Below are 111,693 nucleotides of genomic sequence, written 5' to 3'. Positions count from 1 at the left end.
GGAGGCCCATTTATGCCCCTCGCCATGTCCCGATCCTGCGTTCTGGCCCTCGCCGCATCGGCGCTGGTGGCCCAGGCGCCGCTGACCTACCCCCCGACCCGCAAGGCGGACGTGGTGGACAACTACTTCGGCACCAAGGTGGCCGATCCCTACCGCTGGCTGGAGGATGACCGCTCCGCCGAGACCGCTGCGTGGGTGGCGTCCGAAAACCAGGTGACCCAGGCCTACCTCGCGGGGATTCCCGAGCGGAAGGCCATCGAAGCCCGGATGACCCGCCTGTGGAACTACGAGAAATTCGGAGCTCCCAGCAAGCACGGCAAGCACTACGTCTATTCCTACAACACCGGCCTCCAGAATCAGGCAGTGATCTACCTGACCGAGCGTCTGGAGCACAAGGGCCGCGTGCTCTTCGATCCCAACGCCCTAAGCAAGGACGGCACCGTGGCGCTGGGGGGCATGCGCTTCAGTGAGGATGGCACCTTCGTGGCCTACAGCCTGTCCAAGGGGGGCTCCGACGTGAGCACCTGGAAGGTCCGCAACGTGGCCACCGGCGTGGATCTGCCGGATGCCTTCCCCGCGGGCCGCATGGGCGTCAATAGCTGGGCCAAGGACGGCAGCGGCTTCTACTACACCGACTACCCCAAGGTGGAGGCCGGCAAGGCCCTCACCGCCGTCTACAAGAACCAGAAGCTCTTCTTCCACAAGCTGGGCGATCCGGTGGAAAAGGACGCGGTGGTCTACAAGCGGCCGGACCAGCCCGACTGGGGCTTCGGCGCCCAGGTCACCGACGACGGCCACTGGCTGGTGATCTCCCAACACCAGGGCACCGAGCGGAAGAACCGTGTCTTCCTGAAGAACCTCCGTCAAACCGGCAGCCCCGTGGTGCCCCTGTTCGACAAGTACGACGGCTCCTATTCCATCATCGGCAATGATGGCGACACCTTCTACGTGCACACCGATGCGGGCGCCCCTCGCCACCGGATCGTGGCCGTGGAACTGAAGGACCCGAGCCCGAAGGCTTGGCGGGACATCATCCCCGAAGGGAAGGGCCGCGACGTCCTGGCCGAGGTGGACCTCTTCGGTGATACTTTCGCGGTCACCTGGAAGGTGGACGCCCTCAACGTCGTAAAGCTCTATGACCTGAAAGGCCGGCTCCTCAAGGAGATCAAGCCCGAAGGCCTGGGCAACCTCAGCGGGTTCAATGGCCGCCGGCAGGACGCCGAGACCTTCTACGCCTTCACGTCCTACAACCAGCCGCCCACCCTCTACCGTTACGACCTGAAAACGGGAACCAGCAGCGTGTTCCGCCAGCCCAAGGTCGACATCAAGCCCACTGAGTTCGAGGTCAAGGAGGTCTTCTACCCCAGCAAGGACGGCACCAAGGTGCCCATGTTCCTGGCCTACAAGAAGGGGCTGAAGCTGGACGGCACCAATCCCACACTGCTCTACGCCTACGGCGGCTTCAACATCGCCCTGTCTCCCGGCTACTCGCCTGTGTCCCAGGTCTGGATGGAGATGGGGGGCGTCTATGCCGTGGCCTGCCTGCGGGGCGGCAGCGAATACGGCAAGGACTGGTGGGAAGCCGGCAAGCGCGAGAAGAAGCAGAACGTCTTTGACGATTTCATCGCCGCCGCCGAGTGGCTCATCAAGGAAAAGTACACCAGCACCCCCAGGCTCGCCATCCACGGCGGATCCAACGGAGGCCTGCTGGTGGGCGCCTGCATGACCCAGCGTCCGGACCTTTTCGGCGCGACGTTGCCCGCCGTGGGCGTCATGGACATGCTGCGGTACCACACCTTCACTATCGGCTGGATGTGGAAGAGCGACTACATGTCCAGCGACACCGCGGAGGGATTTGCGAACCTCATCAAGTATTCGCCGTTGCACAACCTGAAACCGGGCGTGAAATATCCGCCCACCCTCGTGACCACCGGCGATCATGACGACCGCGTGGTGCCCGCCCACAGCCACAAATTCATCGCCACCCTGCAGGCCGACCAGGCCGGTCCGGCCCCGGTGCTCACCCGCATCGAGACCAACGCCGGCCATGGCGCCGGCAAGCCCACCGCCAAGCAGATCGCCGAACGTGCCGACCAGTGGGCCTTCCTCGTCAAGAACCTCCACATGAAGCTGCCCACCGGCTTCGCCCACTAGTTGATTCCAGGGCCTTCCCAGGGCAAACTGGGAGGCCAGCGCCAACTTAGCTCAGCTGGTAGAGCAGCTGATTCGTAATCAGCAGGTCGCAGGTTCGAATCCTGTAGTTGGCTCCAGTGAAAAAGGGCTCCCCGCGTGCGGGGGGCCCTTTTTCACTGGAATAAAGAGGATTCGAACCTGCGAGTGGGACCGCCCGAGGCGCGACTAGATGTCGCGCCGAAGCGGGACCGGCGGCTGGCGAAGCCAGACGCAGTTCGAATCCTGGTGGGGTGGGTCGGTGCCCCGTTCGAACCTGCCCTCGCGAGGCATGCGTCGCGAGGATCTAGGGTCGAGTGGGACCGCCCGAGGCGTGCCCAGATGGCACGCCGAAGCGGGACCGGCGGCCGGCAAAGCCAGGCGCAGTTCGAATCTCGCCCGAGTGGGAAGGCACTCCTTCTCTGATCGCCGAAGCGGGACCGGCGACTGGGGAGCCAGGCGCAGTTTGAGTCCCTCCCCCCCAGCTTTCTTCGCGATGCCCACTTCATCAGGCCGATTGCTTCTTGGCCACCTGCGCGACATGGGCTCCCTGGAAACGGGCGACCTTCAATTCGTTTTCTGACGGTTGCCGACTGCCATCGCCGCCAGCCAGCGTGCTCGCGCCATAGGGCGACCCGCCAGTGATCTCGCTCATGTTCATGATCTCCTGGCAGGAATAGGGCACCCCCACGAGGATCATGCCGTGGTGCAGCAACGTGGTATGGAAGGAGGTGATTGTGGTCTCCTGCCCGCCATGTTGCGTGGCTGTGGACGTGAACACACTGCCCACCTTGCCGATCAGGCTGCCCTTCAGCCACAACCCGCCGGTCTGATCCAGGAAGTTGCGCATCTGTGCGCACATGTTGCCGAACCGTGTCGGGGTTCCGAAGACGATGGCGTCGTAGCCCGGCAACTCATCCACGGTCGCGATCGGAGCCGCCTGATCAAGTTTGGCGCCCGCCTTCCGGGCTGCCTCCTCAGGCATCAACTCTGGGACGCGCTTGATCGTGACCTCGGTGCCTGCGACGCTGCGGGCGCCTTCAGCCACGGCGTTCGCCATGGTTTCAATGTGGCCGTACATGCTGTAGTAGAGAATCAGGACTTTTGCCATGTCATTTCTCCTCGCTGTCTGGTGGTGCGGTGAACTGCGTGCCCGGCATTCATAGCGGCGGCTCCTTTCTCTGGTTTGCCGGGACCACCCTCCGGGAGCAGCCCTGGAAGGTGGTCAGGCGATTTTCAGGGCCCGGCCGCAGTACCCGACCCGCTGGGACCCGGTGAATATGAACTGGAACTGATCGCTCACCCGTCCCGTGAGCAGCAGCCTGAGGAAGGCCCAAGTGAAAATCCTGGGCCGTACGCCCCGCACCACCTCGATGGTGAGGTGGTGTCGGGCACACATGTCCCTGAGCTCTGCTGGTTTCAGGAACAGGTCGTAGACATGCATGTGCTTGGGGGTGTTCCTGACGAACCATTCGACGCCCTTGATGGCGATGAGCCAGCTGATGGGGGTTCGATTGAACGTATGGAAGTAGAAAAAACCGCCAGGTCTGAGGACTCTGGAGGCTTCCCGTATGACGGCATCCCGTTCCACCAGATGCTCGAGGAAATCCATCATGCAGACCACGTCGAAACGCCCATCAGGAAGGGACAGCACACGCGCATCCATCGCGCGATAGATCACCGAGCGAGTCGCGTCGTGCCGATGGGCCACCGCCAGGCTTTCGCGGGAGAGATCAATTCCAGTGACCGCGTGACCGGCTTCTGCCAGGGCATTGGCGAGAAACCCGGCCCCGCAGCCTACATCCAGGATGGCCTGGGGCGGATCGCCAAAATGCGCCCGGATTTCCGACAGTACCCAGGATGTTCTGAGCCGGGATTCCGATCTCAGCAACGCGACCGGGTCATCGGTGGCCGTGTACCACCTTTCACCCAGCTCATCGTAAAGGGCGTTGTTGATGGTGGGCTCCGCCCCTTCTGGCTGCTTGCGGGTCGACCAGTAGACGACCTGGAATGCCAGGAATCCGGACACGGCGAAGCACTGGAACAGGAGCATCCCTCTTGCCGCAGTCAGAGGCGGGGTTGGAATTCCTGCCAATGGCGTGGCCTTCGAGCTGATCCAAAGCAGGGCCGTGGCCATCAGGACCAGGGGATGCAGAATGAACAGGACGGCATGTACCCAGTGCTCTCCCCCCGTGCATAGGCGTTGGTGGATGAACTCATCCTTGGTGATCAGGAGGCAGGAGATTACTGCCAGCACCCCGAAGAGACTGATGTTCGGTCCAGTAGGGGGGAGCAAGAGCGGGCAGGCAAGGCAGGCCAGAAACACCGAGGTGTCCAGGGCGTGCCCCATCCATTCGCCGCGGGGCAGGGTTCTCCGGTGATGGAACCAGAACTCGTCCACCCCCATGGCGAGGCCTTGGAGGCCAAAAGGCAGGAACCAGAGCAGGGAATCGTTCACCCGTGTTTCCGAAGAAGGGCGCCCGAGATGGTCAGGCCGGGCCCGAAGGCAAGGGAGACGATCATCGTGCCGGGTGGGACCGATACATCCTCCAGGATGGCCTTCCAGACATGGGGCAGCGTCGCGGAGGACATGTTCCCGAACGCACCCAGGATGGCATTGCTGGCCTGGACCTGCTCCGGGCGCAGACCGAGGTGCTCCGCGATTTCATCAATGATCCGGGGGCCGCCGGGATGGATGGCGAAGAGGGCTGTTTCGCACAGCTGGGCCGTGGTCAAGCCGGCGTTGGCGCCCAGGCGGTCCAGGAACGCTCCCAGGCCGGCGCGGATGTGGTCCGGGACCTTGCGGGAAAGGGTCATCAGCATTCCGAAGTCGGAGACCATCCAGCTCATGGCATCTTCCGTGTTCGGCACGATCTCCTCGCGGGTGGCGAGCAGTTCCAGTCCGTTTGAAACGGAAGCCCCATCTCCCATCCGCGAGGCGGAGTACTTGATCACGCCGTCCGCGAAGAGGGTCTGCACCACCAGGTGTTCGGGGAGGTGCTGGGTCGGATCCATGTGCAGGGTGCACAGCTCGGTGTGGACGAGATCCACCCTGGCCTTGCCCCTTTCCACGAATCCCGCGGCCATGCGGACGGCCGGCAGCGAGGCGTAGCAGCCCATGTGGTAGGCGTGGATCACCTCGGTGGCACGCCTCCAGTCCCGCTTGGCCACCAGCCGCTGGGCTCCGCTGGGTGAGACATACCCGGTGCAGGTGACATGGATGAGCACTGGCGGTGGGTCTGCCTCCTCGGCGTAGAACCGGTCGAAGGCGAGGCCGCTGACTTCCCGGAAGAACCGGCTCCGCTCGCCGCAGGGCTTGCCCGACGGATATTCCTTGAGCTGGAAGATCCGCATTCGGTCCCAGTCCGTATGGGTGAAGTCCTCCAGGGCGGAGTTCCGGAAATGGATCCGATCCGTACTGCACCCGAACCGCAGCACCAGCTTTCGGTACTTCCGGGTGATGATCTCCCGCGCTTCGTCCGTGACCGGTTTCTGGAGGGTTATTTCCGCCTGGGCGTGGGCCGCGGCGATCCATTCCAGGATCGAGTCCTGCCCGGAGTGGTACTTGGGCGGCTGGCTCTGGAAGGTGTGCAAGAGAAGCGGAGCGTAACTCATCCGCGGGTTTAAGCATTTTATGAACCAAACACTAATTTATTTAATTACAGTGATTAGTGTTACATGTGTGAATAATCACACGCACAGTCTAAATCAACATGAATCAACGACTCCTTCAAATTGAAGGCGGGTTCTTCCTTCAAGAAGCGATCCGAAGGGGCTGGAAATGCGGAGGTATGCCGTTTGCTCCTCACAACTTGACGGCGCAACCGCGTTCCATGCCCTATATTTCTTCAGAGGGGTGGATCGGGACATGAACCGGCGAACCAGCCAAAGCGCCTGGAACTACAACCGCGAAGCCGGAACCGAGCGGCGTGCGTTGCGGTCGGGTGGCGATCGACGCCGGCACCGTCGTGCTTTCCGTCTGTTCTTCATCCCGTTCGGCCTGCTGGTGCACAAGTTGCGCACGCGCAGCCTCACCTTCTAAATCAGCCAGGCTTTGGTTCGGCCGCGCTTCCCAGCGGAAGGTCCTGGAACTGTCCAGGTAACTGCTTGGCGGGCTGCGTAAATCCTTCCGCTTCGAGCAGGGGTTTCATGGCACTGATCTGGTCGGGATTGCTTACAGGAAGGGAGGCTATCCCTTCACCACCCCATCCAGGTACACCCAGCGGCCATGCTCCCGTTCGAACGTGCTGGTCTCGATGTGGAGGGTGCGGCGGCCATTCGTCTGGAGGCTAGCGTGGAAGGTGACCACCCCAGTGTCATCGCCCTTGCCACCCTTTTCCTTGCTGATGATTTTGAGGCCCACACAGCTGACAGACTTGCAGTAGGTGGCGAGCTCGTCCCGGTTCTCCTCGGCGCGCTTGGCTTCGGAGCGGGTGGAAATCAGGTAATCGACCTTACCGAGGGCGTAGGCGGAGAACCGGGAGCGCATGAGCTGTTCGGCGGTTTCGGGCTGGGCCGTACCCGCATGGTAGGGGCCACAGCAGCGGTCGTAGGGCTTCTTGGAAGTGCAGGGGCAGGGGCGGGACATGGATCCTCTCCGGAGGCTGTCAGCGGGTTTCGATGCCGGTGGCGATGGTGACCTGGACCTTCTGCTGCACTTTGATGGCACCCAGACTCAGCGTGGCAGTGTAGGTGCCGGGGCGCACGAACTTGTCAGGGCCCAGGCCGCCATACTCGGTGAGCAGGGTTTTGGTCGGGCGCAGGTTCCAGGCCACCCGGCCCATGCCCGGTGTGCGCGGCAGAGGGAAGGTGGCCACAGGCTGACCTTCGGCGTTGGTGATGGACAGCGTGGGAGCTTCCTCGCCCAGATCACGGATCCAGTAGGTAAGCAGTGCGCCTTCTGGCGGGTTCTCGCCACGGTAGATCCCCTTGCCGCCGGACTCTTCCCAGCCCGGCAGCAAATAGGCACCTTGCGCGGGACGCACGGGGAAGAGTTCCAGCGGCTTGGCGGCAACCTCGGCGGTGAGGGCTTCCAGCGGGGCGACATCATCCAGCACATACAAGCTGCGGCCATGGGTGGCGATGACGAGATCATGCTCCCGGGGGTGGACCTGGAGATCGTCCACGGCCACGGCTGGCAAGCCGCCCAGCTTCACCCAGGTGGCGCCCCGGTTGAGGCTTGCGAACAGGCCCGCCTCGGTACCCGCATAGAGCAGGTCGGGATTCACCGGATCCTCCCGAACCACTTTCACGGGAATGTCCGGAGGCAGATCGGCCGCGAGGCTCTGCCAGGTGTGGCCGCCATCGGCCGTGCGGTAGACCAGGGGCGCGTAGAGGCCGGCCCGATGGGCATCCACGGCGAGGTAGGCCACCTTGGGGTCCCGGCCTCCGGGCTCAATGCGGCTCACCCACTGGCCCCGGGCGGGGGCGGGTACGAACGCGCTGAGATCAGTCCAATGGCTCCCGTCGTCTTCGGTGACCCACAGCTTGCCGTCATCCGTGCCAGCCCAAAGGAGACCCGCCTTCACGGGCGATTCAGCCAGGGTGTACACCACGCCGTAGGTCTCCGCGCCGCTGCCCGTGGCGGTGGTTTTCTGGGCATCCTGGGTGGAAAGATCGGGGCTGATGACTTTCCAGTTCTCCCCGCGATCTGTCAGTCGAAACACCCGATTACCGGCCAGGTACAGGGCGCCCTTATCGTGGCGGCTGCCGAAAAGCGGTGCATTCCAGTTGAAGCGGAAGGCGGGTTGGCCCTCGGCGGGGTTCGGTCGCAGCGCCTTGAGCTCACCGGTGCGGAGGTTGAAGCGGTGCAGCATGCCCTCCTGGCTTTCCGCGTAGATCAGGTCGCGGTCCTTGGGGTCGAAGGCGCAGGAGAAGCCGTCGCCGCCGCCGATGTTGATCCAATCGGAGTTGAGGATCCCCTCCTTGGACCGCGTGCGGCTGGGGCCCACCCAGTTGAGGTTGTCCTGGAGGCCTCCAGCGATGCGGTACGGCACGCTGTCATCGAGGGTGATGCGATAGAACTGACCCGCGGGGATGCTGTCCAAGTGAAGCCAGGCCTGGCCAGCCTCGTAGCTCTGGTACACACCACCATCCGTGCCCAGCAGCAGCCGTGACGTCACTGGAGGCAGCGCCGGTTCGCCGGGCGCGGGTGGTTCCGCTTGCGGGGGGTCGGCCTTGGGGAAGGTCAGGGCATGGCAGTCCGAGTGGACCTTGCCGAAGAGGTCCTCCCGGAAGCTGCGGCCACCATTGTCGGAGACATGCAGCATGTAGCCGGCCACGTAGACCCGCTGCGGATTCACCGGATCGATGCGGAGCTGACTGAAGTAGAAGGGGCGGGGATCCAGCGCGTTCATGCGGCTCCAGCTGTCCCCACCGTCCTCGGAGCGGAACACGCCGCCGGCGCGGCTCAGGAGGTCGTCAATGCCGACGGTGCCGCCCTGGTCGCTCTGGATCACCGCCATCACGATCTTGGGATTGCTGCGGGAGACATCCAGCCCGATGCGGCCGGTGAGCGTCGGCAGGCCCTTCTCCAGTTTGTGCCAGGTGGCCCCGCCGTCGGCGCTCCGATAGATGCCGCCGACATCCTGGCCCTCTGAGGCGGCCGTGCCGTAGCTGAAGGACCAGGGCGTGCGTCGTCGGGCGTAGAGGGTGGCGTAGAGCGTGTTCGGGGCCGAGGGATCCAGGACCACGTCCCCGCAGCCCACCCGCGTGTCCAGGCCGCCGGGAGCCTTCAGAACGGCCTTCCAGGTCTTTCCGCCATCCGTCGTTTTGAAGAGGCCCCGTTCACCGCCGGGGTTCCATAGGTCCCCCATGACCGCCACCCAGGCCGTGGCGGGGGCCTCGGGGTGCACGACGATGCGCGGGATGGCCTTGCTGCCTTCCAGACCCGCACGCGCCCAGGTGGCGCCGCCGTCCGTGGAGCGGTAGACGCCGTTGCCCCAGCCGGAGCTGTTGCGGTCGTTGGCCTCGCCAGTACCCACCCAGATCACCTTCGGATCAGAAGGGGCCACGGCCAGGGCGCCGATGGACTGAACCGGTTGCTTGTCGAAGAGGGGGGAGAAGGTGGCTCCCGCGTTCGCCGTCTTCCACACCCCGCCCGTGGCGAGACCCACGTAGAAAGTGTCGGGATTCCTCGGATCCACGGCGATATCAGAGACCCGACCGCCCATGATGGCGGGACCGATGCTGCGGGCCTTCAGCGCAGCGAGCCGGGCCGCATCGACGGTCGGGCCCTGGGCTTTCGGCGCGGGGGCAGGGGCCTTGGTCTTCGCGCCGGCGCTCAGCGAGGTGCAGAGCAGGAGGGCGGACAGCAGGCGCGGAAGGTGGATGACCATGGCTACCTCAAGGGGGGATCCGACAGCTTACCGCAGGTAATGAGGTATCCACCCATCCGCGCCGGCTGTCATCCCTTCATGGGAATGTGCAGCCCGATGGCCTCGGCATGTTCGCGAGCACTTTCGTAGCCGGCATCGGCATGGCGGAAGACGCCTATGGCGGGATCGTTCCAGAGCACGCGGGCGATGCAGCGGTCGGCGCGTTCGGTGCCGTCGGCCACGATGACCACGCCACTGTGCTGGCTGTAGCCCATGCCCACCCCGCCGCCGTGGTGGAAGCTCACCCACGAGGCGCCGCCGCCCACGGCGGTCATGGCGTTGAGCAGGGGCCAGTCGCTGACGGCGTCAGAGCCGTCCTTCATGGCCTCGGTCTCACGGTTGGGGCTGGCTACGCTGCCACTGTCAAGGTGGTCGCGGCCGATGACGATGGGGGCTTTCACCTTGCCGGTCCGGACCAGCTCGTTGAACTTCAAGCCGGCCAGGTGGCGCTCTCCGGCGCCGATCCAGCAGATGCGGGCGGGCAGGCCCTGGAAGGCGATCTTCTCCTTGGCGGCCTTGAGCCAGCGGATCATGCCTTCGTTTTCAGGAAACAGCTCCATCATGGCGGCGTCCGTGACGGCGATGTCCTCGGGGTCGCCGGAGAGCGCGACCCAGCGGAAGGGGCCAATGCCCTTGCAGAAAAGGGGCCGGATGAAGGCGGGCACGAACCCAGGAAACGCGAACGCATTCTCGAAGCCTGCTCGCTTGGCCTGGGCGCGGATGTTGTTGCCGTAGTCGAAGGTGACAGAACCCCGGCGCTGGAACTCGACCATGGCTTCGACGTGGATCCGCATGGAGGCGAGGGCCCGCTCCACGTAGGCTTCGGGCTGCTCCTTGCGCAGGATAGCGGCTTGTTCCAGTGAGAGCCCGGCGGGAATGTAGCCGTTGTATTCGTCGTGGGCGCTGGTCTGGTCGGTGACCAGGTTGGGCTGGAACCCTCGCTTGAGGATCTCGGGCAGGATCTCCGCCGCATTGCCCAGCAAGCCAATGCTGCGGGCCTCATGGGCGTCCACATACTGCTGGACCAGGGCCATGGCCGTGTCCAGGTTGTCGGTCCACTCATCCAGGTAGCGGGTATCCAGGCGCTTCTGGATGCGGGTGCGGTCCACCTCGACACAGAGGGCCACGCCGCCGTTCATGGTGATGGACAAAGGCTGGGCACCGCCCATGCCGCCCAGGCCCGCCGTGAGGGTCCAGGTGCCGGCGAGGGTGCCGTCGAAGTGCTGACGGGCGGCCTCGGCGAAGGTCTCGTAGGTGCCCTGCACGATGCCCTGGCTGCCGATGTAGATCCAGCTGCCGGCGGTCATCTGGCCGTACATCATCAGGCCCTTCTGATCGAGCTCGCGGAAGTGCTCCCAGGTGGCCCATTTCGGCACCAAGTTGGAGTTGGCGATGAGCACGCGGGGCGCGTCGGGGTGAGTCTTCACCACGCCCACAGGCTTACCGCTCTGCACCAGCAGCGTCTCGTCATCGGCCAGATGCTTCAACTCCTTCACGATGGCGTGGAAGCAGTCCCAGTTCCGGGCTGCTTTGCCCAGCCCGCCGTACACGACCAGATCCTCGGGCCGCTCGGCCACCTCGGGATCCAGGTTGTTCATGAGCATGCGCAGGGCTGCTTCCTGCACCCAGCCTTTGCAGTGTAGATGGGTGCCGCGGGGGGCGGTGACGATGGGAGCTTCAGAGGCGGTGGTCATGGGGGACTCCGACGGGGCCCCTAGTCTCCCACGGCCTGCACGAGACGGCGATCAAGAGCCTTTGAGGGCCACGATGGCCCGTTCCAGCTCGGCCCTCATGACAGTCGGATTTTCAGCCTGGTGGATGCTGCCATGGCCGGGCAGCACCCAGGAAAAGTCGAAGCCGAGCAGCCTTTCCAAACTGTCAAGCTGCTGCTTCCAGGAATGCCAGTTGTAGGTTCGGGACGCGGACAGGCGCCCCTGGTCCGGGTTCCACCAGAGGTGGTCCCCCGTGAAAAGGAAATCGCGGTACAGCAGGCAGACACTCCCCGCCGTGTGGCCCGGCGTGGGGATCAGCAGCAGATCGTCGGCCAGATGGATGGGGTCGTCGCCATCTACCAGGTGTTCCAGGCCGGCGAAGCCGTCCGCCCGATGCATGATGCGCTCGCAGTCGAAGCGTGAATGGTAGACGGCGTGATCCGCCACGTCGTCCCGGTGGCTGAGAATCATCATCGCGACTCCGCCCAGGGCCTCCAGATTCTTCATGAGCGGTTCGGCGGCTCGGGGGGAATCCATGAGCACGTTGCCCCCAGTCCGACGGATCAGGTAGCTCCAGGCGCCGAAGCTCTTCTCGCTGGTGTAGCCGCAGAAGTAGACGTCTTCCGCCACGGGATGGGGGAAGGCCTTGGTGGCGGCGGGAACGTCGGTCCTGTCATCGGTGCCGATGGAACTCACGGGGCAGGCCACCAGGGCCATGGAGGCCCGCAACCTCGATACGGGGTCGCCAGGCTGGGCATGGACCTGGGCGTGGTTGCCGCCATCGACGAAGGTCTCCGGCGCGAACTGGTAGCAGGTGCCACAGTCGATGCAGGTGCGGTCCACGAAGAAGGGACCGGGAGCATTGTCGGGATAGGCATCCTTCCGGTGAGCCATGGGGCCTCCGTTTCTTGGATGCTTCAGCGATTCACCATGTGCATCGCCGCCTCAGGATAGCGAGTGCCTGCCGCGGCTCCTGGCGGGAAGAGGCCGGTCAGCTCCTGGAGTTCGCCAGGGCAGAGAACATGCTCCAGGGCCCCCAAATTCTCGTCCAGCCGGTCGCGGCGCTTGGTGCCGGGGATGGGCACGATATCCCCGCCCTGGCCAAGGACCCAGGCCAGGGCGAGCTGGGCGGGGGTGCAGCCGCGGGCGGCGGCCATGTCCTGGAGGCGCGCCACCAGGTCCAGGTTCTTCTGGAAGTTGTCGCCCTGGAAGCGGGGCGAGTTCCGGCGGTAGTCACCGGACTCGAAGTCCTCGAACTTCTGGATCTGGCCCGTGAGGAAGCCTCGGCCCAGGGGGCTGTAGGGCACGAAGCCCACGCCCAGTTCCCGGCATGTCTGCAACAGACCTTCTTCGGGATCGCGGGTCCAAAGCGAGTATTCGGACTGGACGGCGCTGATGGGGTGGATCTTGAAGGCCCGGCGCAAGGTCGCCGGACCGGCTTCGGAGAGGCCCAGGAAGCGCACCTTGCCGGCTTTGACCAGCTCGGCCATGGCGCCCACGGTCTCTTCGATCGGCACCTCTGGATCCACGCGGTGCTGGTAGTAGAGGTCGATGGTGGCCACGCCCAGCCGCTTCAGACTGGCGTCGCAGGCGCTGCGGACATAGTCAGGCCGCCCGCAGACACCGCGCACCGAGGGATCGTTGGGGTCACGCATGATGCCGAACTTGGTGGCGATCACCACGCGGTTCCGCACGCCCGCCAAGGCCTTGCCGACCAGGATTTCGTTGAGGTGGGGGCCGTACATGTCAGCGGTGTCGAAGAAGGTGATGCCGCAGTCCACGGCGTGGAGGAGGGTGGCCGTGGATTCGGCATCATCCCGGTGGCCGTAGAAGTCCGACATGCCCATGCAGCCAAGGCCGAGTGCCGAAACGGTGAGCCCCTGGGTTCCGAGCGTGCGGGTCAGCATGGAGACCTCCTGGGGCTCAGGATGAGCAGCGGAAAAGATTTACCACCAAGACACCAAGGCACCAAGAAAAGCAAAAACAGGGCCTTTGCAGTTCTTGGTGTCTTGGTGGTGAAAGCATTTTTCCTTTGTCTCAAGCAAGTGTCGGCATTCAGCGGTGGTCGACAACGTCCTTGGCTTCGAAGCGCACCTTGGGGGCGCTGGCGTACTTGTCGTCTGCCGCGCGGTAGCCCAGGGGACAGGCACTGATGGTGGTGTAACCGGTGCCTTTGAGGCCCAGGATCTCGTCGTACTTGGCGGGTTCGATGCCTTCGAAGGGGCAGGCATCCACGCCGAGCAGGGCGGCGGAGGTCATGAGGTTGCCCAGGGCGATGTAGGTCTGCCGAGCGGCCCATTCATGGATGATGGCGTGGCGTGGGCCGTTCACCAGGTCGCCTACCATGTAGCCCTTGTAACCCGCCAGACTCTCCACCGTGGCACCGCGCACCTCGGCGATGCGCTCGATGAAGCGGTCTACATCGACCTCGGTGATGTCCTGCTTGGCCGTGAGGACCACCAGATGGCTGCAATCCTCCACCTGGGACTGGTTCCAGGAGGCGGGGCGCAGCTTGGCCTTGAGGGCGGGATCAGTGACGACGATGAACCTCCAGGGCTGCAGACCGTAGCTGGAAGGCGTGAGGATCAGGGCCTCCTCGATCACGGCCCAGTCGGCGGCGGAGATCTTCTTCGAGGGATCGAACTTCTTGGTGGCATAGCGCCAGTTGAGTTGCTGGAGCAGGCTTTCGCCGGAGATGGTGCTCATGGGTGCCTCAGATTTGGAATGGAGATGTGGTCAAATGGCTTGCTGGAGACGGGTCCGCAGCTGGTCGATGGGCAGGGATCCCACGATGCGATCCAATGGCTGGCCATCTTTGAAGATCACCAGGGTGGGCATGCTGAGGACGTCGTACTGTTCGGAGAGTGGGGTGAAATCGTCCACGTTCAACTTGGCGAAGCCGATCTTCCCCTTGAATTCCGCGGCCAAGGTTTCAGTGATGGGGGCCAGTTCACGGCAGGGCGCGCACCAGGGCGCCCAGAAATCCACCACGGTGTAGCCATGGGCGACGGCCTCGGTGAAGGTCTGGTCGGTCAGGTGCTGGATGAGGTCGGACATTCGGGGACTCCTACGTAAGTCTTCCAGATTAACGGATCTGGAAGGCTTCGCGGTCATGACATTTTCCCGGGGTTCAGGCGCCCTTGGCCCAGCGGGTGGCGGCGGAGGCGATGCGCTGGCCCAGGAACTCGGCGCTCTTGCGATCGGCCAGATTGGGTTCGACGTCGGGAGCCACCTGGCCGGCCTGGGCCATGAGGCCCGTGAAGCTGCCAAGGCGGTTGATACCCTCCTCGTTGCCAGGCATTTCGGCATTCCCGATCCAGACCATGCCGTGCTGCATGGCGAAGATCATCAGGGACTGGAGGGTGTTCAGCTTGTCGCCGCTGGGGCTGCCACTGATGGTGAAGCCGGCGGCCAGCTTGTCCTTCCACTTCCGTTCAACCCAGGGCTTGGAGCTGGCGTCCATGAAGGTCTTGAAGGGGCCGCTGACGTTGCCCATGTAGGTGGGGCTGCCAAAGACGATGGCATCCGCGGCTTCGAGATCCGCCCAGTGGGCGTCGATGGTCTCGACCGGAATGAGCAGAACCTTCGCGCCAGGGATGGTTTCGGCGCCAGCCTTCACACTCTCCGCCACCACCTTGGTGTGGCCATAGCCGCTGTGGAACACGATGGCGATTCGGGTCATCCTTGTCTCCTTTTCGGGCACTTGCATTCACTTGGCCCGTGATCCAAACTTTAGATGCTTACGATCGAAAAGAAAGTAGGCACCATTTTGGAAGGTAGGCACCCAATGGTTCGCAAAGCATGCACCCTTGCTCCCAACGTCCTCAGCGCCCAGTGTCCGACTCGCCAGGCCCTGGATCTCATCGCCGACAAATGGACCACCCTGCTGATCTACTTGCTGTCGAAGGGTAAGCAGCGGTACGGCGATCTCCACCGGCAGGTGGGCGGCATCAGCCAGAAGATGCTCACCCAGACGCTGCGCAAGCTGGAGCGGGACGGTTTGGTCACGCGCCACGTCTACCCCGAGGTGCCACCCCGCACGGAGTACGAGCTGACCAAGCTCGGCCACACACTCATCGGGCCGCTGGGAGCCCTGTGTGAGTGGGCAGGCACGCACCTTTCGGAACTGGAACAGGCCCGCAAGCGCTATGACCATCTGCAGAAAAAGCCCAGCCTCAGCGCTTGAACCGTTCGAGATCGGTGGGCACGTCCAGGTCTGCTTCGCCACCTGGAAAGGGCAGCGTGGCGGTGGCTTCACGCACGAGGATCGCCTTGGCGCCGCGATCGCCGCTCAAGGCAAGCAGGTCCGGGAAGAGGCGTCGCGGCAGGATGGCCGGGATGCCCAGGGTGTCCGCATAAGCGCAGGCGGCGGGGCGCTCCGGATCACGGGCGGCCAGTGCCAGCAAGTTTCTGAGCAGCACGGTATCCGCAGCGGGCTGGTCCACTGTCAGGATCAGTGCCGCGCGCACTTCCGGGAGAAGGACGGTGATGCCCCGGCGGATGGAACTGGCCATGCCTTCGCTGGCCTCGGAGTTGACTACCGTTTGGACCTTCATACCCTCGAGGCCCGGATCCCAGGCTCCGATCACAGCCACCACGGGGTCGCAGCCCGCCTCAAGGGCCGCCCTGACTGTGCGGCGCAGCAGGGTCTCCCCGTCGATGCGCAAAAGCGCCTTGGTCCCGCCCATGCGCCGGCCTTCTCCCGCAGCCAGGATCACCGCCGCGATCACGGGGCTGACACGGGGGTGCGCGTGCTGCGGAGGGAGCCGCCCTCCCGGCCTTGGAAGGTGGCCTGGATTTCCGCCAGCACCGCCAGGGCGATGGTCTCGGGGTCCTCCGCACCCAGGTCCAGACCCACGGGGCTGTGCAGACGCTCCCCGCAGGAGAGCCCTTCCGCGGCGAGCTCCTCGCGGATCTTCGCGCTGCGGGCGCGGCTGCCCATGAGGCCGAGGTAGCCGACTCCGGAGACCGCCAGCGCGCGCAGGGCCTCCAGGTCCTTCAGGTAGTTGTGGGTCATGAGGACCACGGCACTGCGTGCGTCTAGTCCCAGTTCGGGGACGCGCTGAGCCGGATGGCCCGACAGGACCTCGTCCGCCTCGGGGAAGCGCTCCGGGCGCGCGAAGGCGGGCCGGTGGTCCAGCAGACCCACGGTCCAGCCCAGCTCCTTGGCCATGCGCACCATGGGCCGGCTGTCATCGCTGGCGCCCAGGATCCAGAGGGCAATGGGTGGATTGAGCGTTTCGACAAAGCCCGAGGCCGCCAGGTCCGGCTGAAGGTGGATACGGCGCACCCCCAAGTGATCGGGGTCGAGATCCGTGTGGATGGTGAGGGGCGTCCGGGAAGTCCTGGCCTGGTCGATCCAGGCCAGCCATTCGGGCGGCGCGGCGGGATCCAGGCGCTCCACCAGGATGTCCAACAGCCCCTCGCAGCCACTGCCGCTGCCCCAGACCAGGTCCGCATCGCCCCGAAGGTCGTAGCGGAGCAGGCGAGGCTGGCCGTCGCCCAGTACGTCCCGGGCCCGGGCCATGACTTCGCCTTCGAGACAGCCGCCGCTGAGGGAGCCGCGCAGCACCTCCTGCCCGTCCGTGAGCAGCCGGGAGCCGGGTCGGCGGTAGCTGGAGCCTTCAACGCGGACCAGCGTGGCCAGGGCCGCGGGCGTTCCACGGCCCCGGACGAGTGCCAGGATGTCCTGGAGTTCTTTGTTCATGAGGGGATTATGCCCTGCCGGGACAGTGATCAGGCCTTGCGCAGCTTCGGGGGGAGCAGCGGCAGGCTGCGCAGACGCTTGCCGGTGGCTGCGAACACCGCGTTGGCCACGGCCGGCGCCAGGGGCGGCAGGCCCGGCTCGCCCACGCCGCCCGGCGGCAGCTCGCTGGGCACGATATGGACCTCCACCTTGGGCATGGACGGGAGCAGCAGGATCGGATGATCTGAGAAGCTGTCGGCGGTTACGCGGCCGTCCTTGAGGGTGATCTCGTCGTAGAGGGCCGCGCTGAGGCCGAAGGCGATGCCGCCTTCCATCTGGGCCTTCACATTGCCCGGGTTCAGCACCAGGCCGCAGTCCACGGCGCAGACCACGCGATGGACACGGATTCCGCCGTCCGCCTTGGCTTCCACCTCCGCCACCTGGGCCACATAGGTGCCGCAGTCCAGGTAGGCGTGGGCCGCGATGCCGTGACCCCAGCCCTTGGGTAGCTTGCGGGTGCGCCACCCAGCCTTGGCCGCGGCCAGCTCCAGTACGGCGCGGTAGCGGGCCGGATCAAACTCGTGCTGGCCCAGCTTCAGGGGCGCCTTCGGGAGGTGCGCCAGGCGGAAGGCCAGGGGATCCTTCCCAGCCGCGTGGGCCAGCTCATCCAGGAAACATTCCGTGACGAAGGGATTGAAGCTGGCGGGCACGGCGCGCCAGAACCAGATGGGCACCGGTGTGTCGCTCTGGCCCCACTCCACGTGCAGGTTCGGGATGTCGTAGGCCAGGTCGGCGGCGCCTGCCAGCTCGGTGGCCTCCGGCGGCCAGGGGAAGTGGTTCGAGGCGGCAATGGAAGGCCCCACGAACCGGTGCCTCCAAGCCACAGGGCGGCTCTGGGCGTCCAGGCCCGCCTCCAGCTCGTGCAGGGTGGCGGGGCGGTAGCCGTCGTGCTGGAAATCGTCGGGGCGCGTCCACTGCACCTTCACGGGGGCGCCGACGGCCTTGGAGCAGGCCACCGCGTCCGCGATGAAGTCGGCCATGGCCCGGCGGCCGAAGCCGCCGCCCGCCAGCATGACCTGGATCTCGATCTGGTCGGCCTTCAGGCCGGTGATCTGCTCGACGGCGGGCAGGGCCATGCCGGGGGCCTGGGTGGGCGCCCAGATCATGCAGCGGCCGGGCTTCACGTCGGCCACGGCCACCATGGGCTCCATGGTCGCGTGGGCCAGGAACGGCGCGTCGTAGGTGGCCTTGATGCGCTTGGCGGCCTTCGGCAGGGCCAGGGCCGCGTCGCCTACCTGGCGCACCACCTTGCCGGGGGTCTTGAGCCGTTCCTCGTACTGCTTTCGGATGGAGGCGTTGTCCAGCTTGGCGGTCGGCCCCTCGTCCCACTGGACCTTCAGGGCCTCGCGGCCTGTGAAGGCGGCCCAGGTATCCTCCGCGAAGACGGCCACGCCGCTGGGCACCTCCAGCACCTGCTTCACCCCGGGCACCTTCAACGTGGCGGAGGCGTCGAAGGACTTCACCTTCCCGCCGAACACCGGGCAGCGCTCGATGCTGGCCACGAGCATGCCGGGCAGGTGGAGGTCCGTGGTGAACTGGGCCCTGCCGGCCACGATGTCGGGGCCGTCCAGGCGCCGGGCATCCTTGCCGAGGACCCGGAAGTCCTTGGGCGCCTTCAGCGGCGGCTCCGCCGGCGGCGTGAGCTTGCCGGCCCGGGCGACCAGGTCGCCATAGGGCAGGCTCCGCTTCGTGGGCAGGTGCTGGATGCGGCCGTCCCGGGCGAGGCATTCGGATTTGGGGACGCCCCAGGTGTCCGCGGCGGCCTGGAGGAGCATCTCCCGCGCCTGGGCGCCCACCTTCCGCAGAGCCAGGGTGGTGGAGAGCGTGGTCTGGCTTCCGCCGGTGACGCCGAGATCGCCGAATCTCGGCGCGGTGGAGGCCTGGAGGATCTTCACGCGGGACCAGTCCGCCTCCAGCTCTTCCGCGATGGCCATGGCCATGCTGGTGCGGACGCCCTGGCCCATCTCGGTGCGCGTGGCCCAGATGGTGACGGCGCCGTCCGGGTCGATGCGCAGCATGCCGCTGGGCTGGAAGGCGGGTTCCGGCGCCTGGGCCGCCGCGCCCTTCAGCCGCACGGGCAGGGCGAAGGTCAGCGTCAGGGCGCCGGTGGTTTTGAGGAAGTCACGGCGGGTGGTGCTCATGGGGCCACCTCCTTCCGCTGGCCCGCGGCCCGGTGGATGGCTTCGCGGATCCGCAGGTACGTGCCGCAGCGGCAGACGTTCTCGCCCATGGCCTGGTCGATGTCCCGGTCCGTGGGCTTGGGATGCTTGGCCAGCAGGGCCGCGGCGGTCATGATCTGGCCGGTCTGGCAGTAGCCGCATTGGGCGACGTCCACCTCGATCCAGGCCCTCTGCAGGGGATGGGCGCCGTGGAGGTCCAGGCCCTCGATGGTGGTGATGCGCTTCGCGCCGACGTCGCTCACCGGCGTCACGCAGGACCGCACGGGCTCGCCGCCCAGGTGGACGGTGCAGGCGCCGCAAAGGCCCTGTCCGCAGCCGAACTTGGTGCCCGTGAGCTTGAGACGGTCCCGGAGCACCCACAGCAGGGGCATGTCCGGGGATGCTTCGACGGTATGGGATTGGCCGTTGATCGAGAGGGTGTACTCCGCCATGGGCACCTCCATCTGGGATGGCGGCCCCCATGCTACGCCTGTTTGTTGGCGAAGGTGCGATGTGAAAAACTAGATCAATCCATCCTCAATAGGAACTTTCCGGATCCGCTTCCCAGTGGCGGCGAAGACCGCGTTCAGGACGGCCGGAATGGCCACCGGCACCGGAGGTTCGCCCATGCCCGAGGGGGCTTCGGCGCTGGGGATCACGTGGGTCTCGACGAGGGGCATGTCCCCAAGGCGCAGCACGGGGAAGTCGTGGTAGCCCGTCTGCACGGTGCGGCCCTTCTCCCACGTGATCTGGGAGAACAACGCAGAGAGGCCGAAGGCGATGCCGCCCTCCACCTGGGCCTCCAGGCCCGCGGGGTTCACCGCCAGGCCGCAGTCCACGGCGCAGGTGACCTTGTGGACCTTGAGCCGGCCCTTCACCACGGAGACCTCCGCTACCTCGGCGGCGTAGGTGCGCCCGTCATAGGCGTGGCAGGCGAGGCCGAGACCGTGTCCCACGGGCAGCTTGCGGCCCCAGCCGGCCTTCTCCGCCGCCACTTCCAACACCCTCTTCAGTCGCCGGATGTCGGCCGCGTCCCGGCCGAACTTGACGATGCCGCGATCGCCCAGCAGGTCCAGGCGGAACGTGAGGGGATCCTTGCCCAGGGCATGGGCCACCTCGTCGAGGAAGCATTCCCGGGCAAAGACGTTGGGCACGATCTGGATGCCGCGCCACCAGCCCAGGGGCGTGGGCGCCTCCACCTCGGCGAAGTCCACGGCGATGGCGGGGATGGCGTAGGGGATGTCGTAGGCACCGTTGGCTTCCGTGGTGGCTTGGGAGGGCGCCTTCTGGCCCCCCAGCCAAGACCTCAGCACCGCAGGGCCAGCGATGCGGTGGGTCCAGGCCGCCAGGGCTCCCGCACCATCGATCCCCGCGCGCAGGTGGTGGAGCGTCGCGGGATGGTGGAGGTCGTGGCGGATGTCGTCCTCCCGGTCCCAGACCACCTGCACCGGACCGCCGCCGACGGCCTTCGCTACCTGGGCGGCCTCGGTGCTGAAATCCGTCCCGAGGCGGCGCCCGAAGCCGCCGCCGATAAGGGGCACATTCACCTTCAGCTGCTCGGCCTTCAAGCCCATGGCCGTGGCGGCCCGCTCCTGGGCCCGGTTCCCAGACTGGCTGCCCACCCACATCTCGGCGGTGTCCGCGCCCACGTGGGTCGTGGCGTTCATGGGCTCCACGGTTACGTGGGCCTGGTAGGGGAAGCTGTACTCCGCTTCCAGCATTTTTGTGGCCGCGGCCAGGGCCTTGGCAGGATCGCCTTCGCGGCGGGCGTCGTCAGCGGGGCCGGTGAGGGCGGCGCGTGCCTTCGCTTCGAGCGCGGCGGAACTGAATTCCTTCGCGGCCCCTTCGTCCCAGGTGGCTGTGGCGGCCAGGGCGTCTCGGCCCTTGAAGGCGGCCCAGGTGCTGTCCGCGGCGACGGCGAGGCCCGTGGGCACCTTCACCACGGCCGTCACACCGCGCACGGTCTTGGCCTTGGCGTCGTCCCAGGTCTTTGGCTGTCCGCCGGGCACGGGGCAGCGCAGCACGGCGGCAAAGCGCTGGCCGGGGCGGCGCACGTCCAGACCGAACACGGCCTTGCCGGTGACGATGGCGGGGCCGTCGATGCGGGGCGTCCGCTTGCCGACCAGGCGGTAGTCCGCGGCCTTCTTCAGTGGCGCGTCCTTCGGCACGGGCAGCCTCGCCGCAGCTTCCGCCAAGGCGCCGTAGCCCAGCTTCTTCCTGTCTGGGCCCAGCACGAAGCCATTCTCCGTGCGGCACTGACCTACGGGCACCTTCCACTGGGCCGCCGCCGCGGCCTTGAGCATCTCCCGGGCCGCGGCGCCGGCCTTGCGCAGGGTGTCCCAGGTGGTGCTCACGCTGGTGCTGCCGCCCGTGTTCATGGCCTTGAACTCCGGCCCCGGGTGGGCGGTGACGACTTCGACCTTCGACCAGTCGAGGTCCAGTTCCTCGGCCACCACCAGGGGCAGGGCGGTGCGCACGCCCTGCCCCATCTCGACCTTGGGCACGGTGATCTGGGCGGTGCCATCGGGGCGGATGGCAAGGAAGGCGTTGGGCTGGAAGGCGGCCTTGACTGTCTCGCCAAGCCGGGGCTTGGCCTCCAGGCGCAGGCCCAGCACGAGCCCCGCGCCGGCGGCGCCGGTCACCTTCAGGAAGTCACGGCGGCTGGTCACTTCACACCTCCGGCGGCGCGCTTCACGGCTTTGCGGATGCGGGGATAGCTGCCGCAGCGGCAGATGTGGTCGGCGAAGGCCTCGTCAATGTCATGGTCCGTGGGGTGGGCCTTGCGCTTCAGCAGGGCCGCGGCGCTCATGATCATGCCCGGTTGGCAGTAGCCGCATTGCGCCACGTCCTCAGCGATCCAGGCCTTCTGCACGGGATGGGAACCGTCTTTCGACAGGCCCTCCACGGTAAGGACCGCGTGTTCGGCGGCCTCCTTCAGGCTCGTCTGGCAGGACCGCACAGCTCGGCCGTCGAGGTGGACGGTGCAGGCGCCGCAGATGCCCTGGCCGCAGCCGAACTTGGTGCCGGTGAGGCCGAGGGTGTCCCGGAGGACCCAGAGAAGGGGCGTGTCGGCATCGGCGTCGATGGTGCGGCCGCGGCCGTTCACCGTGAGCTGGTAGGCGGGCATGGCAGCTCCCTCAAATATCGTGTGGCGAGGCTTCCACCCTACGCCGCTGGAGGCCTGGCCGCAACGGTGGGCCCGCCCACTGGCGCACGGGGGGTGGCGTGACGCTATGCTGGGGGATCCCCCCGGAGATTTCGATGCGACCCCTGATCGCCGCCATCCTGTCCTTTGCCGCCATGGCCCTGAGCGCCGGCCCCAAGCCCCAGGTGAAGCTCACCACGTCCATGGGCGTGATCGTGATGGAGCTGGAGCCGCAAGCGGCGCCCCGGACAGTGGAGAACTTCCTGAAGTACGTGAAGAAGGGCCAGTACAACGGCACCATCTTCCACCGGGTTATCCCCGGCTTCATGATCCAGGGTGGCGGCTACGTGGACTACCTTGGGAAGAAGCGCACGGATGCTTCCATCCCCAACGAGGCCGATCGCGCCCTGGCGGCGGGCCTGAGGAACAAGCGCGGTACCGTGGCCATGGCGCGGACCCCGGATCCCCACAGCGCCGCAGCGGAGTTCTTCATCAACGTGGTGGACAATCCCTCGTTGGACTTCAAGAGCAAGGCCAACGACAAGACCTGGGGCTACTGCGTGTTCGGCCGGGTCATCAAGGGCATGGACGTGGTCGACCGCATCAAGGCGGTGAAGACCAGCAACAAACGCAGCGACTTCCTGAACCTGCCGGTGAAGCCCGTGCTCATCAAGGAAGCGGTGCAGATCCAATGACAGCCACGGCCTCTGCCGGCGCCCCCAGCTTCCGCAGGCTGCGTTCGAGCCGGCGTCGGTAGCGGGGCCACAGGTCTGTGCCCGCGGGCACGAAACCGGCCCGATCCCAATCAAGGACCAGGGCGCCGTCATCGGGCGGCAGCAAAATATTGGTGGCGTTTAGGTCGGGGGACCACAGTCCCCACTCGCAAAGCGAGGTGACCACGCGTCGGATGACTTCCGCACGCTCGGCGCTCAGATCCCAACGACGCGGCCAGGCTTCGCCCTCAGCCAGGCGCGTAAACAGCACGCCCTCCACGCCAAGGCCAATAGGACGCCACGCGTAGCCGAGGGGCTCGACGGTGGGGAAGCCCGCCTCCCAGAGGCCGCGATGGACGGCGTGTTCCGCCGCGAAGCGCAAGTGGGTGCGGTAGGTCCGTTCGTTCAGGTGACGCAGCAAGCCGCCGCGACGATAAGGGCGCATCACCACGTCGCCAGTACGGAGAATGCCGCCGCGACCATAGGCACCTTCCAGGGGAATCGCCTCCCCGTCGATGACCTGGCCGCCGGGTGTGCAGACGCGCCAGCCGCCGCCAAGGCCAGGCAATTCAAGGTTCACGCGGCAGCCCAAAGGTCGCAGCGGCCTGCCGGGCTGGTACGGCCATGAGGCGGGTAGGGGAGGTACGATGTAAGGGTCGTGGATCATGTGAATTCCAGCTTGGCGGGTTCAGTGGCGGAAGGCAAAGGCTCTCTCGCCGACGCGACTGGAACAAGCCCAACGACACCTGTCAACCACCCATTCATGGTGGGAACCTGCCACCAAAAATCAGCACGGACCCAAGTGGCTTGAGCTGGAAGGAATTCTCCCGGATTGCACACCCGCTTCCCACAAAGGATGTGGAAATCCCACCTCGATCTCTCAGTAAAGCGACAATTTTTTTCTCGATTTCTGCACGCCGCCGTGGAGGTGATTCTTCCGCGCAAAGGGGCGAGCCTCACTATCCTGAAACCGTGACCGCATCTACCCATCACTCCTCGATTCCAGCTGAGGCTCTGGCCCGCCAGGCTCGATTGGCCGCGCTCCTGGCCGCCATGGTTCAAAGCTCCCCGAGCCGCGAACCCGCTTCTCTTCAGGCACTTCGCCGTTCTCTTCAGGGGAACCCAACCGATCCAGGCACGCTCATCCAATCGCTGTCCGATGAGGATGTGCTCGAGGAAGGCGCTTGCCTGATCCGTGCCGAACGCCGGAGCGATGGATCTGATAGCGTGAAGCAGATAGCTACGCTGCTGGCGCCGCTTGCTGCAAGGGCAAGAGAACGGCGTGAGGCGGGTTGGCGGTTGGACAGCCGACGCGCCACCGTGCGCGTGGGCTATGCGAAGGACGGTGTGGCCTTGGACTTCGACGAAGGTGAGGTGCATGCGATTTTTCTGCACGCTTTCCACCTCGAAGGATTCCGGTTGGCATTGGATTTCGGCAAGCGACCTCGGCCCTCACTTCGTCTGGAACTGCCGTTACCCGCTGGTGCCGGAGGTCTTTCCGAATGGGCCGAGGCCGTGTTCCGGGTGGAACCGCTCGAGGCGCCAGACATGTCGGTGAACCGGCTGAATGCCCGGCTTCCGGAAGGCCTGCGAGTCCATCGCTGGGAGTCCCATGCATCCTACGCCTCGCCTCTCAGCGACTTGGTGGAGGCCTCCCACTGGCGGTGGCACTGCCCGGTCAACCAAGCGGATGGGGCCAGGCTTCGTTCCGCAGCTTTTCTATCTGCGGCGGAATGGCTGTGGGAGAAGGGAGGTCGAGTCGAGGGCCGCAAACAGGTCAAGCAATTGAATCTGCGGCCCCTGGTCACGGACCTGCGGTGGGTGGGCGATACCCTCTTCAGCACCACCCGCACGGGCAGCTCCGAGGCCGGCAACCCCCTGAAGCTCCACGCGGCCATCCTGGGGCTCGAACCAGTCGCCCTGCACGGCCTCCTGCGCCTCTCCCTGGATCTGAAGCCCGATCCACGCCTGGCCCAGGCGGAACGCTTCGAGCCCAAGCTCAAGAACATGTACGAAGACGCGGTGCTCCTCGGCGGCGGCTCAAACATCACCTTGGTGGACGATGAGGATGATGAACCCCTGCGCCTAGGTTGAACCGGCTTCCTTGCTGATGGCCAGCAGCATGCCAAGGCAGACCAGGCTGGCGATGAGGCTGTTGGGACCAAAGGAGATGAAGGGCAGAGGAATGCCCTTGTTGGGTGCCAGCGACAGCACCACGCTCATGTTCATCATGGCCTGCACCACCAACAGCAGAACGAAGCCCATGGCGCAGAGCTTGAGGAAGGTATCGTTCACTCGCCGGGCGATGCGATAGCCCCGCCAGAGGATCGCGATGAAGAGGGCCAGGATCGCGACAGTCCCGATGAGACCAGCCTCCTCCGCGATCACGGCGTAGATGAAATCCGTGTGTGCCTCGGGAAGGAAGAAGAGCTTCTGCTTCCCGCCGCCCAGGCCGACGCCCATGAATCCGCCGTTGCCCACGGCCACCAGGCTCTGAAGAGCCTGGTGGCCCTTGCCGAGGGGATCGGCCGCAGGGTTCAAGAAGCTCGTCACGCGAGCCAGCCGATAAGGCGAGAGCACCACAAAGGCGGTGCCGAGGGCGCCGAGCACGGGGATCGCGATGGCGAAGATCCACTTGGGCGCACCGCCGAGGAACACCACCATCAGGGTGACGAAGACGATGAGGAAAGAGGTCCCGAAATCAGGCTCGCGCAGGATGAGGGCCAGAGGGATCGATAGGAGACCGGCCAGCCCCAGCAGCTTGGGCAGGGCATCGCGATGGCTGGACCAGGCTTCGCGGTGGCGCACCATCCATCTCGCGGCAATGAGGACGGACAGGGGCTTGAAGAGCTCCGAAGGCTGGAGGCTCATGGCTCCCATGCGAAGCCAGCGGTGGGCACCGTTGACCTTGGGCCCGAACAAGAGCACCACCACCAGAAGCAGGACCAGGATCCCGTAGGTGATCTGGAGTGGGCGTGCGTGGTCCTGGAGGGGGGCCAGATCCACTTGGGAGAGGGCCAGCATGCATGCAATGCCAATCGCGCCCCCCAGGAGCTGCCGGGTCAGGAAGGCTGTGGCAGCCGCGTGGTTCTGGGAGGCTTTGATGGCGGAGGCAGAGTAGATCCACACCATGCCAACAGCGACCAGGGCCAGCGCGAAGAGCACCAGCCAGCGGTCGACAGGGCGGCGGACATCGGGGGCCATGTCAGGCCAAATCCAAATCACCACGGGCCGCGGATTCTAGCTCGTGCAGGGCCTGGTCGACCCAGGCGGTCTCCCGCGCTTCCACCATGAGGCGGAGCTTGGGTTCTGTGCCAGACCAGCGGACCACCTGGCGGACCCCCTTTCCCCAGCGAGCGTCGATGGTGGCCATGGCGGACACCAGATCCGGACAGGCTTCCACGGCCCGCCGATCCCTTGCGACCACGTTCACCAGGCGCTGTGGCCAGGGGCGGAAGGTCCAGGCCCAGCGTCGCTCGGCCGGCCGGTGCAGGAGGGCCTGCAGGACCCCCAGCGCGGCGGCCATGCCATCGCCACTGGGCCCGATCCGCTTCTGGATGAGATGGCCCGAAGCCTCGGCAGCCAGATCCCACCCGCGCTTGGCCATTTCCCGCAGCAGGAACTTGTCACCCACAGGGGTGCGGACGAAGGGGATGCCGGCCTCGGCCAGGGCCTGGGCCAGGCCGCCATTGGTCATCACAGTGCCCACCACACCCGGGGGGACGTCGCCACTGGCTTGGCGGTCCTGGGCGAGCAGCCACACCATCTGGTCGCCATCCACCAGATCGCCCTGGGCGTCCACCAGCAGGCAGCGGTCGCCGTCTCCGTCGAAGGCGATGCCCAGCTGGGCGCCCCGGGCCACGACGGCCGCAGACAGGGCGTTGAGATGTGTGGAGCCCACGCCCACATTGATGGATGGGCCGTCGGCGGGTACGCCGATCCAATGGATGGCGTCGCCGCGGAACAGTTCCTGGGCCGCCTCCGCAGTGGCCCCATGGGCGCAATCGATGACCACGCCGAAGTTCCGGGGCAGGGTGATGCCGCCCAAGTGGCTCAGGTAAGGGCCGAGGTCCAATTGTTCCGGCGGAAGCGAGATGGTGGTCGGCTCGGGAAGGGTCTCAAAGGCGGCCTCGATGGCCTGTTCCTGGTCTTCCTCCAGCTTCTCGCCCAGCTCATTGAAGCCCTTGAGGCCGTTGTCCTCAGGCGGGTTGTGGCTGGCGGAGATCATGAGACCCCAGGTCTTGGGTCCCTCCACGCTCAGGCGAGCCACAGTCCAGGCCACCGCAGGGGTTGGGACCATGCCGAGGACCAGCACCTTCAAGCCCATGCCAAGGCCCAGGATGAAGGCTTCGGACAGGGGGCCAGAACTGGACCGCGGATCCCAGCCCACCACCAACCGCTTCACGCCGGCCGCCCGGGCCACCTGGGCCCAGGCGGCGCCCCAGCGGGAGACCTCCTCCAGGGTGAGGGGGGAGCGCAAGGCGACCCCACGGATGCCATCGGTTCCGAAGTAGCGAAGACTCATGCCGCCAGATTAACCGATGCGGCCGCGGATGCTTAGAGGACGGCGTGCGTCCGGAAGACCCGGTAGCCCCAGATCATGGCTTCGGCGTGGGCCGTGGCCGTGAGGGTGTCCCTCTGGTCCGGGGCGAGGCCTGGCGTGCCGGCCCGGAGGGCAAGGAGCCGCTTGCGGGAGATGCCGATGCAGAAGCGGTCCACAGGCCAGGGAAGGGCCGCTGGCAGCTGGGGCAGGGCATTCCAGAGCGCGAGATCCTCCCTGAAGGTGGTGCCGAAGCCAAAGCCGGGGTCCAACAGCACGCGATTAGCGGCGATTCCGGCCCCCTGTAGCCGGTCCCGGACAGCACGGAGTTCGGTGATGGCTGAAGTCGCATCTTTCGGGGTGGGATCATCGTAGGGGGGCATGAGGAAACCCTCGCCGTGACGGCGGCTACGCATGGCGATGACCCCGCAGGTGGAACCCACGGCCAATTCGAGCATGGCGGGATCGGCGCAACCATCGACATCGTTGATCACCGAGGCGCCGGCCGCGAGGCCTTTCACGGCCACGCTGGGGTGGCGGGTGTCCAGGCTTAGCGGGATGTGCGGCAGGGTCTTTTTCAGAGCTGCCAAGACGGGTTCGAGGCGACCCCATTCCGTGGCGGCATCGACCACCACTGAGCCCGGCCGGGTGCTTTCCGCGCCAAGGTCCAGCATGCGCGCCCCGGCTGCCACGAGGCGCTGGGCCTGGTCTAGGGCGGCTGTGGGATCCACGTACCGGCCGCCATCGCTGAAGGAATCTGGCGTCAGATTCAGGATGCCCAGCAAAAGGGGACCGCCCTCAAGGAGCGGTCCCCAATCGAAGGGCAGTTCGGTCACGCGGGTTTCAGGGCCGGATTCAAGCCGGAATCCGTGGAGGGGCCTTCCACCGTCGCAGGCGCGGTGGGTGCGCTGCCGGGCTTGGGGGGGGGCAGCGTGCCGCCCTTCATCAGGATGTCAATATCGTTGCCGTCGAGGGTTTCACGCACCAGCAAGGCTTCGGCGATGGACACCAACTGGTCGCGGTGAGCCTCGATGGCAGCCTTGGCCCGACGGTAGTTGCGCAGGACGAACTCCTGCACCTCAACATCAATGAGGCGGGCGGTGTCCTCAGAGATTTCGCGATGCTGCGCGAAGTCGCGGCCGAGGAAGACCTCCTGCTGGCCGCCACCGCCGAAGTTCAGGGGGCCCAGCTTGTCGCTCATGCCGTATTCCGTGACCATCGACCGGGCCATGGTGGTGGCCTGCTGGATGTCATTGGCCGCGCCGGTGCTGAGCTGGTTGAAGAAGATCTCTTCCGCGATGCGGCCGCCCATGGCGATGGCGATGCGGCTCTCCATGTAGTCACGGGTGGTGTTGTAGCGGTCTGTTTCAGGCAACTGCCAAGTGACGCCCAGGGCACGGCCTCGGGGGATGATCGTCACCTTGTGGAGGGGGTCACTGTCCGGCACCACGGCAGCAACAACCGTGTGACCGGCCTCATGGTAGGCAGTGATGCGTTTGTCCGCCTCGGTCATGACGAGGCTGCGGCGCTCAGCACCCATGTAGACCTTATCCTTGGCGTTCTCGAAGTCGGCCATCTCGACCCACTTCTTGCTGCCTCGGGCCGCAGTAAGGGCGGCCTCATTGCAGAGGTTGGCCAGATCCGCGCCGGCGAAACCGGGCGTGCCACGGGCGATGACTTCCAGGTCCACATCGGGGCTGAGGGGGATCTTGTCGGTCGTGTGGACCTTCAGGATCTCGAAACGACCCTTCACATCGGGGCGGTCCACCACCACGCGCCGGTCGAAGCGGCCGGGGCGGAGCAGGGCGGGATCGAGGACATCGGGACGGTTGGTTGCGGCAATGAGGATGACGCCCTCGTTGCCCTCGAAGCCGTCCATCTCGACCAGGAGCTGATTCAGGGTCTGTTCCCGCTCGTCATGGCCGCCGCCCAGACCGGCGCCGCGATGGCGGCCCACGGCATCAATTTCATCGATAAACACGATGCAGGGCGCGCTCTTTTTGGCCTGCTCGAAGAGGTCACGCACGCGGCTGGCGCCCACGCCCACGAACATCTCCACGAAATCGGAGCCGGAGATGGAGAAGAACTGCACCTTGGCCTCGCCGGCGATGGCACGGGCCAGCAGGGTCTTGCCGGTCCCCGGAGGGCCCATGAGCAGCACGCCCTTGGGGATCTTGCCGCCGAGCTTCACGAACTTGGCGGGATCCTTCAGGAACTCCACGATCTCCTTCAATTCCTCCTTGGCCTCGTCGCAGCCGGCTACATCGGAGAAGGTGACGCGCTTGACGCTGCTGGACAGCCCCTTGGCACGGGCCTTGCCGAAGCTGAGGGCCTTGTTGCCGCCCATCTGGGCCTGGCGCATGAAGACGAACCAGAGCACCACGAACACCAGCAAGGGCGCCCAGAACATCAGCACATAGGCGAAGTTGTTCTCGCTGGGCTTGGCGGCCTTGAACTCGTCGAGTTGGCCCTCGGTCTTCCAGCTGAGGATGACCTTACCCAGGTCCTGCATGGGCGGGGCCACGGTGCGGAACTTCTCGATGACCTCGCCGGTCTTGGCGTTCTTCTCAGGCTGCTTGTAGGTGCCTTCGACATCGAAACCGGACAGTGTCACGGATTTATATTTACCCCCCACGCCCTCGGTGTAGAAGGTCGAGAAGGGGACCTCAATCTGGCGGCTGTTCTGGGGGATCTGGCGGAAGGCCAGCACCAAGAGGACGATGATGCCCAGCCAGACCAGCACACTTTTCATCATGGAATTCAAAGGGTCACTCCTTGGGGCACTTGCCCAGGTGGCCCTCCAGTGTACTAGGCCCGGGAAGGCGGCTGAACCTTAGATGCAGATACCCGCCGTCTGGTTCAGGGTTTAGGTGGAAATTCCCCCAGGAAGATGGTTTGCGACCACTCCGGAGGCGCCTGACGAGCCAGGGTGCGAAGTCCCGCAGCAGAGCCGCTTCCCGGGGCCAGCCGAGACGGCGGAAGGCGGACTCCAGGGTCCAGCGCAGCTCCGGCTCCAGCCAGGGTTCGCGTCGGAGGAGGATTTCCTCCTCCGAGATGGACCAGCGGGTGCCCTCCCAGCCGGCGACGAGCGTCCGGGCCAGATGTTCGGCTTCCTCGGCCTGGAGATGGGTCTCGAACAGGTGGCGATCCAACCCCGGCGCTTCCTGCCGGATGGTCTCGAGGATCGGGCGCCAGCGGTTCCGGGCCGTAAAGGGCTCGGCATTCGTCGCGTCCTCCCGCCAGGGGAGGTTGCGGGCAGCCAGGTAGGCGCGGAGGTCCGCGCGGCGGAGTTCCGCCAGGGGTGACCACCGCAGGCCCTGGCGCGGAGCCAGGGGATGAAGGCAGCCCAATCCCCCGCCCCGGGCCAGCCTTAGGAACACGGTCTCCGTGTGGTCGTCCAGGGTGTGCCCCGTGGCTACGGCGCAGGCGCCGGCCTGCTCGGCCTCCTGGCGGAGCCAGCCCCACCGGAGCTCCCGGGCGGCCATCTCCAGCCCCAGACCATGGGCCTCCGCATGTGCCCGCACACCCAAGGTGGCCTCGGCGAGGTCCAGGCCCAGGGCCCGGCAACACTGGCGCACGAACGCGGCGTCCTCATGGGCTTCCGGGCGGAGACCGTGGTCCGCATGCGCCACGCTCAGGTCCAGCCCAAGGCTCTTCCGGAGGGTCCACAGAAGCACCAGGAGGGCCACCGAGTCCCCGCCGCCCGAGCAGGCCACCACCACGCGTCCCCTCACGCCATCGCCACGACGCTTGATCTGCGCGAGGAGGTCAGCTTCGAAGCGATTCATGTCGGGGTGTTCAGCCGGGCCACGAGTTGCAGCAAGGCCAGAGGCATGGGTCGCTCGCACCACAGGGCCTCAGCCCAGTCGCACATGCGGAGCGAGCCCCAGTGCATGGCCCGGCCCAGGACCCCGCGCCGGAAGGCGGGATGGGCGATGCGCGTGGCGGGCTGGGCGGCGTCCTGCGCGAACTGGCTGCCGAAGGCGTCGAAGGCGGCCATGCGGCGCTCCCACACGGCGCTCACATCCACCAGCAGATCCGGTGGTCCCGGGTTTTCGCCACCCACCCAGGCGAGGGCCTCCGGGCGCCAGGGCGCTCCGTCGCAGGGATAGTTTTTCAATCCGGCGTAGTAGGTCGCCTCTCGGGCCAAGCGGTGGGTGCGGCGATGGTCGGGATGGCGGTCGTCGGGAGCTGGCAGGATCACCACCCGGGGCCGGAGCCGGCGGATTTCGGCCATCAGTCGCAGCCGGTAGATTTCTTCCTCGGTGAACCGGCCGTCGGGGAAATCAAGCACGAGGCGCGGAACGCCCAGGATGCGAGCGGCCTGTTGGGCTTCGCTGCGACGGGTTTCCGCGGTGCCGCGGGTGCCGAGGTCGCCGCTGGTGAGATCCAGGATCCCGGCCTTCAGCCCGTGGTCCGTGGCCAAGGCCAGGATGCCTCCTACATGGACTTCCACGTCGTCTGGGTGGGCGCCGAGGGCGAGGATCTCGAAGTCGTGGCTCATGGTTCCTCCACCAGGATCACGGGTGTGGCTCCGTCCATGCGTTCCAGGATGCGATCGAGCAGGGCTCCGTCGCGAAGCCAGGGGAGGCCGGGCAGGACGCGCTCCTGGGGTTTGTTGAAGGGGAAGAGGGCCTGCCGCAGCTGTTCGGGATCGCCGCCCATGAGAGCGACCGTCGCCTGACGGTGCAGCCGGTGGTCCAGCTTGGCCAGCCGCTCCCGGGTGCGTGCCTGCTCCCGCTGGAAGCGCGTTTGCAAGGCCTCAGGCCAGGCGGGATCCCCTGCCACCGGCTGGAAGCGGGCCGTGGGCAGGGAGCCGGGCCACGGGGCCAGACGGTCCCAGGCCCCCAGGCGCAGTGCATCCAACTGTCCAGCAGAAACCTGGAAGCCATGGGGTACGACGAAGACGCTGGGTCTCGGGAGGATTTTTGGTGCCACCAGCCCCACCTGCTCCCAGAGCGGCTCGCACAGGCGCCAGTAGGCTCGTTCGGAAGGCCCCAGCACTACGGCGGCGACAGGCAACAACAGCGACTGCATGAGGGGGCGCACGGCCGCGCCGGGACTCAGCCAACGCCCTGCGGGCAGGGGCCTGCCCCGGTCCAGGCGTTGGCGCAGCCCGGTGTGGGGATCCAGCGAGAACCACGCGGCCTGCACCCTCGGATCCAAAGGCAGCGGCGCGCCTTCGGCTGCCAGGCGCTCGGCCTGCTGAACCATCAGTGTTTCAAGGTCAAGGGCTCGCCAGCGTTCCAACTCGGCTTGGATGGAGTCGCGGACGGCGGGATTCGTCGGTGAAAAGGGTCGGAGGCCGCGTTCCCAGAGCGGTTGTCCCAGGGCCAGCACATGGTCGCGCAGCGTGGGTTCGCCGGGGGCGGGCAGGGCCCCCCATAAGGCGGTTGCCTCGGCCTGGTGTTCCGGCGTCCAGGGCAGCCACCCGGTGGCGGTACCGGCCCGTGCGTCGAAGCGGAAGCGGTGGCGCGTCAGACGGCCCGCCTTCCAGCCCACCACCGAGGCCACCTCGGCGCGGTCGTGGTCCTCGTCGGCCAGCCAGTAGACCGCCTCGGCCCCGGTGCGGCGGGCCTCGGCCAGGGCCGCCAGGGCTTTGGCTACGGAGAGGGCAGGGCTCCACCCGGCCCCGATCTGTTGTCCGGTGGCGATGACGGGGGTCTGGCTCACGGGCGTGTCCTCCCGCCCGGTTCGAGCCTCCCCCACTTGCGGAGCATCATCCTCATGGGCCCAGCCTACCCGATATGCGCGCCTCCCCGGCCATGCCATGCTCGTCAGCATGTGGAGCGTGGAACCCTGGCTTCCCCCCGTCGCACCGGATCTGGCCCGCCTCGCCATGGAGGCCGCGGACGAGGCCGGAGTCGCCACGTTGCGATCCTGGCCAGCGGTCCGCAAGGGTGGGATCGCCTTCGGGGATCTGCCCCCGTTCCTATGTTGGCGTGGTCAAAGTGGTGGCCAATGGCATCTCATCCTGCTCCAGACGCGGGAGGTCGGGGCCCTGGTCCCGGGGGCACGCATGACGCCCCTGCCCGCGACCTGGTTCGAGGCGCTCGATCTGGAGGCCCTGGCCCGGCCCCTGGCCCGCCATCCGGATTTTCCAGGTGGAGCGTCCATCCACGTCATCCATCTGCCGGGTGGGGATTCTTTTCGGGTCCGCACCTACGGTCGGCCGGCCACGGAGCTCGTGGCTGAGGTTCTGAAGTGCACCAGTCACATCCAGACCTGGCATCCTGCCGATCAGGAGCCATCGGGAGCACGCCATGCTCAGCCTTGATTTCTCCACCTTGAAGGAAGCGGGCATGGCTGTGGCCCTTGGTTTGATGATGGGTCTGGAACGGGAACGCAGCGGTTTTGAGCGGACCCATGAGAACCGCGATGAACCCCAGCGCCGGGAATCGGATCACGTTGAATCTCTCCACGGCAGCCTCGGGGCGCGCACGTTCGCCCTGCTGACGCTGCTTGGCTGGATCTCGGTGAAGGTGGGGGGAGACGGTCTGGCCATGCCCATCGCTGTGCAGGCGTTTGTGGCGCTCCTGGTGGGCCTCTTCTATCACCAGACCAGCTCGCCGGATCGCGGGCTCACCACCGAAGTCGCCGCCTTGGCGGCCCCTCTGCTGGGCATGCTCCTCACCAGGGACGCACTGCTGGCGGTGGCTCTGGCGGTGATCGTGACGCTGCTCCTGTTGTCCAAGCCCTGGATCCGGGCTTGGATTCCCCGGCTGCATCGCGAGGACCTGACCTCCGCCATGCAACTCCTCATCGTCTTCGCCATCATGCTCCCGCTGCTGCCCTCCAGGACCCTGGATCCCTGGGGAGTGCTCTCACCCCAGAAGGTCGGGTGGATGGTGGCCCTCATCGCCGCGGTGGATTTCCTTGGCTACGCGCTCAACCGCGTGTTGGGGTCCAGGCGGGGGGCCGTGATGACCGGGTTGGTGGGCGGAATGGTCAGCTCGACCGTGGTGACCGTGGCCATGTCCCGACAGGCCAAGGACGACCCATCGTTCCGGGGGCCCGGCCAGGTGGCCGTGATCCTGGCGTGCGCGGTAATGGGCGTGCGGGTGGCCATCCTGGCGGGCGTGGTGGGAGGCCCGGAGCTGGTCCGGCCCCTGCTGCTGCCGATCACAGCCATGGTGGCAACCCTCCTGGCCGCGGCCTGGTGGACCTTTCGCCCGAGCACCAGCGGTGCCACCGGCCTCGAGGAAATGCCGCTACGGAATCCCTTCCAGCTCAAACGGGCCCTGGGCTGGGGCTTGGCGCTGGCCACGGTCATTCTGGTGTCGGCCGCGGCCCGCGCTTGGTTCGGCGACCGGGGCCTCCTGGTGGCGGCTGGGCTTTCCGGGGTGGCCGACGTGGACCCCATCACCCTTGCGGTGAGCAGTCAGATGCACACGACCAGCCTGCCAGCAGGCACCGCGGTCTTGGCCATCGTGATGGCGATCGCGTCCAACACGCTTGCGAAGGCAGGGTTCGCCTGGATCTCGGGTGGACGCGCCTTCGGTCTGCGCCTGACGGCCATGCTGGCCGCTTCCCTGGTCGCGGCCCTGGCGATGGTGGCCTTCAAGTTGTAGGCGTTATTTCCCGCGGTTGCTCATGCGGGTGTGCGCGACGCCGGTCTTGCCTTGAGGACGGGCCGAGGCCTTGGCCACGGGCTTGGGGTGGGAGTCGGCCTTCGGTTTTCCCGTGTTGGCCACGGCAACCGGCTTGTCCGCGGCCTGGACCTGCTTCAGTAGATCGGCGGGGACGAGTGGCTTGGTCATTTGATGCTCCTGAGCATCTGATTCTAGCGCAGCCCGCCAGAGCACCTGCAGGTACGGATGTGACGGGCCTCAACACGGTATTGGTCGCGCCGGGGTTAATCTGGGCCGGAGAGGGCACGGAGCGGGCTTTCAGGGGGAGGACCAGGATGGCGACGATGGAAGATAGGATGGTGGAGGCAGCCCTTGGAGCCTTCGATGCCTGGTGCGAAGTCTCTCGGTTGGGTCGGCGGAGGCTCATCGATGCCTGGTTGGGGCAGCTGGCCGTGGTACGGGAGGACCTCGCGCGGTTTCTCACCGAGGAGACCGGCAAGCCCATCACGCTCGCCCGAGGTGAGGTGGGTCGGGCGGAAGCTACCCTGCGGGCCACCGCCGAGGCCGTGGGTGGTTTTGGTGAGGAGGCCGTGCCCTATGACCTGATGGCGGGTGCCGAGGGCTGCCGGGCGGTCCTCCGGCGTTTCCCCGTAGGGCCCATCCTGGCGATCACACCCTTCAATTTCCCTGTGAACTTGGCGGTCCACAAGCTCGGGCCCGCCCTGGCCGCGGGGTGCAGCGTCATCTGGAAGCCCTGCCCCCAGGCGCCAAGAACCTCGAAGCTGCTCTGGGAGAGCTTTGAAGTCGCCCGACGACGGGTAGGAGCGCCAGAGAACCTGCTGCAGCTGGCGTCGTCGGATCCCGTCGCTGCCGAGCAACTGGCGAAGGATCCCCGCATCGCCGCCGTAAGCTTCACCGGCTCCGAGCGGGTGGGGCGGCATTTGGAGCAAGTCCTGGCCGGCAAGCGGCTGCTGTTGGAGTTGGGCGGCAACGGCGCGGTGGTGGTGGACGAGGGCGTGGACGCGGCTGCCGTGGCCTGCCAGGTGGCCCCCGCGGCTGTGGCCGGAGCCGGGCAAAGCTGTTCCAAGGCCCAGCGGATCTATGTGCATCGCGCCCTCTGGGACGCCTTCGTCCCGGCCTTCGTGGCGGCCGTGAAGCTCCTGCCCGTGGGCGATCCCATGGATCCTGCCACCGTGGTCGGGCCCCTCATTGATGAAGCCACGGCCCACCGCCTGGATGCAAGTCTGGACCGCGCCATAGCCGCTGGGGCTGAAGTTCTGCTGCGCGGACCCCGGCAGGGGGCGCTCCTGCCGCCGGCCATCCTCGCGGGGCTGCCGGAGGATGACCCGTTCCAGTGCGAGGAGGCCTTCGCCCCCATCACCGTGCTGACGCCCGTGGACAGCTTCGAGGACGGTCTCGACCGGGCCGCCGCCACGCGTTTCGGTTTGCGGGCGAGCGCCTACAGCCGGGACCAGCGGCACCTCCGGCAAGCGGAAGTGAAACTCCGCGCCGGCGGGGTGCTCCTCAACCTCCCGCCCACCTTCCGGCTGGACGCCGCTCCCTTCGGCGGCGTGCGGGCCAGCGGCAACGGTTTCGAAGGTCCACGCTGGGCGATGGAGGGCTTCACGGAAGGCCACCTCATCGTCGAGGGCCCGGCCCTGTAAGAATCAACCTGGAGCCGACTCATGTCCCTAGCCATGCCCTTCAACGCCGGTGACCTCGTGGTGGTGGTGCTCCATTCCCCGCGGGAGCGCCTGTGGGGACGGATCCTGGGATTGGAGGCGGCTGGCATCGCCGTGCGGGGTGTCGACCTCGTCCCCTGGGAGGAAGTCCTGACCCTCGTGCGGACGGGCGAGGTCGACCAGGTGGCCCTCAGCACCCGCTTCCTGCCCATGCACCGAGTCGAGACCCTGTATCTCGACGAAGCCAGTTCCGGCGCTCCCAGCCTCGCGGACACCTTTCGCAGCCGCACGGGTCAGGATCCCCATGTCTTCCTGGCCGATCCCCCCTCGCCCAAAGCCGCATCCCGCCACCGGAGGAATCCATGAGCCACGCCAATCACGCCCGCTGGATGGCGCGTTTCCGGGACCGCGCGAAAACCTTGAAACGGCACATCGTCCTGCCCGAGGGCCGGGACGATCGGACGCTTCAGGCCGCCCAGCTGCTGCTGGACCAGGGGCTCTGCCGGCTCACCCTCCTGGGCGATCCCGCCGACATGATGAAGCGGGGATCGGCCCTGGGCCTGTCCTTGAAGGGGGCCACGCTGGTGGATCCCGCCACCAGTTCCTTGCTGCCGGAACTGGCCGGCGCCTACTTCGAGCGCCGCAAGGCCAAGGGCATCACTGAGGCTCAGGCGCTGGAAGCGGTGAACAACCCCCTCTGGTTCGGCGCGATGATGGTGCAGGGGGGGGGGTGCAATGGCATGGTGGCAGGCGCCCTGAACACCACCGCGGAGACTGTGCGGGCCTGCCTCCAGGCCATCGGCGCCGCCCCGGGCATCAAGACCGTGTCCAGTTTCTTTTTGATGATCCATCCCGACACCGCCTTCGGTGAGCAGGGCGCCATGATCTTCGCGGACTGCGCCGTGGTGCCGGATCCCACGCCCGAGCAACTGGCGGATATCGCTTTGGCCTCGGCGGAAAACGCCCGCCGGGTCATGGATGTGGAACCGCGCGTGGCCCTTCTCAGCTTCTCTACCCGCGGGTCCGCTGAGCATCCGCGGGTGGATAAGGTGCGGGCCGCCCTGGCCATCATCAAGGCGAAGGCGCCAACGTTGGCCGTGGACGGGGAGCTTCAGGCTGACGCGGCTCTGCTGGCCTCGGTGGGTCAGCGCAAGGCGCCGGGATCTCCCGTGGCGGGCCGGGCCAACGTGCTGGTCTTTCCAGACTTGGACGCGGGCAACATCGCGTACAAGCTCGCTGAGCGCCTTGGCGGCGCCGTGGCCCTGGGCCCGCTGCTCCAGGGGCTGGCCCGCCCGGCCAACGACCTGAGCCGCGGATGCAGCGCCCAGGACATCGCAGACGTGGCCGTCCTGACGGCCCTCCAGTGAAGCGGATCGCCCTCTTCATCTCCGGCACCGGGGGCAACGCCCTGAACCTGGTTCAGGCCTGCCGCGAGGGTCGTGTTCCGGCCCTTCCCGTGCTGGGCCTCGCCTCCAGCACCAAGGCCGGCGGCCTGGCCCGGCTCGAGGCGGCAGGATTGCCCACAGTGGCGGTGGTCCGGAAGGACTTCGAGTCGGACGCGGCGTTTTCGGAGGCCTGCTACCAGGCCGCCGAGGCTGCCGGGGCGGAGGTCATCTGCCTCTGCGGCTGGCTGAAGATGCTGGCTGTGCCCCGCCGTTGGGAGGGGCGGATCCTCAATATCCATCCCGGTCTGTTGCCCAGGTTCGGCGGACCCGGCATGTACGGCATGCATGTCCACCGGGCCGTGCTGGAGGCTGGCGAGACAGAATCCGGGGCCACGGTGCACCTCGTGGACGCTGAGTATGACCACGGCCGGATCCTGGACCAGGTGCGGGTGCCCGTCCTCCCAGGCGATACCCCCGAAGACCTGCAGAAGCGGGTTTACGCCGCGGAAATGGAACTGTATCCGAAGGCGCTGCGGGCATATCTGATCGAACAGCCCTAGACTGTCCGCATGATTTCCCTCCTCACTGCCGATGAGATGCGGGCCGCGGAGCGCCAGGCCATCGAGGGCTGGGGCATCCCGTCCCTGGTGCTCCAGGAACATGCGGCCCTAGGCGCCTTGGCGCTGCTCCCCCCCGGACAGCCGGTCCACGTGCTGGCGGGCCCTGGCAACAACGGGGGCGACGCCCTGGCCCTGGCCCGGCTCGCCCGCCTGGAAGGGCGCGAAGTCTCAGTGTGGTCCCCCACCGCCCAGCCTGGGTGGCAGGGTGATGCCGCCCACCAGGCGCGGCTCTGGAAGGGCCTCGGCGGGGAGATCCGCACGTCCGCAGCCCCGGCGGAGGTGATGACAGTCTGGCGCGGCTGGGTAGTGGACGGCCTTTTGGGACTAGGCACCACACGGCCCCTGGAAGGCACGGCCCTGGCCTGGGTGCGGGCCCTGAACGCCTCGGGTTTGCCGGTATTGGCCCTGGATCTGCCTTCGGGCCTGGATCCCAGTGCCGCAGAGATCCCTGGTGAGGCGGTCCGCGCCACGCGGACCGCCTGCTTCGGGCTGCACAAGGTCTGCCATGGCCTGATGCCCGCCCGGGAGGCCTGCGGTGAGATCACCGTGGTTCCCATTCCCCTGGATCGGGCTCCACAAGCAGCCCTGTCGCTTCTGGAACGTCCGATCTTGCCGCCGAGGGCCTGGGACGCCCATAAGGGCAGCTTTGGTCATGTGGCCATCCGGGCCGGCAGCCTGGGCATGAGCGGCGCGGCCGTGCTCGCTGCCCTGGGCGCCCTGCGGGTGGGTGCGGGCCTGGTGACTGTTCTGACCGATCCCGAGGTTCGCGCCGAGGTGGCCGCCCAGATCCCCGAGGCCATGGTGCGGCCTTGGCTGGGCACCCTGCCCGCCGAGGTCGATGTGCTCCTGGTGGGCCCTGGCGGCATCGCCCAGATCCCCGACTGGGATGGGCCGCTGGTGCTGGACGCCTCCGCCCTGAAAGAGGGAGAGGGAAAACGTTGGATGGAGCGGCCCGGGACGGCTATCACGCCTCACCCCGGCGAGTTCGCGCGGCTCTTCCGGCTCCCCCGCCCGATGCTGATGGATGAGCGCCTGGCCCAGGCCCGGCAGGTCTCCGCGGGAAAACCCGGGGTCCTGCTGCTCAAGGGCGCCCAGAGCGTCCTCGCCGGTGGTGCCTGCGACGAGCTGTGGATCAATCCCACGGGTCATCCCGGGCTCGCGACTGGCGGCAGTGGCGACCTGCTGGCGGGCATGGTGGCTGGCTTCCGCGCCCAGGGCCTCCCCATGCGCGAGGCGGTGGCCGCGGCGGCGTGGTTCCATGGGGCCGCGGCGGACCGCCTCCCCGGGGCCGGCCTGCTGCCGCGGGACCTGGCGGACCAGCTTCCGGAGCTGCTGCGTGGCTGAACGCTACCTCGCCGACGATGTCGCTACCGAGGCCCTGGGCGAAGCCCTGGCCCGGCTCACACCGCCCGGTGGCACCTGGCTTCTGCGCGGCGAGCTGGGGGCTGGCAAGACCACCTGGACCCGGGGCTTCCTGCGGGGGCTGGGGGGCGATCCCGACGACGTGGCCTCGCCCACCTACGCGGTGCTGCACCGCTACGAGCTTCCGGCGGGCCGCCTCTTCCACCTGGACCTCTACCGCCCCGGCCCGGAGGGCGCCTGGGCCCTGGGTCTGGAGGAGGTCATCGACCCTGGGGACCGGCTGGTGGTGGAGTGGGCCGGTCAAGACGGTCCTTGGCCCTCGGCTTGGGTGGCCGAGCTGTCCCTGACGCCTGCGGGCGCAGGGCGGCTGGCGGAATGGACACTTCCTGGCGAAACCGCCGGACGATGATGGGTCATGAACCTCGCCCTGGTCCTCTCCCTGCTTGCCTGCATCTCAGCCATCGTGGCCGCCTGGGCCGCCCTGCGACGAACCCCGACGGATCCAACGCTCTTCGAAGCCTTGCGGCGTCATGCCGAGGACCTGGCGTCAAGAAACCGCTCTGAATCCCACCAGGTGCTCACCGCTCAGCTTCGACCGCTGGCTGCGGAGCTGGGTGAGCTTCGCACGGCCCAGGTCGAGAAGCTCGCCGAAGGTTTCCGGCAGCTCACGGCCGCAGTCCAGGAGGCGCTCCGGGCCTCGCGATCGGAGCAGGGGGCCCAGCTGAGCCTGGTCCAGCAACAGGTTCAGCAGCGGCTCGAGGCCCTCCAGGCGTCGAACGAGGCGAAGCTCGAGCAGATGCGACACACGGTGGACGAGCAGCTGCACGAGGCCCTGGAGAAGCGTCTGGGGGAGAGCTTCAACCTGGTGGCCCAACGCCTGGAGCAGGTGCAGCGGGGCCTGGGCGAGATGCAGGGGCTGGCCCAGGACGTGGGCGGCCTGAAGCGGGCGCTGACCAATGTGAAAGCCCGTGGCGTGCTGGGCGAGGCCCAGTTGGGAGCGCTGCTCGAACAGTTCCTCTCTCCAGGGCAGTACCAGGCCAATGTCCACATCCGGCCGCGATCGGCGGAAATGGTCGAGTTCGCGGTGAAGCTGCCGGGGCCTGACGAAAACGGCCCGGTCTGGCTGCCTATCGACGCCAAGTTCCCCCTGGAGGACTACCAGCGGCTCATGGAGGCCTACGAAGTGGGCGATCTGGTGGCGGTCGAAGCCGCAGGGAAAGCCCTGGAGGTCAGGCTGCTCTCACAGGCCCGCGACATCCGCGACAAATACATCGCGCCGCCGCACAGCACGGACTTCGGGCTGCTCTTCCTCCCCTTCGAGGGGCTCTATGCGGAGGTGTTGCGTCGCCAGGGCCTCTTTGAGCGGTTGCAACGGGAGTGCAAGGTCATTCTGGTGGGCCCCACAACCCTCACGGCCTTCCTCAACAGCCTCCAGGTGGGCTTCAAGACTCTGGCCATCAGCCGGCAGACCAGCGAGATCTGGAAGGTGCTTGGGCAGGTGAAGGCGGAGTTCGGCCGCTTCGGGACGGCCCTGGCGGCGGTGCAGAAGAAGCTTGAGGAGGCCAGCGGCAAGCTGGGCGATGTCGCCGCCCGGCGGGATCAGATGGAAAAGAAATTGGCGGGCGTGGAGGCGGCTCCAGAAGTCGACTCCGTGGGCCTACCCGGTGAATTACCGAATTCGACGATACCTGTTTTATCCAATTCGTCGGAATAAATCACTTCACAATTTGGCGGATTGCCTTAGGATACGGGCCAATCCGGGGGTGCGATGCTGAAGGGTCGGGAACGTCACGGGGCGGGCGAGGTGATCGCCGTCGACCGGAACTACGTCCCGATGCAGGAAGTAAGCCGAAGGCGCGCCCTCTGCGCCGTGGTGTCGGGCCGGGCCCACGTGCTCAACCCAGCCACCTTCGAGCGGCACGGCAACCTGGAGGGCAGTCTCGAACTCATCATCTTTCCGCATGCGCAGGCCTGCAGCGATTCCAAGCTGCTCATCGGGCGCCTGGAGCGTCGTGTGCTGCGTCGGGATCACTACCTGTGTCAGTACGAAGGCTGCCAGCGGAAGGCCACCACCGTCGATCACGTGGTCCCCTTGTGCCAGGGCGGGTCCACCACATGGCAGAACCTGGTGGGTTGTTGCCTGCCCTGCAACCAGACCAAGGGCGGCCGCACGCCCGATCAGGCCGGGATGATCCTCAAGCGCCAGCCGAAGGGCCCCCGGGCGCATCTCTTCGAGCGCTTCGAGGAACTGCTCAAGCGGGCCAGCGCGGCCTGATCGACTTCCATCAACCCATGATGGCGCGGGTCTTCAGGTGCAGTTCGGCCCATTCCCGGGCGGCGTCGCTGCGGCGGGTGATGCCCCCGCCTGCCCAGTAGGTGAGGGTTTCCCCGGCGATCTGGGCGGTCCGGATGGGCAGGGTCAGGTCCAAGTCGCCATTCGGCGCGATCCACCCCAGGGCGCCGCAGTAGAACCCACGGGGCGCGGCCTCGGTCTGGGCGAGATGGGCGCAGACCGCGTGCTTGGGGGCCCCGGTGACGCTGCCGCCGGGGAGGACGGCCCGGAACAGGTCGGCCAGACCCAGCCTGGGGCGGGCCTGGGCTTCGACGGTGCTCACTAGATGCTGCACCGTGGGATAGGGCTCCACGGTCATGGCCTGGCTCACGGCGACGGTTCCGGTCTGGGCCACACGGCCCAGGTCGTTGCGCACCAGGTCCACGATCATGGTGTGCTCGGCGCGCTCCTTGGGGTCGGCGGCCAAGGCCTCGGCAGCAGCCCGGTCCAGCACTGTGTCACCTGTCAGGGGGGCGCTCCCTTTGATGGGTTGGGACCAGAGCCGGTCCCCCCGACGGGACAGGAGCCGCTCCATGCTCAGGCTGAGGAGACGCAGATCCCCCAGTTCCAGCAGGGCGCCAAAGGGCGGGCGGGCCTTCAGGAAGGCCTGGAATGCCAGGCCCACGGGATCACCATGGAATACAGAATCGAAGGGAACACAGAGGTTGGCTACGTAGAAACCACCCTCCAGGATCCGCTCGCGGATCGCCTCCACAGCCGCCCGATGATGGGCCTCGTTCCAACGGGGGAGGAGTACCAGTGGAACCGGGGCCAGAACGGCATCGGCCTTGAATAGGGGTGCGCAGGCGCTTGGATCAGGGGGTGTGTCCTCCCAGGACCACAGTTCGGCCTTGCCCTCCCGGATGTGCAGCGCCTGCCAGAGGCCCTGCCAGTGCTGACCCGGGGTATCGAGGGGCAGGGCCTGGCGGGGCAGGACAGCCTCATCACAGGCCAACTCGAAGGAGGCAGCACCGATCCAGGGACCGGGATGCTCCAGAAGGGCTGATTCCAGGGCCTCCCAGGGGGTTCCGGGGCGTGTCTGGCCATTCAGGTCGGTGACCCAAGCGGCGCCTCCCCACCGGGAAGTGAGGACCGGTCCACCCGGCAGGGCCAGTAGCCCATCACCGGTTCCCCCTGTGTGCAGCCAGGCCGCTCCCCGATTGAGGAGGGCCTGGGCACAGGCTGGCCACGGCCCGGGGAGGGGGTAGGGCAGGCGGTGCCGAGGCGTGAGGTCCATGAGGGGTATCATCCCATTGGATTCTGGAACTCACTCAATTAGCTAGTGTTGAAAAAGCGTTCGCTAATAAATTGCCGATCCATGACAAATAGCGACGAAAAACAGGCTTTTCTTTTTTTCACCCAGGACCTAGGCTCTTGGGCCAGGAGGAACTTCCATGCCTTCAGTGGATATCAGCTCTCAGACCGGAAAGGATTTCGCCGGTGATGCCTTGATCGTTCCCGTGTTTTCGGGGCGCGAACGCCATCGTCTGCCACTTGCCATCAGCAAGGTCGCGCGCCAGGTGATGGATGAAGAGGATTTCAAGGCGGACTATCTCGAAGTTGTGCCGCTCCATCACCCCAATGGTGTCAAGGAGAGCCGCTGGATGGTGCTCGTCGGTCTGGGTGACGAAGAGAAGGTGACGCTCAACAAGATCCGCAAGGCAGTGGGAACTGCCGGCCGCTTCTGTCTCAAGAAGAAGTGGAAGAAGATCGGCGTGCTGTCTCCGTCTACGTCCACCCTTGATCACGATGCCGTGCAGGCAGCTGTGACCGAGGGTGCCTTGCTGGCGAACTATGATCTCGTCGCCTTCAAGGGTGGGAAGCAAGAACCGAAGCAGTTCAGCTCCATCGAGATCTTCACCAATGGTGACGATACGCGGAAGGCCCGCCGGAAGCTGCCCGTGATCGAGGCCGGTGTGGCGGCTTGCCACCGCGTTCGCGATCTTGCCAACACCCCCGCGGGCGATCTTTATCCCGAGGCGTTTGCAGAAATGGCCGTGAAGCTGGCCAAGCAGCACAAGCTCCATTGCGAGGTGCTGGACGTGCCGGCCCTCGAAAAAGGCGGCTTCCGCTCGGTGCTGGCCGTGGGCCAGGGCAGTGTGCGCCCCCCGCGGGTGGTGAAACTCGAATACAAGCCCAAGGAGAAACCCAAGAAGCACATCGTGCTGGTGGGTAAAGGCGTCTGCTTCGACTCGGGCGGCCTGTCCCTCAAGGACGCCTCCAGCATGGAGACCATGAAGGACGACATGACTGGCGCGGCCATCGTTCTGGCCACCCTGGCAGCCTGTGCCCAGCTGGAGGTGCCGGTTCAGGTGACCGGCCTCATGGGTCTGGCTGAGAACATGCCGTCCGGCTCCAGTTACAAGCCTGGCGACGTCCTCCGCAGCCGGAGCGGCAAAACCGTCGAAGTGCTCAACACCGACGCCGAGGGGCGGCTGGTGCTGGCCGACCTGCTCCACCTCGCCGGGGAACTGGGTGCGGATCATGTGGTCGACCTGGCCACCCTCACGGGAGCGGCCCTGGTCGCCATGGGTGATGGCGTATCGGCGATCATGGGCACGGACCAGAAGCTTGTGGACCAGCTCCTGGATGCAGGGACCAGCGCGGGCGAGCACCTCTGGCAGTTGCCCCTGGTGGAGGAATATGCCGAACTGCTTAAGAGTCCACTGGCTGATCTGAAGAACATCACGGGCATCCGCTGGGGCGGGACCATCACCGCTGGCCTCTTCCTCCGGGAGTTCGTGGGGGGAGCCTCCTGGGCCCACATCGACCTCGCCGGCAGCTGGTCGGGCAAGGAGCGGGACTACCGCACCCATGGCGCCAGCGGAGAGGGCCCCCGGTTCCTCCTTGAATGGCTGATGGACTGAACCTCGGATCACGAGGCCGAAAAGGGGGCACTGCCCCCTTTTTTTCAAATAGGTGAAGATATCCCTCTTGACCGCAGGGCACGGATGGGGATTTATTGAGGACTGCCTTCAATCCACCTGAGCGCCCAACCCCTTCGGAGTTCCCATGGAAGCGATGGAGACCCTCACCAAGGCTGACCTCTCCCGGCACCTGATGGAGCGGCTCGAACTCGGGAAGAAGGATGCGGATCTCCTGGTTAACACCTTCCTGGAGAGCATCATCGAGTCCCTCAAGACCGGCGAAGGCGTGGAACTGCGCGGCTTCGGAAGCTTCCGCCTGCGCGACCGGCGGGCCCGCCAGGGCCGGAATCCGCGCAGCGGCGAGAGCATCCAGGTTCCGCCCAAGCGTGTGGTCTATTTCAAGCTCGGCAAGGAGCTTCGCAGCAAGCTGATCGACGAGTAACCCCTCCTACCCACTCCGGAGTCCCCATGCGTTTCCACAAGCTGCTCCTGGCCTTGCTGGCCGTTCTCGCCGTGGCGACCCCGGCCCTTGCCCAGAAGAAATTGTCCAAAGAGGAGAAGGCGAAGCTCCCGCGCATCGCCATCCTGGAATTCAAGGCCGCGCCAGATGCCTGGCATGGCTGGCGCTTCGGCGGCTGGGGCAACCAGATGGGGACCATCTCCAATCAACTCCGGGACCTCTTCACCACCGAGATCATGGAGAAGGGCCGGAACAAGATCCGCGTCATCGAGCGCGAACGGCTCTCCGAAATCCGCGAGGAGCTGAACTTCCAGCAGAGCGGTGAGGTGGATACCGCCACCGTCCAGAAGATTGGCAAGCTGCTCGGCGTGAAGTACGTGATGACCGGCAAGATCACGCGATTCGCGTACAAGGAAGGCGGCTTTGGCACCGGCTGGGGCGTGGGCGCGCTGGTGAGCAAGGTGACGGGCGATGGCATGGCCGGCGCCGTGGCAGGCAGCGTGAACGTGAAGAAAGCCTCCTTCACAGGTCGCCTGGACATCCGCCTCATCGAGGTGGAGACGGGCGAAATCCTGGGGGCCTGGAAAGACGAGGACAAGCTTTCCGACACCAGCGTGAAGGTGGCGGGCACCGGTGCTGAGGTCCAATACGACGAGGAACTGGTGAACAAGGTCTTTGAACCCATCGTCCAGCGCATCACGCCCAAACTTCTCCGCGCCACGGTCGCAGCCAACGAAGACGACTAGCGCCTTATTCTCTTCAATGATTCGCAGGGGGCCTTTCGGGGCCCCTTGCCGCGTCCGGGAACCAGCTGTCCACAGCTTCCCGAATGGTGGCCGCGTAGGCTGGCCCTAGAACCTCGGCGCAATGCAGGTGCCAGGTCGGTACTTCCACCACCCGGATCGAGGCGAAGCGGGTCGCCAGGGCCCGCTGGACCTCTGGAGGCGCCAGCCGGTCCTGGGTGGCGAGGAAGCAGAGACTGGGCGTGGCGAGATGAGAGCCAGCGGTCCGGCGCAGCAGATCCGTGGCCTCAGGATCATAGCCACCCATGTGTCCGGCCGCCCGGCTGGCCAGGGCTCCGATCGGCGCCGCGAGGACATGCCACCACCTGTCCTTGGGACCGCGGACCAGACGCTCGGCGAAGCTCCGGCTGCTGGCGGGGGCACCCTCCCAGATCAGCCCTGCGAGAGGGCCTCTGCCTTCCCGTTCCAGGTCGGCCAGGGCCATCAAACCGATGGAGGCGCCCAGACTCCGGCCCATCAGGAGGATCCGCCGGCGTGGCGTGCCCGAGGTTTCGAGATGGTGGACGATGCGGACCACATCCTGGGACTCGACCACGCCGAAGGTGACAGCGGGTGCCGGACCGCCTTTCCGCAAAGCATCATCCCGCCGGCGGTAGGTGAAGATCATGGCATCGAGGCCAGGGAACCACTTCAGGGCCGGGCTGGTGCCCCAGCGATCATCTCCGAAGCCATGGAGCAGCAAGACCACACCGGGCGAAGGCTTGCGCCTCCGCAGACGCCAGACCTGCAGGCCCTCCACTTCCTCGGGAGACCAGTCACCCCCGGGGTCCCCGTCTCCGCCCGCCGCGAGCTCTCGGTAGGTGGCATCCACCCGCGCCAGGGGCTGTGGATGGTAGAAGGGCGGGTCCACCAGTTCCCGGGCCACCTGCCAGGCCTTCCACCCCATGAATCCCCCTACGGCGAGGAGGGGCAGGGCACAGAGGGAAATCCAGGTCCGACGTTTCACCAGTAGCCCGTGGTGATCAGCACTGTCGCGGAGGGGTCTGCAATCCGGCATTGGCAGCTGAGACGTTGCTCTGGTCCCGCCCCGTGCCGTTCCAGCACTTTGGTTTCATGGGGCCGGGGTGGGGACAGGTGCGTACCCCCCTCGAGGGTCGTGATCATGCACCGGGCGCAGACACCCTGGCCAGAGCAGGCGGAGGCCACTGGCAGGCCGGCGGCCAGACAGCGGTTCATCAGGGATCCCCGCCCGCCAATGATGAGGTCCGCCCGGTGGGTGCGGGCCATCAGCGCCATCGCTACTTGACGAGCGTCGCGGTCACGCCTGCCAGACCTTCGGCGGTGGGCAGGGGATCGGGTTTGCCGTAGAGGACGGCATTCAGCTTCTGGACCAGCGTGATCTGGTAGACCCCATGGTCAGTGCCCATGTCCAACTCACCCAGATCGGGGCTGAACGTCTCGCGTTGGCTGGTGAGGAAGAAGCGGTGCTTGCCGGAAGCCAGGCCTTTCACCACGAGGCTGGTCGCTCCTTTCGGCTGTTGCTGAACGGGGATGCGGGCACCATCGAGGCTCAATTCCACCGGGCCTTGCACCTTGTGGGTGAAGCGGAACACGACGGTTCCAGCCTGGATGGGAGATTTGGGAGTCAGGGGAACCTTGCGGCAACCCAGGAAGGAAATGGCTCCCAGCACCAACAAGGCGGGAACGAGGGGGTGAAGCTTCATGAAACCTCCGGAACCTTGATGATATGCGATCAGCGGCCCGGAGGTCTCAGCGGCGGAGAGCTTCCCCAGGGAAGGTGGCCCAGATGCGCCCCTGCCAAGTCGCCACCTGTGGCTTGCGGGCGATGATGCCCGACAGGGTCCCCAGGCACTCCACCTCCACCCGGCCGCCGGGCCCGTCCTTCATGGATATCGGCCGGATGCGGGTCTTCAAGGTGGCGGCCCAGCTTTCCGGGTACGAATCGACCCCCTTCCGATCGATGCGAAGCATGTAGAGGGTCCCCGTCTTCAGCACGGTAAGATCCAGATCGAAGGGCTGTTCGGATCCAGTGGGGACCAGACGGCCCTGGAATCGGAACGCACCCGGAAGACCGCCCTTGGGTGGGGCCGTGAACAGCGCCTTGAGCTCGAAGCGGTAGGTCCTGGCGCCGATCTTCAATTCCCCACCGCCCGTGGCCTGGGCATCGATGGTTTGGGCCTGGAGCGTGCAGGCGAGGCAGAGGGCGGCCAGGGGGCGGAGGAAGTTCATGCTGACTCCAGGTGGAGGAGCTTCTATTCTGGAGGATTGAACCTGAGAGGTGAACCATGACCCGTGTGCTCTTCCAGACCGACAAGGGCGACATCAACCTGGAGTTGTTCCCGAAGGAAGCCCCGGGCACCGTGGCGAACTTTGTGAAGCTGGTCGGGACTGGCTTCTACGATGGCCTGGCCTTCCACCGGGTCATCCCCGATTTTGTCATCCAGGGTGGCTGCCCCAACACCCGTGCCGGCGCCTCGGGCATGCCCGGCACTGGCGGCCCCGGCTGGAAGATCAAATGCGAGACGGCGGGCAATCCCCACAAGCACAAGCTGGGTGCCCTTTCCATGGCGCATGCCGGCCCAAATACGGGTGGGAGCCAGTTCTTCATTTGCAATGGCAGTGCCCCCAGTCATCTGGATGGCGTGCATACGGTCTTCGGCCAGTGCGTCTCGGATGCCGACATCAAGGTGGTCCAGGCCATCAAGGCCAACGACCGCATCATCAAGGCGACGGTGGTCGAGGCTTAGGCTTCATCTGAACCATGAGAACAGGGCGGCTCGGCCGCCCTGTTCTCATAGGGGGGGAAGGGCATGAATAAGAAGGTCCGCTGCGGCTGGTGTGGCAAGGATCCGCTTTACATCGCCTACCACGATGAGGAGTGGGGCGTCCCTCAGCACGAGGATCGGCGCCTCTTCGAGAAGCTGGTGCTGGAAGGGGCCCAGGCCGGGCTGAGCTGGATCACCATCCTGCGCAAGCGGGAGGCCTACCGGCGGGTCTTCCTCGGGTTCGACCCCGTCCAGGTCGCCGCGATGACCGACGCCGAGTTGGAAGTCGCCCTTCAGGACCCGGGCATCGTGCGCAATCGCCTGAAGGTCTTCTCGGCCCGGAAAAACGCTCGGGCCTTCCTGGCAGTTCAGACGGAATTCGGCAGCTTCGACGCCTTTGTGTGGTCTTTCGTGGGCGGGGCACCGAAAGTGAACCATCCGCGCACCCTGGCGGAGGTTCCGGCCGTGTCCCCGGAGGCCGAGGCCTTGAGCCGGGCGCTCAAGATGCGGGGCTTCACCTTCGTGGGGCCCACGATCATGTACGCGTACCTGCAGTCCCTGGGCCTGGTGGACGACCATGTGGCCACCTGCTGGAAGCGGCAGGGGCCCAAGTCGCGCTAGACTGGAAGGCTCGGAGCCCCTGTGTCCAAGCCCTTCTACGTCACCACGCCCATCTACTACGTCAACGACCGGCCCCACATCGGCCACACCTACACCACGGTGCTGGCGGACGTGATCGCCCGGTTCCACCGCATGCGCGGCGAAGAGGTGTATTTCCTGACGGGTACGGACGAACATGGCCAGAAGGTGGAGAAGGCCGCCGCGGCCCGGGGCATCACGCCGAAGCAGCTGGCGGACGAGGTGGTGGCCAACTACACGGAACTATGGAAGCGCATGGGCATGACCCACTTCCGCTTCATCCGCACCACGGACGAGGACCACAAGGCCCAGGTGCAGCGCCTCTTCAAGCGCCTCCTGGACAAGGGCGACATCTACAAGGCCACCTACAAGGGGCTGTATTCGGTCAGCGACGAAGCCTATGTCACCGAGACCCAGGCCAAGGAACTGCAGGCCCAGGGCCTCGCCCACCAGCTGGTGGAGTTGGAGGAGGAGACCTACTTCTTCCGCCTCAGCGCCTACCAGGACCGCCTCCTGAAGCTGTACGAGGAGCGTCCGGAATTCGTGCAGCCGGACTTCCGCTTCAACGAAGTCAAGCGCTTCGTGGAGGGCGGCCTGCAGGACCTCTCCATCAGCCGCACCAGCATCAGCTGGGGCATCCCAGTCCCCGGCGACGAGAAGCACGTCATCTACGTGTGGTTCGACGCGCTGCTCAACTACCTCACGGGCTGTCCTGCCAACACCTGGCCGCCGGACCTCCAACTCGTGGGCAAGGACATCCTCCGCTTCCATGCGGTCTACTGGCCGGCCTTCCTAATGGCTGCCGGCATGTTCCAGCCCACCACCATCCTGGCCCACGGCTGGTGGCTCATGGGCGAGGACAAGATGTCCAAGAGCAAGGGCAACGTGGTGCGCCCGGACACCCTGCTGCGATTCGGCAACGACGCTCTGCGCTTCTACTTCATGCGCGACATGCAGGTGGGCCACGATCGCGGCTTCAGCTACGAGGGTTTCATGGACCGGCTTAACGCCGACCTGGCGAACGGCCTGGGGAACCTGGCCTCTCGCACTCTCAGCATGATCCAGCGCTACCGCGACGGTGTGGTGCCCATGCCCACGGTGATGGACGAGCTGGACCAGGCGATGGCGGATCAGCTTCTGGCAGTCTTTCCCGAGTATCTGGAGAAGGCCCGCGGCAACGACTTCAATGGCGCCTTGGATGCGTTGTGGACCTATCTGCGGGCCCTGGACGGCTACATTGTCAAGGCCGAGCCCTGGAAGCTGGCCAAGGATCCGGCCAACGACTCCAAACTGAACGCCGTGCTGGCGATTCTCTACCGGGCATTGCGAGCCACGGCCCTGCTCGTGGCGCCGGTGATGCCCGAATTGGCCCAGACCCTGTGGGAATCCCTGGGTCACACCACCCAGGTGGCGGCAACCACCTTCCATGGGTTCGCCCTGGATGGTCCGGCCATCGGCCGTATCGGCGACCCCAAACCCCTGTTCCAGCGCATCGACAAGGAGAAGGAAATGAGCGAATTGGAAGCCGCTGCCGCCCCCGCGGAAACCAAGATCAATCTGGATGTTCCAGAAATTCGGGAGACCGTGGACGCCGACACCTTCTTCAAGGTGGACCTGCGTGTGGGCCGGGTGCTCGAAGCCGAGCGCGTGCCCAAGAGCGACAAGCTCATCAAGATGAAGGTGGATATCGGCCTCGAGCAGCGCACCATCGTGGGCGGCATCGGCAAGGCCTATGAGCCGGCCGACCTGCTCAACCGCTTGGTGGTCGTGGTGGCGAACCTGGCACCTCGTAAGCTCATGGGCATCGAAAGCCACGGCATGCTGCTGGCCGCCAGCGACAACGCCAGCAAACCCTACCTGGTGGCTCCGCCTGACGATGCCCAACCCGGGTTCCTGGTGAAGTGAAGCAACCTGTTTTCAGCTTCGAGGCCGAGCTCCTCACGGATGCGCCCTACGAACACATCGTCGGGCGCCTGCAGCAGGACTCGCCTATCGCCTTCAAGAGCCTGCGCTCGGTGCGGGGCTGGGCCCCTCTGGAGGCTGGCGAGGGTCGCCTGGTGCTGCGCTGGACTCGCACAGTGCCGGGGGCGGTTGAATCCGGAGAACTAATTCTCGCTCCGGACCCCAAGGGCGCTCATCTCCGCCTGGAGGGCCGCATGAAGGGTTGGTCCGCCTTCCTGCTGTTCGGCCTGCTCCGCTGGCGGACCGACCGGTTGCTGGACCGCTTCGTGGAGGAACTGTGACCGCGGTGCTCTGGATGAAGTCGAGCTGCACCACCTGCCGCAACGCCAAGGCGAGACTGGCGGAACTGGGCATCGAGGTGGAGATCCGGGATTACTACCGGAAGCCTTTGGCAACCGTCGAGCTGGAAGGTCTACTGCCCAACGATCCCGCGCCCATGCTCGGGACGAAGAGCCCCAGGTACAAGGAACTTGGCCTGAAGGACCGGAAGCTCACCAAGGCCGAGGCCATCGCCCTCATGATCGAGGACAACAACCTGCTCAAGCGGCCCATCCTCGTGCATCCCAAAGGCGTGATCATTGGATTCGATTCCGTCGCCTATGAGAAGCTGGTCCCCTGAGGGAGGAACCATGCGCTTTTACAGCTGGAACGTGAACGGCTTCCGGTCGGTCCTGAAGAAAGGATTCATGGACTGGCTGGAGGTGGCGGAACCCGATGTGCTCTCCCTCCAGGAGATCCGCTGCGAGTGGGAGGAGGTGGACCTCGCTGTGCGGCGCCAGATCGAAAGCGCTTATGACGTGAGCTGGTTCCCCGCTACGAGCAAGAAGGGGTACGCCGGCTCCGCGACGCTCGCGAAAAAGGACCTCGGATTCACTCATGGCAAGGGTCTAGGCATCGATGGCTATGACGCCGAAGGCCGTATGATTGTTTCGCGGAAGGACAAGCTCGTCTTCATCGCGGGCTACTTTCCCAATGCCTCCCAGGGACTGGTGCGACTGCCCCTCAAGCGCCAATTCGCGAAGGACCTCGCGGCCATCGTCGCAAAGCATCATCAGGCTGGCGACCAGGTGATCCTCACCGGGGACATGAATGTGGCCCCTGAGGAAATCGACCTCGCCCGCCCCAAGGACAACGTCAAGAATCCAGGTTTCACGCCGGAGGAGCGCGAGGACTTCAAGCTCTACCTGGGCGCGGGCCTGGTGGATGTGTTGCGGGAACGCAACCCGGGGGTGCCTGGCCTCTACACCTGGTGGACTGCCCGGGGCGGCGCCCGGGAGCGGAATGTCGGGTGGAGGATCGACCTGTTCCTCGCCAGCCGGACGCTGATGGACCGGGTGAAAGACGCCTGCATCCACGCCGATGTGCTGGGCTCGGATCATTGCCCCATCAGCCTCGAACTCCTTTAGGTGTTTCCCCACGCCAAAAGAAGAGGGCCCCGATCGGGGCCCTCTTCTTTTGGCGCAAGTGCCTACTTGATCCGCTTCAAGGAAGGATCCTTCAGCATCTCCCGGGCGGTCGCAGCATTCTTGCCGGTGGGCGCGAGCTCGATGTACTTTTCGAGGTGCTGCTTGGTGCCCCGCAGGTTGTTCTCGCCGAATTCAACCATGGCTAGAAGGTAGTGGGCCTCGGCGTACTTGGGATCCACTTCCAGGGCCTTCAGGAACTGGGCCTTGGCTTCCTTGGTCTTACCGGCGTTGAATGCCTCGACGCCCTTGTTGTAGATCAAGTCAGGGTTGGGTCCCTGGATGGCCTCCAGCATGGCGGTGTACTTCTGCTCGGCCGCCTTGTCAGCCTTGGCCTTGCTGGTCTCGATCAGACCGGCGATCACCCGCTCGTCCTTCGGGTTCCGCTCCAGAGCCTTCAAGAGGTAGGGCTCGGCGTCCTCTTTCTTGGTCCCCGCCTGGGCGATGCAGATGCCCAGCACCCGCTCGATCTTCAGGAGCTCAGGCGCCAACTCGGCCTTGGCCGCGTCGTCCTTCAGCTTGGTCAGGGCGTCGGTCAGGGTCTTGTAGGCCTTGTCCACCTGGGGCAGGGCCTCCTCGTACTTGCCTTCGTTGTAGAGCGGGATCGCGGCGTTGAAGGCATCACGGCCTTCGGCATCAAGAGCGGCGCCGGGATCCTCTGGAACAGCCTGGGTCCCAGCGGCAGGAGGGGCAGTGCGGGCTTCTGCAGGAGTCAGGAGGGTGACGTTCTTGACCAGGACATCAGCGAGAGGGATCTTGATGGCTTCTTTGTAGTCCACATACCCAGGGGCGGTCACGGTCATCTCGAACTCCTTGGGCTCGAGACCGACTTGGAGGAAGTTCCCGTTCTTGTCGGGAGTCAGGTCCTTGGTCCAGGCCCGATCGGTCCGCTTGAGATTGACCTTGGCACCGGGGATGGGTTTGCCCTCCTTGTTGAGGACCTTTCCGGAGATGCGGCCCGTCTGCTCTGCCTGAACGGAGAGGCAGAGAACCGGAAGCATAAGGGCAGGAACGAGGCGTCGCATGAGTCTTCCTCCAAACCCATTCATCGTTCCACAGGGCTGCGCTAACGCCGAGTGCTTTTCGTCAAAAAGCGACTTGCCGGTCTCCCGTCCCGTTGCGGCGCGGGGCGTTTCGGGTTGGATGCAGGAAAATCCGGCCTGTGGTAGGCTTCCGGGCAGACAAGTCCTGAAAGTGTTCGAGGTAGCCCATGAATCCTGCGGTGCCGGAAGCCTCCTTGACCGCCCTGATGCATCTCTTGGCGGAACAAGCGCTTATGGCCCTAGGCGTGCCACACCCGATGATGAAGGAAGTCCCGCCCGCGAACCCCACCGTGGCGCGATTCTACGTAGACCTGCTTGGCGTGTTGAAAGAGAAGACCGAGGCTTCCCGGGATGAGGCGGAGACGCGCCAGCTTGAAGACATCCTGTACGGCCTCCGGATGCGCTTGATGGATCTCAAGACGGCTGCGGGTATTCCTGGGGACTCCAAGTCATGAGCCTCAGAAGGATGGCCATCGGATTCATCCAGGTCTTGCGCGCTGTCGTTCTGGCGGGGTTCGCGGGTCATTCGGGCCTGCAGGCCGCGCCCACGCAGGAAACGCCCAAGCCTGTTGCAACATCTTTGGGCCCAGCGTCAGCGCCTGCCATTGCGCTCAGCCATCGGGCGAACCATCTGTTCGAGGCCATCTTGAAAGGCAACCCCGAAGCTGTGCGGGCGGTCCAGGTGGAAGTTGAAGCGCTGCAACGTACCTACTCCACCATGGACGTCACGCCGCTGGTGGAGGCTGCGGCCATCTGGGCCCGGCAGCAGGGGTTGGCCGGCCATCCGGCGTTGGGGTTGGAGGCGCTCCAGGCCGTGGATCGATGGGCTCCCGACCACCCCACTCTGCTCGGCAGTCGGATCGCGCTGATGCGGCAGCAGGGGCTGCGAGGATGGCTATGGAGTTTCCCCGACCTGCTCCGGCTCACGCGCCTGCGCATAGAACAGCCCGCCCAGCGCTGGCTCTGGCTGTTACAGCACCTGGGGATGCTGCGGCTGAGCGCCACCCTGTTGCTCTGGGGCTGGGCCCTCACCATGGGGTTGCGCTACCGCCATGTCCTCCGCCATCTCTGGGAGGAACCACTTCAGCACAAGGGCATTGCTCCGGCGCTCGCCGCACTGATTGGGGCCGTGATTCTGGCCGGACCGGTGCTTCTGGGACTGGACCCCTTGGTGGCGGCTCTGCTCTGGCTGATCCTGCTGGCCCCTTTCCTCCTGCCTTCCGAGGTGAGGATCACGGCCTTCATCATGTTGTTCCAGCTGATCCATCCCATCCTGGCCGTCATGGAGCCCCTGGCAGCCCGGGAGCCCGGGCCCAGCATCCAGATCCTCCAGCTCCAGCCCCAAGTTCAGCCTGTCCCAGCGGCCGCGTTGCGGCTGCTGCCCCCCAGTGACCAGGCCTTCCTCAAGGGGTGGGAACAACTACAGAATCAGCAATGGAAAGAGGCCGAAGATACCTTCGCGGCTTTGGTGGGCCGTCACCCGGATCAGGCCGAGGTGCTGAACAACCTCGGTGTCGCACGGTACCAGTTAGGCGATATCGCCGCGGCCGAGCGTGCCTTCCAGGATGCCCAGCGGGCGGGACCGAGGATGGAAGTCCTTCTCAACCAGAGCATCCTCGCGTTCAATCGGCTCGACACGGCTCTGGGAGCCGCCAAACAGGACGAGGCCCAGGCGGCTGCCCCCGAAGCCTATGCTCGTCTGATCGCCCTGAACGATGCCCGGAAGGACGTGCGTACCTACCCCACGCCCCTTCCTGACACCCCGCTCCGGGCAGAAGCTCTCGCAGATGCCGCCGCGAGGCACAAGGAGGAACGGCTGCCCTTCTCTGAACCCGCCTTCCTGGTGGCTCTTCTGCTACCCCTCCTGGGCATTTCGGTCTTCCTCCTGAGAGTCCGAAGGAGCCTGCGGCTGGCCCACCCGGGCCAGTGCATCCGCTGTGGTGAGCCCTATCACACCACCGATAGCCCCGATCCCGAGGTGTGCTCTAAGTGCCATCACCTCTTCGTGCTGAGGGACGGGCTCCACACGGAAAGCCGACGGAAGAAGCTCGACGAGGTCGCAGAACATCAGCGGACCACTCGATGGATCCACAAGACCTTGATCGTCCTATTGCCGGGATGCGATCTGGCCTTCCTGGGGGAGACGCGGGAGGCTCTGATGGAGTTCCTCCCCTTCACTCTCGCGGTGGGCATGGTCCTCGCCACCAGCCGATCTGTGCGGTACCCAGGCGAGATTCTTCCGGACCCCACCTCCACGTGGCTCGCACTCGGAGCACTCCTGGTGGGCCTGCTCTACCTCCGTTCGTGGCTGAAGCTTGTTCTGAGGAGGGCCTGAGATGGCGCTGGAAGGATCCCTCAGGGACTTCGACCTCTTCTCCCTGTTCAACATGATCAAGATCCAGGGGAAGAACGGCACCCTGGTGCTCTCCCAGGGGCAGGAGTTCGTCAAAGTCTTCTTCGAGAACGGCGAGATTGTCGGTTGCGACTCCAACCAGGTCCGCATGGAGGATCGTCTGGGCACCATGCTGGTGCGCCTGGGCAGGCTCACCGGCGAGGAACTGCTGAGCATGGTCCAAATGCAGCGGCAGACCCTCAAGCGCATGGGGACGCTCCTGCTGGAGAGTGGCAAAGTCACAGCCGCCGATTTGCAGGACGCCCTCTTCAGCCAGGCTACCGCCATCCTCCACCGCTCGTTCCGGTGGGTGGAGGGGGACTATCGTTTCGATTCCTTCCTCCCGACCGACCTGGACCGGGAACACTTTGTCCCCATCCCCGTGGACACGATCCTGATGGAGGCCGCCCGCATCCAGGACGAGTGGCCTGAAGTGGAACGTCGCCTGCCGGGCCTAGACACCGCGCTGGGCCGATCTCCCAAGGCCCAGGCTCTGCGCCTGGACATTGATCGTGACGTTTCCTCGGTGCTCGACGGCAGGGGCCAGGTGCATGGTTCCTCGGGGCTCACCCATGAGCAGGAGATGGTTCTCTCCTACTTCGACCACCCCCAGAGTGCCAGGGAGGTCATCCAGGTCAGCCGCTACGAGGAGCTGGATACCTGCAAGGCAGTGGCCGATCTCCTGGCGGCCGGTCTCCTGGAGCCTCATTCAGGTGGTACGCAGGTCAAGGTGACCCGCCCATGGGTGGAGGGCCATCCTGACCTGGCGCCGGAAACCTGGGAGCCGAGCCCGCTGTTGTGGCCTCTGGTCCTGCTGGGGTTCGTGATTCCACTGGTGTTGTATGTACCCCACGAGCGCGGCTCCATGAACCTGGGCCTGGCCAGCCTCCAGCCCGTGGATGTCCAGGTGGTGCCCGAAGGTCCGACCCTGCTCCGGCACGAATGGGCGCTCCGCATGGCGGCCCCGAAAGATGGCGGCGTGGCACTCGCGAAGCGGCTTGGAAGCACGCTGGACGGGAAGAATCCGGTTCCCGATCTGACCAGTCTTCCCGACCCCATGGCCCCGGCCAAGGCTCCCGAGCCGGACCCGCGGCCCAAGCGATAAGGATTCCCGATGTTCGTGCACCAGCGCCAGGGTTCCCTGGAGGTGATTTGCGGTCCCATGTTCTCGGGCAAGTCCGAGGAACTGATCCGGCGCATCAAGCGGGCCATCATCGCCAAGCAGAAGGTCCAGGTCTTCAAACCCGCCCTGGACGACCGCTACGACGTTTCCGCCATTGCCAGCCACAGCCAGCGCAAGCATGACGCCGTCCCCGTGAAGGACAGCGTCGAACTGGCCCGGCACCTGGATCCCGAAGCCCAGGTGATCGCCCTGGATGAGGTCCAGTTCATGGATGAAGGTCTCATCCCCATCATCGAAGATCTGGCCAACCGGGGCGTGCGGATCATCGCCGGCGGCCTGGACCAGGACTCCAATGGCGAGCCCTTCGGCATCATGCCCATCCTGCTGGCAAAGGCGGAATATGTGACCAAGCTTCAGGCCATCTGCATGGTGTGTGGCGCTCTGGCGGGGCGGACCCAGCGCATGGTGCAGACCGGCGGCCAGGTGCTGGTGGGCGCCGCCGAGGCCTACGAGGCCCGCTGCCGCCACTGCCACGAAACCCCTCATGCCACCGGGGGCAGGCTCTTGGAGGACCCGGCCCAGGGTGCCTGATTTTCCACTTCGTCAAGGAGATTGCCCTCCACGACACGGATCTGGGCGTCGCCGCGCGTTGGAACGTCCGTCAGCTTTGGACAGGGCGGTAGACTGGCCCCGGCGCGCTGCTGCAGCGCCGTTTCCGTTCCATCGCCCGAGGCTTCAGGGCATTCCAGGAGTTCCCCATGGCCGGCGCCTACGCCACCTTCACCCACATCACCGACTACATGGGCTTCGAGGGCCTGCTCACCGAAGAAGAACGGATGATCCGCGAAACCGCGCGGAAGTTCGTCAACGCTGAAGTGCTGCCCATCATCGAGAAGCACGCCCAGGACCAGACCTTCCCCAAGCACCTCATCCCCAAGATGGGCGAGCTGGGCTTCTACGGCCCTTCGCTGCCCGAGGAATACGGCTGCATGGGCGTGTCCAACGTCGCCTACGGCCTGCTGATGTATGAGCTCGAGCGTGGTGACTCCGGCCTCCGCTCCTTCGCCTCCGTGCAGGGCAGCCTCGTCATGTGGCCCATCTACACCTACGGCAGTGAGGAACAGAGGCGGCACTGGCTGCCCAAGCTGGCCACCGGCGAGAAGATCGGCTGCTTCGGCCTCACGGAGCCCGACTTCGGCTCCAACCCCGGTGGCATGCTCACCAAGGCCGTGCGGGAACCCGGCGGCAAGTGGCGCATCAACGGCACCAAGATGTGGATCACCAATGGCACCGTGGCCGATGTGGCCGTGGTGTGGGCCCAGACTGAGGACGGCATCCGCGGCTTCCTCGTGGAGAAGGGCACCCCCGGGTTCAGCGCCCCCGAGATGAAGGGCAAGTGGAGCCTGCGTGCCTCCACCACTTCCGAGCTGGTGCTGGAAGACGTCATCGTCGACGAGGCCACGTCCCTGCTGCCCAACGTGAAGGGCTTGAAGGGCCCCCTGGGCTGCCTCACCCAGGCCCGCTACGGGATCGCCTGGGGCGCCTTGGGCGCCGCGGACGCCTGCTACCAGTGCGCCCTGGACTACGCGAAGACCCGGATCCAGTTCGACAAGCCCATCGCCAGCTACCAGCTCCAGCAGGAGAAGCTGGCCTGGATGGTCACGGAGATCACCAAGGGCCAGTTGCTGGTGCACCAGCTGGGCCGCCTGAAGGACGCCAAAACCTACACCACCGCCCAGGTCTCCATGGCCAAGATGAACAACGTGAACATCGCCCTCGAAGTCTGCCGCAAGGCCCGCACCATCCTGGGCGCCAACGGCATCCTCGACGAGTACCCCGTCATGCGCCACATGGCCAACCTCGAGAGTGTCTACACCTACGAGGGTACGCACGATATGCACACCCTCATCATCGGCCAGGAAGTGACTGGGATTCCTGCTTATCGCTAGTCGCCCTTCCCACCCATGAAAAACGGGCCGCATGGCCCGTTTTTCATGGCATAGAATGCCCCATGCCCAAACCCTTCCGCATCCTCTCCATCGATGGCGGAGGTGTCCGCGGTCTGATCCCGGCTCTGGTGCTGGGAGAGTTGGAGCGGCAAACCGGCCGTCCCATTTCCGACTGCTTCGATCTGATCACAGGCACCAGCACAGGAGGCATCCTGGCGTTGGGGCTGGCGATGCCAGGGGACGGGGGTCGACCCCGCTACTCAGCGCAGGACCTAGCTGGTCTCTACGTGAAGGAAGGTGGGCGGATCTTCGATGAAAGCCTTTGGCGGCGCCTCACGAATCCCATGGGCCTGCGGGCAGCGAAGTATCCGAGCGATGGCATCGAAGGGGTGCTCGCGCAGTATTTTGGGGAGTCGCGCCTGAAGGAGGCGCTCGTGGAAGTGTTGGTGACGGCCTACGACCTCGAGAAGCGGGACGCGTTCTTCTACCGTCGCCGCCGGGCGCGAGAGGACGCCCGCTATGACGTGCCCATGCGCGTGGCGGCCCGGGCCACCAGTGCCGCGCCCACCTACTTCGAGCCCCTGCTGGTGTCCTGGCCAGGCGATCGTGATGTGCTCGTGGATGGCGGCGTCTTTGCCAACAACCCCGCCATGTGCGCCTACGCCGAAGGCTGGCAGGCCCTGGCCAAAGCAGGCCGGAGCAGGGACGGCATCCTGCTGGTATCCCTCGGTACGGGCCTCTACGCCCGACCCTACCGGTACGAGGACGCGAAAGGATGGGGCGTGGCCGGGTGGGCCCGACCCGTGCTGGATGTGATCTTCGATGGCGTCGCCGACACCGTGGACTACCAGCTGCGTCAGCTGCTGCCTCCAGCCGCAGACGGTGTTCCCCGCTACCTGCGCTTCCAGGCTGATCTCGACGCCGGCCTCAGCGAGATGGATGACACCAGCCCGGAACACCTGGAGGGTCTGCACCGCGCAGCCGAGTCCATCCTCCAGCGCCAAGCCACCGATATGGCCGCCCTCGTCAGGCAACTTGCAGGCTAGGGTCTGTTTTCAAAGTGGGGTGTGGCCGCGCAAGGGGCGCCGCCCAAGCGAGGCCAGGAAAGCGACGAAGGCGATTGCGGCACTATCGACGAGGAGCTTGACGCCGCATCGCGCCGGGCGCCGCCCCTTGCCTTTCGGGACGTCGCCCAGCCGCACCCCTGGCTGCGTTGGCGACCTCGAACGATGTCCCGCATCGCCCTTCGGCCGCCGCCTGGCCATGCGCGCGGCTGGACGGCGTCGCGGCTCGCATCCACTTTGAGAACAGACCCTAGTGTGTCTTCTCGGTCCGCACGACAAGCACGTCGCAGGGTGCCAACCGCACCACACGGGCGGCGGTGCTGCCGAAGAGGAGGCGTTCCAGGGTGGAATGGCCGACCTGGGCCACCACCAGCAGCGTCTTCGGGTCCGCTTCCGAGATCAGTTCCTCCGCAGGGCCGCCCCACTTCACGATGACCTCTGAACCTCCGTAGGGTTTGACCCAGGCTTCCAGCTGCTCCCGGGCATGGTCCTCCATGCTCTTCAGCCAAGCCGGGTCGGGCAGGGCGATCTGCGCCTCAGGCAACATGGGCGCGGGCGGCTGGAGGACGTGCATGGCGACCAGGGGCACTCCGCAGCGGGCTGCCCAGTTCCCGGCACGCTCCAGGGCCTGCTTCGAGGCTTCGGAGAAGTCCACACCCACCAGCACCCGTGTGATCACGGCGACCTCCGTCGGATGCCCCAAAGATACGTCCAGGTCATCGATCAGTGCCGGTTTTTTTCAGGGGGGACTTGAAATACGAGTTTAAACACGTAAAATGCTTCCAGGAGGCGCCATGATCACGCTGCGACCTGCCGGGGCCCGGGGCCACTTCGATTTCGGATGGCTGGACACCCGCCACACCTTTTCCTTCGGGGAGTACTTCGATCCCGACCATCAGCAGTTCCACGCCTTGCGAGTCATCAACGAAGACCGGGTGCAAGCAGGCAAGGGTTTCGGAACCCACGGCCACAGGGACATGGAGATCCTCACCTGGGTGCTGTCAGGGGCCCTGGAACACCGTGACAGCCTGGGCACGCACGGGGTCATCCGCCCCGGCGAAGCCCAGGTCATGAGTGCCGGCACCGGCATCCGCCACAGCGAGTTCAATGCTTCAGCCGCGGAGCCGGTGCATTTTCTCCAGATCTGGATTCTGCCAGGCCGGCAGGGGCTGACCCCCCGATACGACCAGGTGGCATTTCCCGAAATCGAGCTGCACAACCAGCTGCGTCTCATCGCCAGCCCTGATGGTGCCGAAGGCTCCGTGAAGCTTTTCCAGGACGTGAAGGTGTTCGCAGCCCGCCTGGAGGCGGGGCGAGAAGCGAAGGCCGTGATCCCAACCGGGCGCGCCGGCTTCGTCCACGTGGCCAAGGGTTCCGTGACGCTCAATGGCACGACCATGAACGCGGGGGATTCTGCCCGCATGGAAGGGGAACCGGCCCTCACCGTGGTGGCTGGTTCGCCTTCGGAAATCCTGTTCTTTGATCTCGCCTAAGGAGGTCCCATGTCCTTCAAACCTGTCTCCCTCGTCGTGCCAGGCCTCCCCACGGAGGATGGCAACCGGGTGCCCCTCACGCGCCTGGTGCCTGGCCAGGGGCATCGGGGCGCCGATGCCTTCCGCGCCATGGACCCCTTCCTGCTCATGGACCACTTCGGCCCCATGGTGCTGCCACCGGGCACGGACGCGGGCTTCCCGCCCCACCCCCACCGCGGCTTCCAGACCCTCACCTACCTCATCCAGGGCGCCTTCCGGCACCGGGACAGCACCGGTGGGTCCGGCCTTCTGCGACCTGGCGGCGCCCAGCTCATGAACGCGGGGGCAGGCATCGTCCATGAGGAGATGCCGGTGCCAGAGCATCTCGAGACCGGCGGTCCCATCGAGGGCGTGCAGCTCTGGATCAACCTGCCCAAGGCCCTGAAGGGCTCGACTCCCGGCTATACCGATCTGCAGCCAGAAGCCATGCCTTGGAAGCCCCTCCCCGGCGGCCGCATGCGCGTGCTGGCGGGCACCTGGGCGGGCGTGACCGGTCCTGCCCAGACCCCCGCGAAGATCGCCTATGCCCACCTCGAACTGGAGACCGGCGCGCGGTTCCAGCACAGCATTCCGGCCGGGTGGATCGCCGCGGCGGTACCGCTGCACGGAGACATCCGCATCGAAGGCACGGAAGTGTCGGCGAACTCGGTGGCATTGCTGGGCGACGGGGACGACTTGGCCCTGGAAGCCACCTCGCCCGTCAGCCTCATGCTGCTGGCCGGGGAGCCCATCCGGGAGCCCATCGCCCACTACGGCCCCTTCGTGATGAATACCCGCGAAGAGATCGAACAGGCCATCACGGACTACCAGGCGGGACGCATGGGCCATCTGGAGTGATCAGATCGGCTTTGCTTCCAGCTTCCGGCCCAGGGTGAACTTCCCCTGGGCCAGTTTGTGGATGGCCCGGGCCAGGGCTTCGCGGCTGCTAGACAGCTCGGCGCTCCAGGCATCCAGAGGCACCTCGCCACCTTCGGGATGGGCTTCGACCCAGGCCCCCCACAGGCCGGCAAGCGCCGTGGCATCGGGTTCCTGGTGGTCACGCCAGTTCCGTTCCTGGGGGCGTTTCGGTTCGTAAAAGGATGTTCCCTTGAGCTTGTCAGGGAGGAAAGTCTGCTCGCGGTCGTAGTCGTCGTGGGAGTAGTGGTAACCCGCACCACGGCCGGCCTTCCGGGCCGTGGCGGTGTGGGCGTCACGGATGGCCTCGGGGATGGGGGCGTCATCGGCCGCCAGGGCCGCATCCACGGCCAGGACGGTGGCGTTGCTCTTGGCAGCGTTGGCCACGTAGATCACGGCCTGGGCCAGGGGGATGCGGGCCTCAGGCCAGCCAATCTGTTCCACGGCCCGGCTGGCGGCTTCGCAGAGAAGGAAGGCCTGGGGATCGGCATTGCCCACGTCCTCGGCGGCGCAGACCATGAGGCGCCGGGCGATGAAGCGGGGATCCTCGCCGCCACGGATCATGCGGCTCAGGTAGTAGAGGGCGGCATCCGCGTCGGACCCCCGCAGGCTTTTCTGGAAGGCGCTGGCCAAGTCGTAGTGGCCGTCGGCGCGGTCGAACATCATGCGGCCACCCAGGGCGCCCTGCAGGGATTCCAGATCCGGATCCGGCATCTCCATCCAGGTCTCCAAGCCCGACAGCGCCGAGCGCAGATCGCCACCGGCCCAGTGGGAGAGCCACTCAAAGACTTCGGCGGGCTCCGGCTGCCTGGGCCGCTCCTTGGCCCAGGCCCGCTTGAGCACCTGCTGGATGTGGACGGGCTCCAGGGCCTTGAGGGCGATGAGCTGGCAGCGGCTGCGCAGCGCCGGATTTAAGTAGAAGGCCGGGTTCTCCGTGGTGGCGCCGATGAGGATGGCCTCGCCGCGCTCCAGGAAGGGCAGCAGGATGTCCTGCTGGGCCCGGTTGAAGCGGTGGATCTCGTCCAGGAACACCACGGGCGGCACGGTGCGGAACAGGGGCATCTCGCGGCTGTCCGCCAGGAACTTCTTCAGCTCCGCCGCGCTGCCGCTGGCTCCCGAAAACTCCATGAACCCATGGCCCGTGGCCTCGGCCAGGATGCGGGCCAGGGTGGTCTTGCCGGTGCCCGGCGGGCCCCACATCACCATGGATGGAAGTCGCCCCCCTGCGGTCAGCCGCGTCAGGGCGCCTCGGGGGCCCAGCAGATGGCCCTGGCCCACCACCTCGTCGAGGGTGGTGGGGCGGAGGCGTTCGGGCAGGGGGATGTGGGACATGGCAGCGACCGTTCCAGCGTATCAGCGCCGTGCTAGGCTCCCCCCATGACTCAGCTTCCTGCCTACGAGCGCGATCCCTTTGCCACCTTGCTGGAGACCCGCATCCTGCGCTGCGGCGAGGAGAAGGGCCGTTCTTTCGTGATCCTGGAGGACACCGTCTGCTACCCCGAGGGCGGCGGCCAGCCCTGCGACCAAGGCACCTTGAATGGGGTGGCCGTGCTGGAGGTGCAGAAGGGGGAGGGCGGCATCCGCCACTACCTGGCCTCGCCGCTGGCGGAAGGCCCGGCCACGCTGACGCTCGACTGGGGCCGCCGGTTCGATCACATGCAGCAGCATACGGGCCAGCATCTGCTCACCGCCGTCGCCCAGGATCACTTCAAGTGGGGGACAACGGCCTTCCACCTGGGGCCGCAGGTCTGTGACATCGAACTGGATGCGCCATCGCTATCGCCTGCCGAGATGAGTCGGTTGGAGGAGGCGGTGGCGGCGGAGATCCGCGCTCGGCGAGAGGTTTCGGCGCGGTGGGTCAGCCCCGAGGCCTACGGGCAGGAGGCGGTCCGTTCCCGGGGTCTGCCCGAAGGCCACGCCGGGGCCATCCGTCTGGTTCAGATTGAGGGTGTGGACCTGAATACCTGCGGGGGCACGCACCTGCACCACACAGGCGAGATCGAGGCCCTGAAGCTGCTCGGCACCGAGAGCATCCGGGGTGGCACGCGCCTCTTTTATGTAGCTGGAGGAAGGGTGCGGCTCCGCCTGGGCGCGCATGAAGAGCGCAATGCAGCACTGCGCACCCTGCTGGGTGCGCCGGACGAAGATCTGGTGCCCGCCCTCCAGACCAAGCTGGGCCAGCTGCTGGCTCTGGAACGCCGGAACCGGAAGCTGGAGGAGGAACTGGCGGACTTCCAGGCCACCGCCCTGGCCGCCCGGCCCGGGTTCCTGGTGGACGCGCACCTGGAGGGGAAGGACATGGCCTTCCTCCAGAAGCTGGCCCGGGGCGTTCTCATGGCGGATTCCGCCAAGGCGGTGTTCTTGACCTCCGATCAGGGCGGGCAGGGGCTCTTCCTGCTGTGTGCGGGCGAAGGATCTGGCCTGGATGTGCCAGTGGCTGGCAAGGCTGTGGCGGCGATCCTCGGAGCCAAGGGCGGTGGCTCCGGGAAAACCTTCCAGGGCAAGGCGCCGGACCTGGCAGCCAGAGCCGAAGCCCTGGCCCACCTCCTGGCGACGGGGGGCTGAGCCGTGGTCCGGTCCTGGCCCCTCTGGATCGTCAGCCTCTTCAAATGGGTGGCCTGGGGCCTCGGCATCTATGCGGGGCTCTGCCTTCTGGCCTTCCTGACCCAGCGGCGAATGATGTACTTCCCCGACCGCGAAACCGAGCCAGAGGCCCTCCAGAGGGCTGTGGGCATCCGTCTGGTGTCCTGGCAGGACGCCCAGGGGAGACTGCTTGGCTGGCGGCGGGCAGCGCGGCTGGGTCGAGCCCGGGTCCTCGTGCTGCATGGCAACGCAGGGGACGCCTTGGGGCGGGCGGGCTACCTGCCGGTCTTGGAGGCCGCGGGTTTCGAAGGCGTGCTGCTGGAGTACCCGGGCTACGGTCCCCGGGAGGGTGAGCGCTCGGAGGCCTCGCTGGTGGCTGATGCCCGCGCCGCCTTGCGCCGATTGAATGAGGAATCAGGAGCCCCGGTGTTCCTGCTGGGAGAGAGCCTCGGTTCCGGTGTGGCTGTGCAGGTGGCTGCCGCTGAGCCGAAGTCGGTGGCCGGGTTGCTTCTGGCCACTCCCTTCGCCCGGATGACTGAAGTGGCCGCGCACCACTATCCCTACCTCCCCATGAGCCTGATCCTGCGGGATCGCTGGGACAGCCTGGGGGCGATCCATGGCTATCACGGCCCCGTGGCGATCGTGGTGGCGGGGCGGGACGAGGTGGTGGGCGCCGCGCAGGGACGACGGCTGGCCCAGGGAACGGTCGGGCCGGTTCGCGTCTGGGAAGTACCCCAAGCCTCTCACAATGAACTGCCCATGATCCCCGGGCATTCTCCCTGGTCCGAGGCCCTGACCTTCCTTCGGGGGCGATCAGGGATGGGACAATGAGATCCATGGACCTGATCTATCTCGATCACAACGCCACAACGCCCCTCGACCCCGAGGTTTTCGAGGCCATGCGGCCCTGGTTCACGGAGCGCTTTGGCAACGCCAGCGCGGCCTATGCCTTGGGCCATCTCTCGGATGGCGCGATCGTGGCCGCACGGGAGCAAGTGGCGGCCCTGGTAGGCTGCACGCCCGCGGAGATCGTCTTCACCAGCGGCGGCACGGAGAGCCTGAACCATGCCTTCCGCGGCGTGTGGGAGGCGTTCCCGACGAAGCGGCACCTGGTCACCACGGCGGTGGAGCATCCGGCGGTGCGCGCCTTGGTGATGTGGTGGAAGGGTCAGGGGGGCGAGGTTACGGATGTGGGCGTGGATGACGAGGGGCGCCTGGACCTGGCGGTGCTTGAGGCCGCCGTGCATACGGACACGGCCCTGGTGGCCGTCATGGCCGCCAACAACGAATCCGGCGTCCTCTTTCCGGTCACCGAGGCTGCCCGCATCGCCAAGGGCAAAGGCGCCCTCTTCCTGGTGGACGCCACCCAGGCCGTGGGCAAGGTTCCCGTGGACGCCGTGGCCTGGGGCGCGGATCTGCTCTGCCTCAGCGGCCACAAATTCCACGGCCCGAAGGGTACGGGTCTGCTCATGATCCGGCGGGGCGTGCGCCTGAAGCCGCTCATGCTGGGTGGTTCCCAGGAACGTGGCCGGCGCGGAGGCACCGAAAACGTGCCGGGGATTGTCGGCCTTGGCAAAGCGGCTGAGCTGGCGAAGGCGCGCCTGCCAGAAATGACACGCGTCCGCGGGTTCAGGGACACCCTGGAGGCCCGCATCCTCGCAGACATCCCCGACGTGCGCATCCATGGCGCCGCCGCCGAGCGCCTGCCCAATACCTGCCTGGCCGGGTTCGCGGGCATCGAGGGCGAGGCGCTGCAGCTGAAGCTGGCGGAACGGGGTATCTGTGTGTCCACCGGCAGCGCCTGCAGCACGGGCATGCGCGAGCCCAGCCATGTGCTGCGCGCCATGCATGTGCTCGACACCTACGCCCGGGGAACGGTGCGGTTCAGCCTAGGGCGGGGCACCACCGAGTCCCAGATCCAGGAAGTAGCCGATTTGCTTCCGGGGCTGGTGGCGAACCTTCGGAGTGGCAGCGGAGACGCTATATCAAGTCTGTAAATTACACAAACGGTATATATTTTTCATGATGTTTTGCGTTGTTCCTGGATGACATCATGGTCCGAGCTGGGAGAGGGGCTGAGTGGTCCCGAGTCTCCGGATGAGAGGGCCGCATGGCCATGGAACTTCTCAAACGTTTCGCACAAGTGCTCAAGCCGGCCCCAGCGGAATCAGGGGGCGGGTGGCGGGCGGTGGCCCTGCTCGATCGAGGCCCTCTCGGAGACGCCCGCTTGGCGCTGGATCATCGGGGCCACGGGGTGGCCCTGTGGGAGAACGGCGGCAGTCTGTGGGCCATGCCCATGGGGCCGGCCGCTTCGCCGGCACTCAAGCCTTTTCCCTTCGGTGAGGGGATGAATCCCAGACTCGCGCTGAACCCCGAGGGTCGGGGTCTGGCGGTCTGGCTGGCGGATCTCGGGGAAGAGCGGCAGATCATCGGCAAGGCGCTGGGAACCGGCGAGGATCTGGGGCATGTGGTGTTCCGGACACCCGGATCGATCCGTCACCTCCAGGTCGCAGTGGACCGACGCGGAGATGCGCTCGTGGTGTGGCTCCATGAGAAGGTGGGGCGGATCGAAGTGATGGCCCAGTCCTTCAGCACGCGGGGAGACGCCTGGGAGAAGGAACCGGTGGTGCTCGGTGTTTCCTCGGATCCCACTGCCTCACCCCAACTGGCCGCTAACCACCGGGAGCACGCCATGGTGCTTTGGGAGGCCCAGGACAGCCTGTTTGAAGGATTGATGGCCAGCCACTACTGGCCTTCAGACCGAATCTGGTCGGATCATCCCGTCCCCGTGGTCGCGCACCTGGCCCATCACCATCAAGTGGCCATGGACGACCACGGGAACGCCCTCGCCCTGTGGATCCACGCCCCCTACGGCCAGCGGGCCGCGCTCGAGGCGAGCTTCTACGACGTTCAGGCGGGCGACTGGAGTGAACCGTTCACGCTTACCACCGCCCAGGAGATCTCCTCGCCGCGGTTGGTCATGAATGGGGATGGCGAGGCTTTGGCGGCCTGGTGTCAGCGCGAAAGCGGGGGGGTGTCCCGGCTGTTCTCGAAGGCCTTCAGGGCACGTAATTGGGAGCCCGGTGTGGAGTGTCTTGATCACGATCAGGGACGCCCGCACGACTACGCCATCGACCTGGGGCCGGACGGGCGGGCGGGCTTCCTGGTCGTCCAGCGCGGGACGAAGGGAGACCACATCTCTCTCCGGATCCGCCATGGGGCCTGGTCCGCCCCCAGAATCATGGGCTCGGCGCCAGGGTCGACTTGTGGGTCCCCCAGGATCGCCATGTGCCACCAGGGAGCCTCCCTCGTCTGGACTCAGGGGGCGGGACCGGAGAAGACCCTGGTCCTGGTGGATTCCCACTGAAGCCGCGGGAAGTGTCTTCACCCGTTGAGCAGCTCACGGATGTAGTGGTCGACGGCATAGGGTAGCCAGCGATGCCCAGGCAGGTCGCGGGTGAGGTAGCCCATGTGGCCGCCGCAGGGCTCGATGTGCAGGTGGACGGCGGGCGATGGGTCCGCCTCGGCGGCATGCCGCCAGGGGATGAAGGGATCGTCCTTGGCCATGAGGATGACGGTGGGGACGGTGATCTTCGATAGGTGCGGCCGGGCGGAGCACTTGGCGTAGTAATCATCGGCGTCCTGGAACCCCGCAGCCTTCGTGGTGTAGGCGTTGTCGAACTGCCGAAGGCTCATCAGTGGCCAGGTCCGGTAGATGTCCGGGATGAGGCCATCCTCCACGCGCTGGCGGATGGCTTTGCGGCAGCGTTTGATGAAGCGCAGCTCATAGAGGCGGCTGAGGCCGGCGTGGATGCGGGAGGAGCAGGCCCCCAGATCCACCGGTGGATTAACGGCGATGGCAAAATCGGGACGCGCGGCGGGTTCCGGCAGCCCATTGCCCAGATTCAACAGAAGGGCGTTGGCCGAAAGGGAATAGCCGATGGCCAACTGCCGCAGCCCGGGATGGCGCTCCCGGGCGGCCGAGAAGGCCGCGCCCAGATCATCCCCCGATCCACTGTGGTAGGGGCGCGTCGCCAAACCACGGCCCTCGCCGCAACCTCGGTGGTTGACGGTCCAGACATGGTGGCCGAGCTTCCGGGCCAGGGCGATGGTGCGTCGCACGTAGTGCGCCTGATCATCCCCACCCAGACCATGGAAGATCAGCACCAGTGTGTCGGTCTCGCCGGGGTAATGGCGCCCCGTGAGTTGGTCGCCATCTGGCAGGGGAATGCGGAATGGTTTGGACGCGTGGGCGGAGGGCTTCCCGGGGAGGTAGTTGCCGAGGATGGTCTGGAGGTGGCCGGAGCTGGCCCACCAGGGGGGACGGCAGGGAAGGGGCGGCGGGGCCAGCGGTCGCATGCCCCTAGTGTGCTCCGACCTGGCCGGGCGGTCAGTCGTTCCGCATGAAGACAAGCTTGTACGAGAAGGGATTGTCCAGCTTGGGGTGGGTGTAGGTCACCTGCAGGGCCAGGGAGTTTCCATCCTTCCGCATGGAGTAGACGTACTTCAGCGTGTAGCCATCGCCGGTGAGGGTCTGGATCATGGTGGGGCCGTCCTTGGTGAGGGTGGCCTTGAAGACGGTGTCATCGCTGCGCTTCCAGTCGCTCTCCGTGCCGTCGGCTGGGGTGTCGACGGGGCGTTCCCGGCCCATGGTCACGGAGAAGCTTTCCCCCGCCAGGATGTCGAGTTTGTTGAAGGGCCTGCACGCCGACTGGAGCTTCTTCTTCCAGAAGAGCTTCATGGCGAAGTTCAGATCCTTGACGTGAGCCTCAATCTGCTCGTCGAGCTTGTCGCTTTGCGAGGCTGCAAGCGTCCATTCGCCATCCCAATCCACCTTGGCGGCCTTGACCGATTCGGCTGCCTTGGCGGGCGCCTTGGCCTTCTGGGCGACGACGGGAACGGCCAACAGGCAGGGCAGCAGAAAGGTCAGCACGCGCATGGAAGCTCCGGGAGGGGGGTCGTTGGATCGTAATCCAGGGCGGTCCGCTGTGAAAGCATCTCTTGTGATCCGTGCAACAAAGGGAGTGATTGATGACCTTGCAGGCATAATTGCGTAATACGAGGTGTATGCTGGGTGGCATTCAGCCCATTGATAGGGCACTCATTTCAAGGAGTGTGGCCATGAAACGCAAGCAGGAAGCCCTCGATTACCATTCGCAGGGAAGGAAGGGCAAGATCGAAGTCGTCGCCACCAAGCCCTGCTCCACCGCCCGGGATCTCTCCAATGCCTACACGCCTGGAGTGGCGGAGCCCTGCCTTGAGATCGAGAAGAACCCTGAAGACGCGTACAAGTACACCGCCAAGGGCAACCTGGTGGCCGTGATCTCCAACGGCACGGCCGTACTGGGCCTCGGCAACATCGGCGCCCTCGCCGGTAAACCCGTGATGGAAGGCAAGGGCGTGCTCTTCAAGCGTTTCGCCGACATCGACGTGTTCGACATCGAAGTGAACGAGCTGGATGTTGATCGCTTCTGCCAAGTGGTGAAGGCTCTGGAGCCCACCTTCGGCGGCATCAACCTCGAAGACATCAAGGCCCCCGAGTGCTTCGAGATCGAAACCCGTCTGAAGAAGGAGATGAATATCCCCGTCTTCCACGACGACCAGCACGGCACGGCCATCATCAGCACCGCGGCCCTCATGAATGCGTCCGAGTTGATCGGGAAGAAGCTGGGCGACATGAAGGTGGTGTTCAGCGGCGCGGGGGCTGCGGCCATCGCCTGCGCGAACATGATGATCGCTGCGGGCGTGAAGCTGGAGAACCTTTGGCTCTGCGATACCAAGGGCCTTGTCTACGAAGGTCGCACCGAGGGCATGAACGTCTACAAGGAGCGGTTCATCAAGAAGTCGGACCTCCGCACCTTGGGCGATGTCATCGTCGGGGCCGATGTGTTCGTGGGCTGCTCCAGCAAAGGCGTCCTGACGCCCGACATGATCAAGGCGATGGCCAAGAACCCCATCGTTTTCGCCATGGCCAACCCCGATCCTGAGATCGACTACCCCACTGCCAAAGCCACGCGCGACGACATCATCATGGCCACGGGCCGCAGCGACTACCCCAACCAGGTGAATAACGTCCTTGGCTTCCCCTTCATCTTCCGCGGCGCCTTGGATGTGCGCGCCTCGGAGATCAACGAGCCCATGAAGCTGGCCGCCGCCAAGGCGCTGGCCGCCCTGGCCAAGGAAGAGGTGCCTGATTCTGTGGTGAAGGCCTACTCGGGCCAGAAGTTCACCTTCGGCCCTGAGTACATCATCCCCAAGCCCTTCGACCCCCGGGTGCTGCTGTGGGTGGCCCCGGCCGTCGCCAAGGCCGCCATGGAGACGGGCGTGGCCAAGCAGCCCATCGCCGACATGCAGGCCTACAAGGAGCGCCTGGAGGGGCTCCAGGGCCGCAGCAAGGATGTGATCCGCAGCGTCATCCACCGGGCCAAGGCCAACCCCAAGCGCGTGGTCTTCCCCGAGGGCGACCATCCGCTGATCCTGCAGGCCGTCTCCCAGATGGTGGAGGAGGGCATCTGTATTCCCATCCTCCTGGGCGACCCGGCTAAGGTGAAGGCTGTGGCGGCTGACCACGGCATCTCGCTCGGTGGCATTGAGATCCTGGACCCCGGTAGCGTGGCCTGGCGCAAGGAGGCCGAAGAGGCTTTCTATGAGCTGCGGAAGCGCCGCGGTGTGACCAGCTTCGAGGCCAGCCGCAAGGTGCAGGAGCGCATCTACTTCGGCGCTCTGATGTGCCGCATGGGCAAGGCCGATGGCTTGATCGCCGGCCTGACGATGTACTACCCCGACACCATCCGGCCCTGCCTGGAAGTCATCGGCACCCGGAAGGGCGTCAAGCGCGCCTGCGGTGTCTACACCATGGTGCTGAAGAACCGCGTGCTGTTCTTCGCCGACACCACCATGAACATCGAGCCCAGCAGTGAGCAGCTGGCCGAGATCGCCCTCCTGACAGCGGACCTGGCCAAAGACACCTTCAACATGGATCCCAGGGTCGCCATGCTCTCCTTCTCTGATTTCGGCAGCGTGGACCATCCGTTGGTCCGCAAGGTCCAGAAGGCCGTGGAGATCGTGAAGGCCCAGCGCCCCGACCTCAAATGTGACGGCGAGATGCAGGCGGACACCGCCCTGGGTGATGGCATCCTCTCCGAGGACTACCCCTGGGTGGACCTGCCGGGTGGCCCGAACGTGCTGGTATTCCCCGACCTCACCAGCGGGAACATCGGCTACAAGCTGGTGCAGCGGCTGGCGGGCGCTGAAGTCATCGGCCCCATCACCTGCGGCATGGCGGCTCCGGTCCATGTGCTCCAGCGGCACAGCGACATGAATGACATCATCCACCTCACGGCGCTCACTGTCGTGGAAGCGCAGCAGAAGTAGCTATCAGCTATCAGCTGTCAGTCGCAGGGGCCTTCGGGCCCCTGCGCCGTGTTAGTGTTGCCTCCCGGAAACCCACGGCCTCAGGTCCGTGGTGGAACCCACTGGAGGTGGAAGATGTACTACATCGTCGAATCCGGTAAACCGTTCGAGCAGGCCTCGGCCGATCTAGAAGCCGCAGTGACGGCCGGGGGCTTCGGGGTGCTCCATGTCCATGACCTGGCCAACACGTTGCGTAGCAAGGGTTTCCCCTTTGCCGAGGCCTGCCGCGTGTTTGAGGTGTGCAACCCCGGCCAGGCGGCCAAAGTCCTCGGCCTCGACTTGCGCCTGAACATGGCGCTGCCCTGCCGTATTTCCGTCTACACGGAGCAAGGGCACACGAGAATTGGACTGATTCCCCCATCCGACCTGCTGGCAGGACTATCCCAGGATCCCGCACTGCTCCCCATTGCGCATGAAGTTGAGGCAGCCTTGATCAAGATGGTGGACACGGCCCGGTAATCAACGGCCAACAGCGGTCGGTGATCCGTGCGCGGGGAGCGGTACTCAGCAGTCAGGAGCTGCGATGCCAAATGTGTTGTGTGCCTGGTGTGGAGCCCTGATCGGGCAAAGCGAGGCTGAGGATTCCCACGGCATCTGCAGGACCTGCTATCGCGATCTGCGGGGAATCCCGGATCTTTCCTCAACGGAACTGGACGGCCTCCCGTTCGGCGTGATCGTCCTGGCGGAGCATGGAACCATCCTCGCCTACAACCAAGCGGAGAGCAGACTCGCCAAACGCGAGCCCTTGAGTGTGATCGGACGGAACTTCTTCACCGAGATCGCGCCATGCACCTCCGTGCAGGCCTTTCTCGGTGCCTTCCGAGAGTTCTGCCATGGAAACGAACCTTCGCGAACCTTTCAATTCACCTTCCCCTTCCCAGATGGCCCGGTCCGGGTGGTGATCGTCTTTCTTCACAAAGGGAAGGATGTCACTGTCGCGGTCCGGAAATGCCTCGGGCAGAACGCCTAGCTCGAGGCCTCCAGCTGCTGGAGCCACGCCTGGATCTCGGGGTCGGGATCGACGCTGAGGCGCAGGGCTTCGCGGAGGTCGCGCAGAGCCGGTCCGGGTTCCTCCCGCTGGAGGTGAACGAAAGCACGCTCCTTGTGGGACCGGGAATCCTCTGGATCCAGCAGGATAAGGTGGGTGGCCGTCCAAAGCGCCTCCTCCCAGTCCTCGGCATTCATAAAGCGCAGGTGCAGGTTGCGCACGAGACGGATGAGGATCTGGCGATCCGTGGCGGGCCGAAGCATGTCCCGGTGGAAGGTAATCCGACCGGCACTGGCGGCCTTCACCAGAGCGGCTCCGCCTTCCTCGCCCACGACCCGCCCGCCATTGAAGGGGTCAAAGCAGAGCAGGGATGATCCGGCGCGCAGGGCAGTGATGAAGTGTCCTGGCAACCCTACGCCCACGGCGTCAAAGCCCAGTCGCCGGGCCAGATCGATCCAGAGGATGGAGAGGGCGATGGGCAGGCCCTTGCGCCTTGCCATCACTGCCGGGAGCAAGGCGTTCAGGGGATCATCGTAGGTCTCCCGGTCGCCTTCGAACCCAAGCTCGGTGAAGAGCAGATGGTTGAGTGCCTCCAGGGCCTTGTGGGTGTCCCAGGGCAGAGGCATGCGCCCAGCGAGGACGAAGGCCCATTCATTCAGTTGCATGATCACGGGGGCCGGGTCGGGGTCTTCCAGGGCCGGGGCGACCGCATGGATGGCGCCTTCGGCCAGGTTCCGGCAGTGCGGATCCAGGCGGAGGTATTCCAGGAGGGACATCAACCCCGCCGGCGAATCCACGAGCGGGCCACCAAGGCCAGCGCCACCAGGCCCGTGGCGGCCCAGGCCCAGTTTGTCCAGGAGCTTGTGGCAGCTTGAACCTTTCGGGTTTCCTCCGCTTTCCTGGCGTTCTCCTCGATGGAGATCTTGGACTGGGTTTCCCGGGCGTCCTTCACGGCCTTCTGGGCCGATTCACGGGAGGCCTGCAAATCCTTGACGGCCGCATCCTGCTCTTCCTGGATGCCGAGCACCGCGACGTGCGCATGGGGCTGGAGTTTGGGGGGGGTGCTCGCGGGCACCGCCTCGGTGTCGTCACTGTCGGAAACCGGACCCTGACTGTTGTCCAATGATTCTGTGAGGGCCTGGATGTCTTCACGCAGGCCCTGAAGGACCTGGTTCTGGCGGTGCAGCTGGGCCCCCTGCAGCCAGAGCATGAGCAGCTGGAGTACCAGGAGAGAGGGGATGGTCCATCGAAGTGGGCTGCGGGTCATGAATGCTCCCTTCCCAGGATAAACAGAGTCCGGTCATCCCGGTTCTGGGTATCGAATGCCGCTACATCCCGGAAGACCGCCTCGCAGGCCGCCCGGGGGCTACCCGTGCCCCAGAGCCGACGGAGCTGGTTGCAGAGGCGGGCCACGCCATAGAGCTCTCCCTCGTGGTTCATGGCCTCGGACAGGCCGTCGCTGTAGAGCACCATCCAGCCTTTTGGGGGCAGCACCCCTTCGATCACCTGCCAATCACCGGGGCCCGCCGGGCGCAGGCCCAGCCCGCGGCCATGGGGTGTCATCTCAGCGGAGCAATCCTCCGCAACCCCCTGAAGCATCAGGGCACCGGGATGCCCGGCGCGAGCCAGACGGTAGTGACCCTGTTCATTCCACTCCAGGAGGACAAGGGTGAGGAAGCCCCGCTGTCCCAGCAATTGGCGGAGGGTGTGATCGAGGCAGCCTAGCATCTCCTCGAGGCTCTGATCTTCCCGTTGGGCCGCCTGTTCCAGCAGAGCCGTGGCCTGAGCCATGTAGAGGGCCGCAGCGAGGCCTTTGCCGCAGACATCGCCTACGGCCGCCAGCCAGTTGCCGCTGGGGCGCCGCTTGACGAAGAGCAAATCACCGCCCGTCTCCTGGGCGGGTTCCAGGCGCAGGGCCACCTGGAAGCCCGGAATGGGCGGCAGGTGTGAGGTGATGAGCCCTTCCTGGATGCGCCGGGCGGTCTCCAGTTCCTGGCTCAGCCGCTCCTGGGCCAAGAGGCGCTGGTGCATCATGGCCGTTTCCAGGACTTGCCCGGCTGCCAGGGCCACCTCGCGCAGCAGTTCGCGGTCTTCGCGGCCGTAGTTCAATTCGGCGTATTTCCCACCCAGGAGGACGGCGCTATGGGGGTGATCCCCGGCCAGAATGAGCAGAAGCAGCTGAGCCTCCAGGGCATCCACATGAGCGCGGAGGCCTTCTCCTTGCTCCCGGATCCAGTCGGCCTCCTCGCTGCCCAGACCCAGCACCAGCTCGCGGTTCTCCCGGGCAAGGCGGAGCAGGCTCGGGGGAAGGCGCAGGGGCTGGGGCGGGAAGTGCACGCGCCGGTCCTCCCGATCCGTGGTTTCAGCGGCGGGCAGGAGAATGTGGCGCGCCTCGATGGGCAGCACCTCCAGGAGCTGGGGTCGGAAGGCTTCACCCAGGGCGTGGCGCAGGGACTTGAGCAGGGCCTCTTCGCTGAAGCGTTTACGGGGTTCGCGCACGGAGCTGAGGGCGATCTCGCGCGTGCTGGCGAAGTCCCGCCGGAAGCGGCGGCGGATGCCCTTCAGCAGGAGGCGCAGGGTCCAGCCCAGGGGCAGCGCCAGCAGGCCGATGAGGGCCCCGGCCCAACCGGGGGGGATGGAGGAGAGATGCGAGAAACCCCAGGCCAGGCCTCCCAGGTAACCTGCCACGGTGAGCGCCAGGATGGCCATGTAGCTCACCCACCGCACCAGCGCCCTCCGCACCTCGAAGAGGCCATGGCGGAAGATGGCGTACGCGAAGCTCAGCGGGAGCAGCGGTGCCGGGAGCATGAAGATGAAGGTCTGTCGGCGGAACAGGAGGCTGTTGTACTTGGTCTGGAGGATCGTCCAGGCCAGCAGGTCGAGGCAGAGGAAGGCCGCCACGAACAGCGAAGGCAGCAGGGCTTTCCGGAGACGTTCCGGGGAACGGAAGGTCCCTACGGCGAAGAAGCCGAGGCCCGTAAGCGCCGAGCCGACCCAGAACGGGATCGGCAGGAACTGGGCGAAAGTGTGCAGAGCCCTGAGTGTGCCGTCTGGAGGCATACCCACCAAGTGCTTGGGCGTGCTGAAATACATCACCTCCCAGGCCCCTCTCAGAATCACGAGGATGGCCAGCAAGGCGAATATGCCGTAGATGGCTTGGAGGAAACGGCTGTTCTTCCGCAGCTCAAACGGGTGTGGGAAGCGCAGGAAGAAGTGGATCCAAAGCGGCGGCACCAGGGCCGCGGCTGCGCCGGCCATCAGGAAGACCGTCAGGGTCATGGCCACGGGCGCATTTCCCGACTGGGTCGCGCCAGACATGAGGAGGGTCATCGAAGCCAGGTAGAAGAAGTGCCTCGAGGATTTCCGCTCGGGTGCGGAAACCACCACGAGCAGGCTGACGGCCCAGGCCAGGATGCCGTTCAGCAGCAGGGCGAGCTGCACCAGGTCCAGCGGCTTCACCAGGCGCAGGGGCAGCAGGATCTGGCGCCCCTGACGCTTGACGGTGTAGATGAGGATCGAGCCTTCGGTCTTGGCATTGATGAACCGCTGGGCCTTCGCAGTACCCTCCATCGTGGGTTCGAAGGCCCGTCCCTGGATTTTCACCAGCTCGTCGCCCTCCAGCAGGCCCGCCTCCTCCGCCACGCCCTCGGGCAGGATCTCCCGGATGACGATCTTGCCGTTCTCCAGCACCCAGGAGCACTGGTCATCCGACTTCGCGTAGACCCATTGGTTGATCGCGAACGAGCCGAGCGCCAAGGTCAGGCAGATGAAGCTGATCCAGAACAGGCGCCAACGGATGCGTTTGAGGTAGGGGTTCATGGGACCTTTGTGAAAGAATGCCCCGATGGAGCGGATCTCGCGGAACGACAGGCCCTGCTGGGTGCTGGTGGGGGGGCGGCGGCGCCTGGGGCGCGCCTTGGCGGAGGATCTGGCCCGGGATCATGATCTGGTGTTGACCAGTTCGGAACCTTGGGGCGGAGAGGAGTGGGTGGAAGGCCTTTCAGCCACGGTCAGAGTCCGGACGCTGGTATGGAATGCAGAGAACCCTGATCTGGGCTCCAGAATGATGGCAGATCTGGATGGATTGAAGTCGGACGGCTGGGAGATTTCCGGGGCTGTGCTGCTTGCCGGGACCTTCCCTGAACAATCCCTCGGCACCTGGACGCCGGCGTCGCTCGACATCACCTGGCGCATGAACCTCAGCTTCCCATTCCTCTGCGCCCAGGCTTTGGCTCCGCACCTTGCGGATGGTGCCTGCCTGCAGATTCTCCTGGACACGTCCATCCACCACCCCTGGCTGATGCGCCTGCCTTACAGCGCCGCCAAGGCCGGGCTGGCTACGTTGGTACCAGGCTTGGCCCAGTTGCTGGCACCCACGGTGCGGGTGGTTGGGCACGCCCTGGGGGCCGTGCTGCCCGCCGAAGGCAGCGATGTCGCCTTCCTGGCGGATCGCACGCTCCTGAAGCGAAATGGCGAACCTGCCGATCTCTGCCGTGCCGTGCGCTACGCCGCCGACAGCCCCTTCCTGACGGGCGATATCCTCACCCTGGATGGCGGGCGACGGTGGGTGGACCGATGATCCCCAGGTCTACCCCCAGTGCCAAGGAGCAAAAAAAAGCAGGAACACAGAGAGCAAAGAAGGCAATAGAGAGCACAGAGGACGACTCACGATTCATCCTGGTGTTGGCACGGATGGCGCGGATTCTGGGGTTAGTGTTTTCTCTGTGTCTTCTGTGGTGTTCTGCGTCCTCGGTGTTCCGCTTTTGCCTTGTCTGTGATCCTTAGCTGTAGAAAAGTGACCATCCATGCGATTCAAGATCAATGAGGTGTTCCATTCGATCCAGGGCGAAGGCGCCCGCATCGGCCGGCCCTGCCTGTTCATCCGCCTCACGGGCTGTCCGCTGCGCTGCGTCTACTGCGATACCGAGTACGCCTTCTATGACGGTGCCATGCGGGAGCTGGAGGACCTGCTGGAGGAGGTGAAACAGCGCCTCGGCCCACCGCGGAAGGGCCCCAATGCTCCATTCGTTGAGCTGACCGGCGGTGAGCCACTGGCGCATCCTCAGGCGCCGGACTTGCTTCGAGCCTTGCTGGATCTGGGCTACGAAGTCGCGCTGGAGACCGCAGGCAGTCACGACTTGGCGCCCGTGCCCCGCAACGTCATCAAGATCGTGGACCGCAAGACCCCTGGCAGCGGCGAGGTCCATCGTTGGCTGGAAACCAACCTCGATCACATGGTTTCCGGCCAGGACGAGCTGAAGTTCGTGCTCTGCGACCAGGCTGACTACGCCTGGGCCAAGACCTGGTGCGCCGAGCGGCAGGTGTGGGATCGCATGGAAGTCCTCTTCAGCCCCGTCTGGGGCCGCCTCGACCCCGCCTGGCTCGCCGAGCAGGTCGTCGCCGACGGCCTGCCCGTGCGAGTGCAGATGCAGCTACACAAGATCATCTGGGGAGCGGAGAAGAAGGGGGTCTGATCCCTACTTCCCAGCCTTCCAGGCCACCATCTCCTTCTCCAGGTTTTCCGTGTATTCCTTCGGGGTCTTGCCTTTGGAGAGGTCGATGGCTTTTTGGAGATGGGCGACGGCTTCGGGCATGCGCTTGGCGTCCTTGTCGATGCGGGCGGCCACTTCATGGTTGGAGTAGGTCTCACTGATCTTCAGGCTCTTCTGGATCCAGGCGAGGGCCTTCTGCGGTTCGATGGCCTGCTCCTGGCAGTATTTGGCGGCCTGGTACCAGGGCACCCAGTCGTTGTCCGGCGCCTTCTTGATGGTGTCTTCGAGGTGGGCCCAGTAGATGGCCTTGGTGTCGAAGACCACGGGGAAGCTCACACGCAGGTTCTCCCAGCCCAGTTCCACGGTGGCGTGGGCGTTATCGATGGGAATCACCCGGTAGTCCAGGTATTCCTGGAAGGGCCCGGTCTGAGGCGTGGCCTCCCAGCGCAGCAGGTCTTCCGCAGTCTTGTACTCGTAGGCCCCCCACTGCTTGGCTTTCTTGTTCAGGATGAGGGTCCAGGTCTTCTCACCGGGGATGGCGAAGAAGCCATAGGTACCCGCGGGTACGTCCCTGCCCGCCACCTTGGCAGGGTGACTGAAGGTGATAGTGGTCGCGCTGTTGGCACCGGTTCGCCAGACCTGGCCGAAGGGCACAAGGTCACCCCAGATCTTGCGGCCTCTCACGGCGGGCCGGGAGAAGGCAAGGTCGATCTTGCTGATGCCGATCTCCTGCGACACCGTACAGGACGGGCTCAGGCGCAAGGGAGTCAGGCGGACGGGGGCGGGCTTGCTTTCGGCGCGCAGGGGGGCCGCGAACGGAAGGGCCACTGATCCGGCGAGCAGGGCAGGGAGAAGCACTCTACGCATGGGAGTCTCCTGGGACACGGCTGTCGAGGGTAGCACCTCGGCGTGGCGGGAGGAGGAAGCGACCGGGATTCCGGTTGAAGGCTTTGAGGATCTCCAGCCAGAGGCGGCGGCGGGCCCGGCCGCTGAGATCCCGGGCCCGCAGGGCCGTCCAGAGGGCCAAGGCGAAGGACACCGTGAAATTCAGAACGCCGATGAGGCCGATGCCGAACAGGCCCCAGAGGACCTCCTTCCAGGCCAGGGTGCCCTCGAACCAGAGCGTGGCGGCGCCCAAGGCCAGCGAGGCCGCCTGGAGGGTGACGTGGCGCACTTCCGCGTGGATGCCCGCGAAGGCGAAGGCCATGGGCACGAAGACGAGCAGGGCGCCCAGGGCCGTGTAGCCCGCGAAGCCCGCCAGGTGCCGCTGCGCGAACCGACCTAGGGCCTCGGCGCCGCTGGCACCGAACCAGGAGCGCAGGCGGTGGTTCTGGGCCAAGGCCTCGGGCAGGCAGCGGTAGGCGCTCCAATTGGCGGTCCAGCCCGCGGCCAGACTGGAGAGCCAGAGCAGCACGCCCGTGAGGGCAGCGAAAACCAAGGTCCAACCATGGAAGGGGTGGGTGCCCTGGAGGCCGTGCAGAGCCGCCTCGTGGTCCAGGGGGACGTGACCCCTCAGCCAGACCCAGCCGGCCACGAGCCCCGCCGCCACGGGCATGGTGACCAACACATTGCCCAGGGTGGCAATGACCTGGGTACGCGTGATGGCCGCCACCAGTTCGATTTCCCGCGCCTGGCCGTCATCCTCTTCCAGGGTCCGCGCCAGGGCGGCGGCCGTCATGGCGGGCTGCTTGGACGCCAGCGTGAAGCCCAGCAACTGCATGGTGCAGAAGCTGACTGCGTAGTTGGAAGTAAGGGCGGCACCCAGGAGGAGGGGAGCCAGGGGCAGGGCGGCGAGGCTGACCTTGAAAAGGGCCGTGCCAGCTGTGAGGAGACCACCGCCCGCGGCAGACTTGCACATGGCCCACCACTCGGCCCGGTCCCGGGCGATGTAGTGCTCCCCCGTCTCGCCAGTGTGCTCCACCACCTTGCGGGCCAGGCGCTTGACCGTGGTGCGCAGCAAGGTCAACAACCCATGCTGCGCGGCGCTGCCCCGCACCAGCTCGGCGGCGAGGGCGGTGCCGTCGCCCAGCCCCGTGGCGAAGTCCAGGAGCTGGCCGATGCGTGTCAGCTGGGCCTCCAGCAATTCGAGCCGGAACACCAGATCCGTGGACACGCCACGATCATTGAGGCGGGCATGGGCCTGAGCCAGAGTCGTGACGCAGGCGGTCCAACAGGTCTCCCAGGCCGCTCGGGCCTCGACATCCTCGGGGTGCTCCCCGGCGTCATGCACGACCCGGGTGAGGTGGAAGAAGGGAGAATCCACATCGCTGCCCTCAGGATCCAGGGCCAACAGATCCCTGGATAGGCCCACGGCGGCGGCCCGGTGGGCTAGCAGGCGGGCGGCATAGGCCCAGATCTCCTTGGGTGGCGCCAACAGGGATCCCCAGAGGATCCGCAGGTCCGCCGGCAGGCTCTCTATCCAGGCTGCATCGGCTTCATTCAGATCCAGCCGATCCAACAAAGCATAGAGGTCCCCTTCGGGATCCAGGCGGGGAATGATTCGGTCCACGATGCGCAGGAAGCCTTCGCCCATCAAGGTTGTGCGGTCTGGCAGGCCCGTCTCCGCCAGCAGGCGGATGGCCGACGCATGGTTCCAAGCCTCTGACAGGGGGCCGATAAGCCCCCGGAAGGTCAGGGCCGCGTGGAGGCGGCGGAGCCGGGTCGTACGCCGGGCCTCGCCGTCCACGGTATCGACGGGCGAGGCTTCCAACAGCCAGCGCAACAGGAATTCCAGCCTCAGCGTGCCGTCGCTCAGGAGTTCATCCAGCCTGGGGTCGGACAAAGGCATCGGGACTCCAGAGGAAGAGCCCCCAGGGTGGCACAAGCCTAAAAATTCGACCCCGATCGATGGGAGGAGTTTCGCCTAGTCCTATTGAGGAACTGTTGCACGGCTTGGGGATCCACCGTGGCCGGGGTGCCGGACCAAGGCTGGGATGGTCGCAGCATCCCTAGCATGTCGTCGGGGCAGCCCACCTGTTCGTAGAGGCACTCCATCTTGACCGCCAGCTGGACGGCCGTGCTTTCCAAGGCCAGGGCCTCACGCAGCATGGCCTCTCGCCAGCGGTCCTGGGCTTCGGACCACCGGGCGCTGCCGGGCCTGGGGGTCTTGCCCACGGCCTCGGAGCAGGCCGCCCACAGGTGGGCCTCGAACGTATGGAGTCCCTCGCCTTCCAGAGCTCTCAAGCGGGTGGCCGCAGAGCCTTCGCCAGGCACCCAGGCCTGGATCTCGACCGCCGCCAGAAAACCGAAGTCATGCCCGGTGATGATGTCGTCCCAGGTGGGTTCGCCATGGGTGCTGCGGAAGGCCTCAAGGGCACTCATGGGAGCCTCCGGCGAGCAGATGAAGGGCGAGATGGACGGCAACCCGGGCGCTGGCCTCGGCGCCATCAAGTGTGGGAGCAAGTTCCATGAGGTCCGCGCCCACCCAGGGCTCAGGCCAGCGGTGGACGGCGCGGATGAGGCGCAAGGTTTCTTCCACGCTGAGACCCCCGGGTACGGGTTCGGCGACGGCCGGTACCAAGACGGGGTCCAGGACATCCAGGTCCAGACTCAGATAAGCTGGACCCCGCCCCACAGCCGCGAGATCCGCAGCCAGGCGGGAATCGAGTCGGGGATCCCGGAGGTCGGATGGCGTCCACAGGCGCACGCCCGCGGCCTGGAGGAAGGCCAATTCCTCGTCGTCGAAGCGTGGGGCCCGCAGGCCCACCTGCACGACTCGCTCTGGATCCAGCAGGCCTTCTTCCAGTGCCTGCCGGACCCAGGTGCCGTGGTGGATGGGCGTGCCCCAGGCGGCGCCGTCGGCGGCGTCCGGGTGGGCGTCCAGGTGCAGCAGGCCCAGAGGCCCATGCTGAAGCGCCAAGGCCCGTAGCGCACCGAGGGTAAGCGCGTGATCGCCGCCCAGGAGGAAGGTGCGGCAGCCATTCATGGCCCATCCGCCCACCGTGGCCTGGACCGTCTCCAAGGCTTCGGTGAGGGAGAAGGGCAGGGTGGGGATGTTGCCGCCGTCCAGCCACCCATCGGCGGCGGCAGGCCCCAGGGCCACGTAGCCTTCGCGCAGGCGGTCGGGCATCGGATGCGTCCCGAGGCCCATGGAGGCCGCCCGCAGGGCCCAGGGGCCCAGGCGGGCGCCGGGGCGGTTGATCACGCCCGCGTCGCAGGGCACGCCGAGGACGACCCCGGTGGTGGGGCGCGGGTCGAGGGCCAGGGGAAGGCCCAGGAAAGGCGTCAGGCCGGTGCGGAGGCCATGCATGAGGACATCAACGGACATGAGGGCTCCGGGGTTCGAGGGCTGCGCGGAAGGCGGCGATCCACTGATCGGGGTCGCTGAACCCGGCCGGGTGCAGGGGGGCCTCCGCCACCACCGTGAGGGGCGTGCGGGTGGTGAAGAGGGTGCGGAGGTGCGGGAGCAGCGTTTCGTCGCCGGTCCAGGGGTAGTGGGGGGCAGGACTGCTGATGCGGAAGGGTTGGGCGGGCAGGCCAAGATCGAAGGCGGCCCTCAAGCCACCTTCGTAGAACGGCGCCAGTCGCTCGCCCCGGGTGGTGGTGCCCTCAGGGAACAGCAGCATGTCCCGACCCTCCTGGAGCGAGGCGGCGAAGCTGGCCAGCGCCGCGGCTCGGCTGGTGGCGTCCGTCCGGTCCACGAAATGGATGCCGGATTTCCGCGCCCAGCGTCCGATGACGGGGTAGCCCGTGACCTCACCCTTGGCGATGGTGCCCATGGGGCGCAGGCTCATGAGCGCGACGGGATCCACCCAGCTGAGGTGATTGGCCACCCAGAGGGGGATGTCCTTCCGGGGATACCCGGCCACTTCGAGTTCCACGCCCAGCGCCGGCAGGAGGCGCCGGGCCCAGCGGTGCATGCCAGGCTGAGCCTCCGCGCCGGCCGCCAAGTCGGGAAGCAGGGCGAAGGTGGGCCAGAGGACGCCAGCCCAGCTCATCAGCTGACCAGCTTGAGGCGGGTGTAGCGGGCCCGGACGCGCTCGAGGTCCTCGCGGGTGATCGCGGACCAGAGCCGCGTGTCGCCAGGGGCGTAGTAGTCCTGCACCTCGGCTACCACCCGGGCGCCCAGGGCGTGGTGGACGCTGCGAGCATCGTCGTTACCAGGCTCCACGAGGAACCGGCACTCCTCCACGTTCTCCTGGAGCAACTTGGAAACCATGGCCCGGATGAGCAGGTAGTTCACCCGGCCCTTCTGGTACTCGGGATGCACGGCCAGGGTGGCGCAGAAGACCGTGGTTCCCTTCACGAAGTTGAGCACGTAGCCCACGGGCCGGTCGCCGTCCATGGCGAGGAAGCACCAGTCGCCGTAGAGCTCAGTGCAGAGGCGCAGGTAGTGGGGGCAGAGCTCCCCGGCGCCGTCGCTGGACCAGATCTCGGCTTCAAGACGCTTGAGATGGACAAAGTCGGCGCTGGAGAGCGGCCGGACGGCGTAGCGGGCGCCCTCGGGATGGGGGGTGATGGTCTCGATGGTCATGGGGTACCTCCCTGGTGTCGAAACCAGGATCGGAGGCGCCTGTGACAGGCCTGCGGCCTCGTTGGTAATCTCACGAAAATAGAGTGATACCAAGGGGTTACGCAGTTGTTGTGAACCGGGCCTTCCAGAATGGCTTCGGCCTGTGACGGATTCACTCATTCGCGGTCACATGCCTGTGACCTTAGGTATTGGTTCAGAAGAAGGGGGTGAGCAGCTTGAGAAAGCCTGCAGCCAAGAGGGCGCTGACGGGGATGGTGAGCACCCAGGCCACGACGATATTGCCGGCCACGCCCCAACGGACGGCCGAGACGTTCATGCTGGCGCCAACGCCCATGATGGCGCCGCTGATCACATGGGTGGTGCTGACCGGAATGCCGAGGTGGGCCGTGGTGAAGAGCACGATGGCGGAGGCAGTCTCAGCGGCGAAACCATGGATGGGCCTCAGCTTGACGATCTTCGCACCCATGGTCCGGATGATCTTCCACCCCCCGGACATGGTGCCGAACCCCATGGCCATGGCGCAGGCGAGCTTGACCCAGACGGGAATGTCGACGTTCACTCCGTGGGTATGGAGCTTCCCGTAGGTGATGAGGGCAAGGGCGATGATGCCCATGGATTTCTGCGCGTCATTGGTGCCATGGGTGAAGGCCATGGCAGCCGCGGAAACGAGCTGGAGCTTCCGGAAGGCGAAGTTGACGCGGTGTCCTGCCATGCGGCGCACGATCCAGAGGATGGTGATGATGAGCACCATGGCGATCAAGAAACCGACCACGGGACTCACCACGAGGAAGGTGGCGACTTCTTCGAGCTTTGTGGTGTGAAGGGCGCCACGTCCAGCTTGGGCGACCACGGCCCCGGCCAGTCCGCCAACGAGCGCGTGGCTGGAACTGGACGGAATACCGAAATACCAGGTGATGAGGTTCCAGACAATGGCGGATAGCAGCGCCGCCACGATGACTGCGGGAACCACGAACTGGCTGTCGGCGATGCCCTTGGCAATGGTGGTGGCCACTTGGGTGCCCAGAAGAGCCCCGCCGAAGTTCAAGACGCCGGCCATGAGGATGGCGTTCCGTGCACTGAGCACGCCCGTGGACACGACCGTGGCGATGGCGTTGGCGGTGTCGTGAAAGCCGTTGATGTAGTCGAATACGAGCGCAAGGCCGACAATCAGCACCAGGGCCGGGACGATGCCTTCAAGCATGGGTTGCTCCGGCCTATGCGTTCTTCATGACGGTGGAGCCGATAACCTTGGCCACCAGCTCGATCCGGTCGGTGGCGTCCTCGATCTTCTCGAGCATTTCCTTCCACTTCACCAGCTCGATGGGATCCTTCGGATTTTCGAAGAGTTGGGCCAAGCCAGCGTGATAGATGGAATCAGCCTTGTTCTCCAGGGCATGGACCCGCCGGATACGATCGCCAATCTCTTTCTGGTTGGACATGTTGCGCAGGGAGCGCGTCAAGTGGAGGATCTCGCCGGCGCCTTCCACGATGATGGAGCTGATTTCCGTGACCGCTGGCATCACATGGCTGATGCGATACAGGATCAGGCGCTCGCACACGGAATGGATGCGATCGATCACATCGTCAATGGCGTGGGTGAGGGTCAGGATGTCTTCGCGGTCGATGGGTGTGACGAAGGTGTGGTTCAGGCGGTCGATGATTTCGTGGGTGATGTCGTCGCCGGTATGCTCCAGATCCTTCATCTGCCGACGCAGCTCCGCGAATCGGTCCGGATCGCCGCTGCGGATTTCACGATCAAACAGCTGGGCCGCCTGGTACACATTGCTCGAGGCGGATTCGAGGAGATCGAAAAAAACCATCTCTCTGGGTTTGAGCCAGCGCATCACGGCATTCAAGGACATGACTACTCCCACAGATCCGTCCTCCACTGTAATGGCTCCGGTGGCGTATACGCAGCGTAAATTGGCCGGGAGACCGTAGGTGGCGCACTGCGGACGGTGTATGGTCTGAGGGCATGGTTGTACGTGACACACATCACGAGGCCGGCCCCAGTGTGCGGGCCTTTCTGGGGCGGGCGCTGGTCTGCCTGGGGGCCGTGCTGTTCCTGGGGCTGGGGCTGGGCGTCACCGTCCACAAAGGGGTCTCCGCACCTTGGTTCCTCGGCCTCGTCGCCACGGTGGTCCTGGTGATCATCCTCATGGCCCGGTGGCAGGTCCGCCTGGTGGCGGAACCCCTTGGCCGTCTGCTGGGTGGCTCCCGTCCCAGCACCATCGAGGATCTGCCCCGGGCCTGGTCAGCCATGGAGCAAGAGAATCTTGACCTCCGGGAACGCGCGGCCCGGGAGGACCGGTTGCTTCCGGGCATCATGGCGCGGTTGGAGGAGGGGGTGCTGCTTTTCGGTCCCTCCGGCGGATTGGAGCAGTTCAACCCGGCGGCCCAGCGCCACCTTGGCCTGGGGGCGCCCCTGGGGAAAGGCATGACGGTCAGGGAGGTGTTCGGCGATCCCGACAGTCCTCCGGCCGTGGAGAAGGCCTACCGCGGAGCGCCCTCAGAGTGGCGGTTGGTCCGGGCGGGTCGGACGCTTCGGGTGCGGGCCATCCCCTTCGCCCCGCTGGGTAGCGTGTCTGGCGTGCTGCTCACCCTCGACGATGTCACGAGCCAGGAGGCCCTGGAGACCACCCGCCAGAAGTTCATCTCCAACGTCAGCCACGAGCTGAAGACGCCGGTCACAGCCATCCGGATCGCTGCGGAAAACCTTCAGGAAGAGGCGCTGCCGGATACGGCGCAAGCGGGGGCCCAATCCATCCTCCGATCCGTGGACCGGCTGGCGATGCTGCTGGGTGACCTCTCCGAGCTGAGCCGCATCGAAAGCGGGGCGCTGCATCTTGATCCGGTCCGCCTCGATCTCGCAGCCTTCATCGCCTCGGTGGTGAAGGATCAGCAGGCCCGACTCACCGAGGCTTCCGTCCAGCTGGACGTGGACCTGGACGCGCCTGAGGGAAGCGTACTGCAGGCGGATCCCCTGCGCCTGAGCCAGGTGCTGGAGAATCTCTTGTCCAACGCGATCAAGTTCAGTCCGCCGGGTGGCAGGGTGCGACTTGGGGTTCACCTCTCACCCCAGGGCCAGCTCTGGGAGGTGTCCGACCAGGGCCCTGGCGTACCGGAGGCGGAGCAGGGGCGCATCTTCGAGCGCTTCTATCGGTCCCAGGTCGCCAAGGCCAAGCCTGGCACAGGTCTGGGGCTGGCCATCGTGAAGCATCTCTGCCGCCTGATGGGGGGGGAAGTCACGGTCGAAAGTCGGCCTGGCAACGGGGCCACCTTCAAGGTGATGCTCCCACCCCAGCCGACCCGAAGCGAGCAGGCCTAAGCGTCGCTGGGCCCACCCAGTCGATAGCCCACCCCCACCACAGTTTCGATCTGCTCTGCCGCGACCGGGCCTAGCTTGGCGCGGACGCGGCGCACATGGGCATCAATGGTGCGGCTCTCGCCCAGGTATTCGAGGCCCCACACCTGTTGGAGGATCTTCTCGCGTGTCAGGACCCGGCGGGGGTTGGCCAGGAAATAGGCCAGCAATTCGAACTCGCGGCGGGTGAGATCCAGGACCTGCCCATCGACCCGGGCGGTGTGCATGTCAAGGTCGACGGTGATGGGTCCGAAGGCCAGTTGAGGGGGGCGTTCAGACGCATCGGGCGGTGTGGATCGGCGCAGGATGGCCCGCAGCCGAGCCGCCAGCTCCCGCGTGGAGAAGGGCTTGGAAATGTAATCATCGGCGCCCAGTTCAAGTCCCAGCACCCGGTCAATCTCCTCGCTCCGGGCGGTCACCAGCAGCACAGGAAGGCCGCGGTGCACGGCGTGGGCGCGGATGGCGCGAAGCACGTCAAGGCCGTCCATGTCAGGCAAGCTCAGGTCCAGGAGCGCCGCATCGAGCCTGAGCCCGGAGGTTCCGAGGGCCTGCAGGGCCTCGCGGCCGGTACCCACGCTGGTCAGGCTGAAGCCCTCCCGGCGCAGATGCTGTTCGAGACCCAGGCGGATCTCAGTGTCGTCTTCCAGGAGGAGGATGTGCGGCATGGAGTCCTTTGCCCTTATTCTACGGAATCGCCGCGGAGATAGGGGTGCTTGGCATTGCGGCCCTCGAGGATGAAGAGCACCTCCTCCGCGATATTGGTGGCCTGGTCCGCGATGCGCTCCCAGTTCTTGATGACAAGGATCAGGTGGCTGGCCCTTTCGATGCAGAGGGGATCGGCCAGCATGCTGCGCAGCAAGTCGCGATAGAGCTTCCCGTAGAGGGCGTCCACGCTGTCGTCGCTCAGGATGACGGCGTGGGCCAGAGCGGCGTCGTTGCTCACGAAGGCGTCCACGGCGCGGCGAACCATGCTCCGGGTCTCCGTGCCCAGGCGCTCCAGGTCGTTCCCGGCAAGGATGGGCGGATGGACCATGCCCACGCGGCGGGCGATGTTGCAGCAGTGGTCGCCGATGCGCTCCAGCTCGGGGATGATCTTGAGGCTGGACGCGATGCGCCGCAGGTCCGAAGCCGCGGGGTTCCGGAGCGCAAGGAGGTCGATGCACTGCTGATCCAGTCTCAGCTCCCACTCATCCATCTTGCGGTCCAGGTGGTTCACCTGCTCAGCCTTGGCCGGCGAAGGCTCGGCCAAGGCCTGGATGGTGAGCTCGATCATCTCCTCCGCCACCCCGGCCATGGCCATGATGCCTTCCCGGAGTTCCTTCAATTCTGTATCGAACAGCCGCATCAGCCGAACCTCCCCGTGATGTAGTCTTCCGTCATTTGCACCCTCGGCGTGGTGAAGATGCGTTCTGTCAGGTCCATCTCTACCAGTTTGCCCAGCCAGAAGAAGGCCGTGTAGTCGCTCACACGGGCCGCCTGCTGCATGTTGTGGGTGACGATCACGATGGTGAGGCTCTCCTTCAACTCGGTAATGAGATCTTCGATCTTGGCGGTGGCGATGGGATCGAGGGCTGAACAAGGCTCGTCCATCAACAGCACCTCGGGGTTCACCGCCAGCGCCCGGGCGATGCAGAGTCGTTGCTGCTGGCCGCCACTCATGCCGGTGGCGCTTTCCTTCAGGCGGTCCTTCACTTCGTCCCAGAGGGCGGCCTTGCGAAGCGCGTCCTCCACAAGACCATCCAGCGTGGTCCGATCCGAGACGCCGAAGAGCCGGGGGCCAAAGGCCACGTTTTCGTAGATGGACTTGGGGAAGGGGTTGGGCTTCTGGAACACCATCCCCACGCGCCGGCGGAGATCCACTTCGTCGATGCCGCCCCGGTAGATGTCCACCCCATCGATCTTCATGTCACCGCTGACGTTCACGGCGCTGGAGACTTCATGGATGCGGTTGAAGCACTTGAGGAACGTGCTCTTGCCACAGCCACTGGGGCCGATGATGGCCGTCACGCGCTCGGCGTGGATGTCCATGGATAGGCCATCCAGCACCTTCTTCTGGCCGTAGCTGAAGGCCATGTTGCGGACGGACAGCTTGATGGGCTTGGTTTCGGGGACGGTGGGAATGAGCATTATCGGGTCCGTCGTCGGATGATGCGGTCCACCAGTCGGACCAGCAGGTTCAGAGAGAGAAGGACGATGATCATCACGGCCGCGGTGCCGGCCGCGATCTCCCGGGCATCGGGCAGGGTGCCATCCGAGGTCACGTACCAGAGGTGCACGGAAAGGGTCTCCCCGGGCACCGTCAGTCGGAAGTCCGGAAAGTGGGCACTGGCGTTGGTGCCGGCGGTGAAGACCAGGATGGCGCTTTCGCCGAAGGCCCGGCCCGCCGTGAGCACCAGGCCGGTCAGGATGCCCGTGGCGGCGTAAGGCAAGGCCACCTTCAGGATGGTCTGGAGCTTGGTCGCTCCCAGCCCGTAGCTGGCCTCCTTGAGCTCCCGGGGGACGCCCAGCAGACTGACCTCAGTGACGCGGGTGATCACAGGAATGTTCAGCAGGGCCAGCGTAAGGGCGCCCGAACGGATGGAGAAGCTCCAACCCATGGCCTGCACGAAGACGATCATACCGAACAGGGCCAGCACGATGGAGGGAGTGGCCGCCAGGGTCTCGATGCAGAGCCGCAGGAAGTTCAGCGTGCGGCCTTTGCCGGCGTATTCGGCCATGTAGACGCCAGCGCCCAGACCCACCGGGAGGGAGAGCCCCAGAGACAGGACCACCAGGTAGATGGAATTGAAGATCTGGGGCTTGATGCCGCCGCCCGCATCCAGGGTCTCGGGCATTTTGGTAAGGAAGCTGAGATTCAAGACCGGCCAACCCTGCTTGAGGATGGCGCCCACGAAGAGGATCAACACGACCACGAAGAGGATCGCGATGCTCCATAGGACACCCCGCATGAGGCGATCCACGAGCTTCGAGGACCGGGAGCGGCGGAAGACTGGCATGGCCCGCATCAGGCCTCCTTCCCGCGGCCCAGTCGGCGGGTGGCCAAGATCAGGACCATGGTCAGCAGGTAGAGCAGCAGGCCCATGGCGAACAGGACGTTGTTCCAGGTCGAGCCGGCCGCCGTGTTGGGGAGCTCCTGGACCAGCTCGGTGGTCAGAGTCGCCGCCGGGGTGAACAGGGCACGCAGGAAGGGGGCCCGGTCCGTGGACTCACGCATCAGGGCGATCCACTGTGGGTTGTTGCCGATGACCATCTGCACAGCCATGGCCTCGCCGATGGCCCGGCCCAGGCCCAGCACGGCAGCAGTCAGCAGGCGGGGACGGGCGGCGGGGATGAGGACGTGCCAGATGGCCTGCCAGCGGCTGGAACCCAGAGCCTGGGCCCCCTCGTCGAGGCTCGACGGGAGGGATTCGAAGGCGTCCGTGGACAGGCTGACAATGGTCGGCACGATCATGACGGCCAGGATCACCGCGGACACGGCAAAGCCCGAGGCCGGGGCGTCCGCGAGCCATGTGTGGCTCACGAGGGGCAGCACCACGGTGAGCCCGAAGATGCCGTAGACCACCGAAGGGATGCCCACCAGTAGGTCCATCACCTGGCGCATGAGGTTCCGCATCCAGGGCGGAGCCATCTTGGCGATGAACACCGCAGTGAGGGTGCCCGTGGGAGCGGCAATGAGGAGGGCCAGGCCCGTCACGCCGAGTGAACCAGCAATGAAAGGCAGGATGCCGAAACGGTCCGAAGAGGGTGACCAGTCGGCGGACAGGAAAACCTCGGAAAGGCTGAGCGCTCTGCCGGTGTTGCCTGCCGCGGGCCAGAAGGCTGCCAGGCCCCGGGAAGCCAGGAAGAAGAGGATGCCGCCAATGAGGCCGACCACGAGGAGGCTGCAAGTCAGGAAGGCCAGGTGGGCCCAGCGATCCGTCAGTCGGCGCAGGCGGCTGTGCCGGAAGGCAGGCGACTCCGCCGCAGCGGGCGGAGCTGAGGGCCCGTCCGCCAAAGAACCGCCGACCCCGTTGGCAGGGACGGCGGTGAGGGAGGTTTCCAGCACGTCTGGCATGGGACCGGCTTTCCGCGAACCACCCGGCTGAAGGTCAGCCGGGTGGATAAGGGTGGATCCGACTGGCATTACAGCTTGGTCTTGAGGGATTTGACGTAGTCCACGGGCAGGTAGCCGGCCTTGAGCACGTTCTGCTGGAACTCGTGGCTCAGGATGTAGGCCAGGAACCCCTCGACGGCCTGCTTCACCTTGGGGTCACCCAGCTTGGCGGGGTTGGTGTAGGCATGGCCGAAGGAGAAGACAGGATACTTGCCGGACTTGACGGCATCGTTGGAGCAGGCCACGCCGTTGTAGGCGATGCCGGCGATGCGTGCTTTGTTCTTTTCAAGATGCTCCAGCTCCACGAAGGAGATGGCGCCGGGCGTGGTGGCCACAGTGGTGACCACGGCACCGGTGGAGTCCTGGATCAGTACGTCCTTGCTGAAGTCCTGATCGTGCAGGATCTCCTTCTTCTGAACCGCGCGGGTGCCGGAGGACTCTGGGCGGATCACCCGGACGATCTTCTGGTTCTTCCCGCCGACTTCCTGCCAGTTCTTGATCTTGCCAGTGAAGACCTGTTCGGCCTGCTGGTTAGAGAGGTTCTTCACGCCGACGCCGGGGTGGGCGATGAGGGTGAAGGGCTGGACCACGATGTTGTAATTCTTGATGCCGGCCTTGTCCTGCTCGGGTGTGGCATAAACATCGGAAATGCCGATGTTGCAGCCACCGCTGGTCACCTGGTTCAGGCCGGTCATGGACCCGCCACCGCTCACGGCGATCTGGACACCAGGGTGGGCCTTCATGTAGTCCTCGGCGGCCTTCTTGACGATCGGACCCAGGGCCGTGGAGCCCATGACAGTCACGGTCTGGGCCTGGGCCGCTGCGGCCACGAGCAGGCCAGCCAGGATGGTCTGGGCCAGGAATCGGATTTGCATGGATGTCTCCCTCAGATGTTGTCAAGCCTGGGGACCGGGAGTGAACGCCTCTGGGCCTGGCTGTGACATCCGTGTAACTTCGCCCAACCCTGGTGTCGGAGGTTCCTGGCGCTCTTTGCTTGCCCCCCCAGAAATAAGTGGGTTTAATGATTGAAGATCCTGCGGGCAGATCGAGGCATCGCCCTTTGCCCCCAGGGATCACGACCATCCCTTTTTTCCAACCCGGGTGGCCGAAGCCAGGGCAGGGCCCCCTTCGGTTTCCCGACCTCCCATCCCGATATCCATTCCCCACGCAAGGCCGCTGCGCATCCCCTGCGCCAGCCGTAGCCTGGGAACCCACAGGAGAATCCTTGAACCCCAAGAAAATCATGATGATCAACGCCACGGATCCAGAAGAGATCCGCGTGGCCACCCTGATCGACGGTGTGCTGTTCGATTACGATGTCGAGTTCCTCCACAACGAGAAGATCAAGGGCAACCTCTACAAGGCCAAGGTCGTTCGCGCAGACACCAGCCTCCAGGCGGCTTTCGTGCACTTTGGCGGCCAGAAGAATGGCTTTCTGCCCCTGGGCGAGCTGCCCCGGGACATGAGTGAAGGCCGCCGGGGCCGCATCCAGGAGATCCTCCAGCGGGATCAGGAGATCCTGGTCCAGGCGGTGCGCGAGGAGCTGGGCTCCAAGGGCGCCATGATGACCGGCCAGATCAGCCTGGCGGGCCGCTACCTGGTCATCACCCCTGGCAATCCCGTAAACGGGATCAGCCGCAAGATCGAGGGAACCGAGGAGCGCCGCCACTTCAAGCAGCTGATCGACACGCTGAACATTCCCGAGGACATCGGCGTGATCGTCCGCACGGCCAGCCTGGGCGTCACCAAGGAAGACTTCGAGCGCGACTTGGAGTACCTCCTGGACACCTACAAGGAGGTGCTTAACCGCTACAAGCACCGCCAAGGCCCCGGCCTGGTCTGGCAGGAGGATGATGTCGTCACCCGCACGCTGCGCGACACGTTCAGCGCCGACGTGGAAGAGGTGCAAATCGACGATCTCGACACCTTCCACGCCGCCCAGTCCTTTTTCAAGCGCACCATGCCGCAGCACCTCGATGTGCTGAAGCACTACACCGGCAAGAAACCCCTTTTCTCCCGCTTCCAACTGGAAGAGCAGATCGACCGCATCTACGGCAGGAAAGTGCCTCTGCCCAGCGGCGGCGCCCTGGCTCTGGATCAGACTGAGGCCCTGGTGGCCATCGACGTGAACAGTGGGAAGACCTCCGGCGACGGCGTGGAGGACATGGCCTTCAAGACGAACATGGAGGCCGCCGAGGAGGTGGCCCGCCAGCTGCGCCTGCGCGACCTGGCCGGCCTCATCGCCATCGACTTCATCGACATGAAGCGCGAGTCCCACATCCGCTCTGTCCAGGATCGTCTGGTGGACTGCCTCAAGGCCGACAAGGCCCGCATGGAGGTAGGGAAGATCAATCGTTTCGGCGTGCTCGTCATGACCCGCCAGCGCATTCGTCCGAGTCTGCAGCACGTGAACCATGAACCCTGTCCCACCTGTGCGGGCACCGGCAAGGTGAAGACCATGGAAGCCCTGGTGCTCTCCGTGGTGCGCAGGCTGCAGGGCATCCTGGCCAAGGGCGGGATCGGCGAGATTCGTGTAAAGCTGGCCCCCGCCATCGCCACGGCCTTGTTGAACCAGAAGCGCCGTGACCTCTCCCTGATGGAGGAGCAGAGCGACGCAAAGGTCATCATCCTGGCCGATTGGTCCATGTCCTATGGTGAGATGTCGGCCGAGATCGAGCGGGCAGAAGAGGCTCCTGTGGAGAAGCCCGCGCCCAAGCCCCCTCGTGAGAAGGGCACCCCCGAGGACGAGACCGTGGTCCTGGGCGGTGACAGTCCGATCTCCTTCGACAAGGCCCTCGGCGTCCATGGCGAAGGCCCCAAGGAACCCAAGAAGGAAGCCTTCAAATACGATCGCCGCGACCTCCAGCGGGCGGCCCTGGACGAGCGGGAGCGCCTGCGCGCCCTCTTCGAGAGCGCCAAGCCCGAGGACGAGGAGGACGAAGAGGAAGGCTCCGAGGCCGGTGGCGACGAGGCCAAAGGCGAAGGGGCCAAACGCAAGCGCCGTCGTCGGCGCCGCAAGGGTGGCGCGGAGCGGAACGGCGAGGTTTCAGCCGCGTCCTCCGATGAGCTCACCAGTTCGTCCCCCCGGCCGGAGCCGCGGGATGAAGCCCAGCCCGAGCCTCCCAAGGCCACGGCCGATCTGGTGGCCAGCCTGCTGACGCCCAGTCCCCGGCCGAAGTTTGGTGCCGCCGCTCGGGTGGCTGCTGAGCCCCCGGCGCCCTCGGCGAAGCCCAAGCGCACTCCCAGGGCGAAGGTGACCTCCACGCCGGAGGCCGCTCTGCCTCTTGCGCCCGAGCTGCCCGCTGTCCCTGAATCCGTGACGGAGGCCCCGGCCAAGAAGAAGGCCGCGCCGAGACCCAAGACCAAGGCTGCCGCCAAGACGGAAGGCATCTCCGAAGCCACCCCCACCCCCAAGCCAGCAGCCAAACCCAAGACCTCCCGCGCCAAGAAGCCCAAAGCCGAGTAGCCAATCATGTCCATCTACTGGCTGGCCCCTTTAGCGTCCCTGGCCACCCTTCTGGGCGGCTGGGGCGTGGTGCGGTTCCTCCAGGGCAGGGCGCAGTTCATGCGTCTGCTCTCGGGCGTGGCGGCGGGTTACCTGCTTTCCGTCACCCTGGTCCGCATCATTCCAGAATGCATGGAGGCCAAGGGCGGCGAGGGCAACGCCATGTGGGTGCTCGTCGGGTATCTGCTGATCCACGTCATGGAGCATGGCATCACACTCCACTTCCACTACGGCGAGGAGACTCACAAAGACGGATCGCCACTCAGCGGGGTGCTCGCACTGGTGGGTCTCTCTCTTCACAGCCTCATGGACGGGGTGGCCATTGCCGCCGCGCTGGCCACCCACAGCAATCTGGGCCCCCTGGTGGTGCTGGGCATCTTGTTTCACCGCATCCCCGAAGGCGGGACCATCGCCTCGATCTTCCTCGTGCGCGGCTTCGGAAACCGTGGCGCGATCCTGGCCGCCGCGACCCTGGCCCTGGCAGCCTTGGTGGGTGCGGCCGGGCAGTCCATGCTGGGTCTGCCCACGGGCCCCGTCCTGGGTCTCACGGCGGGTCTGGCCCTCTATGTGGCCAGCTCCGATCTGCTGCCGGAAGTGCAGAAAGTCTCCGGTCTCCGCAGCACGGTGGCGCTTCTCTCTGGGGTCGGCATCTTCCTTATCAGCGCGCGGCTATTGCCGCACCATCACTGACCTTCACATGGCCATCCCCGGGAGGACCCGAGGTCTGCTTTTAGGCGCGTTGTCTGCCTTGCTGGTGGCCCAGGATCTGCCAGACATCCCGCGCCTTGCCCCGCTCGACGCCCCCACCCCCGCGGACCTGCTGCCGCTCCGTCCCTTCCGGGTGGAACGGGGACCTGGCCTTTCCCGGGTTCCCTTCGATTGGCGTGGGGATCGCGTTCGCGAGCAGGGTGATCTCTGGATGCTGGAGCAGGGTGCCATCCAGTCGGAGGGCCTGCTGCTCCTGGCGGATCGCATCGAGTACTACATCGCGGAAGGGCGCCTGGTCGCGGAGGGCCACATCCGCCTGGAGGGCCCGGGTCTTCGGCTCCGTGGCGAGCGCCTGGAGATGGATTGGGAGCGCCGTTCCGGAGAAGCCTGGGCGCTCCAGATGGACCTTCCCCCAGCCTGGACGCTGCGTTCCAGCCACGTCGCCTTCACCACGCTGCGCACCTGGGCCTTCGATTCGGTGGAACTGAGCCCCTGCCCGGAGGAAAAGCCAGGCTGGAAGGCCCGTCTTTCGTCGCTGAAGGTGGATCTCGATGGCTTCGCGAGCCTGTGGAACGCCCGAGTCCTGCTCGGGTCGGTTCCGATCTACTACGTGCCCTATGCGCTCTATCCCGCTCAGGCGGAACGGACATCCGGTCTGCTTCCCCCGAAACTTGGGATGTCCAGTTCCTTCGGCACGACCTTCGGGCTCTCCTATTATCAAACCCTGGGAAATTCGGCCGATGTCACCTTGTCGCCCGAGTACTTCACGAAGGAGGGCGTCCTCTGGGGTGGTGAAGCGCGCTGGCAGCCGGATCTGACCCACCAGGGCAGCTTCTCGGGCCAGACCATTCAGCAGAAGAGCCTGGACACCCGCCGCTACCGTTACGCGCTCAAGGAGGTGTGGCAGCGCGAGGATGGCTGGCAGCTTACGGCGGACGTGAACCAGGCCTCGGACAATCTGGTGGACGCAGATTTCGGCAAGGGCCTCGGCTACCTCGGCTCCACCAGCTTCGATTCCGCGCTCTACCTGGGCCGTACTTTCACCTTCGGAAACCTCAATCTCTCTGCGGCGGAACAGCGCAGCTTCTTCTACTCGAATGACCAGGGTGACCCCTTCTACAGCTCGGGTTTTCCGGCTTCCCTCAGGAGGCAGACTCTGCCGCAGGCGGAATTCCGCTTCTTCCCTGTCCCGCTGCTGGGACCGCTATACATGGATGGCGGCATCCGGGTGGGCCGCTTCGCCTACAGCCTTAACGACATCACGACGACAACTGGCACCGGTGGCACTACCTTGAGCCCGAACAAGAGCTACGCCTGGAATCGCCAGGACGCCAACACCCGCATCCACGGGCGCCTGGGGCAGTGGGGCCCCTTCCGGGCGGATTTTGAAATGATGGGGCGTGCCACCCACTACAGCTCCAGTCTCGGATCCCCGATCTTCGACCCCTCCGCTGGCGTCAATGGAGAAGTCGTGATACCGGCCACGAGCCCTTTCGAGGTGGATGGCCCCGCGGCCACGCGATTCCTGGCCTCAGGGCACCTGCGGCTTTCGGGCCCGCAGGTTGGCCGAAGCTTCAAGGATGTCTCCATCCTTGGCTACCAGGGCGAACTCAAGCATGTGGCGGAGCCCTACTTCGGATTGACGGGGACGAGCCATTACGGAGAAGCGGGCGCCTTGCCTCGCTTCGACACGGTGGACTCGTTCCCAGGGGTTAATGACAGCGCCTCGGGCGAGCGAAGCTTTGAACTGGGGCTCAAGCAGCATCTTCTCGGGCGGCCCGGTTCCGGTACCGGGTTCGCGGACCTGGCCCGCCTGCGGATCGCCACCCGCTACCACGCATCGACCATCATCCTCAGCGATGGGCGCTACAAGAAGGGCTGGTCGAGTGTGGACACGGACCTGGATGTGGAACCTGACGAACGGCTGCGAATCAGCCTCCGCCAATCTTCAGACCTGGGCGCCGGTGGAACCGACAATGCCCTGAGCATGGCCCTGAAGACCAAGAGCGGCAGCCGCTTCAACCTGGCCTACTTCTCCACCGGCATCAACCGGTTCCTGGTGCGCCAGAAGGGTCTGCAGGCGGGTGGCGTCCAGCGTTTCTGGGACGATCGCCTCCGGCTGGAATTCAGCGCCAACTACGACTTCCATCAGAAAGGCTTCGCCTCCAGCCAGGTAGCCTTGGCCTATGTGGAGCCCTGTGTCGCCTACGTGCTGAAGTACACCCATGTGGCCCTGAACACGAACCTCGTCTCCGGTGGCAGGGAGGATCGGATCGACTTGACCCTGACCCTGCGCGGCCTGGGGGATCTCTTCAGCTTCCGCCGCTAGGAGAGCCCGTCAGGGCAGGAAGCGGCGGGTGATCCGGCGGTGGAGGGCGCAAGTCAGCTCGTAGGGGATGGTGCCAAGGGTTTGGGCCAGGCGCTCGAGACTATGCGCCGCGGCAGGATCTCCGCTGTAGAGGGTCATGGGATCTCCCGGCGCTACCGGGACATCCAGGGGCAGGGCCACGGTGAGGTAATCCATGGAAATGCGGCCCACCACGGGAAACGTCCGGCCTTTGAAGCCCACCACCGCCCGGTTGCCGAGGTCCCGGCGGTAGCCATCCGCATAGCCGCAGGCCAGGGTGGCGATCTGGAGGGGATGGGGTGCCACGAAGGTGCGGCCATAGCCCACGGTGGTGCCTGCCGGCATGGCTTTCACCCGGGCCACCTCGGCCACCAGTTCCAGGGCGGGTTCCAGACCGAGGGCGCGCCCTTCGGCCACCATGGTCAGACCGTAGAGGGCCAAGCCGGGGCGCACATGGGTGTCCTGGTCCAGCATGCCGCGCAGGCAGGCGTCGCTGTTTCCGTGATGGCGCTGCTCCGGGTGGATGCCCGCGTCCGCCAACTGTGATAGGCAGGCGTCGAAGGTACGCCGTTGGCGTTGAGCGAAGCCAGAGTCCGGGTCATCCGCCGTGGCGAAGTGCCCCATGGCCCCTTCAATCCAGGGCGAGAGCCGCTGGAGTTGTGGGAGGTTTTCCCCCAGCTCCGAAGGCAGCAGGCCGAACCGCCCCATGCCGGTATCGAGTTTGAGGTGGAGCCGGACAGGATGCTGCGGCAGGGCTCGGGCATAGTCGTCGAGGTGCTCTGGTCCCACCACGGCGATGGTGAGGTTTTCCACGCTGGCGGCCGGGAGGGCCTCCGGCCGCAGGCCGCCGAGCACGAGGATGGGGCACTCGATCGCGCCCCGGCGGAGTTCCAGGCCCTCTTCCAGGCTGGAGACGGCCAAGCCGTAGACGCCAGCATCCTCCAATGCCCGACTCACTGGCACGGCCCCGTGTCCGTAGGCGTTGGCCTTGACCACGCCCCAGATCCCACGCCCCCCCGAGGCGGTCCGGATACGATCCAGGTTGCGCGCGATGCGGCCCAGATCCACTTCCGCCCGGAGGGCACGACCTTCCGGATGTGGCATCAGAGGCTCGAGGTGCTGTTCATTCACCAGGCGCTCGTCATTCGGCAAGACCTTGTTCCGCCAGCCAGCGCTCGGCATCGATGGCGGCCATGCAGCCGCTGCCCGCGGCGGTGATGGCCTGCCGGTAGACATGGTCCTGCACATCGCCGCAAGCGAAGACGCCGGGAACCGAGGTGCGGGTGGACCCCTTTTCCACGTCGAGGTAGCCGGTCTCGTCCATGGGCAGCTGGCCCGCAAAGAGGCTGGTGTTGGGCTGGTGGCCGATGGCCACGAAGAGACCCTCCACCGGCAGCTCGGATTCGCTGCCGTCCACGGTGTCCTTCAGCTTCAGGGCGCGGATCTTCTCCACCTTCTCGCCCATGGGGGTCTCCTGAGTGGCGGTGATCACGTCGAGTACGGTTTTGTTCCAGATCGGGTGGATTTTCTCGTTCTTGAGGGCCCGATCCTGCATGGCCTTGGAGGCACGGAGCTTGTCGCGACGGTGGATGAGGTGGACCTTGGTGGCGAATTTGGTGAGGAAGGTCGCTTCCTCGATGGCCGTGTCGCCACCGCCTACCACGGCGATCTCCTTGCCGCGGAAGAAGAAGCCATCGCAGGTGGCGCAGGCGCTCACGCCGCCGCCGGAGCGGGACAGCTGCTCATCCTTGCCAATGCCCAGCCACTTGGCCGAGGCGCCGGTGGCGATGATGACCGCATCTGCCGTGTAGTCGCCCTTGTCGGTGGTGAGCTTGAAGGGGCGACTCTGGAGATCGGCCGTGAGGACCGTTTCGGACTTGATGGTGGTGCCGAAGCGGAGGACCTGTTCGCGCATCTCGTCCATGAGAGCCGGGCCGGCGATGCCCTGGCGGAAGCCGGGGAAGTTCTCCACCTCGGTGGTGATGGTGAGCTGGCCGCCTGGCTGGACACCTTCGAAGATGAGGGGGGAAAGGTTGGCCCGGGAGGCGTACAGCGCGGCGGTGTAGCCTGCGGGACCGGTACCAATGACGACGACTTTGTGGTGGCTCACAGATTTCTCCTGGCAAGGAACGGACGTCGGGCCGCGCTTCGAGTCTACCGCGCTTGAGCTGGTAGGCGCCTACCGCGCCAGCCCCCGCTCCCGCAGCAGGACCTCCGCCGCGGCTACGTCAGCGGGCACGTCCACGCCCAGGCTCAGGTAGGGGGTGTCCGCCACGCCGATGGGGATCCCCGCGGCCAGGGCCCGGAGCTGCTCCAGCATCTCCATTTGCTCGAGCGGATGAGGTGCCAGCCGGGTGAAGGCTTGGAGCGTCTCTGGTCGGTAGGCGTAGAGCCCCAGGTGGCGCTTGAAGTGGGCCAGCTGCTCGGGCTTCATCCACGGCCGGAAGTCCGGCTCGAAGATGGCGCTGTTGCGCAGGTAGGGGATGGGGCTGCGGCTGAAATAGAGGGCCCGCTTGTGGTCATCCACGACCACCTTCACGGCGTTGGGATTGAACAGCTCGTCTGGATGTGCAAAGGGGCAGGCGGCCGTGCCCATGGGCAGGTCCGGCTGGTCGCGCATGAGCGCGACTACGGCGGCCACTGTTTCGGGATGCATGGCGGGTTCGTCACCCTGGATGTTCAGGACACAGTCGAAGGATTCGCCGAGAGCCACCAGAGCCGCTGCCGTACGGTCCGTGCCGGAAGGCAGGGCGGGGTCCGTCATCACGGCCTCGCCTCCGAAGCCCCGTACTGCGGTGGCGATACGGTCATCGTCGGTAGCCACCACCACTCGGTCGACCCCCTCCGCCCGCCGCGCCGAATCGAAGACCCACTGGATCATCGGCTTCCCGGCGATGAGGGCCAGGGGCTTGCCCGGGAAGCGGGAAGCCTGAAAACGGGAGGGGAGGACGGCGAGGGTGCGCATGGGGCCTAGTGTAAAGCAGGCTCGAGGCTGGGCTGGAGGTACAGCTTCCTGATGCGGGGCATGGCGCCGCGCCAATCTGTTGGGTCGGTGCTGACCCACTTTGTGGATGTTCGGACCCAAAGGAAAACTAAGGTAGTGGCCGAAGGCCACCTCAGGGATCCGTACCTCCAGACTCCAGACTCCTCCCCCTCCTGCCGATGCCGTGTCATCGGGAGGTCTCTTGGACCCATCCTTCGACGATGTCTGGGCCGAATGCGAGGACCTGTTCGTGCAGGCCCGGCAGAGGCTGACGACCTTGAAGTCGCCGCAGCCCGCACATGTGGTTCAAGCCTCGGTGAATGCTCTCTTCCGGGCGACCCACACCCTCAAGGGCATGGCGGGGATGCTCGGCTTCCCCCGGTTCAGTCAAGCCGCCCACCGCATGGAGGATATCTTCGACCTGATGCGGCAGGGCCGTCTGCGCTCCACGGACTCGCTGATTGAGACGCTTGAATCTGGAATCCAGGCCCTGGAGTCAGGCCTGGATGACCTTCGGCGGGGGCGGCCGGAACCGGACGACTACCTGCAGGCCCTCCGGCGCCAGCTCGGTGAACTGGAGGCGTTGGCTCGGCCCCCGGATGGCGCGGTCCTGGACCTCACGTCACTGCTGGATCTGCCGCCGGACGCCCTGAAGGCTCTGTCCGATTACGAACGGACCCGGGTGACCGCCGTGCTGCTGGCGGGGATCCCCATCCATGGCGTCAGCATCCGCCTGGACCTGGCCACCTTCGATGAGCGCCTCAGGAGCATCAGCGAGGCGGCAGGCGTCCAGGGAGAGCTCATCTCCACCTTGCCTCTTGAGATGCACGACGACCGGGATGGTCTGTTCTTTCTCCTGCTGGTCGCCGCGCCGGCCCTGGATCTCCCGAGGCTGGGCGTGCTTCCGGGGGAGGACCTGGAGGTCATGGAACTCGCCGACCCAGCGCGCGTGCCGGCCGGCTTGAAGGCCGATCCTGGTACGCCGGCCATGCCTGCCCAGCCTGACGCCACCGGTGCGCCCACCTCGCCGGGAGGGGTGCCCCTGGATGTCGAAGTGCTGAGGCTGCCGGCCCAGCGGGTGGAGGCTTTGGAAGCTCGCCTCATGGCCGTGGCCCAGGTCAGGGATTCTGCAAGTCTGGTCCTGCGCCAGCTCCAGGCCCCAGATGTGGAACGCCCCATGGCCATGATGGGTGAGATCGAGGCCGGCCTCCTGGAGGTCCAGAAGTCCCTGCTCCAGATGCGGATGGTGAAGGTCGAAAGCCTGTTCCAGCGCATCCAGCCCATGGTGAAGGCGCTCAGTCGTGACATGGGGAAGCCGGTGCGTCTCTCCTTCCAGGGCGGGAATCTTGAACTGGAGCGCAGCCTGTTGGGGCGGCTCGCCGAGCCCTTCCTGCACCTGGTCCGGAATGCCCTCGACCACGGCCTCGAAGGCCCCTCCGAGCGAGTGGCCATGGGCAAGACTGAAGCGGGTTCGCTGAAGATCTCAGCTTCCCAGCGAGGCCGGAATATCCGGTTTGATATCCGGGACGACGGGCGCGGTTTCGATCTTGCCCGGATCGAAGCCCGCGGGATCAGCATGGGACTTCTCCGGGAAGGGCAGCTCCATTCTTCCGATGATCTGCATCGCCTGACGCTGGAACCGGGCTTCTCCACCCAGGAGCGTGCCTCCCAGATCTCCGGTCGGGGTGTGGGCATGGACGTGGTCCGGGCCGAGGTGGAAGGGCTCGGTGGCGAGATCCACATCTCCAGCGAACCACGCCGGGGCAGCCTGGTGCGTTTGAGCCTTCCGCTGTCCCGGGCCGTGGTGGGCTGTCTGAAAGTCCGCTGTGGCCAGCAGGCCTTCGGGATTCCGTTGAGTCACGTGCTCCGCGTCCAGGCAAGCCCCTTTGCCCTCCTGGGTGGGAGCCGCGTCGAGGTATTGGGGGAGAATCTGCCCATGGAATCGCTCCAGGCCTGCCTCGGGCTGTCCGAGCCGGTCGGGGGCCAGCGGCTCCTCGTGGTGCTTCGTCAGCAGGGTGCCACCGCTGATACCGGGCTGGAGATCGCGTTGGGGGTGGACGAGGTCCTAGGCCGGTCCGAACTCCTGCTGCGGAGCCTGCCGGAACTGGCTCAGGCACCTGGAATCATGGGTGGCAGCCTGCAGGAGGAGGGCATCCTTTGGGTGTTGGATCCGGAGGCCTTGATGGGCCTGGCCATGGAATCCCTCATGCGGCGGGTGGCAGGTGTCTGAGACCACCCTTCTCCTCCACACCAGGGCCGCCGGGCGGGAGATCCTGCTGCGCGTGGCCGATCTGCGCGAAGTGGTGGCCTTCACTCCCGTGACGCCGCTTCCCAGCGGACCCCCAGGCATCCAGGGCGTGGTACTGCATGAGGGAGAGTTCCTCCCCGTGCTGGATTGGACCGCGATCGAGGGTGGCCCGACTCGGCAGGGGCCCCCCATGGCCATGGCCGTCCTCCGGCCTCGTCTGGGCCTTCCCTTGGATGGACTAACGGGAACCTTGGAATCACCCGAGGAGGATTTGCTTGATCCCGCGGAAGGAGATCCGTGGGCCCCCATTCTGGCGGGGCTCTGCCGGGTCGGGGGCCAGGACTTGGCCTTGCTTGATCCAGATCGGCTCTTGGCGCTGCTACACCGCCTCCGCAAGGCCCCCTGACGCATCGCGTCGTCCATGCGATGATGGTGGTTTCGCGCCCGGAGGCTCTCTTGAATCGTCGTCTTGCTGCCCCCGTCGGAATCACTGCCACTGGGCAATGTTTTCCCCCAAAGGTGGTCACCAACGACGACCTATCCAAGATCATGGAAACCAACGATGAGTGGATCCGGACGCGCACCGGCATCCGCCAGCGGCGCTGGGTCGAGCCCGGCACAGGTGCCTCCCAGCTCGGCGCCCCAGCCCTCCAGATGGCCCTGGATAACCGCGGTATCAAGGCCTCGGAACTGGACCTGATCCTGGTCACCACCGTGACCCCTGACACCCTGTTCCCGGCGACCGCCTGTCGCATCCAGGACATGGTGGGGGCCCACAACGCTTTCGGTTTCGATCTGAACGCAGCCTGTTCGGGCTTCCTCTACGCGTTGACCACCGCCGCCAGCATGGTGGCCGCTGGTGCGGTCCGCCGGGTGGGTCTGGTCGGCGTGGACATCATGTCCACCATCATCAACCTCGAAGACCGGGCCACCTCGGTGCTATTCGGTGATGGTGCCGGCGCTGTGATCGTGGAGCGTGTGGAAGATGGACTCGGCATTCTCGACTTTGAGCACAAGATCGATGGCTCCGGTGGCTGTTTCCTGTTCATGCCTGCCGGCGGCTCCCTGAAACCCGCTACGGCGGAAACCGTGGCCGCCAAAGAGCATTACATCCATCAGGCCGGCAGCGAGGTGTTCAAGAACGCGGTGCGGGAGATGGCTGACAACAGCAAGCTGCTCATGGACCGCAACGGGTTCCGCGGCAGCGACCTGAAGCTGTTCGTGCCCCACCAAGCCAATATCCGCATCATGGATGCCGCCGCTAAACGCCTGGAGCTTGATCCTGCCCGCATGATGGTGAACATCGACCGTTACGCCAACACCACGACGGCCACCATCCCCACGGCGCTCCACCAGGCCTTTGAGGAGAAGCGGATGGCCAAGGGCGACCTGGTGGTGCTGTCCGCTTTCGGTGCCGGCTTCACCTGGGGCTCGACGCTTCTGCGCTGGGCCTACTGAGCCGAGCCATCCCAGGCTATGCGAATCATCGCCGGGACCCTGAAGGGACGTCGGCTCGTGGCGCCTCCGGCGGGGGACCTGCGGGTGCGGCCAACCTCAGACCGGGCCCGGGAGGCCCTGTTTTCGATCCTCCAGCGCTGGCCTAGTGGTCCTTTCCTGGACCTTTGTGCTGGCACCGGGGCTGTGGGGCTTGAGGCCCATTCCAGAGGTTATGCGCCGGTCACCTGTGTGGAGGCGACGGAGCCAGGATGGTCTTGTCTAGTCCGTAACGCCAACCGAACTGGGATCAATACGATGCGTGTTGATCTGCGGCGTCTTCTCAAAAATTCCTTCCAGGACCAGGCTGTGGTGTTTCTGGACCCTCCCTACGATCAGGCCGAAGCACTCTGGTCTCAGATGGCCGCTCGGTTGAAATCCTGGACCGCCCCCGGAGGGGTCCTGGTCTTCGAGACGGACCGGCAGACCGGGCTGGAATTACAGGACGGCTGGATTTTGGCCGAAACACGCGAATATGGCGCAGCCCGATTTCATCTCTGGACCCCGACCCGAACTCAAGGTTGAGGCGCCCGCCCAGTTAGACTCGGCCGTCCTGGCACTGGTCCTCACGCGCCTGCGAAGGAGCACTGGGCTTGTCTGGCTTTCGGCCTTCATCGTGGGCTTCGTACTGTTTTGGATCGCGGCCCCAACCGATTTCCATCTCTCCCTCGGGGGGATGGCCGCCACCCTGGGCCTGCTTGGGCTGGGGACCGGGATTTCCATGCTCCAGATTCAGCCCTTGGGTCGGACCTTGGCTGGAGGGCATCTTGGACCGGATCTCTACCGGTCTTTGACCCGCTTCCCGCAAACCTCGTCCCTGCTGTTCTTCTACCTGGGGGTCTGCCTGAGTGCTGGAGCCTACCCCTGGGAGAAGCTCTACTTGGGCCAGAGCATCCTGGTGAGCTCGGTAACGGTGGCCATGTTCATGGTGTTGGCCGCCCTGGCGGCCATCAGCCAGTATTTCCTGGCCAAGCAGAATCTGATGAAGGTCTTCCGGCTTCTGGCGGGCCAGCCCGGATTCACCGAGTCGCAAACCCGTTTTTCCACCAGTCTGCGTGCCAAGTTCGGTTTTGGCATCCTGGCCATGACTGGCGGGGTGCTCATGCTCTCGATCCTGGTGTCGGGACTCACCCTTCAATCTTCGATCCGCACCAAAGTCACGAGTTACGCCACGAATGAGCTCGCCAACCTCGCGGATTCGGTGGCCTTCGTCCAAGAGATGAACACCACACCCGAGGATCTGGATGCCTTCATCGGGACGCTGAAGCTGGGGGCAGGAGGCGGCATCTCGCTTCAACTCCCGATGAGCAAAGGCGGGAACCTGCTCGGGTCCCGCCTCCAGGCGCGGGGAGGTGGAGACATCGTGGTGGCGCAGGCGCTTCCAGATGGATCGCAGTTGAGAGCTGTGATCCCCGAGGCGGAATATGCAGACGCCATCTGGAAGGCACTGCGCCCCAACCTGGCCATCCTGGTCCTGGCCGGGGTCTTCCTGATCTATTTCATCCAGCTCATCCTGCGCGACGTGCAGCAGCCTCTCCTGCTGCTCAGCCGCAACGCCAGCCGGGTCGGGGAAGGACGTATCGATACGCTGGAGGTTGTCTACAGCGATGATGAGGTGGCCTCCCTGGCCCAGGGCTTCGGCCGCATGGTGGGGAGCCTGCGGGGCATGGTGGTCCAGATCCGGGCGGCCAGCCGCGACTTGGCCAGGGCCTCCAGCGCGATTCGTGAATCCGCCGATGGGGTCCGGGAATCCAGCCATGGCCAGCGTGAGCTGATCGAGTCTTTCCATCAGGAGATCAACGAGCTGACAGACACCTCCATCAGCATCAGCGCGAGCTCCATGGAACTGAGCCTGGCCTCCGAGAGCACCAACGCCACCATCGTGCAGATGGCCGGCAGCGTGCAGCAGATCAACCAGAGCATGGACGAACTGCTGATGGTGGTGGAGGGGATCACATCCGCCATCCGGGACTTTGACCTTTCCATCAAGAATGTCGCCAAGAACGTGGACCACCTCGCCGGTCACGCGGAGCACACGCGGGAGTTTGCGGAGAACCTGGAGCAGAGCACCTCCGCCATCGACGACAACGTGAAGATCGCCCAGCGCTACGCCAAGAACGTGATCCACACCGTCGGCCGGGGCATGGAGGTGGTGGCCCGGAACCGGGACAAGATCCAGGTGATCGACCGGGTCGTCCAGGACTTCCACGCCACGACCCGCACCTTGCTCCAGCAGGGGTCGGACATCGCCAAGATCCTGGACTACATCGGGGATCATGCCCAGCAGACCAACCTGCTCGCCCTGAACGCGGCCATCATCGCCTCCCAGAGCGGTACGGATGGGGACGGCCAGGCCAAGGGCTTCTCAGTGGTGGCGGATGAGATCAAGCAGCTTGCCGAGCAGACCGGACGATCCACCCAGGAGATCCAGCAGATCATCGGAAGGCTCCAGGCCGAGATCAGGAAGGCCTATCAGCAGGTGGAGCTGGGGATCGACGCCGTACGGGATGGGGCCGAATCCGTGGGCCAGAGCGAGGAAGCCCTCCAGGCCATCCTCGAATCCGTGGGCGGGATGGATCGGGTGGTCGAGAGCATCCTCAGCGAGACCCTGCAGCAGGGCGGCCAGGCCAGCCTCATCCACGAAGCCAACCGCAACATCCACCATCAGGTGGAGACGATCCGCTCGGTCATCGAGGAGCAGCAACAGACCAGCAACTACATTCTGTCGCTGGCCATGAACGTCCAGCAGGCCACCAGTGTGGTCCGGGATTCCACTCGGGAACAGAGTGCGGGAAGCGACGAGATCGCGAGGGCCACTGAGCAGGTTCGGGCTCTGGCCAGCAGCCTCCACGAGATCCTGGCCCGGCAGGAGAACCACGTGTTGTCCCTGAAAGAGACCATGAACCGGGTGCTCGGCAAGGCGGTGGAGAGCGAGCGTGCCATCGGCGCCTCCAGCGGCGCCGTGGAGCAATTGGGTGTCCAGGTCCACATGCTCAACCGGGAAGTGAACCTCTTCAAGCTGTAACCCAGCTACCTGCTAGGCTGGAAGCCGCATCCCGGGCCTCCCTGCATGTATCGTCTGTCCATCAAGACCAAGCTGAGCGCTGTCATCAGCATCCTGGTCCTCTCGTTCATCGCCTTCAACCTGCTGTACTACCCACGCTGGGTGGAACAGCAGATCCGCACCCAGGCTGAACTGAGCGCCCGGCAGGTGGCTGAGACGGCGAGCTATGCGCTGAGCCCGGCCGTGAGCGCGGGGAACACCCGGGACATCGCCAAGGTGCTCCAGGGCGTCCAGAACATCCCCTCCTTCAGGTTCAGCGCGGTTTATGGCGCCAACGGGGAAGCGCTGGACAGCACCCCGACCACCCCGGAATGGGCCACAGGCCAGGTCCTGCAAGATGGCATCTCGCGCACGTATACCCGCCGGGAAAGCAACATGCTGGTGGCCGTGGCGCCGGTCTTCTACGAGGAGCCCCGAGCCGATCAGGTCGGCACCCTGGTCCTCGGCTTCACCACGGAAGGAACGCAGCGGGCCGTGCGCGAGAACATCCGCGCCAGCTTGGCCGTGGGTCTGGTGACCCTGGTGCTGGGTATCGGTGTGGCGGTCTTCCTCTCCAATCGCTACCTCCGGCCCGTGATTCAGCTCACTGAGGCCGCGCAGAAGGTGGCCCAGGGTCATTTGGAAACGGTCTCGGTGAAGGTCTACACCCGAGACGAAATTCAGGATTTGAGCCAGTCCTTCGAAGTGATGACCGACAAACTCCGAGTCTCCCGGGACGAGATCGAGCGCCAGAACCGCCTGCTGGAATACCGGGTCCAGGAACGCACCCGCCAGCTCATGGAGACCATCTGGGAATTGGAGGAGATCCGGGCCAACCTTGAACAGCTCGTCCAGGAGCGCACCCGCGGTCTCGAACAAAGCCGGGTGGAACTCCGGGCCTGGGCCAGCACGCTGGAAGAGAAGGTTCAGGAGAAGACCCAGGAATTGCGGGAGCTGAATGACAACCTGGTCACCAGCTACCAGAAGTTGAAGGAGGTCGATCGATTGAAGGACGAGTTCCTGGCCAACGTGAGCCACGAACTGCGGACTCCGCTGAACTCCATCATTGGCTTCTCGGGGATGCTCATGCAGGATCCAGAGGGGCGCCTCGGCGAGGAGGCGAAGGAGGATCTCCAGATCATCTACCAGAACGGACGCTCCCTCCTGGGGCTCATCGATTCGATCCTTGACCTCTCCAAGATCGAGGCGGGCAAGATGGAACTGGAGCTGGAGGAGGTGGATCCCGTGCTGCTGCTGGACGAGGTGAAGGCGATGGCGGCGGGCCTGGTGCAGGCCCGCTCTATCCGCCTCGATTACCAACGGCCCGACAGCCCGGTCCGGGTCATGGGCGACCGGGATCGACTCCGGCAGGTCTTCACCAATCTCGTGGGCAACGCCATCAAGTTCACGGAGAGCGGGTCCGTGCGCATCTCCGCGGAGGTCATCGAGGACCGGTTCCTCGTGAGCATCAAAGACACGGGCATCGGGATGACCGAGGAGGATCTCGGCCGTCTATTCCGGCCGTTCCAGCAAGTGGATGGGAGCATCTCCCGTCGCTTCGGCGGCACTGGCCTGGGCCTGGCCATCAGCCAGCGGTTCATGGGGCTGATGAATGGGCGCATCCGGGCTACCAGCCGCAAGGGTGAAGGCAGCGTCTTTGTCGTGGACATGCCCCTCGCCCCCCGGGGGTCCGCATGAGCGGCCCAGCCCAGAAGATCCTCTGCATCGAAGACAACGCCATGAACTGGCGGCTGGTCCAGCGCCTCCTTTCACAGGCCGGGTTCGAGCCGCACTGGGCGGACGACGGGCTCAAGGGTTACGAGCTGGCCGTGCAGCTCAAACCCGCCCTGATCCTGCTGGACATCAACCTGCCGGGCCTATCGGGGTTCGAGGTGGCCACCAAGCTGCGTCAGAACCCGGCCATGGCTGGAGTCCTCATTGTCGCGCTCACCGCCAAGACCATGCGCAGCGACCGGGAGACCGCCCTGGTGACGGGCTGCGACGGGTTCATCTCCAAGCCCATAGACCCCTTTCTGTTCGTTGGGCAAGTGGAGTCCTATCTGGGCGGCCATCGGGACCGGCTCGAGCAGGGTCGGGAAGGGGCGGCCCTCCGACAGTTCACCCATCAAGTGGTGGAACACCTCGAAGCCCAGCTCCGGGAAGCCCAGGAGGGCAACCGGAAACTTCTGGTGGCTCAGGAGGCCCTGGAAGCGCGCAGCCATCACCTCTCCAGGTTGCTGGCGCTCAGCAACGACACCATCCCCGTCCGGAATCCCGACGAGATCCTGGCGCGCGTCCTCGGTCAGCTGCGTGAGGAACTGGCCCTCGACCACCTGAGCGCCTACCGCCTCCATCCGAGTGGAGCCTATTTCCAGGGGCGGATCTGGAGACCCGGTGGCTTCGAGGAAACGCCGGTCCTGCCCAAGGAGCAGCCCTTGGCCGAGGGCGTAGAGGCCCTCCCCCGGGGCACGGTGCTCATGGACGCGGAACTTCGCCAGACCATCGTCTGGGAGCGGGGGATCGATCTCGG

General features: G+C 65.7%; 108 protein-coding genes and 1 tRNA gene (1 of these 109 only partly in view). 53 read left to right on the top strand and 56 right to left on the bottom strand.

Translation table 11 applies throughout. The features are described 5' to 3' along the window. Positions 1–12 precede the first annotated feature (12 nt). Positions 13–2,154, top strand: coding sequence for a prolyl oligopeptidase family serine peptidase (locus NOV74_RS03395; protein ID WP_257309262.1), 2,142 nt, complete (start codon positions 13–15; stop codon positions 2,152–2,154). 40 nt (positions 2,155–2,194) lie between these two features. Next, positions 2,195–2,270 (top strand) — tRNA-Thr (locus NOV74_RS03390). A gap of 407 nt (positions 2,271–2,677) precedes the next feature. On the opposite strand, the gene wrbA is transcribed toward NOV74_RS03390, so the two are convergent. The 3 genes from wrbA to NOV74_RS03375 all read right to left on the bottom strand — a co-directional run bounded on the left by wrbA (position 2,678) and on the right by NOV74_RS03375 (position 5,784). Then, entirely contained in the window at positions 2,678–3,280 is a 603-nt protein-coding gene (wrbA, locus tag NOV74_RS03385) for an NAD(P)H:quinone oxidoreductase (protein WP_257309260.1), read from the bottom strand. A gap of 114 nt (positions 3,281–3,394) precedes the next feature. Then, positions 3,395–4,627, bottom strand: a complete 1,233-nt coding sequence (gene ubiG / locus NOV74_RS03380; protein WP_257309258.1) for a bifunctional 2-polyprenyl-6-hydroxyphenol methylase/3-demethylubiquinol 3-O-methyltransferase UbiG — start codon at positions 4,625–4,627, stop codon at positions 3,395–3,397. Further along, positions 4,624–5,784 carry a 3-oxoacyl-[acyl-carrier-protein] synthase III C-terminal domain-containing protein gene (locus NOV74_RS03375; protein WP_257309256.1) on the bottom strand — a complete coding sequence of 387 codons (1,161 nt, stop codon included), beginning with the start codon at positions 5,782–5,784 and terminating at the stop codon, positions 4,624–4,626. The genes ubiG and NOV74_RS03375 overlap by 4 nt, the downstream gene beginning before the upstream one ends. A gap of 253 nt (positions 5,785–6,037) precedes the next feature. Here NOV74_RS03375 and NOV74_RS03370 point away from each other — a divergent pair, with 253 nt between their 5' ends. Next, positions 6,038–6,211 carry a hypothetical protein gene (locus NOV74_RS03370; RefSeq protein ID WP_257309254.1) on the top strand — a complete coding sequence of 58 codons (174 nt, stop codon included), beginning with the start codon at positions 6,038–6,040 and terminating at the stop codon, positions 6,209–6,211. Positions 6,212–6,358: 147 nt separating this feature from the next. Here NOV74_RS03370 and NOV74_RS03365 read toward each other — a convergent pair whose 3' ends face one another. From NOV74_RS03365 to NOV74_RS03330, 8 genes are all read right to left on the bottom strand, one after another. Next, complete coding sequence (locus NOV74_RS03365; RefSeq protein WP_257309252.1) at positions 6,359–6,757, bottom strand: YchJ family protein; 399 nt, start codon at positions 6,755–6,757, stop codon at positions 6,359–6,361. Positions 6,758–6,776: 19 nt separating this feature from the next. Next, positions 6,777–9,506 carry a WD40/YVTN/BNR-like repeat-containing protein gene (locus NOV74_RS03360; protein ID WP_257309251.1) on the bottom strand — a complete coding sequence of 910 codons (2,730 nt, stop codon included), beginning with the start codon at positions 9,504–9,506 and terminating at the stop codon, positions 6,777–6,779. A 68-nt stretch (positions 9,507–9,574) separates the two neighbouring features. Continuing rightward, positions 9,575–11,239, bottom strand: coding sequence for a urocanate hydratase (hutU, locus tag NOV74_RS03355; protein ID WP_257309250.1), 1,665 nt, complete (start codon positions 11,237–11,239; stop codon positions 9,575–9,577). A 51-nt stretch (positions 11,240–11,290) separates the two neighbouring features. Beyond that, a complete protein-coding gene (locus tag NOV74_RS03350; RefSeq protein WP_257309248.1) occupies positions 11,291–12,151 on the bottom strand; it encodes an MBL fold metallo-hydrolase in 861 nt (286 codons plus the stop codon). A gap of 23 nt (positions 12,152–12,174) precedes the next feature. Continuing rightward, complete coding sequence (locus tag NOV74_RS03345; protein ID WP_257309246.1) at positions 12,175–13,164, bottom strand: aldo/keto reductase; 990 nt, start codon at positions 13,162–13,164, stop codon at positions 12,175–12,177. A 148-nt stretch (positions 13,165–13,312) separates the two neighbouring features. Beyond that, a complete protein-coding gene (locus NOV74_RS03340; protein WP_257309245.1) occupies positions 13,313–13,963 on the bottom strand; it encodes an NAD(P)H-dependent oxidoreductase in 651 nt (216 codons plus the stop codon). Positions 13,964–13,993: 30 nt separating this feature from the next. Further along, a complete protein-coding gene (trxA, locus tag NOV74_RS03335) occupies positions 13,994–14,314 on the bottom strand; it encodes a thioredoxin (protein ID WP_257309244.1) in 321 nt (106 codons plus the stop codon). Positions 14,315–14,387: 73 nt separating this feature from the next. Continuing rightward, positions 14,388–14,939, bottom strand: a complete 552-nt coding sequence (locus tag NOV74_RS03330; protein ID WP_257309242.1) for a flavodoxin family protein — start codon at positions 14,937–14,939, stop codon at positions 14,388–14,390. Between the two features lie 105 nt (positions 14,940–15,044). Here NOV74_RS03330 and NOV74_RS03325 point away from each other — a divergent pair, with 105 nt between their 5' ends. After that, the gene (locus tag NOV74_RS03325) at positions 15,045–15,443 is read left to right on the top strand and encodes a winged helix-turn-helix transcriptional regulator (RefSeq protein ID WP_257309241.1); all 399 of its coding nucleotides are present in this window, start codon (positions 15,045–15,047) and stop codon (positions 15,441–15,443) included. On the opposite strand, the gene NOV74_RS03320 is transcribed toward NOV74_RS03325, so the two are convergent. From NOV74_RS03320 to NOV74_RS03295, 6 genes are all read right to left on the bottom strand, one after another. Beyond that, positions 15,433–15,975 carry a nucleotidyltransferase family protein gene (locus tag NOV74_RS03320; protein ID WP_257310554.1) on the bottom strand — a complete coding sequence of 181 codons (543 nt, stop codon included), beginning with the start codon at positions 15,973–15,975 and terminating at the stop codon, positions 15,433–15,435. The genes NOV74_RS03325 and NOV74_RS03320 overlap by 11 nt on opposite strands. 8 nt (positions 15,976–15,983) lie before the next feature. Then, the gene (locus tag NOV74_RS03315; RefSeq protein ID WP_257309239.1) at positions 15,984–16,964 is read right to left on the bottom strand and encodes an XdhC family protein; all 981 of its coding nucleotides are present in this window, start codon (positions 16,962–16,964) and stop codon (positions 15,984–15,986) included. A 29-nt stretch (positions 16,965–16,993) separates the two neighbouring features. After that, positions 16,994–19,144 (bottom strand): xanthine dehydrogenase family protein molybdopterin-binding subunit, encoded by a 2,151-nt coding sequence (locus NOV74_RS03310; RefSeq protein ID WP_257309237.1) that lies wholly within the window; start codon positions 19,142–19,144, stop codon positions 16,994–16,996. After that, positions 19,141–19,614, bottom strand: coding sequence for a (2Fe-2S)-binding protein (locus tag NOV74_RS03305; RefSeq protein ID WP_243286059.1), 474 nt, complete (start codon positions 19,612–19,614; stop codon positions 19,141–19,143). Before NOV74_RS03305 ends, NOV74_RS03310 begins: the two co-directional genes overlap by 4 nt. Before the next feature lie 69 nt (positions 19,615–19,683). Next, positions 19,684–21,831, bottom strand: coding sequence for a xanthine dehydrogenase family protein molybdopterin-binding subunit (locus NOV74_RS03300; protein ID WP_257309234.1), 2,148 nt, complete (start codon positions 21,829–21,831; stop codon positions 19,684–19,686). Then, the gene (locus tag NOV74_RS03295; RefSeq protein WP_257309232.1) at positions 21,828–22,289 is read right to left on the bottom strand and encodes a (2Fe-2S)-binding protein; all 462 of its coding nucleotides are present in this window, start codon (positions 22,287–22,289) and stop codon (positions 21,828–21,830) included. Before NOV74_RS03295 ends, NOV74_RS03300 begins: the two co-directional genes overlap by 4 nt. Positions 22,290–22,423: 134 nt before the next feature. On the opposite strand from NOV74_RS03295, the gene NOV74_RS03290 reads away from it, so the two are divergent. Further along, complete coding sequence (locus tag NOV74_RS03290) at positions 22,424–23,002, top strand: peptidylprolyl isomerase (protein ID WP_306672270.1); 579 nt, start codon at positions 22,424–22,426, stop codon at positions 23,000–23,002. On the opposite strand, the gene NOV74_RS03285 is transcribed toward NOV74_RS03290, so the two are convergent. Further along, entirely contained in the window at positions 22,977–23,687 is a 711-nt protein-coding gene (locus NOV74_RS03285; RefSeq protein ID WP_257309230.1) for a lipopolysaccharide kinase InaA family protein, read from the bottom strand. The two genes, NOV74_RS03290 and NOV74_RS03285, sit on opposite strands and share 26 nt — an antisense overlap. 632 nt (positions 23,688–24,319) lie before the next feature. Here NOV74_RS03285 and NOV74_RS03280 point away from each other — a divergent pair. Further along, the gene (locus NOV74_RS03280) at positions 24,320–25,114 is read left to right on the top strand and encodes a DUF2344 domain-containing protein (RefSeq protein ID WP_257309229.1); all 795 of its coding nucleotides are present in this window, start codon (positions 24,320–24,322) and stop codon (positions 25,112–25,114) included. Here NOV74_RS03280 and ftsW read toward each other — a convergent pair. Genes ftsW through bshC form a run of 7 tightly spaced genes read right to left on the bottom strand, consistent with a single transcriptional unit; the run spans position 25,106 to position 33,233 of the window. Continuing rightward, positions 25,106–26,224, bottom strand: a complete 1,119-nt coding sequence (gene ftsW / locus NOV74_RS03275) for a putative lipid II flippase FtsW (protein ID WP_257309227.1) — start codon at positions 26,222–26,224, stop codon at positions 25,106–25,108. The genes NOV74_RS03280 and ftsW overlap by 9 nt on opposite strands. A gap of 1 nt (position 26,225) precedes the next feature. Then, complete coding sequence (locus NOV74_RS03270; RefSeq protein ID WP_257309225.1) at positions 26,226–27,545, bottom strand: phosphohexomutase domain-containing protein; 1,320 nt, start codon at positions 27,543–27,545, stop codon at positions 26,226–26,228. Positions 27,546–27,577: 32 nt separating this feature from the next. Continuing rightward, positions 27,578–28,396, bottom strand: coding sequence for a dihydropteroate synthase (gene folP / locus NOV74_RS03265; RefSeq protein WP_257309223.1), 819 nt, complete (start codon positions 28,394–28,396; stop codon positions 27,578–27,580). After that, positions 28,393–30,312, bottom strand: a complete 1,920-nt coding sequence (gene ftsH, locus NOV74_RS03260) for an ATP-dependent zinc metalloprotease FtsH (RefSeq protein WP_257309221.1) — start codon at positions 30,310–30,312, stop codon at positions 28,393–28,395. Before ftsH ends, folP begins: the two co-directional genes overlap by 4 nt. 16 nt (positions 30,313–30,328) lie before the next feature. Further along, positions 30,329–31,348, bottom strand: a complete 1,020-nt coding sequence (gene tilS, locus NOV74_RS03255) for a tRNA lysidine(34) synthetase TilS (protein WP_257309220.1) — start codon at positions 31,346–31,348, stop codon at positions 30,329–30,331. Continuing rightward, the gene (bshB1, locus tag NOV74_RS03250) at positions 31,345–32,064 is read right to left on the bottom strand and encodes a bacillithiol biosynthesis deacetylase BshB1 (protein ID WP_257309218.1); all 720 of its coding nucleotides are present in this window, start codon (positions 32,062–32,064) and stop codon (positions 31,345–31,347) included. Before bshB1 ends, tilS begins: the two co-directional genes overlap by 4 nt. Then, a complete protein-coding gene (bshC, locus tag NOV74_RS03245; RefSeq protein WP_257309215.1) occupies positions 32,061–33,233 on the bottom strand; it encodes a bacillithiol biosynthesis protein BshC in 1,173 nt (390 codons plus the stop codon). The genes bshB1 and bshC overlap by 4 nt, the downstream gene beginning before the upstream one ends. 97 nt (positions 33,234–33,330) lie before the next feature. On the opposite strand from bshC, the gene NOV74_RS03240 reads away from it, so the two are divergent. Then, the gene (locus NOV74_RS03240; protein ID WP_257309214.1) at positions 33,331–33,837 is read left to right on the top strand and encodes a hypothetical protein; all 507 of its coding nucleotides are present in this window, start codon (positions 33,331–33,333) and stop codon (positions 33,835–33,837) included. After that, positions 33,824–35,131, top strand: a complete 1,308-nt coding sequence (locus tag NOV74_RS03235; protein ID WP_257309211.1) for an MgtC/SapB family protein — start codon at positions 33,824–33,826, stop codon at positions 35,129–35,131. Before NOV74_RS03240 ends, NOV74_RS03235 begins: the two co-directional genes overlap by 14 nt. 3 nt (positions 35,132–35,134) lie before the next feature. On the opposite strand, the gene NOV74_RS03230 is transcribed toward NOV74_RS03235, so the two are convergent. Further along, a complete protein-coding gene (locus NOV74_RS03230; protein WP_257309209.1) occupies positions 35,135–35,320 on the bottom strand; it encodes a hypothetical protein in 186 nt (61 codons plus the stop codon). Positions 35,321–35,487: 167 nt separating this feature from the next. On the opposite strand from NOV74_RS03230, the gene NOV74_RS03225 reads away from it, so the two are divergent. The 8 genes from NOV74_RS03225 to NOV74_RS03190 are packed head-to-tail and all read left to right on the top strand — an operon-like array spanning position 35,488 to position 42,455. Then, on the top strand, positions 35,488–36,795 hold the full coding sequence (locus NOV74_RS03225) for an aldehyde dehydrogenase family protein (RefSeq protein WP_257309207.1): 1,308 nt from the start codon (positions 35,488–35,490) through the stop codon (positions 36,793–36,795). Between the two features lie 21 nt (positions 36,796–36,816). Further along, a complete protein-coding gene (locus NOV74_RS03220; RefSeq protein ID WP_257309206.1) occupies positions 36,817–37,179 on the top strand; it encodes a hypothetical protein in 363 nt (120 codons plus the stop codon). Then, positions 37,176–38,180: a phosphate acetyltransferase gene (pta, locus tag NOV74_RS03215; RefSeq protein WP_257309204.1), complete on the top strand. Its 1,005-nt coding sequence runs from the start codon at positions 37,176–37,178 to the stop codon at positions 38,178–38,180. Before NOV74_RS03220 ends, pta begins: the two co-directional genes overlap by 4 nt. After that, positions 38,177–38,758 carry a phosphoribosylglycinamide formyltransferase gene (gene purN / locus NOV74_RS03210; RefSeq protein ID WP_257309202.1) on the top strand — a complete coding sequence of 194 codons (582 nt, stop codon included), beginning with the start codon at positions 38,177–38,179 and terminating at the stop codon, positions 38,756–38,758. The genes pta and purN overlap by 4 nt, the downstream gene beginning before the upstream one ends. A 9-nt stretch (positions 38,759–38,767) precedes the next feature. Next, on the top strand, positions 38,768–40,162 hold the full coding sequence (locus NOV74_RS03205) for an NAD(P)H-hydrate dehydratase (RefSeq protein WP_257309200.1): 1,395 nt from the start codon (positions 38,768–38,770) through the stop codon (positions 40,160–40,162). After that, positions 40,155–40,589: a tRNA (adenosine(37)-N6)-threonylcarbamoyltransferase complex ATPase subunit type 1 TsaE gene (gene tsaE / locus NOV74_RS03200; protein WP_257309197.1), complete on the top strand. Its 435-nt coding sequence runs from the start codon at positions 40,155–40,157 to the stop codon at positions 40,587–40,589. The genes NOV74_RS03205 and tsaE overlap by 8 nt, the downstream gene beginning before the upstream one ends. A 6-nt stretch (positions 40,590–40,595) precedes the next feature. After that, a complete protein-coding gene (locus NOV74_RS03195) occupies positions 40,596–41,894 on the top strand; it encodes a DNA recombination protein RmuC (protein ID WP_257309195.1) in 1,299 nt (432 codons plus the stop codon). Between the two features lie 54 nt (positions 41,895–41,948). After that, positions 41,949–42,455: an HNH endonuclease gene (locus NOV74_RS03190; protein ID WP_257309193.1), complete on the top strand. Its 507-nt coding sequence runs from the start codon at positions 41,949–41,951 to the stop codon at positions 42,453–42,455. A gap of 10 nt (positions 42,456–42,465) precedes the next feature. Here the strand turns inward: NOV74_RS03190 and NOV74_RS03185 are convergent, their stop codons facing one another. After that, positions 42,466–43,749 (bottom strand): chorismate-binding protein, encoded by a 1,284-nt coding sequence (locus NOV74_RS03185; protein ID WP_257309191.1) that lies wholly within the window; start codon positions 43,747–43,749, stop codon positions 42,466–42,468. Between the two features lie 157 nt (positions 43,750–43,906). Here NOV74_RS03185 and NOV74_RS03180 point away from each other — a divergent pair, with 157 nt between their 5' ends. The 3 genes from NOV74_RS03180 to NOV74_RS03170 all read left to right on the top strand — a co-directional run bounded on the left by NOV74_RS03180 (position 43,907) and on the right by NOV74_RS03170 (position 46,585). After that, the gene (locus NOV74_RS03180) at positions 43,907–45,379 is read left to right on the top strand and encodes a leucyl aminopeptidase (RefSeq protein WP_257309190.1); all 1,473 of its coding nucleotides are present in this window, start codon (positions 43,907–43,909) and stop codon (positions 45,377–45,379) included. 145 nt (positions 45,380–45,524) lie between these two features. Then, positions 45,525–45,821: an HU family DNA-binding protein gene (locus tag NOV74_RS03175; protein WP_026853675.1), complete on the top strand. Its 297-nt coding sequence runs from the start codon at positions 45,525–45,527 to the stop codon at positions 45,819–45,821. A gap of 26 nt (positions 45,822–45,847) precedes the next feature. Beyond that, complete coding sequence (locus tag NOV74_RS03170; RefSeq protein ID WP_257309189.1) at positions 45,848–46,585, top strand: CsgG/HfaB family protein; 738 nt, start codon at positions 45,848–45,850, stop codon at positions 46,583–46,585. A gap of 13 nt (positions 46,586–46,598) precedes the next feature. Here NOV74_RS03170 and NOV74_RS03165 read toward each other — a convergent pair whose 3' ends face one another. Genes NOV74_RS03165 through NOV74_RS03150 form a run of 4 tightly spaced genes read right to left on the bottom strand, consistent with a single transcriptional unit; the run spans position 46,599 to position 48,832 of the window. Then, on the bottom strand, positions 46,599–47,528 hold the full coding sequence (locus NOV74_RS03165) for an alpha/beta hydrolase (protein WP_257309187.1): 930 nt from the start codon (positions 47,526–47,528) through the stop codon (positions 46,599–46,601). A gap of 56 nt (positions 47,529–47,584) precedes the next feature. Then, positions 47,585–47,869 carry a 2Fe-2S iron-sulfur cluster-binding protein gene (locus tag NOV74_RS03160; protein WP_257309185.1) on the bottom strand — a complete coding sequence of 95 codons (285 nt, stop codon included), beginning with the start codon at positions 47,867–47,869 and terminating at the stop codon, positions 47,585–47,587. A gap of 11 nt (positions 47,870–47,880) precedes the next feature. Further along, a complete protein-coding gene (locus tag NOV74_RS03155) occupies positions 47,881–48,306 on the bottom strand; it encodes a hypothetical protein (RefSeq protein ID WP_257309183.1) in 426 nt (141 codons plus the stop codon). A gap of 46 nt (positions 48,307–48,352) precedes the next feature. Beyond that, complete coding sequence (locus NOV74_RS03150; RefSeq protein WP_257309181.1) at positions 48,353–48,832, bottom strand: hypothetical protein; 480 nt, start codon at positions 48,830–48,832, stop codon at positions 48,353–48,355. Between the two features lie 56 nt (positions 48,833–48,888). Here NOV74_RS03150 and NOV74_RS03145 point away from each other — a divergent pair, with 56 nt between their 5' ends. The 6 genes from NOV74_RS03145 (at position 48,889) to NOV74_RS03120 (ending at position 53,375) form a co-directional block, all read left to right on the top strand. Then, the gene (locus tag NOV74_RS03145; protein WP_257309179.1) at positions 48,889–49,350 is read left to right on the top strand and encodes a peptidylprolyl isomerase; all 462 of its coding nucleotides are present in this window, start codon (positions 48,889–48,891) and stop codon (positions 49,348–49,350) included. A gap of 63 nt (positions 49,351–49,413) precedes the next feature. Next, positions 49,414–49,989 carry a DNA-3-methyladenine glycosylase I gene (locus tag NOV74_RS03140; protein ID WP_257309177.1) on the top strand — a complete coding sequence of 192 codons (576 nt, stop codon included), beginning with the start codon at positions 49,414–49,416 and terminating at the stop codon, positions 49,987–49,989. A gap of 21 nt (positions 49,990–50,010) precedes the next feature. Then, complete coding sequence (gene metG, locus NOV74_RS03135; protein ID WP_257309175.1) at positions 50,011–51,912, top strand: methionine--tRNA ligase; 1,902 nt, start codon at positions 50,011–50,013, stop codon at positions 51,910–51,912. Beyond that, positions 51,909–52,250, top strand: coding sequence for a hypothetical protein (locus NOV74_RS03130; protein ID WP_257309173.1), 342 nt, complete (start codon positions 51,909–51,911; stop codon positions 52,248–52,250). Before metG ends, NOV74_RS03130 begins: the two co-directional genes overlap by 4 nt. Then, complete coding sequence (locus NOV74_RS03125; protein WP_257309172.1) at positions 52,247–52,588, top strand: arsenate reductase family protein; 342 nt, start codon at positions 52,247–52,249, stop codon at positions 52,586–52,588. The genes NOV74_RS03130 and NOV74_RS03125 overlap by 4 nt, the downstream gene beginning before the upstream one ends. 10 nt (positions 52,589–52,598) lie before the next feature. Further along, positions 52,599–53,375, top strand: coding sequence for an exodeoxyribonuclease III (locus tag NOV74_RS03120; RefSeq protein ID WP_257309169.1), 777 nt, complete (start codon positions 52,599–52,601; stop codon positions 53,373–53,375). 62 nt (positions 53,376–53,437) lie between these two features. On the opposite strand, the gene NOV74_RS03115 is transcribed toward NOV74_RS03120, so the two are convergent. Next, positions 53,438–54,457, bottom strand: a complete 1,020-nt coding sequence (locus NOV74_RS03115) for a carboxypeptidase regulatory-like domain-containing protein (protein ID WP_257309168.1) — start codon at positions 54,455–54,457, stop codon at positions 53,438–53,440. 185 nt (positions 54,458–54,642) lie between these two features. On the opposite strand from NOV74_RS03115, the gene NOV74_RS03110 reads away from it, so the two are divergent. From NOV74_RS03110 to NOV74_RS03085, 6 genes are all read left to right on the top strand, one after another. Further along, a complete protein-coding gene (locus NOV74_RS03110) occupies positions 54,643–54,930 on the top strand; it encodes a DUF1844 domain-containing protein (RefSeq protein WP_257309166.1) in 288 nt (95 codons plus the stop codon). 191 nt (positions 54,931–55,121) lie between these two features. Further along, complete coding sequence (locus NOV74_RS03105; RefSeq protein WP_257309164.1) at positions 55,122–56,810, top strand: tetratricopeptide repeat protein; 1,689 nt, start codon at positions 55,122–55,124, stop codon at positions 56,808–56,810. 1 nt (position 56,811) lies between these two features. Then, positions 56,812–57,972 carry a DUF4388 domain-containing protein gene (locus NOV74_RS03100; protein WP_257309162.1) on the top strand — a complete coding sequence of 387 codons (1,161 nt, stop codon included), beginning with the start codon at positions 56,812–56,814 and terminating at the stop codon, positions 57,970–57,972. A 9-nt stretch (positions 57,973–57,981) separates the two neighbouring features. Further along, positions 57,982–58,581, top strand: coding sequence for a thymidine kinase (locus NOV74_RS03095; RefSeq protein ID WP_257309159.1), 600 nt, complete (start codon positions 57,982–57,984; stop codon positions 58,579–58,581). Positions 58,582–58,748: 167 nt separating this feature from the next. Next, positions 58,749–59,939: an acyl-CoA dehydrogenase family protein gene (locus tag NOV74_RS03090; protein ID WP_257309158.1), complete on the top strand. Its 1,191-nt coding sequence runs from the start codon at positions 58,749–58,751 to the stop codon at positions 59,937–59,939. A gap of 62 nt (positions 59,940–60,001) precedes the next feature. After that, positions 60,002–60,985, top strand: coding sequence for a patatin-like phospholipase family protein (locus NOV74_RS03085; protein WP_257309156.1), 984 nt, complete (start codon positions 60,002–60,004; stop codon positions 60,983–60,985). Between the two features lie 268 nt (positions 60,986–61,253). Here NOV74_RS03085 and NOV74_RS03080 read toward each other — a convergent pair whose 3' ends face one another. Next, positions 61,254–61,682: a universal stress protein gene (locus NOV74_RS03080; protein ID WP_257309154.1), complete on the bottom strand. Its 429-nt coding sequence runs from the start codon at positions 61,680–61,682 to the stop codon at positions 61,254–61,256. A gap of 115 nt (positions 61,683–61,797) precedes the next feature. Between NOV74_RS03080 and NOV74_RS03075 the strand changes: the two genes are divergently transcribed. Both NOV74_RS03075 and NOV74_RS03070 read left to right on the top strand, forming a co-directional pair. Further along, complete coding sequence (locus NOV74_RS03075; RefSeq protein ID WP_257309152.1) at positions 61,798–62,496, top strand: pirin family protein; 699 nt, start codon at positions 61,798–61,800, stop codon at positions 62,494–62,496. Between the two features lie 9 nt (positions 62,497–62,505). Further along, the gene (locus tag NOV74_RS03070) at positions 62,506–63,372 is read left to right on the top strand and encodes a pirin family protein (protein WP_257309150.1); all 867 of its coding nucleotides are present in this window, start codon (positions 62,506–62,508) and stop codon (positions 63,370–63,372) included. Here NOV74_RS03070 and NOV74_RS03065 read toward each other — a convergent pair whose 3' ends face one another. Continuing rightward, positions 63,373–64,761: a replication-associated recombination protein A gene (locus NOV74_RS03065; RefSeq protein ID WP_257309148.1), complete on the bottom strand. Its 1,389-nt coding sequence runs from the start codon at positions 64,759–64,761 to the stop codon at positions 63,373–63,375. 45 nt (positions 64,762–64,806) lie between these two features. On the opposite strand from NOV74_RS03065, the gene NOV74_RS03060 reads away from it, so the two are divergent. From NOV74_RS03060 to NOV74_RS03045, 4 genes are all read left to right on the top strand, one after another. After that, a complete protein-coding gene (locus NOV74_RS03060; RefSeq protein WP_257309146.1) occupies positions 64,807–65,994 on the top strand; it encodes an alanyl-tRNA editing protein in 1,188 nt (395 codons plus the stop codon). Positions 65,995–65,997: 3 nt separating this feature from the next. After that, on the top strand, positions 65,998–66,843 hold the full coding sequence (locus NOV74_RS03055; RefSeq protein WP_257309145.1) for an alpha/beta hydrolase: 846 nt from the start codon (positions 65,998–66,000) through the stop codon (positions 66,841–66,843). A 5-nt stretch (positions 66,844–66,848) separates the two neighbouring features. Then, positions 66,849–68,009, top strand: coding sequence for a cysteine desulfurase family protein (locus NOV74_RS03050; protein ID WP_257309142.1), 1,161 nt, complete (start codon positions 66,849–66,851; stop codon positions 68,007–68,009). 113 nt (positions 68,010–68,122) lie between these two features. Beyond that, positions 68,123–69,379, top strand: a complete 1,257-nt coding sequence (locus tag NOV74_RS03045; RefSeq protein ID WP_257309140.1) for a hypothetical protein — start codon at positions 68,123–68,125, stop codon at positions 69,377–69,379. A gap of 17 nt (positions 69,380–69,396) precedes the next feature. On the opposite strand, the gene NOV74_RS03040 is transcribed toward NOV74_RS03045, so the two are convergent. Both NOV74_RS03040 and NOV74_RS03035 read right to left on the bottom strand, forming a co-directional pair. Continuing rightward, positions 69,397–70,371 (bottom strand): YheT family hydrolase, encoded by a 975-nt coding sequence (locus NOV74_RS03040; protein ID WP_257309139.1) that lies wholly within the window; start codon positions 70,369–70,371, stop codon positions 69,397–69,399. 31 nt (positions 70,372–70,402) lie between these two features. Beyond that, complete coding sequence (locus NOV74_RS03035; RefSeq protein ID WP_257309136.1) at positions 70,403–70,951, bottom strand: hypothetical protein; 549 nt, start codon at positions 70,949–70,951, stop codon at positions 70,403–70,405. A gap of 182 nt (positions 70,952–71,133) precedes the next feature. Here NOV74_RS03035 and NOV74_RS03030 point away from each other — a divergent pair, with 182 nt between their 5' ends. From NOV74_RS03030 to NOV74_RS03020, 3 genes are all read left to right on the top strand, one after another. Then, positions 71,134–73,386, top strand: a complete 2,253-nt coding sequence (locus tag NOV74_RS03030) for an NADP-dependent malic enzyme (RefSeq protein ID WP_257309135.1) — start codon at positions 71,134–71,136, stop codon at positions 73,384–73,386. 114 nt (positions 73,387–73,500) lie between these two features. Further along, the gene (locus NOV74_RS03025) at positions 73,501–73,884 is read left to right on the top strand and encodes a DUF302 domain-containing protein (RefSeq protein ID WP_257309132.1); all 384 of its coding nucleotides are present in this window, start codon (positions 73,501–73,503) and stop codon (positions 73,882–73,884) included. A gap of 64 nt (positions 73,885–73,948) precedes the next feature. After that, positions 73,949–74,395 (top strand): PAS domain-containing protein, encoded by a 447-nt coding sequence (locus tag NOV74_RS03020; protein ID WP_257309130.1) that lies wholly within the window; start codon positions 73,949–73,951, stop codon positions 74,393–74,395. Here the strand turns inward: NOV74_RS03020 and NOV74_RS03015 are convergent. The 3 genes from NOV74_RS03015 to NOV74_RS03005 are packed head-to-tail and all read right to left on the bottom strand — an operon-like array spanning position 74,392 to position 78,232. Continuing rightward, the gene (locus NOV74_RS03015) at positions 74,392–75,189 is read right to left on the bottom strand and encodes a SirB1 family protein (protein ID WP_257309127.1); all 798 of its coding nucleotides are present in this window, start codon (positions 75,187–75,189) and stop codon (positions 74,392–74,394) included. The genes NOV74_RS03020 and NOV74_RS03015 overlap by 4 nt on opposite strands. Beyond that, positions 75,189–75,680: a hypothetical protein gene (locus NOV74_RS03010; RefSeq protein ID WP_257309125.1), complete on the bottom strand. Its 492-nt coding sequence runs from the start codon at positions 75,678–75,680 to the stop codon at positions 75,189–75,191. Before NOV74_RS03010 ends, NOV74_RS03015 begins: the two co-directional genes overlap by 1 nt. After that, a complete protein-coding gene (locus NOV74_RS03005; protein WP_257309124.1) occupies positions 75,677–78,232 on the bottom strand; it encodes a SpoIIE family protein phosphatase in 2,556 nt (851 codons plus the stop codon). Before NOV74_RS03005 ends, NOV74_RS03010 begins: the two co-directional genes overlap by 4 nt. Positions 78,233–78,257: 25 nt before the next feature. Here NOV74_RS03005 and NOV74_RS03000 point away from each other — a divergent pair, with 25 nt between their 5' ends. Both NOV74_RS03000 and NOV74_RS02995 read left to right on the top strand, forming a co-directional pair. Beyond that, positions 78,258–78,992: an SDR family oxidoreductase gene (locus tag NOV74_RS03000; RefSeq protein WP_257309123.1), complete on the top strand. Its 735-nt coding sequence runs from the start codon at positions 78,258–78,260 to the stop codon at positions 78,990–78,992. A gap of 226 nt (positions 78,993–79,218) precedes the next feature. Then, positions 79,219–79,887, top strand: a complete 669-nt coding sequence (locus tag NOV74_RS02995; protein WP_257309122.1) for a radical SAM protein — start codon at positions 79,219–79,221, stop codon at positions 79,885–79,887. A 3-nt stretch (positions 79,888–79,890) separates the two neighbouring features. Here NOV74_RS02995 and NOV74_RS02990 read toward each other — a convergent pair whose 3' ends face one another. The 8 genes from NOV74_RS02990 to NOV74_RS02955 all read right to left on the bottom strand — a co-directional run bounded on the left by NOV74_RS02990 (position 79,891) and on the right by NOV74_RS02955 (position 87,240). Further along, a complete protein-coding gene (locus NOV74_RS02990) occupies positions 79,891–80,772 on the bottom strand; it encodes a DUF2911 domain-containing protein (protein WP_257309121.1) in 882 nt (293 codons plus the stop codon). Beyond that, positions 80,765–82,693, bottom strand: coding sequence for a transporter-like protein (locus NOV74_RS02985; RefSeq protein WP_257309119.1), 1,929 nt, complete (start codon positions 82,691–82,693; stop codon positions 80,765–80,767). The genes NOV74_RS02990 and NOV74_RS02985 overlap by 8 nt, the downstream gene beginning before the upstream one ends. Before the next feature lie 38 nt (positions 82,694–82,731). Further along, a complete protein-coding gene (locus NOV74_RS02980; RefSeq protein ID WP_257309117.1) occupies positions 82,732–83,226 on the bottom strand; it encodes a hypothetical protein in 495 nt (164 codons plus the stop codon). Further along, complete coding sequence (locus tag NOV74_RS02975; RefSeq protein ID WP_257309115.1) at positions 83,213–84,172, bottom strand: arginase family protein; 960 nt, start codon at positions 84,170–84,172, stop codon at positions 83,213–83,215. The genes NOV74_RS02980 and NOV74_RS02975 overlap by 14 nt, the downstream gene beginning before the upstream one ends. Next, a complete protein-coding gene (locus NOV74_RS02970) occupies positions 84,162–84,842 on the bottom strand; it encodes a lysophospholipid acyltransferase family protein (protein WP_257309112.1) in 681 nt (226 codons plus the stop codon). The genes NOV74_RS02975 and NOV74_RS02970 overlap by 11 nt, the downstream gene beginning before the upstream one ends. Beyond that, positions 84,842–85,378, bottom strand: coding sequence for a GNAT family N-acetyltransferase (locus NOV74_RS02965; protein WP_257309110.1), 537 nt, complete (start codon positions 85,376–85,378; stop codon positions 84,842–84,844). Before NOV74_RS02965 ends, NOV74_RS02970 begins: the two co-directional genes overlap by 1 nt. Before the next feature lie 193 nt (positions 85,379–85,571). Further along, a complete protein-coding gene (locus NOV74_RS02960) occupies positions 85,572–86,579 on the bottom strand; it encodes an inorganic phosphate transporter (protein WP_257309108.1) in 1,008 nt (335 codons plus the stop codon). 13 nt (positions 86,580–86,592) lie between these two features. Further along, complete coding sequence (locus NOV74_RS02955) at positions 86,593–87,240, bottom strand: DUF47 domain-containing protein (RefSeq protein ID WP_257309106.1); 648 nt, start codon at positions 87,238–87,240, stop codon at positions 86,593–86,595. A gap of 113 nt (positions 87,241–87,353) precedes the next feature. Between NOV74_RS02955 and NOV74_RS02950 the strand changes: the two genes are divergently transcribed. Further along, positions 87,354–88,706 carry a sensor histidine kinase gene (locus NOV74_RS02950; protein ID WP_257309104.1) on the top strand — a complete coding sequence of 451 codons (1,353 nt, stop codon included), beginning with the start codon at positions 87,354–87,356 and terminating at the stop codon, positions 88,704–88,706. Here NOV74_RS02950 and NOV74_RS02945 read toward each other — a convergent pair. From NOV74_RS02945 to NOV74_RS02920, 6 genes are all read right to left on the bottom strand, one after another. Continuing rightward, positions 88,703–89,407, bottom strand: coding sequence for a response regulator transcription factor (locus NOV74_RS02945; protein ID WP_257309102.1), 705 nt, complete (start codon positions 89,405–89,407; stop codon positions 88,703–88,705). The genes NOV74_RS02950 and NOV74_RS02945 overlap by 4 nt on opposite strands. Before the next feature lie 14 nt (positions 89,408–89,421). After that, positions 89,422–90,087 carry a phosphate signaling complex protein PhoU gene (gene phoU, locus NOV74_RS02940; RefSeq protein ID WP_257309101.1) on the bottom strand — a complete coding sequence of 222 codons (666 nt, stop codon included), beginning with the start codon at positions 90,085–90,087 and terminating at the stop codon, positions 89,422–89,424. Continuing rightward, positions 90,087–90,869 (bottom strand): phosphate ABC transporter ATP-binding protein PstB, encoded by a 783-nt coding sequence (gene pstB, locus NOV74_RS02935; RefSeq protein WP_257309100.1) that lies wholly within the window; start codon positions 90,867–90,869, stop codon positions 90,087–90,089. Before pstB ends, phoU begins: the two co-directional genes overlap by 1 nt. Further along, positions 90,869–91,747 (bottom strand): phosphate ABC transporter permease PstA, encoded by an 879-nt coding sequence (pstA, locus tag NOV74_RS02930; protein ID WP_257309099.1) that lies wholly within the window; start codon positions 91,745–91,747, stop codon positions 90,869–90,871. The genes pstB and pstA overlap by 1 nt, the downstream gene beginning before the upstream one ends. Further along, positions 91,747–92,796 (bottom strand): phosphate ABC transporter permease subunit PstC, encoded by a 1,050-nt coding sequence (gene pstC / locus NOV74_RS02925; protein ID WP_257309098.1) that lies wholly within the window; start codon positions 92,794–92,796, stop codon positions 91,747–91,749. Before pstC ends, pstA begins: the two co-directional genes overlap by 1 nt. Before the next feature lie 68 nt (positions 92,797–92,864). Then, a complete protein-coding gene (locus NOV74_RS02920) occupies positions 92,865–93,710 on the bottom strand; it encodes a phosphate ABC transporter substrate-binding protein (RefSeq protein WP_257309097.1) in 846 nt (281 codons plus the stop codon). A gap of 350 nt (positions 93,711–94,060) precedes the next feature. Between NOV74_RS02920 and NOV74_RS02915 the strand changes: the two genes are divergently transcribed. Genes NOV74_RS02915 through NOV74_RS02905 form a run of 3 tightly spaced genes read left to right on the top strand, consistent with a single transcriptional unit; the run spans position 94,061 to position 99,377 of the window. Continuing rightward, positions 94,061–96,301 carry an Rne/Rng family ribonuclease gene (locus tag NOV74_RS02915; RefSeq protein WP_257309096.1) on the top strand — a complete coding sequence of 747 codons (2,241 nt, stop codon included), beginning with the start codon at positions 94,061–94,063 and terminating at the stop codon, positions 96,299–96,301. A 6-nt stretch (positions 96,302–96,307) separates the two neighbouring features. After that, positions 96,308–97,030, top strand: coding sequence for a ZIP family metal transporter (locus tag NOV74_RS02910; protein ID WP_257309095.1), 723 nt, complete (start codon positions 96,308–96,310; stop codon positions 97,028–97,030). Positions 97,031–97,079: 49 nt separating this feature from the next. After that, positions 97,080–99,377 carry an LPS-assembly protein LptD gene (locus NOV74_RS02905; RefSeq protein ID WP_257309094.1) on the top strand — a complete coding sequence of 766 codons (2,298 nt, stop codon included), beginning with the start codon at positions 97,080–97,082 and terminating at the stop codon, positions 99,375–99,377. A gap of 9 nt (positions 99,378–99,386) precedes the next feature. On the opposite strand, the gene alr is transcribed toward NOV74_RS02905, so the two are convergent. The 3 genes from alr to kdsB form a co-directional block, all read right to left on the bottom strand. Next, the gene (gene alr / locus NOV74_RS02900) at positions 99,387–100,499 is read right to left on the bottom strand and encodes an alanine racemase (RefSeq protein ID WP_257309093.1); all 1,113 of its coding nucleotides are present in this window, start codon (positions 100,497–100,499) and stop codon (positions 99,387–99,389) included. Between the two features lie 37 nt (positions 100,500–100,536). Next, positions 100,537–101,505 (bottom strand): thioredoxin-disulfide reductase, encoded by a 969-nt coding sequence (gene trxB, locus NOV74_RS02895; protein ID WP_257309092.1) that lies wholly within the window; start codon positions 101,503–101,505, stop codon positions 100,537–100,539. Between the two features lie 69 nt (positions 101,506–101,574). After that, positions 101,575–102,360: a 3-deoxy-manno-octulosonate cytidylyltransferase gene (gene kdsB, locus NOV74_RS02890; RefSeq protein WP_257309091.1), complete on the bottom strand. Its 786-nt coding sequence runs from the start codon at positions 102,358–102,360 to the stop codon at positions 101,575–101,577. 220 nt (positions 102,361–102,580) lie between these two features. Here kdsB and NOV74_RS02885 point away from each other — a divergent pair, with 220 nt between their 5' ends. The 7 genes from NOV74_RS02885 to NOV74_RS02855 form a co-directional block, all read left to right on the top strand. Then, a complete protein-coding gene (locus tag NOV74_RS02885) occupies positions 102,581–104,608 on the top strand; it encodes an Hpt domain-containing protein (RefSeq protein WP_257309089.1) in 2,028 nt (675 codons plus the stop codon). Then, positions 104,601–105,032, top strand: coding sequence for a chemotaxis protein CheW (locus tag NOV74_RS02880; protein ID WP_257309087.1), 432 nt, complete (start codon positions 104,601–104,603; stop codon positions 105,030–105,032). The genes NOV74_RS02885 and NOV74_RS02880 overlap by 8 nt, the downstream gene beginning before the upstream one ends. A gap of 50 nt (positions 105,033–105,082) precedes the next feature. After that, positions 105,083–106,084 carry a beta-ketoacyl-ACP synthase III gene (locus NOV74_RS02875; RefSeq protein ID WP_257309086.1) on the top strand — a complete coding sequence of 334 codons (1,002 nt, stop codon included), beginning with the start codon at positions 105,083–105,085 and terminating at the stop codon, positions 106,082–106,084. An 18-nt stretch (positions 106,085–106,102) separates the two neighbouring features. Next, positions 106,103–106,645 carry an RsmD family RNA methyltransferase gene (locus NOV74_RS02870; protein WP_257309084.1) on the top strand — a complete coding sequence of 181 codons (543 nt, stop codon included), beginning with the start codon at positions 106,103–106,105 and terminating at the stop codon, positions 106,643–106,645. Between the two features lie 151 nt (positions 106,646–106,796). Beyond that, positions 106,797–109,145 (top strand): methyl-accepting chemotaxis protein, encoded by a 2,349-nt coding sequence (locus NOV74_RS02865; protein WP_257309083.1) that lies wholly within the window; start codon positions 106,797–106,799, stop codon positions 109,143–109,145. Between the two features lie 45 nt (positions 109,146–109,190). Continuing rightward, positions 109,191–110,861: a sensor histidine kinase gene (locus NOV74_RS02860; RefSeq protein WP_257309081.1), complete on the top strand. Its 1,671-nt coding sequence runs from the start codon at positions 109,191–109,193 to the stop codon at positions 110,859–110,861. Next, positions 110,858–111,693, top strand: partial view of a response regulator gene (locus NOV74_RS02855; protein ID WP_257309079.1) — the 5' end (the start) only. The gene runs 985 nt beyond the window's last position; the window shows 836 of its 1,821 coding nt (coding positions 1–836); it begins with the start codon at positions 110,858–110,860; the stop codon falls past the right edge of the window. The genes NOV74_RS02860 and NOV74_RS02855 overlap by 4 nt, the downstream gene beginning before the upstream one ends.

Origin of the sequence: Geothrix fuzhouensis (assembly GCF_024609325.1) — a bacterium.
In the GTDB taxonomy this organism is placed as follows: Bacteria; Acidobacteriota; Holophagae; order Holophagales; family Holophagaceae; genus Geothrix; species Geothrix fuzhouensis.
Note: the sequence above shows the minus strand (reverse complement) of the source record. Positions and strands in the feature narration are given on the sequence as shown.

Excerpts from the sequence above, each read along its gene's own strand:
- NOV74_RS03070 (WP_257309150.1), top strand. The coding sequence starts at position 62,506 with ATGTCCTTCAAACCTGTCTCCCTCGTCGTGCCAGGCCTCCCCACGGAG.
- NOV74_RS03285 (WP_257309230.1), bottom strand. The coding sequence starts at position 23,687 with ATGATCCACGACCCTTACATCGTACCTCCCCTACCCGCCTCATGGCCG.
- NOV74_RS03115 (WP_257309168.1), bottom strand. The coding sequence starts at position 54,457 with ATGCGACGCCTCGTTCCTGCCCTTATGCTTCCGGTTCTCTGCCTCTCC.
- NOV74_RS03090 (WP_257309158.1), top strand. The coding sequence starts at position 58,749 with ATGGCCGGCGCCTACGCCACCTTCACCCACATCACCGACTACATGGGC.
- NOV74_RS03020 (WP_257309130.1), top strand. The coding sequence starts at position 73,949 with ATGCCAAATGTGTTGTGTGCCTGGTGTGGAGCCCTGATCGGGCAAAGC.
- NOV74_RS02990 (WP_257309121.1), bottom strand. The coding sequence starts at position 80,772 with ATGCGTAGAGTGCTTCTCCCTGCCCTGCTCGCCGGATCAGTGGCCCTT.
- NOV74_RS02955 (WP_257309106.1), bottom strand. The coding sequence starts at position 87,240 with ATGTCCTTGAATGCCGTGATGCGCTGGCTCAAACCCAGAGAGATGGTT.
- NOV74_RS03010 (WP_257309125.1), bottom strand. The coding sequence starts at position 75,680 with ATGACCCGCAGCCCACTTCGATGGACCATCCCCTCTCTCCTGGTACTC.
- NOV74_RS03170 (WP_257309189.1), top strand. The coding sequence starts at position 45,848 with ATGCGTTTCCACAAGCTGCTCCTGGCCTTGCTGGCCGTTCTCGCCGTG.
- NOV74_RS02995 (WP_257309122.1), top strand. The coding sequence starts at position 79,219 with ATGCGATTCAAGATCAATGAGGTGTTCCATTCGATCCAGGGCGAAGGC.
- NOV74_RS03025 (WP_257309132.1), top strand. The coding sequence starts at position 73,501 with ATGTACTACATCGTCGAATCCGGTAAACCGTTCGAGCAGGCCTCGGCC.
- NOV74_RS02945 (WP_257309102.1), bottom strand. The coding sequence starts at position 89,407 with ATGCCGCACATCCTCCTCCTGGAAGACGACACTGAGATCCGCCTGGGT.
- NOV74_RS02980 (WP_257309117.1), bottom strand. The coding sequence starts at position 83,226 with ATGAGTGCCCTTGAGGCCTTCCGCAGCACCCATGGCGAACCCACCTGG.
- NOV74_RS03120 (WP_257309169.1), top strand. The coding sequence starts at position 52,599 with ATGCGCTTTTACAGCTGGAACGTGAACGGCTTCCGGTCGGTCCTGAAG.
- ftsH (WP_257309221.1), bottom strand. The coding sequence starts at position 30,312 with ATGAAAAGTGTGCTGGTCTGGCTGGGCATCATCGTCCTCTTGGTGCTG.
- NOV74_RS03165 (WP_257309187.1), bottom strand. The coding sequence starts at position 47,528 with ATGGGGTGGAAGGCCTGGCAGGTGGCCCGGGAACTGGTGGACCCGCCC.
- NOV74_RS03370 (WP_257309254.1), top strand. The coding sequence starts at position 6,038 with ATGAACCGGCGAACCAGCCAAAGCGCCTGGAACTACAACCGCGAAGCC.
- NOV74_RS03145 (WP_257309179.1), top strand. The coding sequence starts at position 48,889 with ATGACCCGTGTGCTCTTCCAGACCGACAAGGGCGACATCAACCTGGAG.
- NOV74_RS03185 (WP_257309191.1), bottom strand. The coding sequence starts at position 43,749 with ATGGACCTCACGCCTCGGCACCGCCTGCCCTACCCCCTCCCCGGGCCG.
- NOV74_RS03060 (WP_257309146.1), top strand. The coding sequence starts at position 64,807 with ATGACTCAGCTTCCTGCCTACGAGCGCGATCCCTTTGCCACCTTGCTG.
- NOV74_RS03360 (WP_257309251.1), bottom strand. The coding sequence starts at position 9,506 with ATGGTCATCCACCTTCCGCGCCTGCTGTCCGCCCTCCTGCTCTGCACC.
- NOV74_RS03075 (WP_257309152.1), top strand. The coding sequence starts at position 61,798 with ATGATCACGCTGCGACCTGCCGGGGCCCGGGGCCACTTCGATTTCGGA.
- NOV74_RS03110 (WP_257309166.1), top strand. The coding sequence starts at position 54,643 with ATGAATCCTGCGGTGCCGGAAGCCTCCTTGACCGCCCTGATGCATCTC.
- wrbA (WP_257309260.1), bottom strand. The coding sequence starts at position 3,280 with ATGGCAAAAGTCCTGATTCTCTACTACAGCATGTACGGCCACATTGAA.
- NOV74_RS03375 (WP_257309256.1), bottom strand. The coding sequence starts at position 5,784 with ATGAGTTACGCTCCGCTTCTCTTGCACACCTTCCAGAGCCAGCCGCCC.
- NOV74_RS03325 (WP_257309241.1), top strand. The coding sequence starts at position 15,045 with ATGGTTCGCAAAGCATGCACCCTTGCTCCCAACGTCCTCAGCGCCCAG.
- NOV74_RS02975 (WP_257309115.1), bottom strand. The coding sequence starts at position 84,172 with ATGTCCGTTGATGTCCTCATGCATGGCCTCCGCACCGGCCTGACGCCT.
- NOV74_RS02970 (WP_257309112.1), bottom strand. The coding sequence starts at position 84,842 with ATGAGCTGGGCTGGCGTCCTCTGGCCCACCTTCGCCCTGCTTCCCGAC.
- NOV74_RS03315 (WP_257309239.1), bottom strand. The coding sequence starts at position 16,964 with ATGAACAAAGAACTCCAGGACATCCTGGCACTCGTCCGGGGCCGTGGA.
- ftsW (WP_257309227.1), bottom strand. The coding sequence starts at position 26,224 with ATGGCCCCCGATGTCCGCCGCCCTGTCGACCGCTGGCTGGTGCTCTTC.
- NOV74_RS03040 (WP_257309139.1), bottom strand. The coding sequence starts at position 70,371 with ATGCGACCGCTGGCCCCGCCGCCCCTTCCCTGCCGTCCCCCCTGGTGG.
- NOV74_RS02910 (WP_257309095.1), top strand. The coding sequence starts at position 96,308 with ATGTCCATCTACTGGCTGGCCCCTTTAGCGTCCCTGGCCACCCTTCTG.
- NOV74_RS03295 (WP_257309232.1), bottom strand. The coding sequence starts at position 22,289 with ATGCCCGCCTACCAGCTCACGGTGAACGGCCGCGGCCGCACCATCGAC.
- NOV74_RS02985 (WP_257309119.1), bottom strand. The coding sequence starts at position 82,693 with ATGCCTTTGTCCGACCCCAGGCTGGATGAACTCCTGAGCGACGGCACG.
- pstC (WP_257309098.1), bottom strand. The coding sequence starts at position 92,796 with ATGCCAGACGTGCTGGAAACCTCCCTCACCGCCGTCCCTGCCAACGGG.
- NOV74_RS03220 (WP_257309206.1), top strand. The coding sequence starts at position 36,817 with ATGTCCCTAGCCATGCCCTTCAACGCCGGTGACCTCGTGGTGGTGGTG.
- NOV74_RS03225 (WP_257309207.1), top strand. The coding sequence starts at position 35,488 with ATGGTGGAGGCAGCCCTTGGAGCCTTCGATGCCTGGTGCGAAGTCTCT.
- NOV74_RS03395 (WP_257309262.1), top strand. The coding sequence starts at position 13 with ATGCCCCTCGCCATGTCCCGATCCTGCGTTCTGGCCCTCGCCGCATCG.
- NOV74_RS03000 (WP_257309123.1), top strand. The coding sequence starts at position 78,258 with ATGGAGCGGATCTCGCGGAACGACAGGCCCTGCTGGGTGCTGGTGGGG.
- NOV74_RS03205 (WP_257309200.1), top strand. The coding sequence starts at position 38,768 with ATGATTTCCCTCCTCACTGCCGATGAGATGCGGGCCGCGGAGCGCCAG.
- NOV74_RS03100 (WP_257309162.1), top strand. The coding sequence starts at position 56,812 with ATGGCGCTGGAAGGATCCCTCAGGGACTTCGACCTCTTCTCCCTGTTC.
- NOV74_RS03230 (WP_257309209.1), bottom strand. The coding sequence starts at position 35,320 with ATGACCAAGCCACTCGTCCCCGCCGATCTACTGAAGCAGGTCCAGGCC.
- NOV74_RS03045 (WP_257309140.1), top strand. The coding sequence starts at position 68,123 with ATGGCCATGGAACTTCTCAAACGTTTCGCACAAGTGCTCAAGCCGGCC.
- NOV74_RS03330 (WP_257309242.1), bottom strand. The coding sequence starts at position 14,939 with ATGACCCGAATCGCCATCGTGTTCCACAGCGGCTATGGCCACACCAAG.
- NOV74_RS03030 (WP_257309135.1), top strand. The coding sequence starts at position 71,134 with ATGAAACGCAAGCAGGAAGCCCTCGATTACCATTCGCAGGGAAGGAAG.
- NOV74_RS03340 (WP_257309245.1), bottom strand. The coding sequence starts at position 13,963 with ATGAGCACCATCTCCGGCGAAAGCCTGCTCCAGCAACTCAACTGGCGC.
- phoU (WP_257309101.1), bottom strand. The coding sequence starts at position 90,087 with ATGCGGCTGTTCGATACAGAATTGAAGGAACTCCGGGAAGGCATCATG.
- NOV74_RS02870 (WP_257309084.1), top strand. The coding sequence starts at position 106,103 with ATGCGAATCATCGCCGGGACCCTGAAGGGACGTCGGCTCGTGGCGCCT.
- trxA (WP_257309244.1), bottom strand. The coding sequence starts at position 14,314 with ATGTCCGACCTCATCCAGCACCTGACCGACCAGACCTTCACCGAGGCC.
- NOV74_RS03085 (WP_257309156.1), top strand. The coding sequence starts at position 60,002 with ATGCCCAAACCCTTCCGCATCCTCTCCATCGATGGCGGAGGTGTCCGC.
- NOV74_RS03150 (WP_257309181.1), bottom strand. The coding sequence starts at position 48,832 with ATGAACTTCCTCCGCCCCCTGGCCGCCCTCTGCCTCGCCTGCACGCTC.
- NOV74_RS03270 (WP_257309225.1), bottom strand. The coding sequence starts at position 27,545 with ATGAGTCTTCGCTACTTCGGAACCGATGGCATCCGTGGGGTCGCCTTG.
- NOV74_RS03050 (WP_257309142.1), top strand. The coding sequence starts at position 66,849 with ATGGACCTGATCTATCTCGATCACAACGCCACAACGCCCCTCGACCCC.
- NOV74_RS03240 (WP_257309214.1), top strand. The coding sequence starts at position 33,331 with ATGCTCGTCAGCATGTGGAGCGTGGAACCCTGGCTTCCCCCCGTCGCA.
- alr (WP_257309093.1), bottom strand. The coding sequence starts at position 100,499 with ATGCCACATCCGGAAGGTCGTGCCCTCCGGGCGGAAGTGGATCTGGGC.
- NOV74_RS03345 (WP_257309246.1), bottom strand. The coding sequence starts at position 13,164 with ATGCTGACCCGCACGCTCGGAACCCAGGGGCTCACCGTTTCGGCACTC.
- NOV74_RS03235 (WP_257309211.1), top strand. The coding sequence starts at position 33,824 with ATGCTCAGCCTTGATTTCTCCACCTTGAAGGAAGCGGGCATGGCTGTG.
- NOV74_RS03035 (WP_257309136.1), bottom strand. The coding sequence starts at position 70,951 with ATGCGCGTGCTGACCTTTCTGCTGCCCTGCCTGTTGGCCGTTCCCGTC.
- NOV74_RS02965 (WP_257309110.1), bottom strand. The coding sequence starts at position 85,378 with ATGACCATCGAGACCATCACCCCCCATCCCGAGGGCGCCCGCTACGCC.
- NOV74_RS03290 (WP_306672270.1), top strand. The coding sequence starts at position 22,424 with ATGCGACCCCTGATCGCCGCCATCCTGTCCTTTGCCGCCATGGCCCTG.
- NOV74_RS02960 (WP_257309108.1), bottom strand. The coding sequence starts at position 86,579 with ATGCTTGAAGGCATCGTCCCGGCCCTGGTGCTGATTGTCGGCCTTGCG.
- NOV74_RS02920 (WP_257309097.1), bottom strand. The coding sequence starts at position 93,710 with ATGCAAATCCGATTCCTGGCCCAGACCATCCTGGCTGGCCTGCTCGTG.
- NOV74_RS03095 (WP_257309159.1), top strand. The coding sequence starts at position 57,982 with ATGTTCGTGCACCAGCGCCAGGGTTCCCTGGAGGTGATTTGCGGTCCC.
- NOV74_RS03155 (WP_257309183.1), bottom strand. The coding sequence starts at position 48,306 with ATGAAGCTTCACCCCCTCGTTCCCGCCTTGTTGGTGCTGGGAGCCATT.
- NOV74_RS03365 (WP_257309252.1), bottom strand. The coding sequence starts at position 6,757 with ATGTCCCGCCCCTGCCCCTGCACTTCCAAGAAGCCCTACGACCGCTGC.
- NOV74_RS03195 (WP_257309195.1), top strand. The coding sequence starts at position 40,596 with ATGAACCTCGCCCTGGTCCTCTCCCTGCTTGCCTGCATCTCAGCCATC.
- NOV74_RS03305 (WP_243286059.1), bottom strand. The coding sequence starts at position 19,614 with ATGGCGGAGTACACCCTCTCGATCAACGGCCAATCCCATACCGTCGAA.
- pta (WP_257309204.1), top strand. The coding sequence starts at position 37,176 with ATGAGCCACGCCAATCACGCCCGCTGGATGGCGCGTTTCCGGGACCGC.
- pstB (WP_257309100.1), bottom strand. The coding sequence starts at position 90,869 with ATGCTCATTCCCACCGTCCCCGAAACCAAGCCCATCAAGCTGTCCGTC.
- NOV74_RS03180 (WP_257309190.1), top strand. The coding sequence starts at position 43,907 with ATGCCTTCAGTGGATATCAGCTCTCAGACCGGAAAGGATTTCGCCGGT.
- bshB1 (WP_257309218.1), bottom strand. The coding sequence starts at position 32,064 with ATGAGCCACGACTTCGAGATCCTCGCCCTCGGCGCCCACCCAGACGAC.
- kdsB (WP_257309091.1), bottom strand. The coding sequence starts at position 102,360 with ATGCGCACCCTCGCCGTCCTCCCCTCCCGTTTTCAGGCTTCCCGCTTC.
- NOV74_RS03160 (WP_257309185.1), bottom strand. The coding sequence starts at position 47,869 with ATGGCCCGCACCCACCGGGCGGACCTCATCATTGGCGGGCGGGGATCC.
- NOV74_RS02860 (WP_257309081.1), top strand. The coding sequence starts at position 109,191 with ATGTATCGTCTGTCCATCAAGACCAAGCTGAGCGCTGTCATCAGCATC.
- NOV74_RS02950 (WP_257309104.1), top strand. The coding sequence starts at position 87,354 with ATGGTTGTACGTGACACACATCACGAGGCCGGCCCCAGTGTGCGGGCC.
- NOV74_RS03350 (WP_257309248.1), bottom strand. The coding sequence starts at position 12,151 with ATGGCTCACCGGAAGGATGCCTATCCCGACAATGCTCCCGGTCCCTTC.
- NOV74_RS03005 (WP_257309124.1), bottom strand. The coding sequence starts at position 78,232 with ATGAACCCCTACCTCAAACGCATCCGTTGGCGCCTGTTCTGGATCAGC.
- NOV74_RS03140 (WP_257309177.1), top strand. The coding sequence starts at position 49,414 with ATGAATAAGAAGGTCCGCTGCGGCTGGTGTGGCAAGGATCCGCTTTAC.
- NOV74_RS03310 (WP_257309237.1), bottom strand. The coding sequence starts at position 19,144 with ATGAGCACCACCCGCCGTGACTTCCTCAAAACCACCGGCGCCCTGACG.
- NOV74_RS03065 (WP_257309148.1), bottom strand. The coding sequence starts at position 64,761 with ATGTCCCACATCCCCCTGCCCGAACGCCTCCGCCCCACCACCCTCGAC.
- tilS (WP_257309220.1), bottom strand. The coding sequence starts at position 31,348 with ATGAATCGCTTCGAAGCTGACCTCCTCGCGCAGATCAAGCGTCGTGGC.
- NOV74_RS03175 (WP_026853675.1), top strand. The coding sequence starts at position 45,525 with ATGGAAGCGATGGAGACCCTCACCAAGGCTGACCTCTCCCGGCACCTG.
- NOV74_RS03015 (WP_257309127.1), bottom strand. The coding sequence starts at position 75,189 with ATGTCCCTCCTGGAATACCTCCGCCTGGATCCGCACTGCCGGAACCTG.
- NOV74_RS02865 (WP_257309083.1), top strand. The coding sequence starts at position 106,797 with ATGGCCGCCACCCTGGGCCTGCTTGGGCTGGGGACCGGGATTTCCATG.
- pstA (WP_257309099.1), bottom strand. The coding sequence starts at position 91,747 with ATGCGGGCCATGCCAGTCTTCCGCCGCTCCCGGTCCTCGAAGCTCGTG.
- hutU (WP_257309250.1), bottom strand. The coding sequence starts at position 11,239 with ATGACCACCGCCTCTGAAGCTCCCATCGTCACCGCCCCCCGCGGCACC.
- NOV74_RS03190 (WP_257309193.1), top strand. The coding sequence starts at position 41,949 with ATGCTGAAGGGTCGGGAACGTCACGGGGCGGGCGAGGTGATCGCCGTC.